Origin of the sequence: Kordiimonas sp. SCSIO 12603 (assembly GCF_024398035.1) — a bacterium.
Lineage (GTDB): Bacteria > Pseudomonadota > Alphaproteobacteria > Sphingomonadales > Kordiimonadaceae > Kordiimonas.
In genome coordinates, this window is the sequence record NZ_CP073748.1 from 1 (window position 1) to 115,343 (window position 115,343).

General features: G+C 45.3%; 87 protein-coding genes and 2 pseudogenes (1 of these 89 running past the window's edge). 36 read left to right on the forward strand and 53 right to left on the reverse strand.

The features are described from left to right. The 4 genes from dnaA to gyrB all read left to right on the forward strand — a co-directional run bounded on the left by dnaA (nucleotide 1) and on the right by gyrB (nucleotide 6,477). On the forward strand, nucleotides 1-1,392 hold the full coding sequence (dnaA, locus tag KFE96_RS00005) for a chromosomal replication initiator protein DnaA (RefSeq protein ID WP_255833958.1): 1,392 nt from the start codon (nucleotides 1-3) through the stop codon (nucleotides 1,390-1,392). Between the two features lie 263 nt (nucleotides 1,393-1,655). Continuing rightward, nucleotides 1,656-2,771: a DNA polymerase III subunit beta gene (gene dnaN, locus KFE96_RS00010; RefSeq protein ID WP_255833959.1), complete on the forward strand. Its 1,116-nt coding sequence runs from the start codon at nucleotides 1,656-1,658 to the stop codon at nucleotides 2,769-2,771. A gap of 68 nt (nucleotides 2,772-2,839) precedes the next feature. Continuing rightward, nucleotides 2,840-4,024, forward strand: a complete 1,185-nt coding sequence (recF, locus tag KFE96_RS00015) for a DNA replication/repair protein RecF (RefSeq protein ID WP_255833960.1) — start codon at nucleotides 2,840-2,842, stop codon at nucleotides 4,022-4,024. A 20-nt stretch (nucleotides 4,025-4,044) separates the two neighbouring features. Next, entirely contained in the window at nucleotides 4,045-6,477 is a 2,433-nt protein-coding gene (gene gyrB / locus KFE96_RS00020; RefSeq protein WP_255833961.1) for a DNA topoisomerase (ATP-hydrolyzing) subunit B, read from the forward strand. 106 nt (nucleotides 6,478-6,583) lie between these two features. Here gyrB and KFE96_RS00025 read toward each other — a convergent pair whose 3' ends face one another. The 23 genes and pseudogenes from KFE96_RS00025 to KFE96_RS00130 all read right to left on the reverse strand — a co-directional run bounded on the left by KFE96_RS00025 (nucleotide 6,584) and on the right by KFE96_RS00130 (nucleotide 39,660). Further along, a complete protein-coding gene (locus KFE96_RS00025; protein ID WP_255833962.1) occupies nucleotides 6,584-7,375 on the reverse strand; it encodes a DsbA family protein in 792 nt (263 codons plus the stop codon). A gap of 27 nt (nucleotides 7,376-7,402) precedes the next feature. Continuing rightward, nucleotides 7,403-8,263 (reverse strand): general secretion pathway protein GspK, encoded by an 861-nt coding sequence (locus KFE96_RS00030; protein ID WP_255833963.1) that lies wholly within the window; start codon nucleotides 8,261-8,263, stop codon nucleotides 7,403-7,405. Between the two features lie 34 nt (nucleotides 8,264-8,297). After that, on the reverse strand, nucleotides 8,298-10,391 hold the full coding sequence (gene gspD / locus KFE96_RS00035) for a type II secretion system secretin GspD (RefSeq protein WP_255833964.1): 2,094 nt from the start codon (nucleotides 10,389-10,391) through the stop codon (nucleotides 8,298-8,300). A 3-nt stretch (nucleotides 10,392-10,394) separates the two neighbouring features. Beyond that, the gene (locus tag KFE96_RS00040; RefSeq protein ID WP_255833965.1) at nucleotides 10,395-10,880 is read right to left on the reverse strand and encodes a hypothetical protein; all 486 of its coding nucleotides are present in this window, start codon (nucleotides 10,878-10,880) and stop codon (nucleotides 10,395-10,397) included. Continuing rightward, complete coding sequence (gene gspM, locus KFE96_RS00045; RefSeq protein ID WP_255833966.1) at nucleotides 10,877-11,434, reverse strand: type II secretion system protein GspM; 558 nt, start codon at nucleotides 11,432-11,434, stop codon at nucleotides 10,877-10,879. Before gspM ends, KFE96_RS00040 begins: the two co-directional genes overlap by 4 nt. Then, nucleotides 11,427-12,437: a pilus assembly protein PilM gene (pilM, locus tag KFE96_RS00050; protein WP_255833967.1), complete on the reverse strand. Its 1,011-nt coding sequence runs from the start codon at nucleotides 12,435-12,437 to the stop codon at nucleotides 11,427-11,429. The genes gspM and pilM overlap by 8 nt, the downstream gene beginning before the upstream one ends. Continuing rightward, nucleotides 12,434-13,105 (reverse strand): prepilin-type N-terminal cleavage/methylation domain-containing protein, encoded by a 672-nt coding sequence (locus tag KFE96_RS00055; RefSeq protein WP_255833968.1) that lies wholly within the window; start codon nucleotides 13,103-13,105, stop codon nucleotides 12,434-12,436. Before KFE96_RS00055 ends, pilM begins: the two co-directional genes overlap by 4 nt. Then, entirely contained in the window at nucleotides 13,105-13,491 is a 387-nt protein-coding gene (locus KFE96_RS00060) for a prepilin-type N-terminal cleavage/methylation domain-containing protein (protein WP_255833969.1), read from the reverse strand. Before KFE96_RS00060 ends, KFE96_RS00055 begins: the two co-directional genes overlap by 1 nt. Continuing rightward, nucleotides 13,488-13,937 carry a prepilin-type N-terminal cleavage/methylation domain-containing protein gene (locus KFE96_RS00065; RefSeq protein ID WP_255833970.1) on the reverse strand — a complete coding sequence of 150 codons (450 nt, stop codon included), beginning with the start codon at nucleotides 13,935-13,937 and terminating at the stop codon, nucleotides 13,488-13,490. The genes KFE96_RS00060 and KFE96_RS00065 overlap by 4 nt, the downstream gene beginning before the upstream one ends. Nucleotides 13,938-13,944: 7 nt before the next feature. Then, nucleotides 13,945-14,412: a type II secretion system major pseudopilin GspG gene (gene gspG, locus KFE96_RS00070; RefSeq protein WP_255833971.1), complete on the reverse strand. Its 468-nt coding sequence runs from the start codon at nucleotides 14,410-14,412 to the stop codon at nucleotides 13,945-13,947. Then, on the reverse strand, nucleotides 14,405-15,625 hold the full coding sequence (locus KFE96_RS00075; RefSeq protein WP_255833972.1) for a type II secretion system F family protein: 1,221 nt from the start codon (nucleotides 15,623-15,625) through the stop codon (nucleotides 14,405-14,407). Before KFE96_RS00075 ends, gspG begins: the two co-directional genes overlap by 8 nt. Next, nucleotides 15,625-17,289, reverse strand: a complete 1,665-nt coding sequence (locus KFE96_RS00080; protein WP_255833974.1) for a GspE/PulE family protein — start codon at nucleotides 17,287-17,289, stop codon at nucleotides 15,625-15,627. The genes KFE96_RS00075 and KFE96_RS00080 overlap by 1 nt, the downstream gene beginning before the upstream one ends. Before the next feature lie 260 nt (nucleotides 17,290-17,549). After that, nucleotides 17,550-17,990 carry a hypothetical protein gene (locus KFE96_RS00085; protein ID WP_255833975.1) on the reverse strand — a complete coding sequence of 147 codons (441 nt, stop codon included), beginning with the start codon at nucleotides 17,988-17,990 and terminating at the stop codon, nucleotides 17,550-17,552. Nucleotides 17,991-17,992: 2 nt separating this feature from the next. Then, a pseudogene (locus KFE96_RS18215) lies at nucleotides 17,993-18,175 on the reverse strand (polymorphic toxin type 24 domain-containing protein); the annotation flags it as partial. Nucleotides 18,176-18,454: 279 nt separating this feature from the next. Beyond that, nucleotides 18,455-18,643, reverse strand: a complete 189-nt coding sequence (locus KFE96_RS00090) for a hypothetical protein (protein WP_255833976.1) — start codon at nucleotides 18,641-18,643, stop codon at nucleotides 18,455-18,457. Between the two features lie 105 nt (nucleotides 18,644-18,748). Continuing rightward, nucleotides 18,749-19,123: a hypothetical protein gene (locus KFE96_RS00095; protein ID WP_255833977.1), complete on the reverse strand. Its 375-nt coding sequence runs from the start codon at nucleotides 19,121-19,123 to the stop codon at nucleotides 18,749-18,751. Beyond that, on the reverse strand, nucleotides 19,120-26,406 hold the full coding sequence (locus tag KFE96_RS00100) for an RHS repeat-associated core domain-containing protein (protein WP_255833978.1): 7,287 nt from the start codon (nucleotides 26,404-26,406) through the stop codon (nucleotides 19,120-19,122). The genes KFE96_RS00095 and KFE96_RS00100 overlap by 4 nt, the downstream gene beginning before the upstream one ends. A 58-nt stretch (nucleotides 26,407-26,464) precedes the next feature. Further along, complete coding sequence (locus tag KFE96_RS00105; protein ID WP_255833979.1) at nucleotides 26,465-30,643, reverse strand: Calx-beta domain-containing protein; 4,179 nt, start codon at nucleotides 30,641-30,643, stop codon at nucleotides 26,465-26,467. Nucleotides 30,644-31,266: 623 nt separating this feature from the next. Beyond that, nucleotides 31,267-32,187: a family 16 glycosylhydrolase gene (locus tag KFE96_RS00110; RefSeq protein ID WP_255833980.1), complete on the reverse strand. Its 921-nt coding sequence runs from the start codon at nucleotides 32,185-32,187 to the stop codon at nucleotides 31,267-31,269. Between the two features lie 2 nt (nucleotides 32,188-32,189). Then, on the reverse strand, nucleotides 32,190-33,569 hold the full coding sequence (locus tag KFE96_RS00115) for an MFS transporter (RefSeq protein WP_255833982.1): 1,380 nt from the start codon (nucleotides 33,567-33,569) through the stop codon (nucleotides 32,190-32,192). A gap of 36 nt (nucleotides 33,570-33,605) precedes the next feature. Next, the gene (locus KFE96_RS00120; RefSeq protein WP_255833984.1) at nucleotides 33,606-35,108 is read right to left on the reverse strand and encodes a tryptophan halogenase family protein; all 1,503 of its coding nucleotides are present in this window, start codon (nucleotides 35,106-35,108) and stop codon (nucleotides 33,606-33,608) included. A 126-nt stretch (nucleotides 35,109-35,234) separates the two neighbouring features. Beyond that, nucleotides 35,235-38,447 carry a TonB-dependent receptor gene (locus KFE96_RS00125; RefSeq protein WP_255833985.1) on the reverse strand — a complete coding sequence of 1,071 codons (3,213 nt, stop codon included), beginning with the start codon at nucleotides 38,445-38,447 and terminating at the stop codon, nucleotides 35,235-35,237. A gap of 199 nt (nucleotides 38,448-38,646) precedes the next feature. Beyond that, nucleotides 38,647-39,660 (reverse strand): LacI family DNA-binding transcriptional regulator, encoded by a 1,014-nt coding sequence (locus KFE96_RS00130; RefSeq protein WP_255833986.1) that lies wholly within the window; start codon nucleotides 39,658-39,660, stop codon nucleotides 38,647-38,649. A gap of 150 nt (nucleotides 39,661-39,810) precedes the next feature. On the opposite strand from KFE96_RS00130, the gene KFE96_RS00135 reads away from it, so the two are divergent. From KFE96_RS00135 to KFE96_RS00145, 3 genes are all read left to right on the forward strand, one after another. Continuing rightward, nucleotides 39,811-42,327, forward strand: a complete 2,517-nt coding sequence (locus KFE96_RS00135; RefSeq protein WP_255833987.1) for a glycoside hydrolase family 3 protein — start codon at nucleotides 39,811-39,813, stop codon at nucleotides 42,325-42,327. 314 nt (nucleotides 42,328-42,641) lie between these two features. Further along, nucleotides 42,642-43,517, forward strand: a complete 876-nt coding sequence (locus KFE96_RS00140; RefSeq protein WP_255833989.1) for a LysR family transcriptional regulator — start codon at nucleotides 42,642-42,644, stop codon at nucleotides 43,515-43,517. Between the two features lie 112 nt (nucleotides 43,518-43,629). Then, the gene (locus tag KFE96_RS00145) at nucleotides 43,630-43,932 is read left to right on the forward strand and encodes a hypothetical protein (RefSeq protein WP_255833990.1); all 303 of its coding nucleotides are present in this window, start codon (nucleotides 43,630-43,632) and stop codon (nucleotides 43,930-43,932) included. A 189-nt stretch (nucleotides 43,933-44,121) separates the two neighbouring features. Here KFE96_RS00145 and KFE96_RS00150 read toward each other — a convergent pair whose 3' ends face one another. The 5 genes from KFE96_RS00150 to KFE96_RS00170 form a co-directional block, all read right to left on the reverse strand. Then, nucleotides 44,122-44,265 carry a hypothetical protein gene (locus KFE96_RS00150; protein ID WP_255833991.1) on the reverse strand — a complete coding sequence of 48 codons (144 nt, stop codon included), beginning with the start codon at nucleotides 44,263-44,265 and terminating at the stop codon, nucleotides 44,122-44,124. A 111-nt stretch (nucleotides 44,266-44,376) separates the two neighbouring features. Beyond that, nucleotides 44,377-46,410, reverse strand: a complete 2,034-nt coding sequence (locus KFE96_RS00155) for a flavohemoglobin expression-modulating QEGLA motif protein (RefSeq protein WP_255833992.1) — start codon at nucleotides 46,408-46,410, stop codon at nucleotides 44,377-44,379. Beyond that, entirely contained in the window at nucleotides 46,391-47,425 is a 1,035-nt protein-coding gene (gene gshB / locus KFE96_RS00160) for a glutathione synthase (RefSeq protein ID WP_255833993.1), read from the reverse strand. Before gshB ends, KFE96_RS00155 begins: the two co-directional genes overlap by 20 nt. An 8-nt stretch (nucleotides 47,426-47,433) precedes the next feature. Beyond that, nucleotides 47,434-48,051, reverse strand: coding sequence for a 2OG-Fe(II) oxygenase (locus KFE96_RS00165; protein ID WP_255833994.1), 618 nt, complete (start codon nucleotides 48,049-48,051; stop codon nucleotides 47,434-47,436). A gap of 1 nt (nucleotide 48,052) precedes the next feature. Next, nucleotides 48,053-48,265 carry a hypothetical protein gene (locus KFE96_RS00170; RefSeq protein WP_255833995.1) on the reverse strand — a complete coding sequence of 71 codons (213 nt, stop codon included), beginning with the start codon at nucleotides 48,263-48,265 and terminating at the stop codon, nucleotides 48,053-48,055. A gap of 113 nt (nucleotides 48,266-48,378) precedes the next feature. Here KFE96_RS00170 and KFE96_RS00175 point away from each other — a divergent pair, with 113 nt between their 5' ends. From KFE96_RS00175 to KFE96_RS00195, 5 genes are all read left to right on the forward strand, one after another. Next, nucleotides 48,379-49,251 carry a LysR family transcriptional regulator gene (locus KFE96_RS00175; protein ID WP_255833996.1) on the forward strand — a complete coding sequence of 291 codons (873 nt, stop codon included), beginning with the start codon at nucleotides 48,379-48,381 and terminating at the stop codon, nucleotides 49,249-49,251. A 439-nt stretch (nucleotides 49,252-49,690) separates the two neighbouring features. Then, a complete protein-coding gene (locus tag KFE96_RS00180; protein WP_255833998.1) occupies nucleotides 49,691-50,035 on the forward strand; it encodes a hypothetical protein in 345 nt (114 codons plus the stop codon). Between the two features lie 79 nt (nucleotides 50,036-50,114). Next, the gene (locus KFE96_RS00185; RefSeq protein ID WP_255833999.1) at nucleotides 50,115-51,392 is read left to right on the forward strand and encodes a TolC family protein; all 1,278 of its coding nucleotides are present in this window, start codon (nucleotides 50,115-50,117) and stop codon (nucleotides 51,390-51,392) included. A 1-nt stretch (nucleotide 51,393) separates the two neighbouring features. Next, the gene (locus tag KFE96_RS00190; protein WP_255834000.1) at nucleotides 51,394-52,653 is read left to right on the forward strand and encodes an efflux RND transporter periplasmic adaptor subunit; all 1,260 of its coding nucleotides are present in this window, start codon (nucleotides 51,394-51,396) and stop codon (nucleotides 52,651-52,653) included. Nucleotides 52,654-52,673: 20 nt separating this feature from the next. Next, a complete protein-coding gene (locus KFE96_RS00195) occupies nucleotides 52,674-55,850 on the forward strand; it encodes an efflux RND transporter permease subunit (RefSeq protein ID WP_255834001.1) in 3,177 nt (1,058 codons plus the stop codon). A 592-nt stretch (nucleotides 55,851-56,442) separates the two neighbouring features. Here KFE96_RS00195 and KFE96_RS00200 read toward each other — a convergent pair. Further along, the gene (locus KFE96_RS00200) at nucleotides 56,443-57,258 is read right to left on the reverse strand and encodes a LytTR family DNA-binding domain-containing protein (protein ID WP_255834002.1); all 816 of its coding nucleotides are present in this window, start codon (nucleotides 57,256-57,258) and stop codon (nucleotides 56,443-56,445) included. Between the two features lie 466 nt (nucleotides 57,259-57,724). Between KFE96_RS00200 and KFE96_RS00205 the strand changes: the two genes are divergently transcribed. Then, complete coding sequence (locus KFE96_RS00205; RefSeq protein ID WP_255834003.1) at nucleotides 57,725-58,516, forward strand: hypothetical protein; 792 nt, start codon at nucleotides 57,725-57,727, stop codon at nucleotides 58,514-58,516. A 47-nt stretch (nucleotides 58,517-58,563) separates the two neighbouring features. Further along, on the forward strand, nucleotides 58,564-59,724 hold the full coding sequence (locus KFE96_RS00210; RefSeq protein WP_255834004.1) for an acyltransferase family protein: 1,161 nt from the start codon (nucleotides 58,564-58,566) through the stop codon (nucleotides 59,722-59,724). 714 nt (nucleotides 59,725-60,438) lie between these two features. On the opposite strand, the gene KFE96_RS00215 is transcribed toward KFE96_RS00210, so the two are convergent. The 3 genes from KFE96_RS00215 to KFE96_RS00225 all read right to left on the reverse strand — a co-directional run bounded on the left by KFE96_RS00215 (nucleotide 60,439) and on the right by KFE96_RS00225 (nucleotide 63,888). Further along, on the reverse strand, nucleotides 60,439-61,617 hold the full coding sequence (locus tag KFE96_RS00215; protein WP_255834005.1) for a M23 family metallopeptidase: 1,179 nt from the start codon (nucleotides 61,615-61,617) through the stop codon (nucleotides 60,439-60,441). Between the two features lie 107 nt (nucleotides 61,618-61,724). Continuing rightward, nucleotides 61,725-62,657: an alpha/beta fold hydrolase gene (locus KFE96_RS00220; protein WP_255834006.1), complete on the reverse strand. Its 933-nt coding sequence runs from the start codon at nucleotides 62,655-62,657 to the stop codon at nucleotides 61,725-61,727. 13 nt (nucleotides 62,658-62,670) lie between these two features. Further along, the gene (locus tag KFE96_RS00225; protein WP_255834007.1) at nucleotides 62,671-63,888 is read right to left on the reverse strand and encodes a serine hydrolase; all 1,218 of its coding nucleotides are present in this window, start codon (nucleotides 63,886-63,888) and stop codon (nucleotides 62,671-62,673) included. Nucleotides 63,889-64,078: 190 nt separating this feature from the next. Here KFE96_RS00225 and KFE96_RS00230 point away from each other — a divergent pair, with 190 nt between their 5' ends. Continuing rightward, nucleotides 64,079-64,657 (forward strand): DUF2975 domain-containing protein, encoded by a 579-nt coding sequence (locus tag KFE96_RS00230; protein WP_255834008.1) that lies wholly within the window; start codon nucleotides 64,079-64,081, stop codon nucleotides 64,655-64,657. A 2-nt stretch (nucleotides 64,658-64,659) separates the two neighbouring features. Continuing rightward, a complete protein-coding gene (locus tag KFE96_RS00235) occupies nucleotides 64,660-64,875 on the forward strand; it encodes a helix-turn-helix transcriptional regulator (RefSeq protein WP_247017812.1) in 216 nt (71 codons plus the stop codon). A gap of 362 nt (nucleotides 64,876-65,237) precedes the next feature. Here KFE96_RS00235 and KFE96_RS00240 read toward each other — a convergent pair whose 3' ends face one another. From KFE96_RS00240 to KFE96_RS00250, 3 genes are read right to left on the reverse strand one after another with little or no spacing between them, the layout of a single operon-like run. Beyond that, a complete protein-coding gene (locus KFE96_RS00240; protein WP_255834010.1) occupies nucleotides 65,238-65,810 on the reverse strand; it encodes a carboxymuconolactone decarboxylase family protein in 573 nt (190 codons plus the stop codon). Nucleotides 65,811-65,846: 36 nt separating this feature from the next. Continuing rightward, entirely contained in the window at nucleotides 65,847-66,677 is an 831-nt protein-coding gene (locus KFE96_RS00245; protein ID WP_255834011.1) for an SDR family oxidoreductase, read from the reverse strand. A gap of 27 nt (nucleotides 66,678-66,704) precedes the next feature. Beyond that, nucleotides 66,705-66,920, reverse strand: a complete 216-nt coding sequence (locus KFE96_RS00250) for a 4-oxalocrotonate tautomerase family protein (protein WP_247017818.1) — start codon at nucleotides 66,918-66,920, stop codon at nucleotides 66,705-66,707. A 144-nt stretch (nucleotides 66,921-67,064) separates the two neighbouring features. Between KFE96_RS00250 and KFE96_RS18220 the strand changes: the two are divergent. The 4 genes and pseudogenes from KFE96_RS18220 to KFE96_RS00265 all read left to right on the forward strand — a co-directional run. Further along, nucleotides 67,065-67,223, forward strand: a pseudogene (locus KFE96_RS18220) (LysR family transcriptional regulator); the annotation flags it as partial. A gap of 39 nt (nucleotides 67,224-67,262) precedes the next feature. Continuing rightward, nucleotides 67,263-67,937, forward strand: a complete 675-nt coding sequence (locus KFE96_RS00255; RefSeq protein ID WP_255834013.1) for a substrate binding domain-containing protein — start codon at nucleotides 67,263-67,265, stop codon at nucleotides 67,935-67,937. Between the two features lie 220 nt (nucleotides 67,938-68,157). Continuing rightward, complete coding sequence (locus KFE96_RS00260) at nucleotides 68,158-68,736, forward strand: hypothetical protein (RefSeq protein ID WP_255834014.1); 579 nt, start codon at nucleotides 68,158-68,160, stop codon at nucleotides 68,734-68,736. A gap of 82 nt (nucleotides 68,737-68,818) precedes the next feature. After that, the gene (locus tag KFE96_RS00265; protein WP_255834015.1) at nucleotides 68,819-69,310 is read left to right on the forward strand and encodes a DUF3592 domain-containing protein; all 492 of its coding nucleotides are present in this window, start codon (nucleotides 68,819-68,821) and stop codon (nucleotides 69,308-69,310) included. 28 nt (nucleotides 69,311-69,338) lie between these two features. Here the strand turns inward: KFE96_RS00265 and KFE96_RS00270 are convergent, their stop codons facing one another. The 5 genes from KFE96_RS00270 to KFE96_RS00290 form a co-directional block, all read right to left on the reverse strand. After that, entirely contained in the window at nucleotides 69,339-70,901 is a 1,563-nt protein-coding gene (locus tag KFE96_RS00270; protein WP_255834016.1) for an amidohydrolase family protein, read from the reverse strand. Then, nucleotides 70,891-72,117: a M14 family metallopeptidase gene (locus KFE96_RS00275; RefSeq protein ID WP_255834017.1), complete on the reverse strand. Its 1,227-nt coding sequence runs from the start codon at nucleotides 72,115-72,117 to the stop codon at nucleotides 70,891-70,893. The genes KFE96_RS00270 and KFE96_RS00275 overlap by 11 nt, the downstream gene beginning before the upstream one ends. Next, nucleotides 72,107-73,360: an FAD-dependent oxidoreductase gene (locus KFE96_RS00280; protein ID WP_255834018.1), complete on the reverse strand. Its 1,254-nt coding sequence runs from the start codon at nucleotides 73,358-73,360 to the stop codon at nucleotides 72,107-72,109. The genes KFE96_RS00275 and KFE96_RS00280 overlap by 11 nt, the downstream gene beginning before the upstream one ends. Nucleotides 73,361-73,428: 68 nt before the next feature. Further along, entirely contained in the window at nucleotides 73,429-76,455 is a 3,027-nt protein-coding gene (locus KFE96_RS00285) for a TonB-dependent receptor domain-containing protein (protein ID WP_255834019.1), read from the reverse strand. Between the two features lie 100 nt (nucleotides 76,456-76,555). Next, nucleotides 76,556-77,464, reverse strand: coding sequence for a LysR family transcriptional regulator (locus KFE96_RS00290; RefSeq protein WP_255834020.1), 909 nt, complete (start codon nucleotides 77,462-77,464; stop codon nucleotides 76,556-76,558). 114 nt (nucleotides 77,465-77,578) lie between these two features. Here KFE96_RS00290 and KFE96_RS00295 point away from each other — a divergent pair, with 114 nt between their 5' ends. Continuing rightward, nucleotides 77,579-79,555, forward strand: coding sequence for a CapA family protein (locus KFE96_RS00295; protein ID WP_255834021.1), 1,977 nt, complete (start codon nucleotides 77,579-77,581; stop codon nucleotides 79,553-79,555). Between the two features lie 41 nt (nucleotides 79,556-79,596). Here the strand turns inward: KFE96_RS00295 and KFE96_RS00300 are convergent, their stop codons facing one another. Together KFE96_RS00300 and KFE96_RS00305 are read right to left on the reverse strand one after the other, a co-directional pair. Continuing rightward, a complete protein-coding gene (locus tag KFE96_RS00300) occupies nucleotides 79,597-83,199 on the reverse strand; it encodes a hypothetical protein (protein ID WP_255834022.1) in 3,603 nt (1,200 codons plus the stop codon). Nucleotides 83,200-83,202: 3 nt separating this feature from the next. Next, nucleotides 83,203-84,069: an ABC transporter ATP-binding protein gene (locus tag KFE96_RS00305; RefSeq protein ID WP_255834023.1), complete on the reverse strand. Its 867-nt coding sequence runs from the start codon at nucleotides 84,067-84,069 to the stop codon at nucleotides 83,203-83,205. A 185-nt stretch (nucleotides 84,070-84,254) separates the two neighbouring features. On the opposite strand from KFE96_RS00305, the gene KFE96_RS00310 reads away from it, so the two are divergent. After that, a complete protein-coding gene (locus KFE96_RS00310; protein WP_255834024.1) occupies nucleotides 84,255-85,172 on the forward strand; it encodes a LysR family transcriptional regulator in 918 nt (305 codons plus the stop codon). A 94-nt stretch (nucleotides 85,173-85,266) separates the two neighbouring features. On the opposite strand, the gene KFE96_RS00315 is transcribed toward KFE96_RS00310, so the two are convergent. Then, on the reverse strand, nucleotides 85,267-88,176 hold the full coding sequence (locus KFE96_RS00315) for a TonB-dependent siderophore receptor (protein WP_255834025.1): 2,910 nt from the start codon (nucleotides 88,174-88,176) through the stop codon (nucleotides 85,267-85,269). Between the two features lie 1,313 nt (nucleotides 88,177-89,489). Here KFE96_RS00315 and KFE96_RS00320 point away from each other — a divergent pair. The 7 genes from KFE96_RS00320 to KFE96_RS00350 are packed head-to-tail and all read left to right on the forward strand — an operon-like array spanning nucleotide 89,490 to nucleotide 94,830. Further along, nucleotides 89,490-90,287, forward strand: a complete 798-nt coding sequence (locus tag KFE96_RS00320; protein ID WP_255834026.1) for a DUF4198 domain-containing protein — start codon at nucleotides 89,490-89,492, stop codon at nucleotides 90,285-90,287. A 22-nt stretch (nucleotides 90,288-90,309) separates the two neighbouring features. Further along, nucleotides 90,310-91,137, forward strand: coding sequence for a hypothetical protein (locus tag KFE96_RS00325; protein WP_255834027.1), 828 nt, complete (start codon nucleotides 90,310-90,312; stop codon nucleotides 91,135-91,137). 17 nt (nucleotides 91,138-91,154) lie between these two features. Continuing rightward, nucleotides 91,155-91,853: a MotA/TolQ/ExbB proton channel family protein gene (locus KFE96_RS00330; RefSeq protein ID WP_255834028.1), complete on the forward strand. Its 699-nt coding sequence runs from the start codon at nucleotides 91,155-91,157 to the stop codon at nucleotides 91,851-91,853. Between the two features lie 8 nt (nucleotides 91,854-91,861). Next, entirely contained in the window at nucleotides 91,862-92,251 is a 390-nt protein-coding gene (locus KFE96_RS00335) for a biopolymer transporter ExbD (protein WP_255834029.1), read from the forward strand. Between the two features lie 2 nt (nucleotides 92,252-92,253). Then, a complete protein-coding gene (locus KFE96_RS00340; RefSeq protein WP_255834030.1) occupies nucleotides 92,254-92,631 on the forward strand; it encodes a biopolymer transporter ExbD in 378 nt (125 codons plus the stop codon). Between the two features lie 15 nt (nucleotides 92,632-92,646). Next, entirely contained in the window at nucleotides 92,647-94,110 is a 1,464-nt protein-coding gene (locus KFE96_RS00345; protein ID WP_255834031.1) for a DUF2271 domain-containing protein, read from the forward strand. A 9-nt stretch (nucleotides 94,111-94,119) separates the two neighbouring features. Further along, entirely contained in the window at nucleotides 94,120-94,830 is a 711-nt protein-coding gene (locus tag KFE96_RS00350; RefSeq protein WP_255834032.1) for a PepSY-associated TM helix domain-containing protein, read from the forward strand. Nucleotides 94,831-94,889: 59 nt separating this feature from the next. Here KFE96_RS00350 and KFE96_RS00355 read toward each other — a convergent pair whose 3' ends face one another. The 5 genes from KFE96_RS00355 to KFE96_RS00375 form a co-directional block, all read right to left on the reverse strand. Next, a complete protein-coding gene (locus tag KFE96_RS00355) occupies nucleotides 94,890-95,816 on the reverse strand; it encodes an energy transducer TonB (protein ID WP_255834033.1) in 927 nt (308 codons plus the stop codon). Nucleotides 95,817-95,901: 85 nt separating this feature from the next. Continuing rightward, the gene (locus tag KFE96_RS00360) at nucleotides 95,902-98,028 is read right to left on the reverse strand and encodes a TonB-dependent receptor domain-containing protein (RefSeq protein WP_255834034.1); all 2,127 of its coding nucleotides are present in this window, start codon (nucleotides 98,026-98,028) and stop codon (nucleotides 95,902-95,904) included. A 138-nt stretch (nucleotides 98,029-98,166) separates the two neighbouring features. Continuing rightward, entirely contained in the window at nucleotides 98,167-99,570 is a 1,404-nt protein-coding gene (locus KFE96_RS00365) for a cell wall metabolism sensor histidine kinase WalK (RefSeq protein ID WP_255834035.1), read from the reverse strand. Nucleotides 99,571-99,587: 17 nt separating this feature from the next. Further along, nucleotides 99,588-100,307 (reverse strand): response regulator transcription factor, encoded by a 720-nt coding sequence (locus KFE96_RS00370; protein WP_255834036.1) that lies wholly within the window; start codon nucleotides 100,305-100,307, stop codon nucleotides 99,588-99,590. Continuing rightward, nucleotides 100,304-101,461, reverse strand: coding sequence for a serine hydrolase (locus KFE96_RS00375; RefSeq protein WP_255834037.1), 1,158 nt, complete (start codon nucleotides 101,459-101,461; stop codon nucleotides 100,304-100,306). Before KFE96_RS00375 ends, KFE96_RS00370 begins: the two co-directional genes overlap by 4 nt. A 180-nt stretch (nucleotides 101,462-101,641) precedes the next feature. Here KFE96_RS00375 and KFE96_RS00380 point away from each other — a divergent pair, with 180 nt between their 5' ends. Further along, nucleotides 101,642-103,075, forward strand: coding sequence for an ATP-binding protein (locus KFE96_RS00380; RefSeq protein WP_255834038.1), 1,434 nt, complete (start codon nucleotides 101,642-101,644; stop codon nucleotides 103,073-103,075). Continuing rightward, nucleotides 103,072-103,734 (forward strand): response regulator transcription factor, encoded by a 663-nt coding sequence (locus KFE96_RS00385; protein WP_247017859.1) that lies wholly within the window; start codon nucleotides 103,072-103,074, stop codon nucleotides 103,732-103,734. The genes KFE96_RS00380 and KFE96_RS00385 overlap by 4 nt, the downstream gene beginning before the upstream one ends. 54 nt (nucleotides 103,735-103,788) lie before the next feature. Here the strand turns inward: KFE96_RS00385 and KFE96_RS00390 are convergent, their stop codons facing one another. The 3 genes from KFE96_RS00390 to KFE96_RS00400 are packed head-to-tail and all read right to left on the reverse strand — an operon-like array spanning nucleotide 103,789 to nucleotide 107,090. Next, on the reverse strand, nucleotides 103,789-104,877 hold the full coding sequence (locus tag KFE96_RS00390; RefSeq protein WP_255834039.1) for an EF-hand domain-containing protein: 1,089 nt from the start codon (nucleotides 104,875-104,877) through the stop codon (nucleotides 103,789-103,791). Nucleotides 104,878-104,898: 21 nt separating this feature from the next. After that, complete coding sequence (locus KFE96_RS00395; RefSeq protein ID WP_255834040.1) at nucleotides 104,899-106,488, reverse strand: hypothetical protein; 1,590 nt, start codon at nucleotides 106,486-106,488, stop codon at nucleotides 104,899-104,901. A 59-nt stretch (nucleotides 106,489-106,547) separates the two neighbouring features. Then, nucleotides 106,548-107,090 (reverse strand): outer membrane protein, encoded by a 543-nt coding sequence (locus KFE96_RS00400; RefSeq protein WP_247017863.1) that lies wholly within the window; start codon nucleotides 107,088-107,090, stop codon nucleotides 106,548-106,550. 305 nt (nucleotides 107,091-107,395) lie between these two features. Between KFE96_RS00400 and KFE96_RS00405 the strand changes: the two genes are divergently transcribed. Next, entirely contained in the window at nucleotides 107,396-108,370 is a 975-nt protein-coding gene (locus tag KFE96_RS00405; RefSeq protein WP_255834041.1) for a cytochrome-c peroxidase, read from the forward strand. Between the two features lie 11 nt (nucleotides 108,371-108,381). On the opposite strand, the gene KFE96_RS00410 is transcribed toward KFE96_RS00405, so the two are convergent. Next, nucleotides 108,382-108,876 carry a MarR family winged helix-turn-helix transcriptional regulator gene (locus KFE96_RS00410; protein ID WP_255834042.1) on the reverse strand — a complete coding sequence of 165 codons (495 nt, stop codon included), beginning with the start codon at nucleotides 108,874-108,876 and terminating at the stop codon, nucleotides 108,382-108,384. 298 nt (nucleotides 108,877-109,174) lie between these two features. On the opposite strand from KFE96_RS00410, the gene KFE96_RS00415 reads away from it, so the two are divergent. From KFE96_RS00415 to KFE96_RS00425, 3 genes are all read left to right on the forward strand, one after another. After that, the gene (locus tag KFE96_RS00415) at nucleotides 109,175-111,382 is read left to right on the forward strand and encodes a TonB-dependent receptor (RefSeq protein ID WP_255834043.1); all 2,208 of its coding nucleotides are present in this window, start codon (nucleotides 109,175-109,177) and stop codon (nucleotides 111,380-111,382) included. Nucleotides 111,383-111,410: 28 nt separating this feature from the next. Continuing rightward, entirely contained in the window at nucleotides 111,411-112,277 is an 867-nt protein-coding gene (locus KFE96_RS00420; RefSeq protein ID WP_255834044.1) for an alpha/beta fold hydrolase, read from the forward strand. Between the two features lie 61 nt (nucleotides 112,278-112,338). Continuing rightward, nucleotides 112,339-113,451: a DUF2817 domain-containing protein gene (locus tag KFE96_RS00425; protein ID WP_255834046.1), complete on the forward strand. Its 1,113-nt coding sequence runs from the start codon at nucleotides 112,339-112,341 to the stop codon at nucleotides 113,449-113,451. Here the strand turns inward: KFE96_RS00425 and KFE96_RS00430 are convergent. Next, nucleotides 113,444-114,466 (reverse strand): LacI family DNA-binding transcriptional regulator, encoded by a 1,023-nt coding sequence (locus KFE96_RS00430; RefSeq protein WP_247017875.1) that lies wholly within the window; start codon nucleotides 114,464-114,466, stop codon nucleotides 113,444-113,446. The genes KFE96_RS00425 and KFE96_RS00430 overlap by 8 nt on opposite strands. Nucleotides 114,467-114,587: 121 nt before the next feature. Between KFE96_RS00430 and KFE96_RS00435 the strand changes: the two genes are divergently transcribed. Next, nucleotides 114,588-115,343 carry the 5' portion of an MFS transporter gene (locus KFE96_RS00435; protein ID WP_255834047.1) on the forward strand. 573 nt of this gene lie beyond the right edge of the window, so 756 of the gene's 1,329 nt are visible here — the first part of the coding sequence; its start codon is at nucleotides 114,588-114,590; its stop codon lies off the right edge, out of view.

A 115,343-nucleotide genomic window follows, 5' to 3' on the forward strand; every position in this document is an offset into this window, starting at 1 on the left:
ATGGGAGCACAGAGCGCTGCAGTACAGCAATTTGATGCTAGTACTGACGATATGTCATGGGGGCGTGTTTGCGAGAAGTTCAAGCATGAATTCGGGCAACAGGCATATACAACATGGCTCGATCAAATCGGTTATAATGGTGTTGATGCAGGTACCGTTGAACTGACAGCACCAACAAAATTTGTTCGTGACTGGATTCAACGTCACTATGCACCACGCATTAAAGATTATTTCTCTGCAGAAAACCCATCCATCAAGGGCTTAAACATCCGCCTTTCAGCGCGCTCCGAAGTAAAAAGGCCAACTGGCAATACTTCGTCAGAGACGGAAAGTGTACCTGCCGCTCCATCACAGGCTCCACAGATGGAAGGGGCTGCTCTCGATCCTAAATATACATTTGATTCTTTTGTTGTTGGTAAATCTAACGAACTCGCTTATGCAGCCGCGAAGCGCATTGCAGAATCGACTGAAGTTGCTTTTAACCCGCTCTTCCTGCACGGCGGCGTTGGTCTCGGTAAAACCCACCTTATGCACGCGATTGCTTGGGAGGTTCAAAAGAGCCAGCCTGAGAAGAAAGTAGCCTACATCTCGGCAGAGAAATTCATGTTTGAATTTATCGCTGCCCTTCGCTTTAAAGACACACACGCTTTTAAACAGAAATTCCGGAATGTTGATCTGCTGATGGTTGATGATGTTCAGTTCATCGCCAACAAAGACAGTACGCAGGAAGAATTTTTCCACACCTTCAATGCGCTTGTAGACAACCGCTGCCAGGTGATTATCACGGCTGACCGTTCACCAACTGATCTTGAAGGTATCGAAGACCGCATTATCTCCCGTCTCGGCTGGGGCTTAGTGGCTGACATCCATCCAACTGATTATGAACTCCGTCTCGGCATCCTTCAGTCAAAGGCAGAACAGCAAGCCGGCGTTGACGTACCAGCTGATGTACTGGAATTCCTTGCACGCAGGATCACGTCTAACGTCCGTGAGCTTGAAGGTGCCCTTAACCGGGTGATGGCATACGCAACACTGGTTGGTCGCCCAATCACCATGGATATGACACGGGATGTACTGCAGGACCTGATCCGAGCGAACGACCGTAAGCTAACCATTGATGAAATTCAGCGTGCTGTGGCAGATTACTTCAACCTACGGCTTTCAGAGATGCTGTCAGAGCGGCGCGCGCGTAATATTGCTCGCCCTCGCCAGATCGCTATGTATCTCTCCAAGCAGTTGACGAGTCGAAGCTTGCCTGAAATCGGTCGCCGCTTCGGTGGTCGTGACCACACAACGGTGATGCACGCTGTACGCAAAATCGAAGATCTGCGTAAAGATGATAGCCAGCTGGATGAAGATATTACCCGTCTTTCACGCCTTCTAGAGGCTTAAAATAAAGCGCTTTTCCAAGCCTTATTTTCATAAATTTCGACTCGGTAGGAATCACTCTGTTTCTACCGAGAAAAAAATGCAGTTTTTTATGCTTTTTCATTTGGTTTAAGGGCGAAAATCGCTATTGTCTTTATAAATAGATACCCACTTGTGGCGAAGAGAGGTTTTACCCCCTCTTTCATTCTTCCGGGGAGGATGATGATTAGCTTTCAAACAAGTGTGGTTAGGCCAAAGATAAGCAGTCAGATAAGAAGAAACATTCCATGAAAGTCACTATCGAACGCAATAGCCTTCTGAAAACTCTGGGGCACGTACAGTCTGTTGTAGAGCGTCGGAATACTATTCCTATCCTTTCAAACGTAATGATCGAAGCGAGCGGCGACACTGTTGCCATGACAGCAACCGATCTGGATATCGCCATCATTGAAAATACAAATGCGATGGTAATTACTGCAGGGTCGACAACTGTCCCTGCGCATACACTGTTTGATATCGTTCGCAAGCTTCCTGATGGCTCTGAAGTTGAGCTAACTCTTGAAGAGAATGACCGTTTGGTTGTTAAAGCCGGTCGCTCTCGCTTTACACTAGCATGTCTCGATAAAGAAGATTTCCCGGTAATGAACGAAGGCGATATGCCTCATCGTTTCGAAATTGCTTCCGAGGAACTTAAGCGCCTTATTGATAAAGCTCGCTTTGCTATCTCTACTGAAGAAACACGCTATTACCTGAACGGTATTTACCTTCATGTTGCAACTACGGAAGATGGTCCACGCCTTCGTGCTGTGGCAACAGATGGCCACCGCCTTGCGCAAGTAGAGCAAGATGTTCCTGAAGGTGCATCTGGTATGCCTGGCATCATTATCCCGCGCAAGACAGTTGCAGAAGTACGCAAACTGATTGACGAAACAGAAGGCGCAATCAGTGTTGCTCTTTCTGACACAAAAATCCGCTTCGCTTTTGAAGGCGTAACGATCACATCCAAGCTGATCGACGGTACTTTCCCTGATTACAGCCGTGTGATTCCTGAAGGTAACGACAAGCAGCTTGAAATGGATTGCCGCATCTTTGCTGAAGCAACAGACCGTGTATCCACAATCAGCTCGGATAAAACACGTTCTGTGAAACTATCTATCGCACCAGATAACCTGACACTTTCTGTTAACAGCCCAGATAGCGGCACAGCGACAGAAGAACTGGCTGCAGCCTACAGTGCAGACCCGCTGGAGATCGGTTTTAACAGCCGCTACCTTCTGGATATCCTTGCGCAGATCGAAGGCGAAACCGTACAGGTTTACCTGAATGATCCTTCAGCCCCTACAGTGCTGAAAGATATTATGGATGATGCGGTTCTGTACGTTCTTATGCCGATGCGAGTGTAAGACGAGCGACTGGCGGCGAAACTAGATGAAAAGGGTGAAAACTGCTCCGCAGCAAAGGAATATCCTCAGTGACGGATAAAAATGCATGGAGCAGTTTGGAACATAATCGCGTTTTTATCTCCAAGCTCACCCTTACTGATTTTCGTTGTTACCAGCATACCCAGCTTAAGCTCGGCTGCGACCATCCTCTTGTTGTGCTGACAGGCCCAAACGGCGTCGGCAAAACAAACATTTTGGAAGCACTGAGCTATATGGCCCCTGGCAGAGGGTTAAGGCGATCAAGCCTGACAGACGTTGCCAGACAATCAGGGCCCGGAAGCTGGGCGGCCGCCGCTGACCTGATGGTTGGCGATGAAATGATTAAAGTTGGAACGGGGATCGAACCTACTCCCGGCGGAGAAACCGCAAAACGGCTCGTAAGAGTTGACGGTGAAAATGCCCAAAACAGTAATGTTCTGGGTGAAAGATGGTCAGTCGGGTGGCTAACGCCCCAAATGGACAGGTTGTTCATTGAGGGACCATCCTCAAGGCGGCGCTTTTTAGACCGTCTGGTTTTAGGGTTGTTCCCTGACCACAGCAGGCAGGTTGGTGCCTATGAGCGTGTAATGCGCGAAAGGAACAAACTGCTGGCTGAACAGGGAAACAGAGCAGATGGTGCGTGGTTAAGCGCTCTTGAAGCTCGAATGGCGGAGCACGGTATAGCGGCCGCAATTGCCAGGCTTGAATTTGCCGGGCAGCTGGCAGGCCAACTGGATGAAGCTGAGGACGGTCCTTTTCCAAAGGCCTTGCTCGCGATTGACGGTTGGCTTGAAGGCATGCTGGCAGATGGAACCGCCCCCGTTGATGCGGAATTGGCGTTTCGCGAGCGACTAAAGGCGGGCCGTATGGCTGATGGGTCAAACAGCCGGGCAAATGTGGGCATTCACAAGACTGATCTTGTTGTAACCCATGCGCCAAAGAATATGCGTGCTGACCTGTGTTCAACAGGTGAGCAGAAGGCACTGCTGGTAGCGCTTGTTCTCGCGAACGCCAAGCTGCAGGCAGCGCTCAAGGGCCGGGCACCCTTAATGCTCATGGATGAAGTTGCGGCGCATCTTGATATAGACCGCAGAATAGCGCTTTTCGAAGCGCTTGCATCGCTTGGCAGCCAATGTTGGCTGACAGGAACAGACAAAAGTCTTTTCGAAGGCCTGTCTGGTAAAGCAGAATTTTTTGAAGTGTCTGACGGCAAGATCCAGCCATCAGGCAGGTAATAAGGAAGGGTCATTTGGGTATGAGTGAAGAACTAGCTGAAGGCGTTGCTGAAGAATATGGCGCGGATTCCATTAAAGTCCTCAAGGGTCTTGATGCGGTAAGAAAACGCCCAGGCATGTATATCGGCGATACCGAAGATGGTTCCGGCCTCCACCATATGGTGTTTGAGGTATCAGATAATGCCATTGATGAAGCCTTAGCCGGCCACTGTGATCTTGTAACCATGACCCTGAACCCGGATGGTAGCTGTACCATCACTGATAACGGCCGTGGTATCCCAACAGATATTCACGAAGAAGAAGGCGTATCAGCTGCGCAAGTGATCATGACCCAGCTTCACGCTGGCGGTAAGTTTGACCAGAACAGCTATAAGGTTTCCGGTGGCTTGCACGGCGTGGGCGTATCAGTTGTAAACGCGCTTTCTGATTGGCTTGAGCTTCGCATCTGGCGTGATGGCAAAGAACACTTTATGCGCTTTGAAAAAGGCGAGCCGGTTGAAGATCTTGTAGTTGTTGGTGATGCGGACGGGAAAAAAGGTACTGCGGTAACTTTCCATCCGTCCCTAGATACCTTCCAGTTTATTGAATTTGATTTTGGTCGTCTTGTGCACCGTTACCGGGAACTTGCGTTCCTGAACTCAGGCGTTCATATCCGCCTGCAAGACAACCGCCATGCCGACGTGCAGGATGTAGACCTTTACTATGAAGGCGGTATTACAGCGTTCGTAAACTATCTGGACCGCAACAAAACAAGCCAGATCGGTGAACCAATCACCATCACTGGCGAGAAGGACGGCATCACCACTGAACTATCTCTGCAGTGGAACGATAGCTACCATGAAAATGTGCTTTGTTTTACAAACAACATCCCACAGCGGGATGGTGGTACACACCTCGCGGCATTCCGTGCTTCGCTGACACGTACCATCAACAGCTACGTGAATGAAAGCGGGCTCGCGAAGAAATCTAAGGTAAGCCTCTCTGGTGATGATGCTCGTGAAGGTCTAACAGCCGTACTTTCCGTGAAAGTGCCAGACCCGAAATTCTCCAGCCAGACCAAAGACAAACTTGTATCTTCTGAAGTACGCCCTGCTGTTGAGAGCCTGGTGAACGAAAAACTTGGCGAATGGTTCGGCGAACATCCGAATGAAGCCAAAGCTGTTGTTCAGAAAATTATTGATGCCGCTTCTGCCCGTGAAGCTGCCCGGAAAGCACGTGAGCTGACCCGCCGCAAAGGTGTGCTGGATATCGCATCCCTGCCCGGTAAGCTGGCAGACTGTCAGGAGCGTGATGCTTCTAAAGCTGAACTATTCATCGTGGAGGGTGACTCTGCGGGTGGTTCTGCAAAACAGGGCCGTGACAGAAAGAACCAGGCGATCCTACCACTTAAGGGTAAAATCCTGAACGTGGAACGCGCGCGCTTTGACCGCATGCTTTCAAGCCAGGAAATTGGTACGCTGATCACAGCACTTGGTACAGGTATCGGCCGTGAAGATTTCAATATTGAGAAACTACGCTACCATAAAATCGTTATCATGACTGATGCGGACGTGGACGGCGCACACATTCGTACGCTACTTCTCACTTTCTTCTACCGCCAGATGCCTGAGCTCATCGAAAATGGATATCTCTATATTGCCCAGCCACCACTTTATAAGGTTGGTCGTGGTAAATCAGAGGTGTACCTGAAGGATGATAAAGAACTAATCGATTATCTTTTGAACGCTGGTACAGCTGATATTGTTATCACTGACGCAACAGGCGCGCAGCACGCTGGTGAAGAGATCAAACATCTGGCATCCGGCGCACGCGCTATCAAAAACACAATCGCTGCAATGCCACCTCGTTATAACAAAACGCTGATTGAAACCATCGCACTTATGGGCGGTATGGATGTAGCTCTTTGTGATGATGCATCTGGCCGCAAGGCTGTAGCCGACAAAGTGGCTGAGCGCCTCAATGCTGTTGCAGAAAACGATGATGAAGCAGGCTGGAGCGGTGATGTTACTGATGAAGGCGGTTATATCTTCCGTCATCTGGTACGCGGTGTAACAGATGTTCACACGATTGATGGTCACCTGCTTGAAACAACAGAAGCACGCAATCTTCATAAGCGCATGGCGGATATGATTGAGCTGTTTACCAAACCGCTGTCTATCATGCGCAAAGAAGAAACGCACAGCGCGGCAACACCGCTTGAAATGCTGGAGCTACTTCTCGGCTTCGGCCGTAAGGGCCTTTACACTCAGCGTTATAAGGGTCTTGGCGAGATGAATCCAGAGCAGCTTTGGGAAACAACGCTTGACCCAAGCGCACGCTCACTTCTTCAAGTGAAAGTTTCAGAAGCAGATACAGCTGACGAAATCTTCTCCAAGCTGATGGGTGATGTGGTTGAAGAACGCAGAAACTTCATTCAGGAAAACGCACTCAACGTGAGCAACCTGGATATCTAACCTGACTCAGCCTGTCGGATGACACATAAGTTTCGATAAAAGGCCCAGCGTTTCCAGGCGCCTGGGCCTCAACAAGCATAAAAAAACAAAGACTACTTAGGCTTAGCTATCTAGAAGACTTAACTCGGCTATCGTCAACCATACCTTGCAACCTTTCCAGCGCATTATCACCGGCCCCGATCATAACTTTACCGCCAATAATATAACCAGGCGTACCCGCCTGTAACATACCAATTTCTTCAGCTAACTTCAGGCCATCACTGATAAACTTTGCTATATCTGCGCTTTCAATATCAATCTGAAAACGTTCCATATTCAAACCCAGATCAATTGCCATCTGAGATATAACAGGTCTCGAAAGAGGTATTCTGCTCTCAAGTAAAGCTTTGTGAAACTCAGGAAACTTATTTTGTTTTCTTGCTGCTTCAGCCGCTTTAGCTGCATAAAGAGACATATCGTTTTCACTTCGATCGCCCAAGATGGGCAGATACTTTGGAAGCAGAACAGCATCAGGGTTTGCCGCGAGTAATTGCTCTAAAACGCCATAGTTCGCTTTACAGTGCGGGCATTGATAATCAAAAAATTCAATAACCTTAACAGGAGCTCCACTATCACCAACTAACGGAGCATCCTCTGTTTGTTCCAATATCGCTAAAAATGGATGGGCTTGCTCTTCAATTTGTCTCAGATAACCAAACTGTTGGTAATCATTCACTGACTGTAAGATAGCTTCAGGGTTTTTCTTAATATACTCGGCAATCATACCTGTTATTTCAGCTTCCGTAATATACTGCTTTGGCACAGGGGTTACATCAGGTTTTGATTTACCTAAGTGATAACCACCAATCCCCGCTACTAAAACTAAAGCAACAACAAAAGATACAGTTTTAATATTCATTACAAACCCTTAATTAAACGACTTTATCTATAATGAGCTTTGGCATTGTGTATCCGCAGGATTTTCCAACACATGCCTAAAGCCACTCAACCTTCTATACGAAAAATCTGCTGTGCTTTTGTACCGCAGTAAAACTTCATATGTTTTTCTTTTACCAAAACTCGTAAATGTAAACTGCACTCTAAGCCCTTGCCCTCCAAGGGTCTCTTGTAGATCCACAACACTTTGGCCCTCTGTTTCTGCAAGAACATCAGGCCAAGTCTCACCTTCCCAGTTACTGTTAGAAGCCCACTCAAAAACATCGCGAACAGCATCAGAAGCAAATATTAATTCCACGGCAGAGCTACGACCATAGACAGTGAATAGGGGCAATCCGCAAATAAAATACTCAGGTTCCATACCTATTACCTGCGTTAACTCCCCTACAGAAGCAAACGCACCATTTCTCGGCCCATATGTCAGATCAGCAGCATCATATTCGCCACTCTCTGCACCATATTCATGTACATCCGTGTTACTATCACGCCAATCAATAATAGCCGCTGCCAGTGATCTAGACTTTTGTTCGCCAACCCCCTGACTAGCAAAAGAAGCAGATAGAAGAGGAAATGAAGCACGGTTCAAATCAATTCGGCCATCTTCGTATGAAACGGTTACATCAACCTGTTTTTCAAAAAGAATAAAACTACCTTCTCGGTAAAGTTGGCTACCGGGCTGGTAAAAGATAGACGAAATAAATAAATCCAGTGCAGACTCTAAAAATAGTTCGTCCTTTATTTTTTCTTCTGCCGCTGTAACAGAACGGCTACTCACCTGCATTACCTGCATGATCCCGATTGCCAAAATTGACAACAAGAGTATTGCCCATGTGATAGCTATAAGAGCCATACCGCTCTCTGAGCGGAGCGCGTCATTTACCCCATTATTCTTCATCTGTAGGCGGTTCGTCAGGCGCTAGTAAAGACCGGAATTCCTTCTGTAGGTAATCCATTACCTCTTCCGTCTGCGCAGAATTTTGAATAATGCGCGGAGTAAGTAACACGACTAATTCAGAACGACGCTCTACAATATCTCGATCAGAAAATGCAGCGCCTAAAACAGGGATATCTTTTAGGATTGGTACACCAGATTTATTATTGGTCAAGGAGGTCCTTATAAGCCCACCCAGAGCAACTGTGGCACCATTTTGAATAGCTACCGAACTTGATAGACGACGCTGCTGAATAGTTGGCGCATCGATGCCCGAGGTCTCTGTTTCAACAACACTGCTCACCTCCTGTTCCACATCGACCATAACCAAGCCACCTTCGTTTATACGAGGCGTGACAGTTAAAATAACACCGGTACTCCTATACTGAATAGAGTTCACAACCGGCGCGTTTTGGTTGTTTGTACTAACGGCACTGGTAACAGGGACAGGAACTTCATCACCTACCTGCAAAGTCGCTGACTGATTATTTAAAACCAATAACTTAGGTGAAGAAATCACTTTCACATCTGTAAGCGATTCAATAGCGTTCAGAACTGCGCTTGCATTAGATCCACTTGTATAAGTCCAGGAAAAGTCATTTGACGTTGTGCTGGCAGCACCCTGAGCCTGACCAAGGTTAACGGTATTATCCCCAAACTCAAAATGCCACTGCAATCCATACCTTAATTCATCGGTTAGCGTTACATCTGCTAAAGTTACCTCAATCAAAACCTGCTTTGGCGGTAAATCAATCTGCCTCAACGCAGCTTCAACCACACCAAATTCGGTCGGTGTCGCCATAATAACGATGGAATTATTCTCATCGTTTGGAACGATCCGGATACCTTCCTGCCCTAGAGCATTATCACTGACATTGCCGCCGTTCAAAGTATTCCGAGGTGTATTTCGTCCTCGTTGTTGGACATTTCTGGAAAAGTTATTTGCCTGATCAAACTGTTGAGAACCACCACCATTTAAACCAAACCCTGTCCCCAAAATCTGATTTAAGGTCCTCGACATATCCACAGCGCGCCCGTTTTTCACCTGATATACATAAATGCGACGACCAGGCGCACTACCACCCAGGTCAAGTTTTTCAACCCAAAATTCAACGCCTTCCAGCATTCTTCTCTTGGGAGCAAGCGCCAGTACTTTATTAATCCTCGGAATTGGAATGAAACGTACACCACGGGCTTCATTTTGCGTATCAGAAGAAAATATCTCCGCAAGCTCCTTCACCAACTGCTCTGCTTCGACATATTGCAGCGGAAAAATAGCAAATGACATGCCTGCCATCCAGTCCACATCGAAAACCTCAATTGTTCTCAACATTGACCTGATCTCTTGTGAAGTCCCAGCTAGAATAAGAAGGTTTCGCTGGTTATCAGCTCTAAGAATATTACCGGGCGCTGAGAACGGCTCAAGCAACTGCCGCATCTCTAGTGCCGAAGTATATTTGAGCGGCACGATATGCACGGAAAAGCCCGGCAAATTGGCAGACGCCGGACGCCCTTGTTGCAATTGTTCAACTCTTTGTGGCGCTTCAGAAATTGGCAACACATGATATCCGTCGGATACCTGAACAAGCGCATAACCTCTGGTCTTTAAAAGCGCCTCTAGAGCATCTCTAAGAGCAAGTTTACTGATCCCTTCACTGGTCTCAAGTGTTGCGTTCCCTTGCACGCGAGGATCAATGGTATACTTCTGATTTAACTCAGTAAGAATAGCCTGAATAATAATCCGGATATCAGTGTTTTTAAAGGTAAGTGAAACTGAACCACTTTGATCTATTTCAAGCGTTCTGGATAAAGCATCACGATTAGTAAAAATACCCGAGCCATCGTAATAGGCTACTTCTTCTTTGGTAGATTTGCTCTGGTCATTGCCAGTTTCATTATTTTGTTTTGTATCAACAACTGTACCAGTTTGGATACGTAAACCATGGCGCATCTTTTCCTTTAAGAGAGCCTCTTTTTGACCAGCACTACAGCCTGCGATAACCATGACGCTTAAGATGACAACAAACGTTTTTCTTAGAATATACATATTTTATCTACCATCCGACAACCGAAGCACACGCCTGTCATCCCCCGAAACCAAGATCACAGAGCCATCCGTTATCTTGTCTATTAACCACGTATTCAATTGGTCACCTTCCTGCACAACTCGTGTCTGCTGTGTTTGGGTATTCACCAAATAAGCTTTCTTGGAACTTGCCGACCCCAGAATTCCCGCAAGACTAAAATTCAGTTCCCGACGTTGTGGCACCGTCTCCACCACTTGTGGAACTGCCGCTCTTATTTCTTGTGGAGGCAATCTATTTTCATGGAAGAGAGGCCGTTTTGAAATTAGATTTATATCCCTAGGGTGCAGCGACAAATCCACCACAGACTGACTTAAAACACCATCACCGCCCCTAATACCTCCAGCTTCCGGCATCGGCCAAAAAGCTGGCACAGCAAATAAAAGCAATACAAAAACATTGAAGCATAAAAGTAAGAGCAACAAAGGAGTATGACGAATAAACTGTATCATTCCGTTTCCCCTTCGCGTTTGCGATACCCAGAAACCTCCATCACAATTGAAAGCGATGCAGGCGTATAGACATCGGAAGGCTTCACAACTCTTACTGACATTTTGCGCACCTGCAAAAATGGCTTCCAGCTTTCCATTCTATGAAGGAATTTGAGCAAATCATCATAACCACTTACCCAACTCATCTGGACGGACGTCCGGGAAATCAGGCCTGCTTGCCGTGTATTATTGAGTGATCTAACGGTGCCAATCTGTACATCAACATCTTCAGCAATCTGCCTTACATCCCTCTGTATCTGAGATTGCACAATAGAATAACTGCCTTCATATAAATGCTCTTCAGCAGCTGCTTCACTAAATTCAATTAGTTTTTGCCTAATGGCTTCTTCTTGCTTTGGCAGACTGTTTAAACGCTCTAGAAGTGCCTTCTTGCGAGCAATTCCTGCTTCCATCTGAGTTACTCTATCCAGATCCGAAGATATAAGCGCATATACAGAAAGCCCTGCAATCATCATAAACGCTAGGCCGCTAATGATTGTACGAATATTAGCCATTTTGCGCCCCCTGATTCAGGTCTTGCCATATGACTTGAAAACTCAATTCAAACCTACGCCGCTGGCCCTCATCCAATTCCAAAACATTGGTAAGAGAAACGTTTTCAATGAAATCATTGGTTTCAAGGGCAATCGCCCATTCAGCTGGCTCTTGGGATTTGCCGTTGAGATATACGCGTGAGCCATCAATACGAAAATTAACTATTGTGACATCATCTGGTGCTAATTCAGTCAGAAGTTTTAGTAATGCTAATGTTTGAGATTTGGTTTTCTCAATTCTCACAGCAGATGACAGGTTATGCATGGTTTGCATCTGTCGCTGTAGTTCTGTGACCTTAACTGAGTTTTTACGAGCTGTTCGAATAGCCTTTGAGACCACAAGATCTTCAGCTTCAAGCCGATCAATATATATGGTTGGTATAAAAGAAACGAACATCGCACTCATGACCAATGCGGTAGAGACAAAAAAGACCTTGAGATAACTACGCCGTACAACCGCCGATAACCTTAATGGAAGAGCCCCCACTTCAGTATTAATATCAATCTCTGCAAGAGTAATTTGCCCACGGTCAATTGCGTCAATCACATCATCCAAAAATACATGCCTAATTGCAGCAACTATAACAGCAATTGACTCTTCTTCATTCCGGTCTTTCTCCAACTCTCTATAAGCAATTTTTAGCCCTGACAACTGTAGCGGCATAACCCGTGCGGCCTCCATACGAACGGCCTTATCCAGTTCCGATCCCGCCTTAGTTGGTAAGTAGATGGTTTTTGTTAGTACCGCCTTGCCAGCAAGGGTAAGGTGCAAGGGAATAGATTTATCCAGTTTGCTTAAAGATTTCTTCAGATCATGAAGGTTTTCAATTATTAGCGCCTCAGCGGGGCCTGATAACTTTAAAAACGGCCGTAATTTTTGAGGAGCCACATGCTCAAGCCACGCACCTAATATTTCAAAAAACTTTTGGATAAAGTTAAAAACTGGAGTCCAGAAACCAATCATTCTATGAAACTCCCATCCCTACAGCGCTGGTCTGTCTCTCCTGTATCTGGCTGACAAAAAGCACGCTCTGTTACCTTAAAGGGAACAACTAATTCACTCCATTTCACATCCGGATCGGTAAATGAAACGACCAGCCGAATAGCAGAGGGTAATTGCCTGTTTTCAAGCCAGCTATTCTGCCACTGCTCGTTCCTGCGGCTATTCACATCAGTCGCCAAATATGCAAAATTTAAACTTTCAACACCATCAAACAGGACAACTTTTTCACTTGATACGTCAGAAGAATAGACTGCATGATCTCCTGATACTTCCAAGACCAACTGCCCTTCTTGATTACTTAATGTCACGCGTGAAAGCTGGTCTCTGCGGCTATCGGGATGAATAGGGGCGGTAAATGATACACTCTCCAGAGTGCCTTCCAGCGGGTAAATTATATCTCCGGGTGCTCTAAGTACATCAAAGGGATAGGCTCGCTCAAACCAACGGGCGATCATGGCTCTCATCAAATACTGCCGCTCAGTATCTTCCAGCTCCTGATGAGTGAAAGACCAAACACGAATACCGTAAGAAACACCGCTATATAGCGGGAGAGAAATCAAAGCCAGAAGTGCAATCGCAACCACCAACTCCAATAATGAAAAGCCCTGTTCGTCCTGAAAAACCAACATCAATCACTTACCCATATCAGGCGCTGTAAACTGGTTAATTCAGTGTTTGTATCTTCCATGGGTACAACACGAACGTTCAGAACAACAAATCTACCACGGTCATTTGTAGCGATATCATCATTAGCAAACTCTTCTACAACAGCTTCCCAATGCAATTGGTTTTCATTTCCTTCACGGCGCACGATATCCCAATTGCCGTAACTGATTATTTCTTCCAGCTTTGACTTCGCGAGATGAAGGCTTTCCGCACGCCGTTCCAACAGAAAAACACGGCCAGGAACACGAGCCATTGCCGGATAGAGAGCTGCAAATGACAGCGACAAAATCAAAATTGCCACCACCATCTCAAGCAGAGAAAAACCCTTATCGTCCGTAAGCTGTATCATAGCTCAACATCTACCGCGCCAGACACCCAGTTCACTTTTAAATCAATACTGAGACGTCCATTCCTCAATGTAATCTCTCCACCAGATGAGCCACCACCGGGATAAAACACCACCTGATTGTTTGCCTCTTCCGGCCAGAGCGAATTGGGGTTGAAATCAAGCTCTGTGCCTGTTGGCGCGTCAAGAAATTCATCAGTACCAACTATTCTGATTTGCCGTCCTTCAACAATTTCCAGTCGTGTAATCCTCTGTTCCTCAGCCGCCTGAATGCGCAAACTGCGAGCATTATTTGCAACGGTATAAGCAAACTGTTTCATCTGATATTGGGGAATAAAGCGTGTGTAGGCATAAGGAGTTATTGCAACCACAAAAGATATGATCGCAATCACAACAAGGGCTTCAAGCAATGTGAAGCCGTCCTCAGCTTTCCCCCATCCATACTGCATTGGTTATCTAGCTATCACCAGCATCCACAGTTGCACCATCACGGCTTGAGATATCCAGATTTTCTCCAGCACCGCCATCAGCACCGTCAGCACCAAGTGTTCTGACAACAGGTAATTGGCCATCATCTGAAAGTGTATAGAGGTAATCATTCCCCCACGGATCAACGAGCTGAACCGCTTTATCGATATATGGGCCTTGCCAGTTAGCTGCACCGTCCGGTGCTGTGAGAAGAGCGTTCAAACCTTCAGCTTGTGTTGGAAAACGCCCTACATCTACGCGGAAAAACTCCAGATCCGTTACAATTCGGTTCACTTCGATGCGGGCTGTATCAGTTTTAGCTTTCCCAAGCTGTCTGAGTACCACTGGCCCCGCAAGACCAATAAGCAGTGTCAAAATCACCAGAACAACAAGTAGTTCCAACAGTGTAAACCCGTCATCTTCCGAAGCCCGACGGAAAAGGCTTTTTTTATCCAAGTGCAACATCGTTAATACTCATAATCCCTAATAAAACTGACCCAACTAACAAAGCTACAATGCCCCCCATTAAAAGGGTTAACAGCGGCGTCATAACATCAACAGCTTTTTCAAGCCGTGTTTCATATTCGCCTGCCATCAAGCCTGAAGATTCTTCAAGCATATCGCCAAGTTTGCCGGATTGTTCCCCAACCTTCGCGAAATGTAATACCAGAATAGGTAGCCATGTGATATTTTTTAATGCTTCAGAAAACAGTACCCCACGCCTTACATCTATATGTATAAGCGCAAGTTCTTCACGAACATGATCCATCTTCACCGCATCGATGCCCATTGAGATGGCTTTATCGAGCGCAAGCCCGCTATTCGTACACACCCCAACGGTTCTGATAAACCGAATAGTATCCGGTTCCAAAAGCCAGGAACGGAACCACTTAATGGAACACAACCGTTCATACCACAAAGCACGTTTGCCCGGTCGTTTCATAACACTGAGCAACCAAAAGATTGCTGCCAGAAAACCAAGGCCAACCAATATCCAGTAATCTGCAAAAAAATCACCCATATCCATCAGCATTCGTGTGGCAAACGGAAGCTTATCCTCATTACCTTTAAACAGCGGTTCAAACTGAGGCAACACGAACGTAATCACCAACACAAAGGTGGCGCATACCATCGCCACAAGAATGGAAGGATATATAAGTGCACTTTTAATACGCTCCCGAAACGAGAGAGCTTTATCCATTGAATGCGCAATGGCCTCAAGCGTCGCAGGCAGAGAGCCAGAAACCTCACCCGCTTGAACGGCTGCCACGGTTTGAACAGGGAATTCATCAGGGTATTTGGAAAGTGCTGTCGCCAAACTTTCCCCGCTTCTCACTTGCTCAAGCACATCTTCAAGCTGCTTGATAAACAGTTCGCGCGTTTGCATGTTAATAACAAGCTTAAGCCCATCATCAACGGAAAGTCCTGCTTTAAGAAGTCTACCTAGATCACGGAGAAACGCGTGAATGTCCCGTGGTTTTGCTTTTGCAAAAAACGTAATGGGCTCATTCAGGCGCATAGCAAACGTTGGCCCACCGTCTGAGATATCAAGCGGCGTTAAACCGCGCCTGTATAGCTCTTCTGAAGCTGCAGCCAGATCAAGAGCATCCAGTTTACCAGTTTCAACTTCACCGCTTGCATCAAGGCAGCGGTATGCAAATTCAGGCATTATCCCCGCTCCCTCGTTACCCGCAGCACTTCAGTAAGCGAGGTTTCACCAGCCCGCACTTTTTCAAGCCCATGGGCGAACAAATCCCGCATACCACCAGCTTTGGCAATTTCTTCAAGTTCAGTACCGCTTTTGCGTTCAAGAATGGCGCGTTCTATGTCTTTCCCGAGCTCAAAAACTTCTGCGATCATAGTCCGGCCCGCATAGCCAGATTGGTGGCATACCTCACAGCCCTTTGCCGTATGAAACGGGCCATCTGCTTGGGTAAGGCCAATATCCTCAAGCACAGCATCTGGCACATTATCTTCTTCCACACACTCGCGGCATAAAGTTCGGATAAGCCGCTGCGCCATCACAAGCCTTACGGTGGAAGCAATCAGATAATCTTCCACCCCCATATCAAGTAGGCGTGTTATAGCTGCTGCCGCGCTGTTGGTATGGAGTGTCGAGAGCACCAAATGACCTGTAAGCGAGGCCTGAATAGCAATAGAGGCGGTTTCTTCATCCCGGATTTCCCCCACCATAATCACGTCAGGGTCCTGCCGCAGAAACGCTCTGAGCGTGTTCGCAAAGGTGCGGCCAATGCGGGCATCGACCTGCACTTGCCCGAGCCCATTAAGCACATATTCCACCGGGTCTTCTACGGTAAGGATTTTACGTTCTGGCTCGTTCAGTTCTGAAAGCCCCGTATAAAGCGTGGTGGTTTTACCGGAACCCGTTGGGCCAGTAACCAGCACAATGCCGTCTGGTTTCTTAACTGCACTGCGGAACGGCTCTCGCACCTTTTCATCAAAACCGAGTGCATCAAAATCCAGTACCACAGCACCACGATCAAGCAGGCGGAGCACCACAGCTTCCCCTTGCGCGGTTGGAGCTGTTGAAACACGGAAATCAATTTCCTTACCGTGGGCCCTAACACGCATACGGCCATCTTGCGGCAAGCGGCGCTCCGCAATATCCAGCCCGCTCATAATCTTGAGGCGTGAAACGACAGCGGCAGAGATATCCCTGCTGGGGCTCTGTACCTCTTTAAGCATGCCGTCCACCCGCAAGCGGATTTGAAGGATACCATCAATGGGTTCCACATGAATATCCGACGCCCGCCGGTGGAGTGCATCATCAATCAAACGGTCCACAAACCGGATAACAGGTGCATCTGTCGCCAGTTCCTTCAGCCTGTCCACATCCTCTGAAATGGCCAGCAAATCAGTTTCATCATCAAAGGAACTGTCACCGCCCATATAAAGCCGGTTAATCGCTGCCTCAAGCTTTCTAAGTGTAGTGATTTTAATATTGATCGGCTTGCCGGCCGCGAACTCAAGTCCCTTTCGGGCGAAATCATCGGTTGGGTCCGCCATCAGCACAGCCAGCGTATCACCGTGATCATAAACCGGCAGGATTTTGGAACTGTTGAGAAAGGTAGTATTCAGCCCCGGGATATCCACAGGCTCATGGGGGAAATCAATATCTTCCGCGAGCGGCAAGCCAAAATGAACGCTAAACTTTTCAGCGAGTGCCTCCTCGGAAAACAAACCAAGGCCCGCGAGTGTTTCAGCAAAACTTTGTCGCGCTTCTGAGAGAACATCAAGCACACGTGCCCAAGACGCCGCAGACAATTGCTGCTGCGCGACAAGCGCTTCACCGAAATCCTGATATGCCCCCAAGTCGCCCCCGACAGGAAAATTAAACAAAAGTATAAGAGAATTATACAATCACGGAGAAAACAGACAACTTAAAACTGTTATATAATAGGAATTGTGATCAAGACGCCCTTGTACGCGCTATTGGAGTTTTACCGTCAAAGGCCAGATAGAGTGCAATCACAATTACTGCTTCCCTTTAGCAACTAAATCACACCAGCAAACGCATGAACATACCTCTCATGCGAAGGCGGAGCTTATTGCGGTTCCATAGCAAAAAATCTTTATAAAAAGTCTGCTTCCCTATTTAGATCCATTCGATCACTCCAAATTGGCGCATCCTGCAATACTTGTTTAAAGCCTGTCGAAGTCCAACTTAGTAGCCCAGACCTCAATTCCAGCCGATAGTCCATATATATTAATTCCCCATTAGGTGTTGGCCGAGAATTAAACCTCTCTAGACTTACAACATCCACAACATCTGATAGACCGCAGTCCAATTGAATCTTCAAATTTTTTACATTATCAAAAAACAGCCGTGCCGGCGCCACTAAGAATTTTTCATTCTTCTTACTCAACGGAGATTCTAAAACATAATCTAGCCATAAAGTGAATATCCCATCAACACCAGGTAAAGACCACCCATATATGCGACTTAATGACCACCCCATCTGCTCAAAGTCCGCTGTATTCCATATATGTCTACTAGTCGTCGCTCCTGTCATTACTATGAGCCTTCCTTCTTTTTTAAATACTTTTTCACTGTTCGTATATCTTGTTTTGTCATTGTCCTTACATTCTTACGATCTTTATTTAAATGCGTCTCACCTGTACGTGGGTTAACGTTTTTATGCGATTGTTGCACATGAGGAGTATCCACCCCCCTATGAGATGCACCTTTCAGATCAAAATGCTGCTTATACTTAGCAGTTAAATCACACCATAGAACGCATGAGCATACCTCTCATGCGAAGGCGAAGCCGTTTTTCAGCTCTAAAAAATGAATGATCAAAAATCTTACTACATTAAATACCTTACAGATCAAATACTTACAGTAATTTTACATCAAGTTTCTTACTACCGTAGTAAGATTTAGTAAGACGATATCATTCCATAATATCAAACGTTTACCTAAAAGCACATCCGTGCGTCAGAGGTGTAAACAATTCGCGCCTAATCGCTAAGGAATCTATAAGGCTGAGATGAATGAGAACATTGTTTCAATCGCTTGTACTTCTGTAACACCTTCTGGCAACTGCAATGTTTCGCTGAACGTATTCGTTCCTTCCGCTGCATTACTGACATCTGCTGGTCGGTTTACACCGCTGGTTAGAGTTCCCCAAATTGTGCCGTCACGTCTCGGATAATGAAACATCATATTAGCTGCAAAAAAAAGGCTCCCAGCAGACGCAGGGAGTCTCGAGATGATTGAACAAATAAGGATGTGCCATATTGCAAACGCATAACGAGACCACCATTAGAATCACAAAGGATGAATAATCAATTCCAGATCACTACACTGTACCTCTAATTCACCCCAATCTCCTGATAAAAAGAAAGCACCTTGGTGACTTTGGAAGCTATCAATATTTCCAAAGTCAATTTCGTTATCTGCATCTATTGACGCCTTCATATAGATCTTGTTCCAGACTACACGAGCCAAGCGTTCAAATCTTAAATCTGCCAGGCGATAGCAATATTCTTCACTCGGCTTCGGAGCAGAATACTGGGCATGACATTCCAACAGAACAAGGTCCAATTGGAACACAATAGCGTTTCGATCGTATACGATCGAACGGACAAAGGAATCCTCTAGATACACGTCCTGCAAAACTTCTATTTGGTGATACGGGTTCATTTTTTCCTGTCATCAATAATTGGCGTATGATTTTCGGGACTCTTTCTCGTTACAGGCTGACCTGCAGAATTCACCCTCTGACCACTTGAATCCTTTAATTCTACGTGAGGGCCTGCACTACCCGGAGCCCTAGCGCTTCCACCTTTAATCGTCACACGTGCAACGCCATTCTCATCGACCATTTTCAACGGACCGTTTGCTGTTTGTGAAGGTGTGAAACCTACGTCTTGGGACTTCTGAATGATATCCGATGCTTTGGTTGACCCGTTGGAATCTATCATAGAACCAACTTGAGCGCCGCGACCTCCGGTTTCACAATTATGCACAAGCACACTGAGATTACCAACGAAATAGGTATGGAAGTCAGCGACAGTCAGATTGTAAGTGCCGTCCTTGCGATTTGTATTGTGAACAGAGGTAATAACCAGAACATTCTGCTCTTCGTCCTCAACCCGCATACCGAAAGTCAGCTCATCAGTACGTTTCCATCCTTGGCCATCAACCCACCAAGGGTGTTCATCGGTGGTTTCAAAAGTCTCGGTTTCCCCGGCTGCATTCTGAACAGTCAGTTCCCAAATCACCCGTTCATGACGTGGGATAAAGTCAGTAACTTCTTTAAGTTCCTGCTCACCTGTCTCGGGATTGCGTGACCAAACAAGGTCACCGACCTTAATGTCTTCGATGTTCTTAAGACCATCTTTGGTCAGGACCTGCGTACCTGCAACGAAACAGCAACCGCCTTTTCTAAACGCCTGAACTGCATTAGCGCCTGCTTTTACATCCCGCGCACTCACTGGCGAGAATATCTCTGAAGCCAAGGACGCAGCCGCTAAAAGCCGAGTTCCTGTGGAAGCACTACTATCTGTTACTGTGTTAAAATCTTCGACAGCCCCGGCAACAGTCGACGCAATATCACCACCCTTAATAGCAACTTTGATAATCTTAGCTACCAAGCCGAAAGCAAAATTACCCGTTGGATCGGTATTATTTACCGGATCGTTTGCGGTGTAGCCATAAAGGTTCATGTTGTCTTCATAACCAATTGGGTCGGTTTGAAGGAAGCGGCCTAGCTCGCTGCTATAATAGCGGGCGCGGTAGTAATAAAGGCCGGTTTCTGCATCGTACCTACGGCCTGTGTAGCGGAACGGTTGGCCATCTTCCGGTTGGCCCGGCACACCAAAGGCATCATAGGTATAGCGCTGTTCAAGACGAAGGCTTTCCGCACCGGACATGCCAATGATACTACCCTGATGATCCGCATGGTAATATTGCTGCTCACCCACCTGATTACCGTCAGAATCGTAAGCGATATAGATAAGCCGTTCATCAATATTTGCACCGTGTACATATTGACGGGTTACATAACTACGACCGGGAAACGATGCATAATCCGCGATTGGCTCATCGCCTTCATATAAATACTGAGTACGTACACCATTAACCGTTTTAGCAAACCGGCGGCCTTTGGCATCATAATCATACCTGACTGACATACCCGCTTTGGATGCACTTACCAATCGGTTTTCGCCGTCATATGCATAGACCCAATCACCATTGCGAATAAGGTTACCATTTGCATCATATTCCATTGCCGGACTAGAGGATGTTTGCGTTACATTTTCTTCATCCAGCTCAGCATTATCTACCTGCACATATTGGTTCAGGCCATTTACTTCATAGTCCACCTGCTTGTTTTGACGCGGCAGATATTGATAGATGGAATTTGAAAGGTCACGGCTAATCACCTGATTAGCTTTATTGTAACCAAAGCTGTAGACAACATCCTGTGATGGCAGGGCTTTTTGAGCCGCTACATCAAAGGATTCCTTAAAATCATGACTGATGGTTTTAAGCGCACTATCTACTTCGTAGGTATAGGTAACAGGAACAGAAGCAAGCCCCGGCGATTTAAAGCTTTTACCTGTCATGCGGGACAGCGCATCATAGCTATAGCGCACCCGTTCCTCACCGTCGAGGTGAACCGCTTGCATGCGGTTCAAAGCGTCATAGGTAAAGGTAAAGTTTTTCAAAACATCCGGATACGTGAGGCCAATACGGTTACCTGCTTGATCTAACGTTCTTGTAATACGACGTCGATTTTGAGTTTCTGCAACTAAACGGCCTGCTGTATCATACTCATAGGACGTATCAGTTGTATATGCCCCGTCATGATAGCCACCAGCACTATCACGAGCGCCCCAATGCCGAGTTTGGGAAACTTCGCGGCTCGCCAAATCATATTTATATCTGCTAGACGATTCTACCACCGCCCTTGTTGCTGAGCCAAATCGTACAGTACGGGCAACTAGACGGTTCAATGCATCATAGCCAGTACGAATATAGAGTCGATTACGGGTTTGTTTAACTGTCAGATTACCGTTAGCATCATACCCATATGCTTCATAATCGGTTGTAGATGCAACACCTGCCCCTTTGGTTTTTGAAGGGAAGTATGTTCGGCTCAACCTGTCATAATTATCATAGGTATATTCAGTACGGTTACCGTTCGCATCAGTTACAGATGCTACCTGTGCTGTTTCTGTATAGCTGTAAGTTTGATAATCCTGCTGGATATCAGTGCCGAACGCACGGATAAGGCGACGCATTTGACCATCAATAAAATACACACTTTTAGTGGTGCGGTTCTCTGGATCTGTCACCAGCGACACACGATCCTGGCTATCATAGCTGCTTCTGGTGATAGCGCAGGATGATAATCCACGATTAAGGGTATTGCCTGAATAACATTCAGGGCTGAATATTTCATATTCCTGACCAGTAGCGGTATAATTCATACCGGAAACCTGAAGGAGTGCACCACCGATATCCCTTAGTTCCGACCGCACTACACGGCCGTTCAAATCATAAATTGTGGTCGTTTTCGTACCGATTGCATTTGTTACAGAAACCGGACGGCGCACACCATCAAAGGTACTTGTAGTAATATCCTGCACGTCTGTACGCGGGCCATCTGCGCGAATAAGATCACCCACCGTATTATAGGTGAAGGTGTTGGTCAGGTTTTCACCGGACGGATCAAGAGTTGTGGAAACAAGAAAGCCTGTTGTGCCATCATATCCATTCTCCGTTACAACTCCTTCCGGATCTGTCACTGTAAGAGGGAGGCCAAAGGCATCATAAGTATATGTATATATTGGATTGCGCTGCTGGCCCGACGCAATTGCAACAAGAGGTAAGGTAGCTGTGCGAACCTGCCCAGCACCATTTGTACCTTTACCATAATAGACAAGTGTTGAGGTATTACCTCGCGCATCAGTTACACTGGTAGGTGCTTGCGGCCAATTAGGATCAGCATATGTAGCCGTTACTTCCAGTACCTTCCGCCTAAAATCAGCGACAGGGCAAACACCATCAACGTATCCACACTTCTCAACAGTTTTGAAGCTGGTGGTATTATGGTTTTGGTCATATTCGAACCAGCTTTCGATACCAGCAGGGAAAATACGGCGGGTAATGCGATCAAGCCCATCATATCGAGCAGTAATTACTCGGCCTGCTTCATCAATATAGCGGATGCCGCGATTTTCATCGTCATAGAAAACCGTGTAGCTGGACCGTTGTGCGCTTTCTGTGATGGAGCCATCTTCATTTTGAACAGCGACAGTGGCCACCGGTGAGAGGCGTTCACCGCGATACTGTTCTGCCACAAAGAAATCCCATGTGCCGCGATTGCCGCGAATTGCTTCACCATCCGCAAGGCTTTCAACCTTCCAGGTATTATCGTAAGTGAAACGCTGGGTCGGAAGGCCATCAGCACCGGATTTGGTATATTCCGGGGTGTACACTTCATAAAGGCGTGGTTGCCAATCATTCCGAGCATTTGTCACATCATAAGCAGCGGTGTTAATCCCGTTACCCACATAGGAATAATCAGTTTTTTCACCTTCTGGGTTCGTTGCAGATACAAGAAGTGGTTTATTCGCACGAGGAGCTAATGCTGCATGAACATTTGTTAAATCAATGTTGCCATCATCATTCCCTGCGTTCGAATATTCAAACAGAACTTTATCGAACCCACGGCCTTCAACACTTACAATTCGCTCATCCTCAGCACCACCCCAGTTAAGTTTCACGAATGGACCACTAAAACTTGAGCGACTACCGCCCAGGTTCGAAACCACCCGTTCAAGACGCAAGGTTTCCTGTGAATTATTATCTGGTGATGAATACTCAAACTTCAGTTCCAGACCAGAAGCAAACTTCCAACTAGATGCCTGAAACTGTGGAATATTTTGGTTGGGTGTACGATCAGGGCGGACTACGTCGATTACGATGGAAGACCCATCAGGGTATTCTACCTCAAAATCAATATCGGCATATGAATATTGCACAGAACATCTTTGTTCTGCGGTCAAAGGACCAAACTGTGATTCATCAACATTATGACAGCCAGTACTGGCAAAAACAGTTTTCAAAGAACCTGTTTGCTGAAGCTCTACCAACGAGCCTTTTGGTGAATCATATGTACCGTTCACAAGTTTTACAAACTGGGTTCCTGATGCCCCCTGCTGCACAGTTACCACATTATGGTGCAAATGATCCGTCCACCAATCTGCGATAAACATAGGAACGATAGCACTTTTCATATCCTGTTCTGAATTGGAAATACCAGAACCATCGAAGAGCTCATGAGCTGTATATAAGGCAACAACAGAAGGGACTGCTCTTACTGCTTTTTCTTCCCCCATTGCTTCCATGCCAGAGCCAGAAATTGAAGCAGTAATCGCAAGATTATGTGTCCAACCAGCACCTAACCCTCGGGAACGTGTTCCAGCCGCAGAAAAACTCCGCTGAAATGAAAGAGCGTATGGGAATTCACCAACACCTGTTGTAACATCAGCCGGGGCTGAATAGGATAATTGTCCGGAATTTAGATCAACCCCATGCAATCTTGAACGATCTTCAAACTGATCGCGCAAAGCATCAGCGAGTGAAGCGGGATCAAAAGTATCACCATCATCAGGGCTTTCAGCAGCTCCTGCTCCTTTTGTTGCTGCATTACGGTCACCATTCAGAGCAATATGCGCTATATCCCCTGTAACTGGATGATATGCAACAAATGCCTGGCCGCGCTCATAACTTCTATCAGTGCCATTCGGATCCAACGCATTCGGCATGAAAGGCACACCTGGACCATACACTTCAGCGGCAGCCGGGACATAAACCCCATAACCCGCATCGATATATGGCTCCAATGCCAGAATACTTGGCAGCCCGTAAGCATTATTTGCAAAATAATCTTTTACTGTTTGGTAGTTGAAGCGATCTACATAAACAAAGGGACGGTTCTGATCGTCATTATCATTAAACCATGAAAATCTGTTAACAGTTGAACCCGTATGTACCTTATCAGAGAATTGCTCAAATACGGAGCCCTCCAGCGCACTACCCATTAAAGCAATAGTTTTAGCTGATGCAACCGCGGCTGTTGTAGAGGACTGTTTAGTATTTACAGAAATGCCAGACAACATATCAATCTGCATAGCACCCGTGGCAACCGTGTGAACTTGCCTACCTGGTATAGTAATCAGTTCGCTACCTTCACTAACCCCCGGACCACAGATATTCACAAATTCATTCGTGGTATAAACCATTCCAAAAGAGTGGTGATGTTGGGTTGCGCTATTATTCACCTGACCTTCAAGAGCAATAATCCTATTAAATTGCTCCAGCCAACCATACCCTATTTGAGTTTTAACAGCCTCAGTGAGGTTTTGTGCATGGAAGGAACTACCTTGAGAAATTAAACTTCCAGGCTCTCCACCCGTAGTGTTCTGACAAAAGTTGGTATAGCTATATTTTATATCACTTATATGTTGTGAGGTAAGGCGAGAAGATAAGCGGTTTGTATTACTGGCACCAAAACCAAAAACAAAGGTAGTAGGTTGTGTAAAACCTCCTGAGCGTGGCGCATAATGCCGATCCATATAGGAGCCTTCATTTGCGGCATATGCATGATCAATCTTATAGTTTACGCTATAGTGATCGCCATCTATTACAACTCGAGGGAAAGCAAAAGGCAGCCCTGATGTTGGCTCGATAGATGTTGCTGCAGACCCTAATACGCCAGTAAGAACAGCCTCGCCATCCAGCTTCAATGTACCCGAAATTGTTGGCTCGTGCGTTTGGTAAGCAACTTGATCATTGGTCCAATCAAATTTCAAATTACGCCCGTATAGCTCATCTGCGAATAAGCTAATGCTTTTTTCTACACAACCATTACCAGCACCATTACACTTAAATTCTAAGCCAACAATAGTCCGGAATTCATTGGGTATTTCAGTAAATGTTCCGAAATCTCCATCCCAATCCCCATCCAAGGCTTCACCAAAAGCTTGACCCTCAACTTTTGTTGCTTCCAGAATGGTTCTCTCACCCAATATTTCACCAAGAGAAGAGTTGTAATTTTGTTCAGTTTCCAAGGCAGCAAGCAATTGGTCTGAAACATGCTTTAGCATACCATTCAAACCTGAAATACGAAAACCTGACATCCCAAAAAAGCCCGGACCGGTTAACCCAACGCCATAAGCACTGCTTAAAAGATTTCCTTTGCTACTGAATGTCCCGAGCGCTGCCCCCAGAGCCGGAATTTTTGGGCTGGTTTCCTGATATTTTTTAAAAGAAGGATCCAGGCTAATCGTTTCGCCGTCTACAACCGCTTGAACCCAAACATGCATAATTCGTGCAGACCCGGGGCATGCGTTTCGAGGAATTCCCCCGTCAGATAGCATTTCACATAACTGAGTTAAATTTGAGAACTGACCAAACCAATCTGTGGCCTCTTCCTCAGTTATCCTTAACTTACCGATAACGTAACTTACGTTCGAAATAGATGCATCTGAATGTAGAGCTGCTTCCTTCAATAGCTCTACAAGCAAATGAGCCTGATCGAAAGATGTACCAGCCCCATCCAGGTATGTTCCTAAAGCCCCTTTTTGAAGACCAAACTGTGGAACAATATCGATCCTGTCGTGAACATAGTTATAGATTAACTCGGGGTCATATTTTAAAGCACGAGCAAGTTCTTTGATTTCTACTGGGCGAGCTGCGTTCCTATGAAGGTCTTGAGGAAGTACTTTAGTAGCTCCATAAAAATCAAAAGCGGTCCCAAAACCAACCCGATCAGCTTTCCCTACCTTTATTGCAGCAACTTCGGGCTCAATAGTTTGAGCAGAAACCCCAGCCGTGCCCATTAAAAGCCCAGCTACAAGGATCTTTTTCAAACCTGTCTTTGTTACGGAATGTTTTCCCCAAGTAAACATAATATGCCTCAAATTACTTACTTAAAATATATGACCAAAGCGTGAGTTCAAACGGTACCTAAAAAGGAAACCCGCCGCCGAAACTACACGAGGAATTTTGCCTTGATTGATGAGATTCTGGCTTGGCGCCTGAACAGATACCATTAGAGACAGTTGCTCCGGATTCAGACCGACAAACTACTTGGCGCTGCCTAGTCTCTAAATCACCCAAGCCGCTACAAGTCCATGGGCTCCAACTGCCAGCAGACCAAGAATATGTACATGTATCTGTACGAACAAGATCAGGCGTGCCACAGAAGCTATTACTTACAGTTGCACCGTCGCTTCGCTTACAAGTTGCTGTACGTACATTTTGTCGTGTGGCTTGCCCTGTACATGCTGGCCACCCAGCAAAAGCGCTGTACTGGAAACTATATGTATATGTCACAGGCGGTGTACAAGTATCAGATCTAGTGGGCTGAGGCTTTCCTCCTCCACAAAAACTATCACTAACCGTACTACCATCACTTCTACGACAATAAACGGCACGTGTTTGTGTACGGACACCACTACTACTACAAGCGCTATAACTGCTCCACCCTCCGGTCTGCCAACTATATGTATATGAAGGTACATAGTTACACCCACGGGTGACTGTTATAGTTGAAGAGCCACAACTATTCCCCGATTCAACCCAGCTACATGTACGAACATACGTCCCTCTCTGCTCACCTGATGGCGGGCAGGTTGATGGCCAGCTTACTGGACCATCTGAATATCTCGGTGTACAGGTATCAGAGTTGGTGGATTGAGGCTTTCCTCCTCCGCAAAAACTATCACTAACCGTACTACCATCACTTCTACGACAATAAACGGTACGTGTTTGTGTACGGACACCACCACTACTACAAGCGCTATAACTGCTCCACCCTCCCTGTCGCCAACTATAGGAATAATCATCATTTCTGATGTTACCTACACCATTGGTACCTTTGGTTGGGTTGTTCTGATTGATGTTAGATGTAACTGTGGCCGCATTCACAACTCCCGACACAATCACATTGAAATGCTCGTCATTCTCAAAAACCGTGTCACCGATAATTGTTACCGGGAACTGGTGTTCATACTCACCCGGCTGAATAGTTATTGTAGTAGGAGGAACGGCAATATAGTCCTGTCCCTCCAGGGCACTTCCATTGGTTGTTTGATAGGTCAAAGTAACAGGTTCTGTTGTACCACCCTGAAGGAAGATAGTCATAGTCAGAACGCTATTGGAATTACCTTCCTGCCTGCCATTATTGAACACATTCACAACTGGAATACCATTAGTATTCAAAACAGTTCCGACACCTTGGCCATCCGCAATAATTGCTCCACCGGTTGGATTGGTTAGGTTTATGTAGAACAACTGATCTCGCTCAAAGATATCATCTGTCAACGGCGTTACGGTAACCGACTGCGATGTTATACCCGGCGCAAACGTCAATGTTCCCGTCACTTCAGTCGCATTGTAGTCCTCGCCACGTATCGCCGTACCATCAACAATCGAGAAGTTAACATTATTAGTTCCACTTCCCGGGTTAGCGCGTGTGATAGTAAAACTCGCTGAACTGCCACCTTCAGTGATATTAACATCACTCACGCTGAAAGCCGGTGGATCAACATCATCATTCAAAATAGTACCGGAAGCAGATGCTGTACCAATCGAGGCATTAGACCTATTGGCATCAAGCCTCACTGTAACGCGCTCATCCGCTTCAGATTGTCCATCGTTCACGGTTGGAATAATAATATTTTTTGTTAAAGCATCGCTCGGATTAAAGATCAGTACTCCAGATGTTTCAATAACATCAGCCGCACCCTCAGTTACATTCCAAGTAATCTGCACTGGTGCACTATATGCATGGGTAAGAGACACAGGGAATTCAAGATTCAATCCTTCATTCCTGCTGTTGGCTGCTGCAATACTAGCCGTTGGGATTTCCTCATCAAGCGGAGCTTCAGCAATTGGACAACCATCAGGTTGGGTTGTTCGAATTTCTACAAAACTGGTTGAAACAGCACCATGAGCATCCTCTACCTTATAGCTGAAACGATAACGGCCACATTCTGTGCCAAGGAACAGCGCCTCACCGTTAACCAAAGAAATACTACCATTACCTTTAAAGCCATCAATGAGATCGAATTCTGGCAACAATGTCATTGCATCATCATCAGGGTCTTCATCGTTTGATAGCAAATCAAGTGTCGCAGAACCTTGGAAAAGCGTTCCAGCTTCAAGTCCACCCTCAAACCCTTCAGAGCCACCTAATCCAGGGCCTGCAATCGGGTTAATCTCTATCCCAGTATAATAGTCCGGGAAAAGAATAGGAGATCTATTCCCCCTTACATCATCATCTTCAATAGTTGTAGAAATAGAGATTGCTTCACCCAAGTCAGCATTCTCAGCCTGAGTGAGTGTGAGAACTAATGTTTCCTCATCTTCAACCACATCCGCATCTGATAACAAGTCTACCTTAATTCTTTGCTTCGTCTTGTTGCCAAAGCTAATTCGCTTTGAAGGGGCATCAACATAATCCGAACCAGCACTCGCCGTTCCTGAAACTTCCCAGTAAACAACTACATTTTCAAAGGTATTGCTTAGAACAATATCATATTCCAGTTTATTGTCCTTGCCCTCCTTCACCGTCTCAGCAGATACTCTTTCAAGAGTTACGGTAGGGCGTTCTTTTGGTTCAGTAGGAGGAGTCACAGGTACAGATGGCGGCGGACAATTTTCACCTCCCTCACCTGTTACCGTAATGAATAATTGGGCAGATGACGTTAAACCATCAGGATCAGCTACTGTATAATCAAAACCATAAACAGCACAGCCATTAAAACCAACTCGAATACCAGTTCTACCATTAGTAAGCGGCTCGATACCCAAGGCAACATCTGGCACATCCAGTTGATGTGGAACAGGATACCCGCTTGCCACAGAAACAGCGGTAACAGTTAACAGATCTCCATCTGGATCCGTATCATTACCAAGAACATTGAAAACAGCACTACCGTCAAACAGAGGCGTTTCACCAGGGCGCAACTCTGGTGCGGGGTCATTTGGATTAACGAATACCCTCTCTCCATTGCCACCAATAACAGATACTATTTGAAGCTCATATGTGACCGCATCATCATTTGCTGTTGGAGCTCGATTGCCTGGGCCAGAATTGCCACCATCGGTGTTGTCACCGCCTGTGTTGTCACCACCCGTGTTGTCACCACCCGTGTTGTCACCGCCCGTGCTGTCACCGCCTGTGTTGTCACCTGATGGGTCTTCAATTGTCACAATCCCCACATATGTGGAAATAAAACCTTCCACTACCCACTTCAGCTCAATTAAGAAAACTTCTTGCCCTTCAACCAAATCATCTGAGGTAGCAAATATACTATTCTCAACAATAAATGTGGCTGCAGGAAAAGACATGGAAGCATTCACCAATGACCCAAAATCACCAGCTGCCTGTTGTGCGGTACCATCTATAGTTCTGAGATTAACTGTTAGAGCGCTGTTACTAACGCCACCAGCTGGAATATGCTTACGAACTTCAAATTCAAAGGCTTCACCTTCACTTACAATTCCGTCGGCAAAGTCAAAGTAAATCAAATCATTATCGTAAATAAGGCCAGTAGCCTCTTGATCTACATCATCGAGGTTCGCACCTTCAACCTCTGTGAGTTCAATGGAAAAGGTTTCATCACCTTCTTTAATAGTGTCATCAATTACATTGAAAGAAATCACACCTTCAGTAAAACCACGAGGTATAACTAACTCACCAGAATGTGGTGTAGAGATATCTGAAGCATTCGCGCTACCAACAGAATTATCACTAAACACACTTCGCCAGTTTACAACAATATCTTCTTCGGCCGCATAGGAAAGCGAGACCTTAAAATCTATTGTATCCTCTCCCTCTCGGGCTTTTGCATTGAGAATTCTAACAATGGGAAGTGCAAACCCCGAAACCGTGTGTACGGTCCTATTCCCCGCAGGGTCATATCGATATGTATGTACAACACCTGTTCTCAGGTTTTCCGTTCGAATTAATCGCCCGAGATCGTCATACTGATATCTAACTTGAGCGGGTTCAATTGTAGCTACCGGGTTCGCTCCATCATTACCCGATGCCTGGGTCCATCCCCTAGCAGAAGTCAGCATAACTAACAAAATAGTGAAAAAAGCGCACACAATAGTGCTACTAAATGCTTTACTCACAATTGCCCCCAAACCTTATAAAACAAGTTTATTTAAAAACACCACTAACGTTTATCTTGCACGCTAAACATACTCAACAAAAGGTTGTCAACAGATATATTTCATTGAGCAATTTTATACTTTTGTACGGACATATCACTTAAACGTGAAATAAGTTATTGATATAAAACACTTTATTAAGGCTTTTTCTTTAAAACTAAAGTTTAGTTATTTTCTACAGTATAAAATCAAAAGTAGAGAATACGATTTTACAAAATATTCCGTAGACAGTTTTTCATATTAAAAATTATCGCATTTGGTGAAAAAATACTAAAAACACACTCAAAAATTCTATGTAAAAAAATAATATCAAATATCCTGCAATATAAGAGTATCACCTCCAGATTATCGTATTTTATGTGTCAAAACTGATGGATTATCGAAAGATATGCGTCGCGCTGTCGAAACTTATGTGTCAAAGGCCGATAAGACATGAGAAATTCTGTGGAATCCTGTCGCATCTATTGCGTCACCCAACAATTTTGTCGGATGACACATAAGTTTCGACAAATGGCGCATAAAGTTCGACAATGCGACACATAAGTTTCGATAAAAGGCCCAGCGTTTCCGAGCGCTTGGGCCTTTTAATGTTTAGTCCTTTGATAAATGCGCACCCAATCAACAAGCATAGATTTTGGAAAATCTTCTACATCCACACCCTTTTCATTCCGTTCTTCAGCCAGCTTACCGCCAACCGCTAGGTTCAGGATTAAATAAAAAGGCTGATCAAACGGCGCATATACACTGCCCTTGGCTTTACCCCCTGCTGAAAACCAATCTTCACTTGTAAGGGAGGAATATTTCTGGCCGTCGACAAACCAGGAGATTTCACCTTGCTTCCATTCTACAGCAAAAATATGAAAGCCATCCGGGCTGATTGGTAAAGTAATATCGCTGCCCTTATGTGTGTTTTCAGGCCATTCCGCGCCATAATGCAATGTGCCAAGAATACGGTTTTCCTTACCGCCGGAACACTCATCACAGCGTGCACCTAAATTAACCGCCTCCATAATATCTATTTCGCCTGATGCGGCCCAGGAGCCATACCGGTTTTTGCGCGGCAACATCCATATAGCGGGCCATGTACCTTGGCCTTCAGGCAATTTTGCTCGTATTTCAAACCTGCCATATCGCCAGGCGGCTTTGCCTCTGGTAACCAAACGTGCTGATGAAAAAGGCAATTCTCGCATCTCATCCTCGCCTTTTCTCAGGTGCAGCGGCAATGCATATCCTGTTGAGGTCTTATGGTGCGCCGTGATTTTAAGAAAACCTCCAGATACCGAGGCATTTTCAGGCAAAGCCGTATAACATTGTTTCTCGTTATTTCCCCCACCCCAGCAGTCAATATCAAACTGCCATTTTTCTCTATCAATCTGATACCCTGTAAATTCATCGCTCCAAACCAATTGCCACTCAGGAGCATCCGCCTTTGCATCTGCATGCACCAGTTCGCCAAACAGGGGAGCCAATAAAACACTCATGAATACAGAGAAGAATATGTTCATGCCTAAGCCTTGTTTTTTATCTGTTCTACACATAGAGAATGCACATCTTGCGTGATGGCGTATTTGAAGAATATGAGAAAGCCAATCAGGGCGAATATTGCCGGTGTAAGCGCTGAAAACCAGTGCAACCTCTCAAGCACCTCTGCGGTATGATTTGCCCCACCTGAATAGCCTATTACATCTAAGGCAAACCCAATTCCAAGGCCTGCCAAAGCTATCGCTATTTTCTGAATGGCAGACGCCAAACCAACGAGAGAAGCCTCGGCCCGTACACCAGTTTTAGCATGCCCATAATCAATTGTATCCGGCAGAATAGACCAAAATCCAACAGCAAACGCGCTGAAGCTAGCTGCAATCAACCCAAGAACCAGCATACTAAGATAGGCATTATGCTCACCAACAAAACCAAGTATTATGCTGGTCACGCTCACGCTGATACACCCAAGAAGGAAAGCAAGCCTCTTATCCAGCTTCAAATTCAGTTTCACCCAGAGCGGAATTGAAATAAGCGGTACCGACGTCATAACAATTAAAGCCAGCGTTCCTAAACTCGGGTCCGCGAGAATGTGTTCGAAACGGTAGAGAACAGTTTTAACAACCACCATATTCGCAACTGTAATAGCAAAAATAGCATGAGATAGAAGAAGGAACGGCGTATTAGCAAACATGGAACGAAGTACATCCATTGCCTCCGTAGTCTCTACAGGCTTATCTCCGCTCATACTTCCGTGAGAAGCGATGGATTGTTCTCTGGTTAAAGCCACCGTTATGATCAATAAGCCGGAAGCTATCATGCCACTTATCAACGCCCCTACGACAAGAGCAGTACTGTCAGCCATGAACTCACGCAAGAAAGAGAGCATAGATACAACGGCAATTCCCCCTAGCGCTCCAAAGACCATACGAGTACCTGCCAACCGGGTTCTGTCACCCGCATCAAAAGTCAGGCGAGCACCAAGGGCGCTATAGGGTATGGAAACAACCGTATATAGGAGACGGAACAAAATATGGCCAACAACAGCTGCTGCAATAATAAAACCTATATCTTCAAAAAGCAGTGGTAAGCCAAAGAGCAAGATAAAACTGAGCGCCAGAGGGAGTGCTCCCCACAGTAGATAAGGCCGGTATCGCCCTTTCGAACTTTTGGTACGTTCGGCAATCAAACCAATAACAGGGTCTGAAACACCGTCCACCACACCACCAATCGCATAGATTATGCCTGCCAGACTGCTAGGTAACTGAAGGATATCCGTATAAAAATAGAGAAGGAAAAAAGCTGCGCCCTGCCAGTAAAAATTCAGCCCGAAATCACCTGCGGCATATCCATAACGAACAGATGTCTTTAGGCCTTCAGCATGCTGCATATCGGGTTTGTCTAACACGCCTACTCCATCCCTTGTGAAGCCTCACCACATTTCTCAAGTGGTTGAAACCGGGCAATACTTCCGTAAGTAATCACCATGAGACGGCATATGGTACACAAGGTATTTAATAGATTTCTCAATCTCGGATACCTCTTTCTTCAGGCTCTCCTGATCAAGAACATCGGCAAGCGGATTATACCCATCTGGAGCAATACCCTGACCAAGCATTACTGCTGACCAACTGGTGGATGTGAATAATTCATCCTCCTCCCGGAAAATCTGCCCGTTCCATTTGGACAGGTCAATTTTTTCCTGAAGCGTGTCAGGAATACTCATTGTACGGCAATGGTTCCAAAACTCACTGTCGTCGCGCGTGGTCGCGTGATAGTGCAGCACCAGAAAATCGCGGATACGGCAATATTCTTTATGGGTTAACCTGTTGTAGGTATTACGCTGTACATCAGAAACACCCCGCAAAGAGAAAGTTGCCAGAAGTTTAGCAACACCTGTGCTGATCAAATGAATAGAGGTTGATTCAAGGGGTTCCATGAAACCAGACGCCAACCCAATAGCTACCACATTTTTATTCCAGAATTTCTTACGGTGCCCCGTTACAAAGCGTAGCTGCTTAGGGTCAGCTAGCGGTTTACCGTCCAGATTATTCATCAGAATATCTTGTGCTTCCTGCTCATCCATAAAGCTTGAGCAGAAAACATGACCATTCCCAAGCCTGTGTTGAAGAGGAACACGCCACTGCCAGCCAGCGCTGTGTGCGGTCGCACGTGTGTAAGGAAGTGGGTCCTCTTCCTGTTCACATGGTACCGCCCATGCACGATCACAGGGCAACCAGTGGGTCCAGTCTTCGTATCCGGTTTTCAGGGCCTGCTCTATCAGCAGTCCTCTGAAGCCTGTACAATCAATGAAAAAGTCACCTTCTATGGTTTGACCATCTTTTAAAAGAAGGCTGTCCACATCACCAGTTTCATTATTGAGAGATACAGTATCAACCATACCTTCAATACGTTCGACACCACGTTTTTCAGAAAAATACCGAAGGAATTCAGCATATTTCACCGCATCTAAATGGTAGGCATAGTTGATAGGCGGCAAATCATCCCGGCCACTGTCTTCCGTCCGTCCAAACTTTCGATATTGGGCTGCAATTGTTTCTGCATTGAAAAGAAACAAAGGTCGTGGGTCACCGCTTTTCCGGTATTTCATCCAGATATGGTGAAAACCAACACCATCTATCTGGTACCCATAGTCACCAAAGGGGTGAAAGTAGCTGTCTTCCTGCTTACCCCAGTTTACAAATTGAATACCAAGTTTGAAGGTACCGCCCACAAAAGAAAGCATTTCGGCTTCATTGATACCAAGCATCTGATTGAATTGCACAAAAGGCGGGATCGTTGCCTCACCCACCCCAACGGTGCCAATAGCTTCTGATTCAACAAGAATAACCCGAGCTTCTTTTGTCTGCGCAAACTTTGAGAAGGCGGCAGCGGACATCCAACCAGCAGTGCCGCCCCCAACGATAACAATTGTCTTAATTGCCATATGTTCCCTCCATACTTGTTTACGCTACAGGTTTAACCTCGGATCATCAAGTTGATGCACCCTTAACGAGTACGACACAAAAAAATGGAGAACTCTGATCAACAGATCAAAGTTCTCCAGTCGCCCCTAAAAATTGAACCGTACCAGGAATGTAAATCGTCGATCATTCCTGAAAGCAGTTCTAGGTAGTCTCGTGCCATTAAAGTCTATCAATTGGCTGGTGCGTGTAACTTCATCCAGAAGGTTTACAGCCTGAATTCCGACTTTAATGTTTTCCGTAACATTATAGAAAATTGACCCATCCAGCTGTCCGGTTGACTCGCCAAAAATTGGAGAGAATGGGAAGATATCGTCCCGCGGGGTCAGCAAGAAATCTGATCGCCAATTATAAGCCAATCTTACAGATAATTTAGCGTCTTCATAAAAGCCTGTGAGGTTATAGGTATGCTTGGAAATACCCGGGAAACCAAGGCTATCAGCAAACGCGGACCGCCTCACATCATTTTCTGGAGCACCAAGATTACCCGCATCAACATATGTATAAGTTCCCTGGAAACCCAGATACTTGAGAGGCCCTGGCAAGAAATCAAATGTCTGCTGGTACCCCAGTTCAATACCCTTAACCGTTGCACTTTCTAAATTTGTCGGACCATCAATCCGTACTTGTGCAGTTGCCCCTGTATCACTGACAAATTCTCTGATCGTAGAATTATCCGTGATAAGCCCACTTATATCTTTCAGGAAGAAAGACGCAGTTAAGGAACCAACCCGATTGAAATACCATTCGACAGAAAGATCATAATTCCAAGCCGTCACGGGTCTTAACAATCTATTTCCGGTTCGCAGTGCAAACAGAGGCCCTGTCTCCAGGGTTCCGTCCTGCTGCAGCGTACCTAGATTACTACCAATCACACCGCCAGTTCGGAAATCAGCCAGATCAGGGCGGGAGATACCCTTTGATACGGCTGCCCGAACCAGCAGATCTTCAGTGATTCCGAACTTAACATTCAGGCTTGGCAGCCAATGTTCAAATTCAATATCGCTGCTGTCATCAAGTAATTCGCCTGTGAAACCTTCGATAAACTCTGCCTGCCGACCCGGCGACAAGAAACAGAATGGTGGCAACACGGCATTCGGGTCGCCGGGGGGAAGCGAACAACTTGTATCAGCATCTGGTGCAAATTCTGCCAGTGGGAACTGGATTTCACCAGCCGATTCAATAGTAGTTTTCACATACCGCAGGCCAATATTACCTTCGATAGCGATACCGTCACCTGGAACATTATTTGTACCAAAATCAACGCGTGCGTAGAAAGCCTGTGTTTTCTCAGTTACGTCAGAGATTTCACCTGGAAGATACACGGAATCGCCGACAAGACCTGCACGGTCCCCAACAGGCCCCCATGTTTCAGCAATACGAGCACCGAAGGCATCAATAATACCATTTGCCTGATTTTGCAGTGTACCAGAGAAATAATCTTCAATCAGATTATCACCGCCCCAGAAAATACCTGCTCCTCCCGGAACCGGAACCTGGGATGATCCACGCTGGAATTCAGCAAACGGTGTTCTAATGTTGGTAACGCCTTGAGACGCAGGGTTGCTCGCATAAACAGGGTTTTTAGGTGTATCTGTCCATGTCCATGCATTCGACAGATTACCCCAATTACCAAAATTATTATCGCGAGTGACACGGTTACGATCAGACCAGCGCGCTCCAAATTTAACCCGTTTAAAGAACGATTCTTCATTCAGGTCATAATCTATATCGCCTCGGAAAGTTGTAAGGTCACCTTCATTATCGATAAAACTGTCAATCAAGAACCAGCTGTAGAAACGGTCAGGGTTACTGAAATGCCCTTCGCTATTTGCGCCAAGCGGTGCACGGAATTCGATATTTGGTGTTGCACCACTTCCGAGATCAAGGAAGATATCTGAACGCCCAACAGTAGCTGAAATAACACCATCTTCCGTACGAGTTGAATCTACATGTTGTGCTTCAAGATTAATATGCAGGCGATCAGTTGGTGACCACTGAATATCCAGAGAAATATCTTCAGTTACAGCGTGATCATCCCGCTGGAACCTAAGGAACTCTGTCGGAATACCATCCTGAATATCACACGGCTGCCCAGGACCGCTGAATACAGGAAACTCACCTGTTGGCACATCAAATGTTCCAGGAACACAGTTATTAAAACCATGCCACGCCGTTTGCGATAGAACGCCAGATTGGAAAACACCATTCTGATCAAAATTCCACGGACTGCCTTCTGGCTGAACCGGGAAAAGTGCATCATCATTCACAAGTGCTAAAATAGCATGCTCATCCACGAATAAATCAGCTTCGGCGCGCAGATATTCCGCTGTTACAAGTAAGTTCTTTTCACTATTTTCCCACTGAGCTACAGCAGAGAAAGCATTTCTATCACGGTCATAACCCGTTGTTCTAACGCCCGCCCCTTTTGGAACAACAACCGAGTCAGCGGGTGGGAAATTAGCAGCATTAAATTCGGTATCGTCTCCAACACCTGCTGAACTAACCGAACGAGCACGAATACATGGACCGTCCAAGGTTGCTGCGCGGTAACATGGATCCGTAACCTGCGATGCATCTGATCGTGTAATCAATTCAGACTGAGAATAACCAAGCTGGAGGCCAAACCTACCAGATGAAGTTTCCCATGTATTTGCTGCTACCACAGAGAAACCAGGCGACCATTCTTCTGCCAGGTCACCATAGTTGCCCTCAATCGCACCAGCTATTCTAAAGCCTTCACCATCAAGTGGTTTGCGTGTTCCAAGGTCTACCACCCCGGAGATTGCGCCTTCAATCATATCTGCTGATGTTGCCTTGAACACCTTTACGGCACCGAGTAGTTCAGGGGAGATATCATTAAAACTTAAAACCCGGCCACCTGTGGCTGAAAACACATCACGTCCATTAAACTCTGACCGCACAAACGGCAAACCGCGGATAACCACATCCGCGCCCTCTACGGAAAAACGGTCTGGATCAGACGTTTTCTGGAACCTACCGATATTAATACCAGGGACACGCTGCAACGCTTCTGCGACAGAACGGTCCGCAAGAGCACCGATATCTTCAGCGGTAATCGCATCAATGAAAGTATCCGCGTTTTCTTTAAGCGATTGCGCGCTTCTTAGAGAGGCCTTGAAGCCCGTAACAACGATTTCTTCCAATTCCTCATCTTCGGCTTTGGCTTTATCATCATCGTTGGTTGTTTGTGCTAATGCAGCTGGGTTAGCTGTCGCCAATGCGAACGCTGATGCGCCCAGCAATAGATACTGACGAATTTTTGCTTCCCGTTTATCCATTGTTTTCCCTTCCCTGGAACAATAACAGACACCAATGACCCTGTCCTCCACAGACCAAAATACAAATTGTCTTATTTTTGTCAACAAAAAGTCCATAAAGGACAATATTTTTGTCCAAGGAAACTTATAAAGATAAAAAAAAGGCTGCTTTTCCTACGAAAAAGCAAGCCAACTGGTTCAAAGAAAACTTGTAACGGAATCAGTCTACTGGTGCATGAGCAACAGAATCACGATCAATGATCTGATGTTCCAGAATAAGCGTTTGAGACTTTGTTTCCACATTCCCTATGGGAGAGCGCAGCAAATCAAGTGCCGCTTTCGCCATTGCCTCAAAAGGTTGAGCAACTGTTGTCAACGCTGGCCAAGTAGTTTGAGCGAAAAGCGAATCGTCAAAGCCCACAACCGATAAATCTTCAGGAACCCTCAACCCTTTTTGGTTCGCCACCATAATAGTCGCGGCAGCCATTTCATCATTAGCTGCAAATATGGCTGTAGGCCTTTCTGGTAGAGACAATAATTTATTCGCGGCAATCGCTGCGTTGGCAAACCTGAAACGCCCTTCCTCAATATATGTCTGAGGCACAACTAACCCCGCTCTCAACATTGCCTCTTCAAAGCCCTGACGGCGAAGAAGTGTAGCCACGTGATCAGGCCGCCCACTTATATGAGCAATCCTTTGATGTCCAAATCCTATAAGATTTTCAGTAAGTTGCCGTGATGCAAGCCGATCATCAATTGTGATAGCACTTGCCCCTGCAATCGAACTGGAAGGGGATAACAGGACAAAATTAACCTGCCTGCTGCGGAATAAATCATGAAGTTCAGACGAATCGCACATCGGCGGTACAAGTATGAGATCATCCACCTTAGTCCGATCAAGAAAGGCTTCTGCCTGCCCAATCCAATCTGGATTCTTTTCATCAAAATATTCCACGGAAAGAAACCGTTCGGCACCCACACATTGCTTTAAAAGCGCATGGTTTAAACGTGCCTGATACCCACTACTTGGGTCGCCATACAAAATGCCGATACCAGCAGACGAAGACATATTCAAAGCACGCGCCATAGACTTGGGCGCATACCCAAGTTCCCGCATCGCTGCTTCAACCTTTTGTCTGGTCTTTACACTGATGTGTTCATAATTATTCATGACACGAGACACAGTTTTTACTGAAACTCCAGCCTGTCCCGCCACATCCGTTATTGTCACCATACTCGCCTCCGATAGTGTGCAGGAGGTTTCCCTCAAGCGCGACCATAGACCATATTTCTTAAACGATAAAGATTGACTTTGTCTTGAAAAAGGACAATATGTAGACAAATTTTGTCCTTATTAGCATTAAGACTGACCAGGGAGACAATCATGCGGAATATCAAAGCCTATAATAAAATACTGAGCTTCGCCCTGCTAACAGCCTTACTTTTGATAATCTATCCAACAGCCTTTCAAAAGAGCACAGCAAGCATTCCTCTGAACACTCAGAATATCTCAGACAGAGCGGAAAACATCCTCAAAAAGATGACGCTGGAAGAAAAAATAGGGCAGATCATTCAAGCCGATATTTCCGCCGTCACCCCGGAAGAGGCCAAAGAATATAATCTTGGTTCAGTATTAAACGGTGGTAACTCCGCGCCCGGCGGAAAGGTGACCGCACCAGCAAGAAACTGGATAGCCCTTGCCGATGAATTCTGGCACGCTTCTACAGATAAAAGCGATGGAGGCGTTGGCATTCCTTTACTTTGGGGTACCGATGCTGTCCACGGCCATAACAATCTGCAAAATGCGACTATTTTCCCCCATAACTCAGGACTTGGAGCCACAAAAAATCCAGCTCTTATTCGTGAGATTGGTGAAATAACAGCAAAAGAAATTCGCGCTACCGGCATTGACTGGACATTTGCACCAACCCTCGCAGTCGCTAGAGATGATCGTTGGGGCCGCGCATATGAAAGTTACTCTGAAAACCCTGCGTTGGTATCAATATACGCGGAGGCAATGGTGGAGGGTCTACAAGGCCAGTATCAAGAGCAAAACTTCCTCAAAGATGAGCATGTAATTGCGACCGCGAAACATTTTTTCGCCGATGGCGGCACTCACCAAGGCATTGATCGCGGAGACGCACAAGGAGACCTCAAGGAGATTTTTAATATTCATGCAGCTGGTTATGGCCCCGCTATTAGCTCACAAGCGCAGACGGTGATGGCTTCTTTTTCCAGTATAAATGGCGAGAAAATGCATGGCTCAAAAGGCTTTTTAACGGACCTTCTCCGATCTGAAATGGGGTTTGAAGGTTTTGTAGTTGGTGACTGGAATGGTCATGGTGAGGTGCCTGGCTGTAGCCCAACAGATTGTCTGCAAGCCCTTCATGCAGGGCTCGATATGTTTATGGCACCAGATAGTTGGAAGGGACTTTATAAATCGCTACTCGCTCACGCAAAGTCTGGCGCAATGGATATGAAACGGCTTGATGAAGCAGTGAACCGCATTCTTGAGGTTAAAATCAGAGCTGGTCTGCTTGATAGCGTACCACCTAGCGAGCGCACTGCAACCAATCCAGCCCTACTTGGCCACAAAGAGCACAGAGCCACAGCGCGGCAAGCAGTTCGAGAGTCCCTTGTGCTGCTGAAAAACAATAACGCCATGCTACCAATCGCCGGGAATGCAAACATTCTGGTGACTGGCAGCGGTGCTCATTCAATGCAGCAGCAAACAGGTGGCTGGACGCTTTCCTGGCAGGGCGATTCAAATAACAACGATGCCTTCGAAACAGGAGAAACCATTTTTGAAGGTATTCAATCGGCTGCCAAGAAATTCGGCGGCAACGCTTTTTTATCCAACGATGGCAGCTATACAGAAAAACCAGATGCAGCCATCGTCATATTCGGAGAACAACCTTATGCAGAATACCGTGGTGACCGAAGCGATTTAGTGTTCGAATTTAAAGATGGTGAAAACCTGAAGCTCCTGAAAACACTAAAAGCTAATGGCATACCAACAGTTTCAGTGTTTCTAACCGGCCGCCCGCTATGGGTAAACAGCCATATTAACGCCTCAGATGCATTTGTTGTTGCCTGGCTGCCCGGTACCGAAGCTGGCGGTATAGCCGATGTACTGATTGGCAACGAAAAAGCGGTGCCTCGATATAATTTTACAGGCACCCTTTCTTTCACATGGCCAAATGTAGGGAGTGGCGAACCTTTAAATGATGCAGACCATCCCGATACACTTTTCCCATACGGATTTGGACTCACTTACGAATCCTCCACGCGAACAGCACACCTTCAGGAAGACTCCGGTGTAGTGGAATTAGGCGATAATTTTGACGGCAAACTCATTACAAGAGGAGACGCCGTTGCGCCTTTCGCCTTGTTTTTAGGAGACAATTCAAATCCCAACACTCCTGTCACGTCGCAGCTCGCTAGCTCTATCAGTGGTTCAGTAAACGTGAAGGGTACAGACTATGCGGCTCAGGAAGATGCCAGAACAATCACATGGAATGGTAAAGGTGAAGGAAGCTTCAGCGTGCGTGTGGATAGAGCTGTAAATTTAAACATGCTGGGTAATCCTGAGACACTCGCGATCAATCTTTTAGCTCGTATCAACCAACAACCAATAGGCTCTGTATATCTCTCCGTCGGATGCGGCGAAGGTTGCAGCTCAGAGATTGATATTAGCCCGATGATTAAAAATATTGAAAGCAACACATGGCAAACATGGCACTTCCCCATTTCATGTTTTGATTTGGGCAAGCTGAAAACGGATAATATCGAAACCGCATTTTCTATTCGCTCTACAGGGCCTTTGAGCATCTCAGTTCATGCAGGTGAATTTATCAGCAGTAACGATACGCTTACGTGCCCGTCGACTTCAGCTTCATAGGATTATCGCGTTTTATGTGTCAAAACTGATGGATTATCGAAAGATATGAGTCGCACTGTCGAAACTTATGTGTCAAAGGCTGATAAAACATCAGGAATTCTGCGGAATCCTATCGCGACTATTGTGTCACCCAACAGATTTGTCGGTTGACACATAAGTTTCGACAAATGGCCCAGCGCTTCAGAGCGTCTGGGCCTTTTTTTAAAATTTAGCTCACATAAAATTGCCAATTAAGGCGCTTCTATAATAATGTATTTTTTTGTAAAATAAATATATCAGTGCAGATGTATCGAAATTTTCAATAGGTGCGTGACATGGATATTACCCAAATACGTACTTTTCTGGCAATCGCTCAGACTGGTAGCTTTATCGGCGCGGCCAACGTGGTAAATGTAACACAATCTACCGTCAGCGTACGCATGCGTACTTTAGAAGATGAACTCCGCGTAGAACTATTTGAACGCGGAAAACGTGGAGCAATACTTACGCCTGCCGGACAAAAATTTATGCGTACCGCGACGGCTATGGCTCGACTATGGGACCAGGCTAAACTAGACATTGGAGTTGCAGAAGAACAAATAGCTAGTTTACGAATAGGAGGTCAAGTTAGCCTATGGCAGGGTTATCTCATTCCTTGGCTAGCGTGGATGAGTGAAAACAATCCAAATCTAGCCCTACGCGCGCATATGGCAGACCCGTTGCAACTTGTGCAACAGTTAGTAGATGGTGCGTTGGATATCGCAGTAATGTATCGCCCTCAATTCCGACCAGGTTTTATCGCCAAACCAATCTTCACAGAAGAAATTATTTTAGTCAGCTCCATAAAGAACCATGATGAACCTTTTGATGACAATTACATGCTGACGTACTGGGGGCCAGCTTTCAAAGAAGATCATGCACTGAATTTCCCTGAACAGAAAGCTCCTCGTTTGACTGCTGATCTCGGAACCATGGCAATAGATTACTTGCTAGAAAGACCTTCTACCGGCTTTTTTCCTCGCCGTATTGCAGAGCCATATATCGAATCTGGTAACTTAATAATTGTGAAAGAAGTGCCATCATTCGAATACCCGGCATATTTGGTATATCCTGATATCCTTGATCATGATCTTATGAACCGCTTACTGACAGGTTTAAAGTCAGTTGCAAAATCCCTAAATCTTTCATTTTCAAATGAAAAGCTCGTATAAATTTTATACTTAGATATCTATTTAATATATCAATAATAACCATGCATTAAATTCGTTTGAAAAATATATAATTCAAATGCATTTAGTTCTCACTTGCTTAAGGAGAACCAGCATGAATGCAATCAAATACATTTTTCTAATTAGCCTAGGGCTGATTGCTACTGCCGCATTTGCTCAAAACGGAACCACTGTAATCAATCGTGATGAAATGGATCACGTGCTGGTTATCGAAGATGAAAACGGTAAGACCACGGAAAAAACAATCCATGCTCGTGACTCATTAAAAAATCTGTGCGCTAAAGAATGTTACTTATCTTTGAAGGGCACGGATGAATTTGAATATGTCGAAGAAGGTGAACAAATAGTCTTCTTGATTGTTGATGGTCACTTGGTTGTAGACGTTGGTGATGATTAAATCCTCGTAAAACCCTCAACACCAACTTATGCGGCACCTTCGAGTGCCGCTTTTTTTTCATCAAGACAAAACCTCTTAATCATGTTTGGATAGACAATGAAAATCGCAATGCTTGCTCGCAATTGCACCCTCTATTCCCATGTACGTCTAAAGGGGACGGCTCGCCCTTATAAGACTGTTATTTTATCCTTATTTCTTCCTGTGACGCCTTGCCTGTTTTTTAGACTTTATCCTTACCGGAAATTCATCCCAGTCATAGCGTTCAAGCTTATTCTTGATGTGCTCTTTATTTAAGCGCTTATCAATATCTTTGTTTGCTTGCATTGTTGCCATCTATTTTGACACCTTTACGACACCTATAAGGGACTTTCGGTCAAACCGACCAGTAAATAAAGCGGATAAATTGAACATCAAATATCGGGCTTTCCGATATAATGGATTTGCTCAGGCAGCAGCACTACGTCCATTGTTAAACACCAGGCCACTCACCAAGTAATCCAGTACAGGATTCACTTCTTGTGGGCTGACAAAACAATTAGCAATACTTGTAGGCTTTCTAACTATACCACGTTCAATTAGTAGTGATACCTCGCTCTCTTTAGAAAAGGGGATTTTCCCTGCAAAAAAAGGAAGCCAATCGCCGCCGGAAAGATGATAATTTCGTGCCTGCGCCAAACCGCGTAAATAAAGGAAATCCTTGGTAAACCCACCACCTCTGTAAACACGTGCAGTTGTAATAAACGCACTGGAAGGTACCGCATGATACTCTTCAACAAGCATGCTATAGGTTTGAGAAAAGCTGTGATTGTCGAGCAAACTTTTAACCGCCATAACACGATGTCCAAGTGTTTTTAGCCGGTCCAGCGTAAGCGCACCTCCCAAATGTTCTGCATAAACAGCCATTCCTTCCTGTGTCATGGTAGTACCAGGGAACCCAAGGCGTAACACTTTGAGAGGCTGCTCCCGTGCGTTGGACGTAGATAAGAGATGTACCCCCACTTCATGATGAACCAAAGCTTTCACCTTTGTGCTTGATAAACGACCGCCTTTTTTCACCAGCACCCGGAAGTTACTATTATCCACCATTGCGCCCGCGATAATAGAACCTGATACTTTGACAGGAGCATCAATATTATAATGATCTACGGCAGCTTGGATTTGACGAACTATTTCCGATGTATCCAATAAATCGGTTTCAAAGCCCCCCCCCGCATCTACAACTGGCGGTGCGTGCAATAAAAACTGTGCATTTTTTAAGTCATTCAGATGGGGCTCACCGTAATATCTCAAGGAATTATATAAAAACTCTCTCGTCCCGATAACAGTAAGCAAATCAATCTTGGTCGCCAATCCGTCTATAGCGTCTTTATACAGCTGTTGAAGCATTGGATCTGCTATATTTTCAACTGGCAATCGATACAGAGCCTCCCTGAATAGATATGGGTCGATTGCCAGTTGCCGATAATGAAAATCAGGTTCGTAGCTTCCTTTACGAGCGATAAACCGCTTCTGTTCCTGTGCCAGATTGATGGGGTTCACATATAATAAAGTCTCTACTTTACGTGCCAGCTTATAAAGTGCCGTATCAATCTTCCTCACCAGCGCATCATGCCCTCCACCCAACATATGGTGTCCGCGAGCCTGTGAACGTTTCAGGCGTGTACGTGCAAAAAAAGCTGCGTGGCGTGAAATAACCTGAGCCAATTGAACCTTTAAGCTATCTATAACAACAGGGAATGGAATGCCCTGTTCCTCTTTACAAAAAACCTTTTTGATCTCTAACGGGATACACAACACATTTTTAAAGTGTTTGCGCAAGTATGCCGCTACATATCCTCGCCCCTCGAAAACTTCATCACGGCCGATACGAACGTTCTCGCTTGGGATATCGATTTCACATAAACTACGTTCCAGAAAGTCTATATTTCTGCGATACCGCCTCATATCTATGGAATGAGTTCCTATATTGAAGGTCGGTGCCTGAGGGCCACCTTTCCGGCTACCATTATAGGAATGTATATCATAAACTACACACCCTCCGTACTTTTGCACGAGATGGTCAACGAGTATATGTAGCACCTGATAGAATTCTTCATGCTTTGCTAGGCTTTTAGCCTTTATCTGATCAGACAACGGCTTATGCCAAACCTTTTCGCCCCATGCCTCTTCATAGATAGCATGTTCCGGCGTTCTGTTCAGATCATACTCATAACGACTGTCATGCACAGTGAGCCGATTTTGCAAGCCTGCAATTAGATCGCCTGTATATGGATCTTCCTCGAAAAGTCGCTCATCCGGGCTTAGAGCACAATGAGATGAAACCTCTTCTCGCATATTGTTGCCATGATGCACTGCCAAACAAAGAAAGGGCTGGTCATCATAAAACTGCAGATTAAACGCTCCACTCTCGTAATAACCCTCAATTACGCTATTTTTGCGGAGAGCCGCCGCCAATTCGTCAACCCTCGGCAACTGCATCTTCAATCGCCTGTCTATATGCAGTTTTACGAGCGGCCTGCATTTCCTTAGCCCGCACAACCGTTTCCGCAAAATCAATGATTTGCCTTTGCAGTTTCACTCTGTTTAAACGGTTGATACGCGTGATGCCGCCTGGGCTCAGAACATTTACCTCAATCAGCTTTCCGCCGATAACATCAAGGCCAACAAAATAGAGACCATCTCTTACCAACTTAGGTCCAATATGTTTGCATAGAGCTTTTTCAGCCTTGCTTAGAGCATGTTTTACTTCTCGGCCCCCACGGCTAATATTTGCTCTTAATTCTCCATCTGCAGGTACCCGTTTCATGGCACCAATAGGTTCACCATTAAGCATCAAAATTCGAATATCGCCTTCTTCAGCCCCTTCCACAAAATCCTGCATAATCACATAGCGATCTTCTTTTTCCCCAAGATAGAAATCCAGCAATGATCGAATATTTGCGCTTGCTGAACGTTCAATAACAATCACGCCACTACCACCATAACCGTCGAGAGGCTTGAGGATCATTCTGTCGCTGGGAGCATCAGCTAATACGCGTTCCAGATACTCTCTATTTTTTGACACATGGGTCGTAGGAACAAAGCGTTTATCTGGGTCATTCAGTGCGGCGGTATAAACCTTATTATTAGCAATACGCACACCATCTACATCATTCATTATGAAGACACTGTCTTTAACCGAATCCAAAAAATTCAGTGCAACGGGATCAACGGGAGGATTTGCTCGCAAGAAAATGACATCAAACCCAGCCAAAGGCAGCATTTTGGTTTGGAACGACGCATTTTTATGAAGCGAATGAGGTGTTTTTGCTACTATCTTCCTAGAAAGAACCTGACAAAAAGCATAGGCAACCGTGTCCCGAATGGTTAGCTTGGTTGGTGTTGTTATCGCCACCGTATGTCCACGCAGATGTGCCTCATGGATAAGCCGGAGAGTAGAATCTGACACCGGATCCACCTTATCCCATGGATACATCAGAAAGCATATTTTCATTGTTACCTCTACCGAAAAACTGGACCATGCATCCACACAGCCAAAGACTGTCGAATACCTGATTTCACCGGACATACCCGGTGTAGTGAAAAACTGGGAAAAGCGATTAAAGTACCTTGATCAAGCGGAGCTGAATGAGGGTTGCCATTAATATTTATCTCGAGGGTACCACCCGAATAATCATCGGGAGAGCTCAGTTGAATAACCATACTCAGTTTGCGGGTAATAGAGTGTCCGCTGGATCCAATATCAATATGCCAATCATAAAAATCACCTATCTGATCGGCGGACCTCGCATGGTATCGAAGAAATTGAAATCCCTCATCAAAGCCTGTTAAATCAAATGAAAAATAGTCTCGATTAATATCCGCGGCAGCTCTTGCCAATTTAACCGACAACCAAGACAAACTGCATTCGTCTATCCAACAAACTTCGGCCGACCGGATTGTTGGTACTGTTACGCTGCCAGATAACTGCCCCTGCTGCATATTGTTTTCACTTGCGGCTCGAACAACTAACTGACATTCCTCAACTGATAAAAACCCTTTCTTGAGATAGGGTAACATCGACATCTTTTGTTGAGGATGTAATCTCAAAGGGGTGATTTCATCGACATGATCCAGCATACTACCCAATATCCAGATCATATATTTCGCAAAGGTCGATAACCTCAGATACGGATACACCGTAGGTGTCCGCAATCGTTTCCAACGAGCGACCACTATTAAGCGCTGTACTTAAAACAACCTCACTCACTGGCCACCGAACCTCAAAAAATCGGCTTGGGCTATCATCGAAATCTAGACCGATCTCATCATCATAGTCAGAAGAATGAGGCACTGTTCTTTTCCTTTTAAAGGGTACTCAAACAATAGTTCTGCGCCTCCTTTTACTATTTGAAAAGCGAAGTTTTGTGATAGATTATATCGGGTTTTCCGATAATGGAGAGAGTAATGGATATCGTTCAAGCACGTACGTTTCTGGCAGTTCTTGAGACAGGCTCTTTTCTGCGTGCAGCAGAAAAAATAAATGCTGCTCAATCCACGATAAGCGGTCGCATCAAAACTCTTGAAGTTATGCTGGGACAAGAATTATTCGAACGAAACAAAACAGGAGCAACCCCAACACAGGCCGGAAAAGAATTTGCCCGCCATGCCATTTCAATTGTGCGCATGTGGGATCAAGCTAAAATCTCTCTTGCGCTACGAGATGAGCAAAAGAGTATGCTTACAATAGGGGGACAACCAAGCTTATGGGACGGTTTCCTGCTAAAATGGCTGCCATGGATGAGGCAACACGCGCCAGAAATAGCCATTCGTGCCCAAATGGTTGCATCATCACCTGCATTAATGCAGCAGCTTGTTGATGGTGTATTAGATCTTGTAGTTTTGTATCGTCCGGAAGCTAGGCCTGGGTATGTTATTCGACAGATTTTTGAAGAACATTTGGTACTTGTTACCAGTGAACTTTCAACTGCTACTATAGAGGAAAACCGCTACATCTATTTTGATTGGGGGCCGGAGTTTCAAGCAGACCATGCAATGAATTTTCCCGAGCTATCTACACCTGTCATGAACCTAAATGTTGGTACGCTTGGGATTTCCTTTCTACTCGAAAACAAAGCGACTGGATACTTTCCTTTGCGCATAGCAGAACCGTTTTTACAATCTGGTGAATTAAAGCTTCTAGAGGACACTCCAATTTTTACATACCCAACTTACGCAGCCTACAGTGAAGATCACGACAGCAAATTGATTGAGGTAGCTATAGACGGGTTGAAACGGGTTGCATCAAAAGAACTACCAGAACCAGAAGATGTTTTTTAAAAATAACTCGTTTCGAGGATTATCGCGTTTTATGTGTCAAAATTGATAGATTATCGAACTTTATGCGTCGCGCTGTCGAAACTTATGTGTCAAAGGCTGATAAAACATCAGGAATTCTGCGAAATCTTATCGATCCTATTGCGTCACCCCACAATTTTGTCGGATGACACATAAGTTTCGACAAATGACGCATAAAGTTCGACAATGCGACACATAAGTTTCGATAAAAGGCCCAGCGTTTCCGAGCGTTTGGGCCTTTTTGTTATTTAACTACACGAAATAAACGCCAACCACTCGGTCTTTCTCTGTTACGTGAGACACCCAATCGCTATAAATTCAAGCCTTACAACAATCATAGTTTTTCAAACCTTGTTGTTGGCAGCGGTTTACAATATGGTATGCCGTATCAACAAGTGAGAAAGTTACTTTGCAACAGCATATGAAAATTATGGTCACCGTTATGGCGCTTGGAGCATTGTTCTTCATGCGGCTAATGGATGTTGCAGCCTTTGATCCTGATCACAAAGACCTTTCTCTTGAGCATACTGTTGCGCATTCAACATCGTCTGTTCATCATCATGATTATGAGAATGATCATGATGAAGATGCACATTCGAACGATCAGGCCCATGCAATTTTTCATGCTGCAATGAGTGTGTATTTGGAAGCGTCTGAAATTACACTGCCTTTCAGGCAAATTCCCGCTCGTCGCTTTGAACTACACCTCAGCGAAAGTATCGCACCCTTCTCAAGCGGCCCACCCGTTCCGCCTCCATTGAGCTAACTCTTAATAATCAACTGAAAACGTGGCGAGCGCCTTCGCGCTGGTCATCTCTCGTATATTATTAAGAGAAGATTTTTCTATGAAACTGAAATTCATGGTGGCTTCAACCACCATTGTCGCCCTCATGTGTGCGCAAAGCACATATGCGAGTGATACCATAAACCGTGAGGAAGCCATTAAACGCACATTGGCTGTTTCCCCGGTGCTGGCTGCCAGTCAGGCGCGTATAGAAGCATTTGGTGCCTCAATTGAGCAAGCAAACGTACGGCCAAATCCAACACTTAGCTTAGCGACAGAAGATTTCACAGGTACAGGCCCTTTTACAGGATTGAATCAAAGTGAAATTACCTTCAGCTATGCCCAGAAATTTGAACGAGGGGGCAAGAGGCAGCTAAGAACATCGCTCGCCAGAATGGAGCAAAACGCTGTTAAACTTGAGTTTGATATCAACAAGCTGGATATCATTAAAGCTACTGAAACAGCCTATCTGGATGTTTTATTAGCTCTGGCACAGCTAAAGGCCATTCAAGAGCAAATCAACCTCTTTCAAGAACTTAAATCAGCAATATCAGACCGCGTTGAACAAGGCCGAGATTCTCAGCTTGCTCTTCAAAATGCAGAGCTGCGCCTCCTTCAAATCCAGACCCAAAAGAACGCTGCTGAACAAAAATTGTCCAATCTTAAATTTGCACTCGCACGTTTATGGCAAAGTAGCGATACCGACTTTGAGATAGATGCCAAACAGCTCCATCAACTGCCAGATGCTTTATTACCGGCAAAGCTGGAAATACTTCAAACAAGCCCGGACATCCAGATTTGGGTATACCGGGAGCAAGCCAAGAAGGGTGCTCTGGACCTGGAAAAAGCGCAAGCAAAGCAGGATCCTACTGTAAGTTTCGGCGTTCGCTATCTACAAACCACTGGTGATGTTGCGGCAGTAGCCAATGTTTCTATTCCGTTTGCGCTCTATGACACCAACAAAGGTAATATTAAGCGTGCAAAAGCTGAAATCAGCCAAAACAGATACCAGCTTATTGAGGTTGAACGCAAAATTGAGAACGCTCTCTTTAATGAGCAGCGCTCTCTTGAAACTTCATTCGTTCAAATCCAAAGGCTGAAAAAGGGTTTGAAACAGGCACAGGAGGCTAAATCCACAGCCCTTGAACAATTATCACTGGGGCTTGTTTCCTACCTTGATATCTTTGCGTCTCAAGCACTGGTATTTGATTTTGAAACACAGATTATCCAGCAGCTTTCTGCCTTCCATACAGCACAAATCGAAATTGACCGTCTAACTGCACGGTACAGCACTTTTGAAGTGCCTGCTTCCGCTCTTGCTAAAGACGAGGGAAAATAAAATGACTATAAATAACCTACTTAACAAATCCACACTCATTCCCTTCCTCTTCCTTGTCGCGGCATGCGGGAACGAGGCTGAAAACACCCAGCATTCTACTGATGGTATGGAAGCAGGTGTTGAAGCCCAGCAAGATGTTAAAGGCCCAAATGGCGGGAAGCTTCTTACAGACGGGAACTTCGCTCTTGAGCTAACAATTTTCGAAGCTGGCACACCGCCCCAGTTTCGCCTGTTTGCCTACGAAAATGATATCGCTATCTCCGCTCAGGATATCGAGGTGACAATTGAATTAGGCAGGCTTGACGGTGAAAAGAACGTCTTTTCATTCACAGCGGAGAACGGATACTTAACGAGCCCTGACATTGTTACAGAGCCTCATTCATTCGATGTTACCGTTAAAGCCCGATATAAAGGGAAAACTTACGGCTGGTCTTACCCTTCATATGAAGGGCGCACTGATATAAGTGATAAAGTGGCAAATGAAGTTAGTATTGAAATCGACCATGCCGGCCCACAAACTATCGCACAGACGATTGAAGTATTTGGTGCTGTAGAGTTCGCGCCGTCTGCTCAATCAACGCTCAAACCACGCTATCCGGGCACAGTTCTGGATGTTTATAAAAGCGAGGGTGAAACCGTTAAAAAAGGTGACTTGCTGGCTCGTATTGAAAATAGCCAAAGCCTTCGCCCTTATGACATCCGCTCTCCAATGGATGGGATCATTGTTCGTAGTCATACAAGAACAGGAGATGTGGTAACGGATAGCCCACTTTTCATTATTGGTGATCTTACCAATCTCTGGGCCGATTTTCATATTTACCCTGGCGATTTACCGATAGTGCGACCTGGCCAACCAGTGCGGATGGAAATGATTGGCGGGCCTCTTCTCAAAGACATCACACTGGATGAATATCTGCCCGCCGTTGATGTTGATTCTCAAACCCTAACTATCCACGCCCCGTTTTCTAATCCTGATCGCACCTGGCTTCCCGGAATGAAAATTAAGGGTACCGTTACTGTCGCGAATGAAATAGTTCCGCTTGCAGTGAAAACAGAAGCACTCCAACGTTTCAGGGACTTTACCGTCGTGTTTGCCAAAGTGGGTGAAACCTATGAAGTACGCATGCTGGAAATCGGCCGTCAAAATGCTGAATGGACAGAGGTACTAGGCGGAATAAAGCCAGGTCAGGCTTACGCAATCGGCAATAGTTTTATCATCAAAGCGGATATCGAAAAATCCGGCGCATCACATGATCACTAAGGCAGTCTCAGGGATTTATTATGTTAGATAAGATAATTCATATCGCGATTGCGCGCCGCTGGATGGTTCTTGCAGTCGTATTCGCAGTAGGCGCCTTGGGTGCTTATAATTTCAATCGGTTACTTATTGATGCAGTGCCGGATATCACAAACGTACAGGTGCAGATCAACACGTCAGCACCCGGTTATTCTCCTATCGAAACCGAGCAGCGTATAACCTTTCCAATTGAGACAGCTTTAGCCGGGCTGCCCAAACTGAGTTATACGCGTTCGATTTCCCGCTACGGCTTATCTCAGGTAACCGCCGTTTTCGAAGATGATACAGACGTATATTTTGCGCGGCAGCTTATAACTGAGCGTCTTCAGTCCGTACAAAGCACTTTGCCGGAAGGTATTGAGCCAGAACCAGGGCCAATTGCAACAGGCCTCGGTGAGATTTACATGTATACTCTGGATGCAATACCGGGCGCCTTAAATGAAGAAGGTGTCCCTTGGACAGCAACAGATCTACGGACAATTCATGACTGGGTGGTGAAACCCCAGTTGATTAACGTTCCCGGGGTGACAGAAGTTAACACTATCGGCGGCTTTAAAAAGCAATTTCATGTCACGCCGTGGCCCGAAAAACTGGCTGCTTATAATCTCGGCATTGAAGATGTTATTGAAACCCTCGAGCGCAATAACACCAATGTTGGTGCTGGCTACATTGAACGTTCGGGAGAGCAATATCTTGTTCGTGTTCCCGGCCAGACAGACGTTATCGCTGAACTTCAGGATGCAGTTGTCACACAGCGAAGCGGTGTACCTATCAGGCTAAGGGATGTTGCAGATGTGCTGCAGGGTGAAGAACTTCGAAATGGTGCAGCAACACAAAGCGGCCGTGAAGTTGTTCTCGGAACTGTCTTTATGCTGATCGGAGAAAACAGCCGAATTGTATCGGAAGCTGTTGATCAGAAACTCGCTGAAATTAACAAAACGCTGCCAGATGGTGTTATCCTAAACACGGCTTACAGCCGCACCTCGCTCGTTGATAAAACCATTGAAACAGTCTCTAAAAACCTCATTGAAGGGGCTGTGCTGGTGATTGTTGTTTTGCTGGTAATGCTCGGAAATGTTCGGGCTGCAATCATCACAGCGATGGTTATCCCTCTATCTATGTTGATGACCATCACAGGTATGGTTGAAAACAAAGTAACAGGGAACCTGATGAGTTTAGGCGCACTTGATTTCGGCCTTATTGTGGATGGAGCCGTAATTATTGTGGAAAACTGCTTGAGACGATTTGCTCTTACACAACATGAATATGGTCGCTTGTTGACCAAGGAAGAACGCTTTCGCGTTGCCCGTCATGCCACGAGTGAAGTGATAAAGCCCAGCCTGTTTGGCGTGTTAATCATCGCTGTTGTATATATCCCCATCTTTGCCCTTACAGGTGTGGAAGGGAAAATGTTCCACCCGATGGCTTTCACCGTGGTTATTGCAATCCTAAGTGCCCTTATACTTTCCATTAGCTTCGTACCCGCCGCCGTTGCCACCTTCGTAACGGGAAAGGTGCAGGAAAAGGAAAGTATTGCGGTTCGAGGCATCAAGGCGCTGTACAAGCCTGTCTTAGCTATACTGCTAAAAGCAAAGCTGCTCGTAGTTGCAGCCGCTTTAGCCTTATTGGTCGGAACTGGATATCTGGCTTCCAAGATGGGATCAGAATTTATTCCAAATCTTGATGAAGGCGATGTTGCCATGCATGCACTGCGTATTCCCGGCACCAGTCTCAGCCAGGCAATTAATATGCAGTTAGGGCTGGAAAAGCGGCTTGGTGGTTTCCCTGAGGTCGAAAAAATCGTCAGTAAAATCGGCACAGCTGATATAGCTACGGATCCAATGCCGCCCAACGTTGCCGATACGTTTATTTTTCTCAAGGAACGCCAACAGTGGCCAGACCCTTCCAAACCCAAGGCGAATTTAGTGGAGGAATTTAAAGCAGCAGTTATCGATTTCCCGGGTAATAAATATGAATTTACCCAACCAATTGAAATGAGATTTAACGAACTCCTATCTGGTGTGCGCGCAGATTTAGCAGTGAAGATATTTGGTGATAACCCAGAAGTTCTTCTCGAAGCTGCTAACAGGGTTGAAAAAATCATGGACGCAATACCTGGCGCAGCAGATATCCAGATCGAACAAATTACTGGCTTACCAACACTCTCTATAATACCCAACCGGGCGGCTCTGATGCGGTACGGCATATCTGTTGCTGATGTGCAGGAGGTGGTTTCCACAGCTATCGGTGGCAGCATTGCCGGGCAAATATTCGAAGGAGACCGCAGGTTTGATATTGTAGTTCGCTTACCTGAAAGCTTACGACAAAATATTGAGATGATTGGCCGGCTGCCTATCCCTCTCCCCGAAGAAACCCGTAACAGTGAGGAGAATTTTCTATCAACGGTTCCTCTCTCGGAAGTGGCATCAATTGAAACTGCTATCGGCCCTAACCAGATCAGTCGCGAAAATGGTAAACGCAGGATCGTTATTTCTTCGAATGTGAGAGGTCGTGATCTTGGATCATTTGTAAACGAAGTCAGGGAAAAAGTTGCCCAAAATGCTGAAATTCCAACAGGATACTGGGTGACCTATGGCGGCACGTTTGAACAGCTAATCTCAGCCGCAGAACGGTTGCAGCTCGTTGTTCCTGCAGCACTGCTTCTTATTTTGGGACTGCTCTTCACCTTGTTTGGTTCCGGAAGGGATGTTCTGGTTATCTCCACAGGTATCCCTCTAGCCCTTACGGGCGGTGTGGCTGCGCTTTGGCTTAGAGGCCTACCTTTCTCAATCTCAGCTGCCGTAGGCTTTATTGCACTGTCCGGAGTAGCTGTTCTGAACGGTGTTGTCATGATCAGCTTCATTCGTTCTCTCGTAGAAGAGGGCAAAGAATTAGGTGAAGCTATTGTCGAAGGAGCTCTGGCCAGATTACGGCCTGTTTTAATGACTGCGCTGGTCGCAAGTCTGGGATTTGTTCCCATGGCACTTAACGTTGGCATTGGCAGTGAAGTTCAGCGTCCTCTCGCAACCGTTGTAATCGGAGGTATATTATCCTCTACCATTCTAACGCTACTTGTGCTGCCGGTTCTCTATAGCTTACTCGGCAAAGCCAAGAGTTCGAAACCATCTGAGACAGCATCAACGCTGAAAACTCAAATGTAAAAACGATCCATACGGCACGACTAACCGGTCGTGCCGTTCACACACAGACTATAGGAGCGTCTGCATCCACATTATCTAAATTCGGATTATCGTATTTTATGTGTCAAAGCTAAGTAAAACATCAGGAAAACTAGGAAATCCTATCGCGCCTATTGTGTCACCCAACACAGACGTCGGATGACACATAAGTTTCGATAAAAGGCCCAGCGTTTCCGAACGTTTGGGCCTTTTATTTAGCTAATCTCTCTTTTTATATTAGATACTCAAGAAGACCTCTCCAACGTATCCGAAGAGGATTGGGAACTCGCTTAAAGCGGAAAGATGCCATTGAAGCTCTTCTTGCAGACTGAAGCTGGTGACATAGCTTGAGTAGAATTTTCACCATTTCTTCAGCCGGATGTTCTCCGCCTCCAGCGACTTCAGCTTCTTGGCATCGACACATCCATTCCCCCATACTTTGACTTCCAACACTCAATAGCTCATACGTGTTTAACGAGCCTTCTCATTTCATGAAATGTTGGTGCGACATAGTACTTAAACGCAAACAAATAGAAGTATGAGCATCTAAATATTGAAAGTGAATCAAGGTGAATCACGCCTTAAGGATAGAACGATATTTCCTACTGCATGGAATACCCTGATTGTCAGTCATTGTTAGGTTTAAACCACCTTCACCATCTGATTGTATATCTTGAATCTCATCTAAATTTACAATGTAAGACCTATGAACACGAGCAAAATTCCCACCAGTTTCATCTAAACAGGTCTCCATATCTTTGAGAGTGCCTCTTACTAGATATTGGTTGGAGCTTGTTTTTATGTCTAGATAGTTCATGCCAGATTTCATCCATAGAATATCCCTACCATACACAAAGACTGTGCGGCCGTTGGTTTTCAATGTTATGCGCTGGGTTTCTTTGGCTTCTTGAGTAGCAGCAATTAGCTCTTGCTGTGCATTATAAAGTTGTAAACCCAACGTATAAAAAACAACGGAACCAACATAGAATAAGAGGATTTTTCTATATTCATAGACCACCTCCTGAAACCAGTTAGAGCCAAAACTATAAGCATCACCAAAATAGAGGCTTCTGAATGCTATCATCAGAATTATAACAAATGCAGCTACAACTATGCTCGACGTTGTATGAATCCATAAAGCAGTTTTAATCCTGACTATATCTAAGGGAAACCGTTGATTGATATAAGAGATGATTGGTAGAGATAGTGCTAACGCTATAATCGCTGTCCCCTCCATGACAAAGATATGTAGAAAATCCGGGGTAAGGTTTTGTCGAGTTTTTTCCGTCGCAATAGACAAGACATCAACAATCATAAAAGCAAATAAAAAACCTAGAATATAAACTGTTACTTTCCTTTGAATTATGAAGTTTTCTCCTTCGGTAACCATCGAGCTTCCATCTTTGAACAATAAGCAATTATCCTATTTGCAATACGCAATGAATATATAAAACGCTCCTGAAGTGCGAGAACATCTTTCCGCCAATCAGCCTTCATAAGCCGTTATTCAACACAAACTGGGTACTTATACCTCAGCCACACTGGCAATCGACACTACGACATTGCAGTCCACAATAGCAGTTGTATCTAACCCTAAACAGCTAGCCTCATCACCAAGCACAACAGTAATGGGAACTAGCAATACTTTAATAAGCGCCAACATGAGAACATATATGCTAATTGGAAAAAGGTTTCTCTCACTACTAATAATAACAGTATATTGTATAGGGGATCATTTCGCGGCCCAGGCTGACCAAATACCTGCTGAATTCGTGGACAATAGGGTGACTGTTACTCCCATGCTCCCCAACGGGCGAGTTCTGCGTTTCTATACTGATACTGGTGGGGGATGGAATATGGTCGATGTTGTCCTTGCCCACAAATATGATTGGCCATTAGAGAAAGAGTTCAGAGGAACAAGGACTTTCAAAATAACTCCAATGCCGGAATGGCATAAAAATCGGCGTATTCCCAATGCAGGGCTGAATAATAATCTTCGCAACCATCTAATCTTAGTTCCTAAAGCTCGGTTGACATTTTTAGGAGATAATCACGATGGGTTTCTCGGCGGTAAATGGCATGCTGAAAAAATCATTGAATGGAACTATATAAAACACACGATGGCGTTTCATTCCTCAATCGATAGAACTAACATCGCAGACCTTAAATCTATACCTGCACCCATCTTAAAAAACGCCTTTGGCAATTATGTAACAGCATTCCCACGGATAGAGATTACTGTGGATGGAACTGTGCATTCTATGCTGTTCGATACTGGTGCTACGATAAAAGTAAGCTCGTCCACACAAGTAATGTTAGGGGCGAAAGGGTCACTTGTGGGTGCGTCATACATGATAGCGTCTATTTTCGACGAATGGCATAACAAGCATCCTGATTGGCGATATATCGAAGAAGGTGACCTCATACTGGGCAAGCCACTTCCTCTAATTGAAGTTCCAAAAATTGAGATAGCAGGCTTCGAGGTTGGGCCAGTCTGGTTTGCCCGCCGCCCTGATAAGAATTTTATTGAAGGGATGGGCCCCTTTATGGATCAACCAATCGATGGAGCAGTTGGCGGGTCACTTTTACAATATTTTAGGGTCATTATGGATTACCCCGATGAAAGAGCATATTTTTCGAGAAAATAAATCTATCGCTTTCGTTTACAGTACGTCGCATAAAAAGAAGTCAACTAATGCAATTTGAGCCTCAATCCAAAATTAACGACCGTAGATATGATTTAGATTGGCTTCGTGTGATCGCCTTTGGTCTCCTTATATTTTATCACATCGGTATGCTTTATGTGAGCTGGGATTGGCATGTAAAAAGTCAGTATGCTAATTCAGACCTCGAACCGTTGATGCAGATTGTTAATCCGTGGCGATTAGCCTTGTTATTCTTTATTTCAGGTATTGCCGTTCGGTTCGCATCAGACAAGGCGGTTTCCAATTTGAGATTTGCTAAGGTACGTTTGAAGCATTTGGGGTTGCCTATTCTGTTGGGAATGACCGTGGTTGTTGCACCTCAAGCCTATTTGGAACTTCGCCAAGCAAATGAAGTTTCATCCGGTTTTACGACATTTTGGCCAGAATATTTGAATCTCTCGCAAGCATTTTCAATCACCACACCAACATGGAACCATCTATGGTATATCGTGTATCTATTGGTTTATATCCTGATGGTGACACCATTATTGCCCATATTGCGATCCGTTTCGAACGGGAGCGCTGGTAAAATAATATCTTGGGTATCCAACAACACTATCTCACTTATTTTTTTAATGCCTCTTCCGTTTGTTTTCTTCGAATTGACATTGAGTTCTCGTTTTCCAGTCACTCACGCCCTTATCGATGATTGGGCAAACCATGCACATCGCTTCACTATCTTTTTAATGGGCTATTTTGTTGCCAAGCATGCCGGTTTCTGGGCAGGGATTGTAAAATCATGGCCTTATGCACTTGCTACAGCTATCTGTATTTGTGCTGTTAGACTTTACTTGATGCTAAGTCACCCAGAAATCTATCCATCTCTCTTTGAAATGCCATTACGCCCTTTGACTATGTTTCTTCTCACTGTCTATGCATGGTCATCCATAGTTGCACTTTTGGGTATTAGTCGGCGTTGGTTAAATCAATCCAGCAGGACATTGTCGTACCTCACGAATGCAGTCTTCTTTTATTATATTATGCATCAGACGATCATAATAATCGCTGGCTACATGCTTACTCCTTATGGGCTTAACCCATTCATTGAATTTAGCCTTGTGCTTTTATTAACGCTGGCAGGGTGCGGCTTAGGGTATGAAATATTGCGCCGGCTGCCAGTGGGAGCCTTATTTTTCGGAATTAGGCAGTGATTTATCCTAATCCCGAACACGAAAGCCAACCTATAACGAGGCTTTTTAGTGTTTTTAGGAGTAGAATTTATCTTTGCTTTCGCTTCGATGATCTTGGCGTTATTTCGCACCGAAACGCATTGCTGCGCCTGCGGTTGAATGTCCTGAAAGGCTGACCTTCCTTGTAGCAAAGCGGCGACCAACTGAGCTGATACAGGTCAAGTCACTACATACTTGACCCAACCCCATTGAAGTGGTCCGTATATGGCAAACATGGCATTTCCTTATTTCATATTTTGATCTGAGCAAACTGAAAGCAGATAATATCGAAACCACATTTTCCATTCACTCTACGGTAGCTTCTGCTTCATAGAATTGTCGCGTTTTATATGTCAAAACTGACGGATTATCGAAAGATACGTGTCATGCCCTATAGAACCAAAGTGATGGATTGCCCAAGAGAGGATTGGGATTTCATTTGAAGTGACGTAAGGGACGAAGAGTGCTTAGATTCAGGCGAATGCAAAGCCTGTAAAAATTCGCCTCAACGTACCATTACTTTAACGGAGAACGTCGCCTAAACAAACGCCAAACCTTCAAAGTCTATAGATCAAAAGCCTTTGTGGAATGGCGTCAGTTTGCGGAAATAACTGTTTAAAATCTTGGTAATTTAGGCAAAGCGAGGCGAATTCGAGTTAGACTGACGCCACCTACAGCAGAGACCAACAATCACAATTATTTGGCATGAACAACCGTACCCGTCAGAAGCACAGCATCATTGAGGTCCGTCCATGGGTTCGAAATCCGTCTGAACGTAACTGGTAAGCCACGCGCATAAAGAACATCAGGGCCATCTGTTACCTGAAAATGTAAGTGGGGTTCACTTGAATTACCGCTATTTCCGACCTCACCAATAATATCACCTTGAACAACTCGTTCACCGATCTTCACACGAAGTGAGCCAGGGCGAAGGTGCGCATATTGCGAATAGCTCCCACCTTTGTGTTTTATTATCACATAATTCCCGGCGATGCCGTCAGCGCCCTGAAGCAATAATTCTGTCTGCGCAGTTGAACTGCGCTCTTCATGCGCTTCAACGCTTTCACCCGTTTGTCGTAGTAAAGACTCATCTTCCCGCACATCTGATTTCATTCCAACGATTACCCCATCTGCTACCGCGCGAACAGGGGCGCCATATGCAAAGTAGTTTGTATTCTTGCCTGTGGACCCGCTGAAGGAAGCACCGTTTTCGCCTAGTTTTACAATATCCAAAGCGAATTCACTCGCTACATTCCAACGATGGTGTCCGCGTACATCAGGCCCCACTGCGATATACCAATCACCTTTTAGAGGGAAAATGAAATCTGAGTTGTGAGGTTTGATTGCAACATCGAGATGATGACTCGCCGCAACTTTCGAACCATCCTCAGTGAGTGCATGAACCGTAATTTTGACGGTATCAGGCTTACCTTGAACAGTTAGATATTGATGAATCATCAGAATAGTTTCACTCGGCACCAGTTTTTCAGAGGTCGCGAGTGACATGCCAGCTGTTTTCTGTTCTCTGGTACGAAATTGAAAGTCGTAAAGATCAAGTGCTCCAGCTTTCTCCAGTCGAACAATTTGCTTCGCAGAGGCCCGGATCGCTGACGTTTCAATGTATCTTTCAATCAGAACACGCTCTTTTCTCAGAACACTGATTGTTACTTTATCAATCTTAAGTGTCTTATCACTGTCATTAGAAATCCAGAGATTCTGCAACAGGATATCGTAAATTGCTCTATCCTGTGTGATCTTGTTGGCGAAGACTTTTTCACCCGGATCAACCTGAATGCGCAGGCCTGAATGATCTTGAAATGCGTATGCATTAGCACCGCATAAAACGAATATAGCAACTAGAAAGAAGCGTTTCATAATTTCTTTATCCCCAGAGTGTGAAGTGTTGTGTTTTTACTGCTCAAGAACCCACACCGGAAATCCGTGCGGTTCCAGACTATGTTTCTGATAATCTTATGAGATATCTATTTTTCCGCCCGACTTTCCGGATCCCAAAACTCTTCTTGGATTTGAGATTGGAGGGGCCAATGGCGCCTATCGATCCTGATATTGCGCGTTGCAATATCATAACGTTGGTCAACCAGTTTGCGAATGCCCTTGCTAAAGGTAACCAAACGCTCCCATGGGACCTCATGGCCAAGGCCTTTAATGGCGACAGTTTCTCTATGGGAAGCGTTGGTAATATGTTTTTCCATGTAAGCCACATTCCCGTATGGAACCAACACATCAGCTGTACCATGCATAATAATGGTCGGCACTGTGATGTTGCTGAGCTGGGGCCCCATGGCTTCCAGCTGTTTTGGCAAAGCCAGCAGTTCTCTATTAATAATCTTAAGCTCTTTCGGCACGAACCATGAAATGACTGGTGCATTTCCTAATTTCTGAACAAACAGAGGGGTAGGTTCCAGTTCCGGATCAAATGAAGACGATGCCAAAAGCAGCCCGCCTATCTTATTTCCGTGCCGAATAGCCACCATCGCTGCGATCGGGCCACCTGACGAATGGCCAACAATGATAGGCTTTTGACCGTTTTTCTCGACTAACAAAGGTATAATCGCATCAGCTTGCGTTTCAAGAGACGCAACAAGTTTATGGGGTTTTGTTTCACCATATCCTGGGCGATCAACGACAATATATTCGATATCGTGTGGGCTACTACGAATAAATCGGTAATAGTCATCTGCGGCACCCGGGGTTCCGTGCAAGATAATTACCCGGCGGCCAGTGCTACCGGATGTCAAATACGATATGTTAAATGCACCCTCACTGGTCTTCGAAGTGACAACACCGCGTTTAACATATTCATTGCCCGCAAAATAAGTTTCATTACTAGAACCACATGCGGCAACAGCCAGAAAAACTAGTAGTGTAGAAAATGTTTTCAACAATATTTGCATTGCTCAATTCTCCTTACTGCTGGTTATCGGCACTAGTAAGAACCGGTTCATAATCAGGTTCTAAAAGTACACGAACAAGCGTGTTAATCTTGTCGGTGAATTCACGGTTAACTCCTCTATTGCTGCCATAAATGAGGACTATATTTTCATCCGGGAAATAGTGGTATTGGGCTTCAAAAGCGGGGATATTATTATTGCTCCTGCTGCCTGCACCCGGGTTCGATATCCACGGCGTGCCTATCCAGGTTTCCAATATCTCAATACCGTATCCATAATCGATATCGGACTCATCAGTTGATGTGACACCAATATGACGAGTATGTAAAAGATCGAGCAAGTCCTTGCGCAGAACCTTCCCGGCATAAAGCGCCTTATGCCAAGCATAAAGGTCATCCACCGAAGACAAGAGCCCAACACTACCTTGTAAATAAAGTGGCAATTTATCCTGAATCATAAGGCGGTCAGACAAATTACCCCAATTTTCACCATCCTCGCCAACATAGCTGTTAGCCAATTGTTCAGGCTTCCAATCAGGTATCTGATAACCGGTATTTTTTATGCCTGCCGGCTTGAAAAGCTGATCGTTTAGAAAGGCTTCAAAAGGCTGACCAGAGCGCCGCTCAATAATAAGCGCCAACAGATTATAGCCCTCGTCAAATCCGATCTGCCTATCCCCGGGCTGAAAGGTAAAAGTTGGTAAAAAAAAGGCCGGATTAAAACTGTTTTCTCTGGCAAAAACATCCTCCAAAAATTCGTTTTCACCCACCGCTTCCAGAACATCCAAGCCCTCTTCACCAAGTAAACCCGATGTATGTGTCAGCAAGTTATGAACAGTGATATCCTGTTTGGCTTTGGGAACATTATCAAAGAAATTAGAAAGCGTATCATCCAGCGAAAGCTTGTTTTGCTCTACCAGTTTCAAAACAGCGGTTGCTGTAAAATATTGTGTAAGCGAGTTTGTTGCAAAAACTGTGTCCATCTTATTGGGGACACTTTGTTCTCGGTTCGCAAGGCCGTACCCTTGTGCATGAAGTACTTTGCCGTTTTGGGCAATCAGAAGCGTTCCAGAAAAATCGTTGGTGACATGGTCTGCTATAAAACGCTCCAGTTTTATAGCAGGAACTTCGTATGCCTGATTTTCATTGGTAGGTGGAAGCGCATAAACAGGTACTGAACTTAATATAAGCCCTCCGGTCACCATTCGGTGAATAGCAGTTTTTAAGTTAATCATCTCTATTCCTCATCACTGTCTTATTTGGCCTTTCATTGATGGCCTTGTTATTTTCTTAGCGATTTCTCACTAGTTCCTTATCGTGCATTTTTCCTTAGGCTTCTAATATTCCTTCTGATAACATAGCTCGTATATTAATCATTAATTATCGTAATTCAATCATTAATGATCGAATTACGATGTTTTGATAATGAAATCACTGATTGTATGGACAAGTAAGGGCAAGCGTGTGGTAACGGAAAATAGAGTTCGCATTCAAAAACTGAGTCGTCGTCTCAATATTGTTGCAGCGGCATTATTGTATGGCCTTCCGGTTTTAACATTATTGTATTGGATTTCTTTCAACTACCTGCCTGAAAACCTGAATGTGTGGGCCAGTGTGCCAAATCAACCGATTTCCATACAAATAGGTTTACAAGCATTTGCAGCTGCACTAGTTCCATTGTCACCGGTGCTCTATGGACTAATCAATTTACGACGCTGGTTAGGGTATTTAAAGGATGGGACTATCTTCATTGAACAAACCGCACAATGTTTACGTAGTCTCGGCTTTGCCTTGATGTTCCTGATCATCACCAACATTATATTCGATGTATTAATCAGTCTTATTTTAACGCAAGATAACGGCTCTCACCTAGGTCATTATATAGAATTGGATATCTATCTATCCGATTTTTTCCCGCTTTTTCTTGGCGGTGTTATCGTACTCATTTCCCGGGTAATTCATGAGGCTGTTGATTTACAACAAGAACAGTCATTAACGATTTAGCTATGACCATAATTATTAATTTAGATATCATGCTAGCAAAACGGAAGATGCAGTCAAAAGAACTGGCAAGCCGGATAGGTGTCACTGTGCAAAATCTTTCCATTCTAAAACGGGGGAAAGCCAGAGCTGTACGCCTTGAAACACTGAATGCTATTTGCAAGGTTTTAGAGTGCCAACCAGGGGATATCCTGGAATTTCAAGATGAAGCACAAGATTAAGAATAATAGAAGCATGCGTTAAATATCAAAGAAGCAAAGCGCTTTTGCGTTCCATAGAGTTTGACGGGGAAAAGTGAAGGGAGCTACAGCGTGTGTGTGGATAGGGCTGTGGATTGAAACACACTAGGTAATCCTGAAACACTTACGACCAATCTTTTAGCTCATATCAATCAGCAATCAGCAATCAGCATACCCGGTGACTTCTGTTTCATAGGATTACCGAACTTTATGTGTCAAAAGCCGACAAAACATGAGAAATTCTGCGGAATCCAATCGCACCTATTGCTTCATCCAACAATACCCATAAGGGCATAATCGCACCGGATTAGGCCCCTATGGAGGCTGATATCGTTAAACCAGCATTAAGCTTCACGAATAACTGGTTTTACCCAGCGCTTATGAGCAGCTTCTTGATCCAGCGGTGTACCGGCAATTGAATTGGTGTAGTTACTAATAAGTTTAACTGCTAATGCTAAAATCACTTCAAGAGCCTGTTGCGAATTATAGCCCGCGTCGAAAAATTCCTGTAGCTGCATTTGCGAGACCTTCCCCCGGTTTGCAATCAACAACCGTGTAAATTGGCTCAGGGCATTTTGTTTGGAATCGGAAAGGCTTCCTCCACCTTTTAAAGCTTCAATATCTTTCTCCGATAGCCCACTTTGTTCTGCTAAAATACTATGCCACGGGACACAGTAGTTACATTCGTTCTCATAATTCGCAGTCAGATATACGACCTGCCGCTCCTGTGCATCTAAACTGGCAGTATTGAAGCCATCCCACATGAATGTGTATCCAGCCAACAACTGCGGGCTGAGCGCCATAACTTTTTCAACATTTGGAATCATTCCAAAATTTTCTTCTGCTTTTTCAAGCCATTCTACTGAAGCCTCTGGCGCTGTATCTTTTTCAAGTAACGGGAATTTATCTGTATTCATGATCTGATCCTCAGGTATTTGTCTTGCTTTTGGTGTTTAATTTGGCTGGCGTCGCTCATAAGATTTCATCGCGTTTCCGATCAGAAAACCAAAGAGATGAACAGGCCACGAACGCGGGATAAGGCGATTTTCCCACGCATAAAATTTGTTAAGCAATCCAGACACAACGCTCATTTTACGTCCAAGATTACGTAAGCCAGTACGTGCAACAGTTTCCGGGCGTTGTGGGATCATAGGCAAGAGCGCGGCATTCAACTTTAAACCAGCTGCAAATGGTGTGGAGGTAAGCCCAGGTGACAGTGTCAGAACATCAATACCGCTGCTTTTCATTTCAGCGGTAAGAGCCTCTCCCAAGGTCAGGATATAAGCTTTTGTCGCTGCATATGCGGCAAAATTAGGGATGCCCTGATAGGCAAACAAACTAGACACCAAAATGATACCAGACCGCTTGTTTCCGTGGGTATTATTCGCCGCCATATTTTTACCGAATAAGTGAGCTAGCTCACTTGGAACATCGACATTCAGCCTCAACATCCTGCTAAGGTCTGCATAATCTTTTTCTAAAAACGGACCCATCTCGTCGATGCCAGCGCTGGCGATTAACAGGCTCACATTGAGATCATTAACACTGTTATAAAGCGCCTGAGCAGCACCAACCTGAACAAGATCCATCGCCACAACCCGGGTGTTGATCTGATATTCCGATACAAGGTCTTTTGATAACCGCTCAAGAGCAGCCTGATTTCTTGCCACGAGAATAAGATCAAACTTTTGTTTGGCGAGTTCACGGGCGAACTCTTCACCTATTCCTGATGATGCACCGGTAACTAACGCCCAGCCTTCATATGTTTTTTTCAAGTTTTTCATTGGTTGTTTCCTTTGCTCAGCACGCAATCAATCAGCAATCATGGCTTTCACATCATCAAGACCAAGCGCATTACCTCCAACACCCCACTGGCCATCCTTTACTTCTTCAATCACCACCCAAGTGGCATCGCGCAGCTTTTCGCTGGTCACCTCCAAAACAGAGTCCGTTACTTTTTCGATTAATTCTTTTGACTGAGATTGACTGAGTTCATCTTTGAAAACTTTGACAGTTATAAGCGGCATTTTATTTTTCCTTAGCTGCTGTTCATCCGTGAAATACGTTGGCCTTCGGCTTGGGATAAACATAATATTCGCCGCTCAGAGTATAAATGACTTGAAAAGCAAAGGATTGATGCGTTTAATGCACAAATGAATCAGGTATCTAACATGCAATTGTTTGTAAAAGTGGTTGAGGAAGGCAGTTTCTCTGCGACAGCAAGGCTTTTAGGTGTCAGGCCATCATCGGTATCAAGACAAATATCGCATTTAGAGGATGAGCTGGGAACGCGGCTTTTTCACCGCACTACACGCAGGCAAAGCCTCACTGAGGCAGGCCAGATTTACTATCAACACGCAATGCGGATAGTGAAAGATATTGAAGAAGCAAAACAGTCGGTCAGCCAGTTAGCCGCAACCCCTAAAGGGCATTTACATGTCACTGTAGAAACAGATTTTGCCGCCGCTTTTATTGCCCCCATTTTACCGGATTTTTTCGAAAAGTATCCCGATGTCCAAATTCGGTTTTCCATGAACACTGATAATATAGACATTGTTGATAACGCCATTGACCTTGCGATACGCTTTGGGCACCTTGACGATTCCGGATTGATTGCCCGGAAAATTGCCACAAGCTCTTCCGTGATCTGTGCTAGCCCTGAATATCTTGCTAGACATGGGATCCCAACCCATCCAAGCCAGCTTACCGAACACAACTGTTTGTCTTTTAGAACAGCGCCCGGGAAGAATTACTGGAAATTTAAAGAAAACCAGCAAATATTGGAAATCCCAATTTCCGGTAACCTGAACGCTAATAACCTGACATTCCTGAAAGAGCTTGCTCTCACGGGACAGGGGATCATCATGATCCCTTCCTGGATGGTGCAAGCTTCGATTAAAGATAAACAGCTAATCCCACTGCTTGAACCCTTTGCTCTGATGCCGTCTTCAACCCCTATCAGTGCAGTCTTTGCAAATAATCGACATCTGGCTCCGAAAGTCCGAGCATTTGTCGACTTTTTATCTGATAAACTGAAAAAATAGACTCACCAACCACTCTATAACTCTATGGTTTCTACCTAACCCAACAAGGTATGTGCCCCTTAAGGGCACTACACGCCACACACCAAAGCATGTTTCAAAGCCATCAGATTATCGCATTTTATGTATCAAAAATTATGGATTATCTAGAGATATGCGGCATACTGTTGCAACTTATGTATCAACGGTTGATAAAAGATAGGGGCCTCCGTGAAACGCCATCATGCGTCTTACATCACCCACAAATTATGCGATGAATAAAGACCAGCCAGTATTTGATGTACGAGTGCCTCTCAAACGTAGAAATATGAAACGTTTGATTATCACCCCGCTGTTTGCCAGTCTCTGGATTGTATTGGGCACATACCTGCTGCCAGAGGATGCTTTAAATTTATCCAGAATTGATAGCCTCCCGGCATTTACAGTATGGGATTTTTTAGGCGTAATATTCATTGGCACAGGGGTGGTGACGCTCTTTAAAGCTGCTGCGTTTGCCCGCCGTTCCTTGAATACTGTAGGCGAATGGCATTTCAGGCTAGATAATGAATATTTGATCTGGGATGTCCCAAATCACGCGCACGGACAAGAGACAGGGTTTCGTTCTGCTCTCTCAGATATCACCGGGATTGAAGAACGATACATTCATAAGCACGAAGCCGTGGATGAGACCGAATATTGGGCTCACTTCCATGATAAACCATCTATTCAATTGCAGCGCTATTCTGGAATATCATTACCATGGTTAATATCTGAGATTTCCAAACAAGGCGTGACGTACAACAAAACAAACATACATCAATGAAACTTTCTAACTCAGGAATTCAGAGCCTTTTCCGCCCACTTACAGAGAAGCATTCACGGCAAGCTACATGAGGTAATTTTATATGGTGGAAGTGTTACATTCTTTCTTCGAGAACCTCCTTGATGGAGATAAGCAAGCGCTTTTCATAGCTTCGAGTGCCTATATTATTTTAATGGGGGTTATGAGCCTCATTTATCAGTGGCGGGTTAAATCATGGCCAATGGCAATCGGCACCTTAGAGACAGCTGAAGTATCAGGGTGGGGAGTACCTCGCGCCGATGACGACCAAAAGTTTGCTGCAAAAGTTGAATATACCTACACGGTGGATGGAAAAAATTATTCAGGTAAACGCCTATCACCGTGGGCTGTTCTAGTTACATATAACCTGAAGTTTATTATTAAATGGCAGATGAACAGAATAACCAAAATTTCACCTGATAAAGTTGCGGTTTTTTATAATCCGAAATCACCAGAGAAGAGCTTCCTGATCAAACCAAACACAGCTTCAATAATTATAACTATACTTATGAGTGGTTTACTTCCAATCATCATATTTAAAGGCCTAGGGCTGTAAGCACACCTTAATGCGCGCACTCTCGCCCCTATCGAAGGGGCAAAGGTTTACCCGCTCTCTTTTCTGTAAACTGCCCTTCAGTAATAGCTTCTTGCCCGTTTATGAAAAGGTACTCCACCCCTTCCGATAAAACATGAGGGTTTGAGTAGCTTGCTTGCCCTCTGTACCGGTCAGGGTGGAGAATAACAATATCAGCATAAAACCCGGATTTAAGATAACCGCGATTTTTAATACCGAAAGTATCAGCTGTAAGGCCTGTACTACGGTGAATAAATTCGCTCATAGTCAGCGTATTTTTGGCCTTTACATAGGTTTGGTATTTCTCTGGAAAACTCGCAGATTTCCTTGGGTGCCCATCTCCCGCGTCAGACCCTGTTAACACCCACGATTGGCTCATCAATCGTTCAACATCTTCGTCATGCATATTAAAGGACGCGATTCCAGCGTCACCTTTGAGGACAATATCAATAACAGCATCTACGAAAGTAAGTTTGTTTGCTTCCGCATAATCACGAAGCGTTTTTCCAATATAATCAGCTTGCTTACCTGTAATTAAAACTGCATCTGGTCCACCACGCTTTCTCAAATTTTCATGAATATCATCTTTGATTTGCTCAAGATTATTTTCAGCATTCTTCAGACGCGCAAAAAGCTTTTCCTTGCCGCCAGCCATTGCCCACCGCGGTACAAGTGCGTTACTGATACGGGTGCCTGACGCTTTCCACGGATATTGGTCTGCTGTAACACGCTGGCCATTCTTTTGCGCTTCTTCCACAAGGGCCACAATATCTTTACTTTGGCCCCATACATCCACACCAAGTGCTTTAATATGCGCAAAATGTACTGGAATGTTTGCTTTGCGCCCAATCTCCAGCGTTTCTTTCACAGCACCGAGCAAGCCTATATTATAGGAGCTTTCATCCCTGATATGACTTTCGTAAACACCGCCATACCGAGCAGCTACCTTCGCTAATTCAATAACTTCATCGGTATCAGAAAACGATCCAGGTGCATAATAAAGCCCTGTGGATATACCAAGTGCACCGCCCTTCATTGCCTCTTCAACAAGCGCTTTCATAGCTTCCAGTTCGTCGGCAGTTGGAGCTCGATCAGCATCCCCCATTACCGCACGCCGAACCGTGCCGTGCCCCACAAAAAGTGCTATATTAGTTGTAACCCCACGTTCAACCAGATCACTAAATGCTGATTCTATATTAAAAGGGCCTCGACCATCATTTCCGCTAAAGATGGTCGTTACACCTTGTGTCAGAAAGTTCTCATGCAGCACAGGTCCTGTATCGGGCAATTCTTCAAGTGCATGGGTATGAATATCAATAAAACCCGGGCTAACAATCATTCCAGATGCATTGATCACCTCTCCGGCCGTCACATGTTGGTTTCCGTTTAAACCAACAAAAACGATTTTATCCCCCTTAATGGCGACATCCTGTAGCTTGGCTCGTGACATATCACCCACATACACCAAACCATCTTTAATCAGGTAATCTGCGCTGATTTTTTCATTCGGCTTCTCTCCACATGCAGTGAAAAATAACAAACCAACCAATAAAAGGAGCTGTTTATTCATCATAAGGGGCCTTTGCACCATCGCGGTGCTGCTTCAGAAGTTCTTTCATCATTTCTTCCGCAAAAACGATGGCCGATCTATTGATTTCAGACCGATCTGTCTCGTCTCCAACCTCATAGGTAATCGCCGAAATACCATACTTTGTGTAAACATAATTTTTGGATGTCGGCAGCGATGAATTATGTCTAGGGTCGCGCGTGAACGGGTATATATCCCCTAATTGTTCTTTCACATTTCCAATCCATGCCGCCGTAAAGCCTGGCATAAAATTTTCTGCATCATCATACTGGGTATAAAGCGTGTTTTTACGAGTAGAGTGAAAATCCAGGAAGAACCAAAGCGATTTTCCTTTATCAGCTTCCGTGTCAGAAAATTGAGCTAACTCATCTCGCATTAACTGAGTTTCAGCATGGTCAAATGGGCCCCAGTCACGGTTTAAGTCTTTACCCCGATTGTTATGACGCCAGTTGCCACTGGATACACCGTCAGGGTTCATATTAGGTACCGCAATTACATTAAAAATACTGCGAAACTCTCTCGCTAACGCACTGTCGCCAAAAACAGTATCCATAAAAGAAACCATCGCCAGCGCTCCCGTAAGTTCAGGTGGATGCTGTCTGCCTACCATCACAAAATAAGGGGTATCAGCATCCTTATTTTGTGCAGCTCCCAAACTTTCAAGTTTGAAAATCGAACGCCTATCAGATGACACACCAAGGAGTTTCTTCTCAATTCCGGGCTCGGAAGCTAAACGGTCCAGCCAAAGTTCATAATCCGCATTACTGATAAACTCCTGTGCAGAAACAAACATAGGTTTGCTATCCGCTGGTAAGGTAATTTCAATTAGATTATCCGACAGTTTTTTAACGAATTTAGGCTTCAGCACAGCCCACTGTTTTCTGTTATAGCTTACTTTTGGATGATACCGGTGGTTCGCGTGCTCATACGCTATCTGCACTCGGATGGTCTTATCATGTGGAGAGACCCTGAACGCATACCATGGGCTTGGATTGATAGGTGGTTCATCTTCAGGTGTGATCGTGATTTTGAAACTGGTTTTATTCAGAACTTCACAATCATTCATACGCGCAATTGGGAAATCTGCGGAAAGCATAGCTGTGCTTGAGCTACAATTCAGATTATTCTCTTGTGCGTTAGCCGCCAGTGCCGAAAAGGCAAACAACCCTAAAGCCAAAATCTTCGCTGATTTAAACTGCATGGTGCATTCCTCCATAAACCGGCACTGTGTTTTTTCTGTCTTGTTCGATATATCTCATAAGGCGCTCAGCACACCCCATTGCTAAAGTCCAACCAAGCATACCGTGCCCAATATTCATATAAAGCCCATCCAGCTTTGTTCGACCAAGCCGCGGTAAACCATTTGGCATTGTTGGCCTGAGGCCAGACCATTTATGGAAAACTTTTTCATAGTTTGCCGCAGTTGGCAAAGCTTCCCGAGCAATATTCCTGAGATAACTGGTGCGGGTTTTATCAATATCTCGGTCAAAGCCTACAAAATCATTCAGCCCTGCAACCCGAATAGCGTCACGAAGCGGAGCCATCACAAACTTTCGCTCTAGATCGGTAATACTGATATTTGGCGAAGTCTCTGTTTTAGGCATGGTCAAACTATACCCCTTAATCGGATATAGCCCACTATTGAGGCGATAACGCTTTAAAAAAGTATGAGCATATGGCCCCAAACACACGACAGACTTATCTGCAAAATATTCGCCTTTATTAGTTTCCACGCCCAAGACATTATTTTCTTCCAGAATAAGTCTGCGTACTTCTGTATTCATATGAAAACGCACACCTAATTCTTCATAACAGATACGCGCTAGTTCTTTTGTAAAACTACAAGTATCAAGAGTTTCATCTGATTGAGAAAAAAATCCGCCAGCAATAGGGAATTGCCAGTCCTTTAGAGATGGTTCAAGACGCAAACATTCATCAAGGTTCATACATTGATAATCAACACCAAGCCTTAATTTTTTCTCAGCTCTCGCTTCACCGGCGATGTAGCTTTTTTCTGTCTCAGCCAGCATCAACTTACCAAAACGCCTGTTGTGGATACGTGGGTTTCGTTCATCAAAAAAAGCGGTCATCGCGGAAGAAGATTCATGCGCAAGGGCAATCAGATTTTGCATATTTTCATGCATTTTCCGCTGTGTGCAATTTCGCATAAACCCTAAGCCCCAACGGATCATATGTTCAGAAAATATATCCTTCACCTGAAAAGCTTTATCCTGCCCCAACAGGATTGAGGGTAACTTCCTAAGCATATTGGGTGTGGCCATCGGATCAGTATAGCTATAGGAAAGCTGGGCACCGTTAGCATAACTGGTTTCCGTGGCTACAGAGCAATTCTTTTCAATGACAGTGACTTGATAGCCTTTTCGGGCCAGCGCATATGCTGAGGTCACCCCCACAATGCCAGCGCCAAGCACTAGGATACGCATGTGATTTCCCAATCGGTTTGTAAAAAGCAGGAGGGCAATCAATCGCCCTCCTGAAGAACATCTGGCCTTTAGAACTTCTTCGTCAGATCGATATAGAAGAAACGTCCTACAGAGGAATGGATTGATCCGAAGAAACCAAAGTTTTCATCAGCCAGAGGGGGATCCTGATCAAACAGGTTGTTTACACCAACTCTGAGGCGTGTGCCTTTAAGCGCACCGTCTTCAAAGCGGTAATCGACGTTAGCGTTCATTGTAAACCAATCGTCAACACGGAAGAATACGCGCTCGCCATCAACAGTGATATCCGCACTAGTATCATTGAACGCACCAACATAGCGCCCAAAGAGCCCCGCACCCCATTGGCCTGATCTCCAGCGAAGGCTTGAGGAGAAACGCCATTCAGGACGACCGTTTTGCTCAATCAAATCGCCAAGTCCAGTTACTTCCACTGACGAAGGCAAAGCACCAGCTTCGATAGCATCGAGAAGTTGTTGCCCAAGAGCACCGGCTTCCTGATCGAAAGTTCCCAATTTCGCTGCATTAAATTTGAACGTGAATTGTCCCAAATCATCTGTATCAAGGCGGTATTCAACACCGAAATCAAAACCTTCAACTTTACGGTCGCTCAGGTTGGTATATGGATCACGAACCTCAATGATTTCACCTGCTGCATCCAGACTGCTTGAAGCAAAGGTATCAATCAAATCCTGATCAGGTGCTGCACGCACCACGTTCGGATTTGAACTGCCTTGTGAACGAAGGAGCAAATCAAGCGCAATCTGGTTCTGGTCTCCAAAAATACCAACAATACCACTTTGATCCACACGCCAATAATCTACTGTGAAGGTTAATCCGGGTACAAATGTCGGTGTTAGAACAACACCAACATTATACTGGGTCGTATTTTCATTTTGCAGCTCACCGCTACCAGAACGAACACTTTCAACACCGCTGCCTGCACAGTCATCCAGCGATGCAAGTTCACCAGCATCAACTTGGGCCTGACAAATCACGAGATCATCGCGTGTGTTAACGCGGCGAATACCGGTATCAAAAATTTGCACCAGATTAGGAGCCCGGAATCCTTCCGACCATGCTCCCCGGAACATGAGATTATCATCCACAACCCATGAAGCTGCTACTTTCGGCTTCACAGTAGAACCAGAGATTTCGAAATCTTCATATCGGCCAGCAATCTGTAAATCAAAACTCTGTACGAGCGGAATATTCATATCAGGGCTAACAACCGGCACAGCCAGTTCTGCAAAACCAGATAATACCCAGCGGCTACCAGATGTATCTGGTGTTGGACTAGAACCCAGTACATCACTTGTGGTTACAAACTCACCAGAAACCAGATCTGTGAAGGTTGTTGTACCGTCAAGGCGATCATCTCGGTCATCTTCAAAGCTCTCTCTGCGGGCTTCAACGCCGGCAGCAAAGCCTACATTCCCCGCAGGAAGCGAGAAGATATTGCCGTTTGATACTTTAAAGTCTGTCAGGAATAGCGTGGATTTATTATCCCTCGTTACATTGATACGGAAGGAATCAATAGTTTCCTGACTATTAGGCGTATTGGTTCCCACACCCCCAAGGTCCGTTAAACTGCCACCGGCGAATGGGTTATATGCTGACGCATCAGTACGAGCAATTGCCTGTTGGAATAATGTAAGAGAAATACGATTTTCCGTGAAATCTTCAGTCGTCGCTTCGGAATATAGAATGGCTGTATCCCAATCCCAGTCACCCCATGTTCCTCTAAGGCCGCCAAGAATACGGAAGCTATTATCAGTTACCGTTGTCACACGCAGGCCTGCATCCACGGGGCGCAAGTTACGCACCTGAATATCCACACCTTCATCAGGTACATTTGTAAGCCCCGCAATACGGTTCGGGTTTGGCGAACCATCAGGCAGTGTTGTAGCGCCGAAAGGATTATAAAATGCTGTTGCTGGAATAAGAAAACGCTGCGGCGAAAGTACAAGCCCCTGAGATCCATCAGCCTTGGCAACACCGCGGTAGTATCCCACCTCTCCGTAGAATTCGGTGCCAGATTCAAACTCATGTGTGATTGTACCAAAGAAATTATACCTGTCTCGCTCACTGTTCAGCGTACGGCGCACATCAAAATCATAACGAAGCGGGTCTTCCAAGCTCGTACCATTATCAAAACAAACACCATCACCACGGTCCAGAAGACAGCTTGAGGCGAAATCACCAGATGCTGGCTGCACATGGAAATCATCATCGCCTAATTCATCAATTCTTATATCGGCGCGGAAACGACCAAACGGTGAGTTAATAGAGGTATTTCTAAACTGGCTATCGCCTTCAAATGCTGTTCCCTCAACAAGAGGTCGACGATCAGATGAAGCAGAAAAATCACGCTCTGTCGCAGCTACTGCATCCCGGTGATAATAGGAGCCAAATAGCGCGATATTAGTGGCCCCTTCATTCAGATCAAAACCAGCATTCGCGCTGATTGTCAGTTCTTCTCGGCCAGTATTATCGGCGAAACCGTACCTGCCATGCACTTCGAGACCTTCAAAATCATTTCTAAGAACTGTATTAACCACACCGGCTACAGCATCAGCACCATAAATCGCTGCGGCACCATCACGGAGCACTTCAACGCGGCTAACCCCAAAAGTAGGGATAGTATTTGTATTTGCTGAAACAACAGGCACCAGATTTTCAGTTTGGAAACCTGGATGTAGCACCATACGGCGACCATTTAGGAGGGTAAGCGTATTACCGGTACCAAGCGCACGCAGGTTGATAGAGTTAACATCACCGCGTGCACTGTTAATACCGGGGCCAACGGCTGTTTCATTAAAAGCAATAAAACCTACTTGTGGAATGGAGCGAAACAACTCATCGCCAGATGCTGCGCCTGTAAGTGCAATATCACTCGCCGACAGAACAGAAACAGGAAGTGCATCAGCAATAGATGCGCCCTTAATCTGTGTTCCGACAATTTGGATTTCTTCAACTTCCAGTTCTTTATCAGCATCATCTGATTGTGCATTCGCAGCATGTGCCATCATACAGGCACTCGAAAGCAAAGCTATCTTGTGTAAAGCTTTCATTTTCATGACGGGTTCCCTCCCTTTACGTCATTCAAATTTTTTACAAACTTACACGGCCTTCAAACTTTCAACCAATTCTCATACGTCACAAACCCATAACCTGAAGCTATACATTTAAGCCGTTCTCGCTCAAATACCTTTCCAGGCTATCACTAAAGTGCCCAAGGAATTGCTGACAAACCATGGGAGCCAGCTCATTCTGAAGCGTAAGTGCCGCAATGTTAAATTTAAGCGCCGGCGCCATTTTCCGCACCTGCACGGTCTCACCTTCATTGGAGCGGGCGGTAATCTCATCAACAATAGCACACCCTACACCTAAATTCGCGAGGGTCTTGGCAATATGATATGTCTCTACATTTGCAACATTGTTAAGCTGAATATTGCTGCCTTCAAGCTGGGACATCAGAAGGCGCCCCAAAGGCCCTTTACCATTCAGGCTGATAAAGTTTTTCCCCGCAAGGTCTTGCAGCGAGATTCTTGACTTGTCGGGGAGCCTCTCTCCTTCTGGCGCGAGGCATACGAACTCACATTTATGAAGAAATTGCTCCGCAATATCTGGGTGAGAAGAAGGGTCAAAGGCAATACCAATATCGATTTTTTTCTCCAGAAGAGAACTGATAATTTCGCCGTGGTGTAGGGTTTCTATATCAAAGCGAATATTGGGATGAACTTCAATAAAAGAAGCCACTGCCCGCGGTACTATATCAAGCGCCAAGGCAGGTGTAACCGCCAGCCGGATTAACCCGTTATCCATTCGCCCCAGATTTTCAGATAAACGCCGAATAGAATCGAGATTCAGATATAGCTTAGAAACTTCCTGATAGAGCTGCCGTCCTTCACTAGTAGGAATAAGCTTACCCTTCACCCGTTCAAAGAGCTGATATCCAAGCTGATCTTCCGCATGTCTCAGAACTTTACTTACAGAAGGCTGAGATACATTCAAAAGCCTAGCGGCGTTACTGATTGAATTACATGAATAGACCGCATGAAATACTTCTATATGCCGTAACCGCATAATCTTCTCCACAACCCCAATCTCATGAATTCAAGTTATAGGATTACTAAGTTTAAGCAATTGAAGCAAGAACCCTTGCCAAGGCATACTGAGAAGAATTCAGGGAGGCCTTTTATGAAGCTATTTGCAAGCGTACTTGCGATCATAACCATTTCAACCTTAGTTCAGGCAGAAACCATTAAAGGAACGATCGTTGATGAAAACGGCCGGCCGCTCATAGCCCAAATCGCAACTGGCGGTTCGACCACACAAACCAAAGCTGATGGCAGCTTCAGCATCGACACATCAGACAGCTCTATTCAACAGCTTGAGATTTCGGCGGATGGTCACTACAGCATGCTCCAAACCTTCAGTTATTATGAGCTGGAACTAGCCAATTTCAAAATCCCTACCATCTCTATGGTGGCAAAAGCCTCTGGGCGTACATTAATGGTGTTTGCAGGTGACACAATGATGGGGCGTCGTTTCTACAAACCCCACGCAGGCGAACCGCAACTAATCCACCGGGGCCGTGAAGTTGCGGACATGAAGGCAATTCTGGCGCATATGAAGCCCTATCTGGAGCTGGCCGATTTTGCTTCCACGAACCTGGAAACACAGATATTCGAAGAAGAACCAAATGAGAAAGCACCAAAATCTGTCACCTTTTTTACCCGCCCAGCCGCTCTGGAAGCCCTGAACTGGGCAGGGATAGATTATGTAACGCTTGGCAACAACCATACCTATGACTATCTGGATTATGGCCTTGAAGAAACCTTCAAAGCTCTCGAAAAACATAAAGTTCCCCACTCGGGTGCGGGCTTTAATGAACAGGAAGCACTAACATCATACAGTACAGCACTCGCTGGCACTCAATATGCTTTTGAAGGTTATGTCGGCTGGGCTGGAACAGGTAAAATTTCACAGGCTGCTGGTCAAAACAAAGGTGGGCCCGCTCTCGGCACCTCAGAAAACATCCTGACTGCAGTAAAACGAGACAAAGCAAAAAACACCATTCCCATCGTGCAATATCACGGTAGCTTGGAATATGGGGAGGAACCCTCACTTGATACAGAAACACGGCTCAAACAAGCCGTTGACGCCGGAGCAGCACTTGCCATTGCTCATCATCCCCATGTGTATCAAGGGCTTGAACTCTATGAAGGTAGTTTGATCGCATGGTCTCTTGGTAACTTTGTATTTGATCAGTATTTTTATGCCGCACAAGAAACCGCGCTTCTGTACGTATGGATGGATAACGGCAAGTTCCACCGAGCAGAAGTCGTACCAATTTACGTGAAAGGTTACAAACCAACGCCAGCAACAGGTGCTATGCGCCACAGCATAATGAAACGTATCAGCACATTATCGGCAAAAAGGCATACCTACCTCAAGCAAACTGGTGGGCACGGCTATATCACCGCTGAAAATATACAACCAGATGCACTCAGTGCGCGGGTAATAGATACAGACAGCACTGTTCAGTCCCTTCAAACTCTCGAATGGTCATCCCTTCCTGACATTTCAGGTAAAGAAGGCCGCAAACTAAGATTAGGTGAAGATATCCTCGCGCGCGGCGATTTCGAAGCTTATGCGACATTTAATGCCCCAGATCGAAGCTGGCTTGATTTGCATCCACAAATCTCCATTTCGTCTGAAGAAAGCCTTTCTGGGAAAAATGCTTTGAAAATTTCTCAAAATGGCAGTGAGAAAATAACCACTGGCATGCGTAAATTTACCAGAGTTTTTGCTCCAGGAAATCCAATGACATTATCTTTCGCAGGCAAGGCTACAAAGTCAGTTGAAGTACGAATATATATGCAGCGCCGTAAAACTCGAGATAAACTTTTCACAGCTCTCAATGATAATCCACGTATCCTGCTTGGTAAGACAAGGATGAGTAATCATTGGCAACAACATACCATTAATTTTGACAGTCCACGTGTTGGTACCCGCAGTATTCGAATTTTAATAGAGGTGGAAAACCTATCCGCCAGCGCTGCTGATACCTTTCTGGATGATATTAACCTGATTGAATGGAAAACACCCTTTTTGAAACATACAGCTCAAGTTTCAGCCAGCGAGGATATATCTCACGTGGGATGGCAATAAACACCATACTTTCCATCATTGGAAAGGCTGAGACCATTCATCTACTCCATGCTTATGCGGTTATTATCTCTATTCAGATCAATAATGGTTAAGTATGGATCGAGAATAACTTCAACTGGCTTCTCGTCGAGCTTCACTGTCAACTGAGATCCTAACTGCAAGATGTTATGCTCTGCTTCATATATCATTTCACCGTTAGCATTATAGACAACAATATTGATGTCTTGTGCAAATTGCCCAGCATCTGAGTTGCCAACTTCATCAACAATGGTTTTTATAGCCGCAACGGTTAAATCAAGCTCATATTTACCATTTTCTAACTCTGTCGCTTGTGCTGCTTTGATACTAATTTCATTGATCGCGACAGATTTAAACCATTCATCGATCAAACTATGCGTTTGGATGGGGGCATATTTTTTGAGCACAGCGATCAAATCAACGGAAACAGGCGACCTTCTTGGATAGCTATGTTTATCCAAAATTTCTCGTAGAGCACCGTTTACCGCACCTTCTCCGAGGGCTTCCTTCAGTGCATGCAACGCCATAACACCCTTATAATGGGAAAGGTAATTTTGATGGTCCTGAACTCGGTATAGAGGCACTTCTGGAGAAGAAAGTCCTGACCGTCCTGAAAGATACCGATCATGTTCAACTCCTAGCCAGCCAAGCATAATATCCCTACCCTGATGCTTCTCAAGCGAGAGTAACTCGGCATAACGAGCCACAGTTTCAAGGAATAAACCACCCCCTTCATATTTATCTGTATTCGCGGGTGCTAAACTATGTCCCCACCACTGCCGGGCAATTTCACGAGCAACCACGCGAGACACATGATCAATGAAAATCTTATCGTCCTGCAGGTTACGTATATCCAAACTGAAAATCGATTGTTCCCCGAAAAGCAGCATCCCGGGTGCAGCAAAGCCTCTTATTGTGATGCCCGCAAAAGCCGGTGCTTCAACAATCTTCAACTCTTCATAAGGATACGGTCCGAATATCTCGGAAAAATATGCAATCGCGTTCGCTGCAGCTTCATGTATACGGTCCACATTCCTTAAAGAATTAGGAGATGAATATACCGTTGTTTTAACGCCGCTATGTATTTGCTCTGTACCAATATACCGACCCGCAGCAACAGGCAGAATATTGCGAATAGGCTGCCGCGCGGTGAAACGATGTATTGTTCCCTTTGAAGACTTTTCCAAACCTACAAGTTTGCCAGGTGCTACAACCGTGAAATCATCTGGTGCTGCTACTGTAAGATCAAGTGTGACCCAGTTACCCTGCCTTTCAAGATCACTACCATCAACAGCCACAGCAGCTTCTGGTTTCACCATAGCAGGCATAGCCGGAAGATTATGTTCTTTTCGTAAACGGGACCTGACTATAGTCCGCTTTTTTTGATACCCAATGGTTGGCAAAACATACCGATCCAAGAAAATAAAAGCATGCGATTGGGTAATTGTATTCACAGGCCGGCTGTTACTAAAACCTGACTGCTGATGGTTCACCAAGAAATTCAGTGTAGTCCTTTCATTTGGTTTTAAAGGAGTGTTTAGTTCGAAAATAGCCGTGTTATGTTGAATATTGTCATCTACAATTTCTGCATCAATGATTTCAAATTCACTTTCCGCAAATGAAGCGCCACCAACTAAAATCCGGGATATATCAGCACTTGTTTGATTGACGAGTTCCATCTGTCCGGCGAGACGGTAAGCACGCCCTTTTGGCATCAACTCCAATTCAGCAGTAACTGCTGTAACTGCGGGCTGAGGCACATCTTGAAAGGCCGCAAACGTACGCTCATAGGCAATCTTATTAGCAACGATACGACTTGGCGGTTGATAGGTTGCTGCGATGTTCGTTTGGTAAAAAATCCAACTGCCGGAAATTAAAGCAATACAGGTTGCAACAACGGGGATAGGAGAGATGTTTTTAAAATCTGTCAACTTTACCAAAGTTAAGTTCTTATAGGGCGTACGGTTGCCTCTTGCCCATATCTTACTTGCCCCTACCAACAGCAGCGTTACACATGCCAGCCAATATAGTTGGTAGGCACTAAAAGCCTCAAAGCTTGTCTCATACCCACTGAATTTTGTGTAAGGAGCAGGTAGAAATTGCTCGAAGTGAAACAGGGGATGTTCCATACCTAACGGGATGGCAAGGTCAGCGGAAAAAACGGCAAAAAACAAACATGAAAATGACAAGCCAACATATCTATTATTGCCAATAATCTGAAAAAATCCGCAAATCGCACCATTGATAGCAAGTGGAATTAGCCCGAAATAATACAGTGATGCATATACTCCAAGGTCAAATTCATAAAACCCATTGAGCAGTTGCAGCACCATACTTGCCATTATAGCAAGTGTGATCATCGCAACAGGGATAACGCTAAGAGCAACAACTTTCGCAAACAGAAACCCTAAAGACTTAATCGGCAAAGCATGCAAAATGTAGTTGATGCCTATATTCTTTTCTCTGGAGAAAACTTCCCCGCTGAAGAAAATCAGCATCAACAACCCAAATGTTGGCAAATGATCAGGCTGGAAGCGTTTGATAAGCGCTGCTGTAGTGGGGAGTGCCGGGCTGCTGAAAGGAAACTTGGCGATAACAGTGAGCATTTCAGCACTCACGAAAGCAACCCAAATGGTCATCGCTATCCAGAATACTTTACTTTTAATCAGAAGATTTGATTCAATCTTTATTAAAGAAAGCACACTTTTGAGATCATTAACCTTGCAAGCAACCGAAGGGATTATGCCCTTCAATTGAATACTATCTACCACTACCTCTTTATCAGCTGATTTTTCATGAACATATGCCTTCTGCATATTAAACTTTTTGAAGGCGAGCCAGAGCAATGCGCCCCCGCTAACTGTCCATAACAATCTGTTAATAAGAAAATTACCGCTTAACCCCACCAGCAAAGCGTTTTGCTCCTGAATGCTCCAATATTCTGTTTGTTGTAAAAAGGCTGAAACGGCATATGGATCAACAAGGGCGGCTAATTGCTGAATTCCCGAACTTGCTACTACTGATCCTGTTCCTGAAAGCAATGGGGAACCAATGAATGTGGATGAAAACATATACATCCCGAAAAGCATGACAGCCGCCAAATATGTCGCAATATGGCTTTTCGTCACCACACTAATAAAAAACAAAAAGCTACTGATGAAAAACACAGTCGGCATTATCATGACCAGGAAGGGCCAGATGTAATCAAAAAGCTTAAAACTAGCCGCTGATGCTGCGGCATTTGATGTTAGAATAAAATCAAGCATCATACCAAGCGGTACAGCTAGCATCACCAATATTGAAGACAGTAAAACCCCAGCAAAGCGTGAAATGATTAACTGCTTCTTGGTAATGGAAGTCGACAACACCAACTCAGACATATTGCTATCTAAATCACGCAACACGGCGCGATTACAAAAAGCTGCAATAACGAAGGTTACAAGCCAGGAAATCAGCCCAAATTTAAAGGTGATAAGATATGGTGAATTTGTATGAACACCCCCATCACCACTACTGAAATTAAAAGTAAGAATAAGTCCAAGAAATAGAAATACGGCGAAGGTAATAACAAACGCTAATTGTTTGGTATGATATTGCCATTCAAAATTACAATATGTGCCAATCATAGCCTAACCCTGCTGCAATGTATTAAAATAAACATCTTCAAGTGTTGGTGTTACACACTTGAAGCCATCTTCAGGGCAAACTTCTGACAATATCCGGGCCTGTATCTTGCCCAGGTGAAGCTGCCGCGACAGCACTTGATAATCCCGTTCAAAAGGCTCTATTTCCGCCTTTCCAATAGCCTTCATCCATACACGGCCTGTTAATCGGTTAATCAACTCCGTCGGGTGGCCGCATTCGCGAATTTTTCCGCCTGACAAGATCGCCATACGCGTACATAAATCTTCAACATCAGAAACAATGTGCGTGGAAAGCAGCACAATAATATTTTCACTAATCTCGCTAAGAAGGTTGTGAAAACGGTTACGTTCTTCCGGGTCCAACCCTGCAGTGGGCTCATCAACAATGATAAGTTTAGGGTCCCCAAGTAGCGCTTGGGCAATACCAAATCGCTGTTTCATACCACCTGAAAAATTTGCTACTGCGCGCCTGCGGGCATCGAACAGATTTGTCTGATGCAGAAGAGCATTAATCTGCTCATGTCTCTGCTTTTTATCAGAAATACCTTTTAACGTTGCCATATGGTCCAACAGGTCAAATGCCGAAAATTTTGGATAGACCCCGAACTCCTGAGGCAGATATCCTAACTGTAAGCGTAATTCCCGAGGGGATTTGCTGATATCAATATTGTTAAAAGTAATGTTGCCAGCATCTGCATCTTGAAGTGTTGCGATGGTTCTCATCAGAGAAGATTTACCAGCTCCGTTCGGTCCCAGTAAGCCAAACATACCTTTCCCTATCTCAAGGCTCACATTATCGAGTGCCTGTACACCATTCGAATATTTTTTTGATAGGTTATGAATTTCCAGCATAGCAAACCTCATCTGATAATTTCAGTACTAAGGTAGTGAAAATCAGGTAGCCCTGCCATTAAGCAGCTCTTATTGTTCAATTAACAGCGGCAGGGATTACACAGGTTTTCTATATGCGGTAGTTATAGAAAACCACGGTTTAACATTGGTCCGACAATGAAGCGTAACTATAGAGAGAGGTTGTGATGATATCTGTTGCAGATATGGAATTTATTGTCGCTTTGGCAAAAAACACATCTCTCGCCGCTGCGGCAAGGGATTTGAACATATCCCCACCAGCGGTCAGCCAACGCCTTTCCTCTTTAGAAACAAAAATGGGTTTACGCTTAATTGAGCGGTCAGGCCGCGGAGGCGTACTGCTCACATCTGACGGCGAGCTTTTAGCTGAAAGAGCGATCAATATTCTTGCTGATATAGATAGCATGACCTCAGAGCTGGCTGATCGTCAAAAAAAGATTGTTGGCAGGCTAAGAGTTATGGCTCCCCTCGGGTTTGGAAGACATTATATTGCACCAGTTATTGCTGATTTCAGGCAAAAACATAGCGATGTATCTATTGACCTAACTCTTTCCGATAATCTTGCGCAACTCCCTGATCAAAGCTGGGACATTATAATTCAGGTAGCACCTCTCGCTGATAGTGGCCTAATTGCTATCAAGTTAGCTGAGAACGAGCGTTTTGTTTGCGCCTCCCCCGAATATCTTGAAACCCACCCTTCGGTGGAAACACCACAAGACTTGATAAATCACGTATGTCTAACTTTGCGAGAGAATGAGGAAGATGACACATATTGGTCATTTAAATCTGCGGATGACGATATCCAGCAACAGGTCAATGTAAGAGTTAAATCTCAAATGTCTGCAAATGATGGTGAGACGCTTCAAAAATGGGCGCATCAGGGGTTGGGGATCATCCAGCGTTCTGAATGGGCCGTTCAGCAGGATATACGTGACGGAAAGCTTGTAAGACTACTTGGTGATTTTCATCTACCCGCTGCACCAGTTGTCGCTCTCGTAACAAGCAGAACCAACCGGGCTACACGAGTACAAACCTTCATTGATTTCCTTAAAGACGCATTTGCACAGCCCAAGTGGCACAGCTAGTCGCCAAACTCCAATCACTCAAAATTTCCCTTACTGGTTTGAACAAAAAAGGGGGCCGTAGCCCCCTGATCTTTAACTGACCAACAAAGATCAATTAGAATGTTGCGCGAACACCGAAGTAGTAGAAACGGCCGATGTTATCAAAGATAGCAGAACCTGTACCTGCACCAGAAAGACCAACTGGTGGCACTTTCTGAGTTAGGTTGTTCACACCACCAAACAGATCAACATTGTCTGTAAGCTTATAACCTACGCGAACATCGTGGTACCAAGCAGAACCTGTGCTGAATGGGAACTGTAGATCCGGATCAGCTTCAAGGTCGTCTTGTTCAACCAGTAGCTGGCTGTCAATGAAACGAATTTCATAGTTCAGGTTAAAGCGACCGATATTCCAGTTTACGCTTGTGTTAACAGACCATTCTGGATCACCTAGCTCACCAGCTTCCTCGTCGATTTCATCAGGTGCAGTCTGGAATGGGAAATCGTCGCGGTTGATCAGGTATGTACCAAGGGTGCGGATTTGGATATCACCATAATCACCAAGGCCTAGTGATTCTACTGGGAACTGATAGTTAACTTCGAAGTCAATACCAGATGCTTTCAGTCCAGCAATGTTGTTGTTAATACGAACAGCTTCAACAACCTGACCAGATGCATCACGTGTAATTGCCGCACAGAATGCGTTGTTGATGTTTGGAGCATCCACACAGTTATCCAGAATATTCTGGAATGATGCTGTATCAATCGCATCGGTGATATCAATATTCCAATAGTCAACAGTTAGTGTCAGACCTGGTACGAAGCTTGGTGTGAACACGCCACCGATTGTGTATGTATCTGCACTTTCCTCACCAAGATTAGGGTTACCACCTTGTAGACCAGGCTGTGTACCACGTGTCTCGTCTTCTTGGAATGTTGTTGGGTCAATACCAAGTGCACGACAGTTTGCAGCGCGGTTTTCGTTACCTTGGTCAACAAAATCAACATCACATGGATCATCAAAGCCGAAGAAAGTTTGGCTTTGTGGGCCGAATAGCTCAGAGATGTTTGGCGCACGTACTGAACGGCTGTAAGTACCGCGGAAACGCAGATCATCAATTGGCTGCCAGTTCAGACCAACGTTATAAGTCGTTGTGTTCCCAACTGTTGAATAATCAGACAAACGAAGCGCTGCATCAATGGAAAGGTCTTGAGCAAATGTAACACCTGACAGAAGCGGAACAGAAACCTCTGCATATGCTTCTTTCACGTCAAATCCGCCGCGAGTAACCGGAATAACGTTCAAGAAAGTTACGCCAAGACGGTCAATACCTGTTGGTGTTGAATCGGCATCTTCTTCACGGTACTCACCACCGATCGCCCATGAAATTGGGCCAGCTGGTAGTTCAAAACCAAATACTGTTGAATCGCCAGCAACGTTAAGAGCCACCACTTTCTGCTCTAGATTTTCTACAAGAGTATCTGTGAACAAGAAGTAGTCAGCAGCTTCTTGGCTGATGTTGCCTTCGCCTAGAATGTTGATCGGAACACAGCCATTTACTGCAAAGTCTGGTAGTGCAGCAGCTGCTTCTGGATCAATATCTGAACGACACACAACATTACCAGTTGCTGGATCAATTACTGAATCCACACCAGCTGTGAAACGGTCGTTAATACGGTTGTTACCTTGAGCAACGGTTACGTTCGAACGACCGTATACAAACGATGTATCATAGCTAATGCCATTTTCGAACTGACCTTCAAAACCGATCACGCCGCGGAATAGTGTACGCTCAGTATCACTTGTACGTGGGAACAGGTTATCAATACGGCTTACACCTAGAGAATCAATACCTTGATCTACGAAGAACTGGCGCTGTTCATCATTTAGGAAACCATTGTCTGCACTGATATTCAGACCACGGCCAAATGTGTCAAAACTACCTGTACCTTCAGAGAAAGCTTGAGAGTTTACATACTTACTTTCGATGAAGAGATTTAGTTCTTCACGGAAAGAATAATTGATAGATGCAGTTACAATCGCACGCTGGCTGTCACCCTGAAGAGAACCACCGATTACATCAAGAGGAACACCCTCGCCAGTACCGTTGATAGAACGGCCACCGCCGATGCTTTCACCAATATCAAACGGGCGGAAACCTGTTGGTGTAATTGTAAAATCTTCGCCCGTTGTACGGTTACGGAAAATACCAGGGCCGTTGATGAAGTTCAGGCTCACACCTTCGAAAAGGATTTCATCCGGAATACCATCATTTGTGTTTGTTGGCGTATCACCATTTGCTGGATTCGGACGGAACGACAGATTACGACGAGATTCTGAACGATCTGTCGCCAGGAAACCATCGGTCTCAGACCATTCAACAGATAGTACCGCATTACCGCGGCCATCACCGAAGTTATCACCAGCTACGATACGTGTTGTATAGCTGAATGCGTCGCCTTCATCAGCCTGGCCAGCCTGGCCATAAATGGAAACACCCTCAAAATCTTTCTTAGTGATGAAGTTAACAACACCTGTTACCGCATCTGCACCGTAAACCGCAGAAGCACCACCAGTTAGTACCTCAACACGCTCAACAAGTTCCTGCGGAATTGAGTTAATATCAACCGCAGCGGAACCAGCCTGTGTACCAACATGGCGACGGCCGTTTTGCAGAACAAGTGTACGCGCAGTACCAAGACGGCGCAGGTCAAGGAAGCTCGTTCCTGTTGTACCAATAAAGCCTGTTGAAGCTGCTGCACTACGTGTTGAACCAAGTGCTGGAAGCTGGTTCAAGAAGTTTGCAATGTTTACCTCACCCTGTAGTGCAATGCTTTCAGCACCAATTACAGTTACCGGGCTCGGTGCAGTTGCGCCAGAACGCTTGATACGCGTACCTGTTACAACAACTTCCTCTAGAGTGTCGTCGTCAATTTCCTGAGCGGCAGCGCCAGTGCTTAGGCTTGCAATAACAGCAACCGAGCACAAAAACGCGTTCTTAGTCTTTTTATTTAATCCAAACATACTTTTCCCTTTAGCTACCTTCAATCCCTATGATGAAGAAGAAGAAGTGGCGACTTAAAACCAGAACGGCATGAAAAGTCTTCGAAAAAACAGCATCGCTTTTCTAGTATAAATTGAATTAACTTAAGATTGTGCTTTTTATGCCACAGGTAGAATACATTGAGGGGGAATCTAAAACTCCCCCCCCGGATAGTCATTTTAAACAGGGAGAAAAATAACTATTCCGCAAGCACGGTAGGGACCCGCACTGTGCGCTTCCGTCATGAGGGAACATGACAGTTGGGTATGTAGGTATTACCCCTCAGAAAGTCTAGTCACTAAATCGTTAACATTACCAAAGTTATAGTTATAAACTATTGTTTTCTAACAATTTTATATAAATTCTGGTGCCGATATAATATCTAGAATGCCGATCACAGATGACTAAATGTCGCATATAGAAAAAAGCATTATTTTTCTGATTTTAGTATTTGAATGGCGGTTCAAATACTAAAAAATCAGAAAAAAGACTCATAATTTTATCGAAATCTTCCATTATTCATATCTGAAACTGAATCTAAAAATTGCATATTATTACCGTTTTACGTTTATTATATTTGTATAACAAAACTTACTTTAGTGTAGATCTTGATACAAAATACCAACCTTAGGTTTAATTTTTGACTCAACGAAAAATATAGTTAACACCCCAAGCAATCGCTCAGAGCCGAACATAAAATCGTGACCCCAGAAACAAATTAAAATGCTCTGGTAAATCATCAGAATTTAAAATCATGTCTCTTGGGTATTAAGGGGTAGGTAAGACTGAAGCGCAGAACGCTATATGGAAAACCGAATTAGGCCACATAAAAGAAATTACGATAAAGGAGAAACATACAGCCCAGCATAACCCAAACATGGAGGTTTTTGATTGCTAGACGCCTCAGGCCGCCCCTAATAATAAAAGAGCTGCATCATATATAAAAAGACATACCACCAACCGAAAGATTAACTAACCGATAGACCGATTGCTGTAGACCGCTAGTTATATTCCAATTGCACCCTTAGTTTTTGAGGCTTAAAGACCAGCCTTCTTGCAACGATTCGCCCCAGCAGACTTTAAATGCCTAATAAGCCGCAAAATAAAATCTCTGGCTTTTCAAATGAGCATAACCTCGGCACAGAGAAGCGCTCTTGACACTATTAGGCAACACCAAAATCACTCTGAACAAATATCTCCCTTCCATATTTAACAAAATCAACATTTTATATTTGATAATCATTCTCAATTTCATTATTAACTGATTCATTCAGTTTTAATTGAGGCTAGGCACATGAAACTTCGCAAACTTCTCTTTACTTCCATTGGGGCAGCAGCACTGCTCGCGAGCACAGCATCGGCACACACGCCCTATATTGTTCCAATCAGCTTTGATCCGGCCTTTGGCAAAATGGTTACATTGGATGCCTCATTTGCTGAGAAGTTCTTCTTGCCTGAAGCTGCTTTCACTGGAAGCGAGTTTTACATCGTCACTCCAAACGGCGAGCAGGTTTCCCCAGATACACGAAGTGATCTGAAAACCCGTGTGGTGATCGAGCATTCTCTTGAAGACAAAGGCACATATAAATTCTCCACCGGTATGCGCTATGGCCGCATCTTCCGTATGTATGAGCTAAACGGCAAGCCAGGCCGTATGGAAGACCCAAGCGAACCTCTGCCCGAAGGCGCAAAAGAAACTGCACATTTTCAGGCCGTAACACGCGCAGAAACATATGTATCCAAAGGTGCGCCAACAGAAGCGGCTCTCAAACCATCAGGCAAAGGACTTGAAATTACGCCTATCACTCATCCCAACGATGTTTATGCAGGTGAACCAGTTGAATTAACTGTGCTGTTTGAAGGCAAGCCAGCGGTTGGCCTTGAAATCCCTGTATATGACGCAAGCGGTGCCTTCAGCGCAAAAGAGCCAGTAGCCAAGTTGAAAACTGATGCCGAAGGTAAAATCGAATTCACACCTGAAAAACCAGGGAATTATCTAGCCCGCGCTCGTCACAGAGTAAAAGCTCCCGAAGGCGCTAAAGCCCCTGTTTACAGCTATACATACACACTCACTTTCGAAGCGGCGCGTTAATCCGGCCCGAAGGAAAAGACCCATGAAAAAGATTGTTTCAACACTGGCAATTGCTGCAAGCGTTCTTGCTGTTACATTCCCGGCTCTACCAGCATCGCACTTCAAAGCAGGCATGATCCGCGACTATGACCTGAATGGCGATAACAAAGTATCCAAAGAGGAATTTGCGCAGGTGCGCCGTGCCCGCTTCGCAAACACCGATACAAATGGTGATGGCACTATCAGCCCAGCTGAATATCTTACTGAATTTGAAGTACGCTATGAAAGCATGCTGAAAGAACGCCAACTTAAAAGCACGCAGCACGCTTTCGATAACTTCCGCAAAACGGATACGAACAAAGACTATGTACTGACGGCAGCAGAATATAAAGTAGCGTCAGACGAACATTTTTATAAGCATGATCCGAACCATGATGGCCGTGTTGACCAAAAGGAATCAAACGGCAAGCATAAAGGGCTTTATAAAAAGTACGACACCAACGGTGATAACATCGTTCTCATCGGTGAGCATCACGCAGTACGCGACACCATGTTCAAGAACATGGATAAAAGTGGCAACGGTGTATTAAGCCGCATTGAATATGTTGGCGCTGCTGAAGCAGCAGCGGTTGCTGCAATCCCTGCTTCGGTAAAAGCTTCAGAAAAGCAAACAAAAATCCGCTTTAAAGCCATTGATAAAGATGAAAACGGCGCTATGAGCTGGGAAGAATTTGAAGCTTCCGGCATTCGCATGTTTGATCGTCTTGATACCAATAAAGATGGTTTCATTGCCGATGATGACCCTGCGCCAAAGCGGGAGCAGCAGGAAACTCAGAAGCCGAAGAAAGCAAAAGCTTCAGCAGCTCACTAACCTGATTGGAAGAACCAATGGATTTGCTTTCTCTCATTCTCTCTGGCGGTGCTATCACCATACTCCTGAGCGCTATGTCTATTATTGTGCTGACGATCACTGTTTTTAAGTTGATTGAACAGTGGCGTGCAGGCCGGTGGCACAAAGAACAATCTGCGCAGGTCATTAATTTTGTTGCCGAAAAAAACATCAAAGCAGCAAAAGCAATTACCTCAGCAAGCAACCATGCTGTTGCAAAAGTTCTGAATGCAGCGCTTGAAGAAATGCATACGAGCGAGCAAACCAACACACTTCCAAGACAACAGGGGGAGCGCATGGCAAATGCCGCGCTCTTCCAAATGAATGCATACCTGCGCGGACTTGATGTAATTGCTTCCCTCGCACCGCTCATTGGCTTGCTTGGAACCGTAATCGGGATGATTGAAGCGTTTCAGGGACTTCAAGGTGCCGGTATGCGTGCTGACCCAGCGGCGCTCGCTGGCGGTATCTGGGGCGCTCTTCTTACCACCGCTGCAGGGCTTGTAGTTGCTATTCCAGCATCTGCCCTTCTCAGTTTCTTTGATGGCCGGGTGCAAAAAACACAAGCCGATATCATTGATGCTTTTGAAGGTATGCTTGCCGCATGGCAGGGTTCCAGAGCATCGATCGCTACAGAAGAGAACAGACTGGAAGCTATCACCCCAACACCGATTCCACAGGCTGAAGCAGTGGCATGATAAAGGTGATGGAAACAAAACGGAAACGCCCTTCGCTCACACCGCTGATTGACGTGGTATTTCTGCTTTTGATCTTTTTCATGATTGTCTCCCGCCTGAGCCTTGAGCAAATGCAGGAACTTTCGCTGCCTACTACAGGCACAGCAAACATTCCTGTTTCAGATAAAAAAATTGAGCGCGTGAAAATCACGCTTCAGGCGGATGGTCTGATAAGCCACCAGGATCAAACACTCCACCTTACTGAATTCCAAGCTTTGATGCAAAACGACTTGGCGCAACCAATTGATGTCAGCCTTGGTGAAGAAGTAACGCTCCAACAAACGCTTGAGCTGATCGAAGCGCTGGGCATAGCTGGCTTCACGGAAGTAAAGCTACAAATGCGGGAGCAGGGCAAATGATTATGAAACCGCAAGTCCGCCCTGAAAGAGAAAATGTTATTCCCCTCATCAATGTGGTGTTTCTGCTTTTGATCTTTTTCATGATCGCAGGCCAGATATCTCGCCCAGAGATGCTGGATGTTATGGCGCCGTCCGTTCAGGCAGAAGCTGATATCGCAGGCATGGAAGATCGCTTGCTTGTTAACGCGGACGGCAAGGTCGCCCTCAGCGATAAAGAAATTCCTCTTGAAAACATCACCACCGCGCTCATAGCCAAAGACGGCAAAACTCTGTTGGTGAAAATTGATAAAAACTGCACCCGCAACTGTTTCCTCCCCGTGTTGCGAGCGCTCCAAAAAGCCGGACACAAAAGTGTGCGGCTTATAACAGTCCAGACCTGATTTCCGAGATCTATGATGAACCGTTTTAAAACCACTACTTTTCTTACAAGCCTCAGCCTGCTAGCAGGTGCATTTGCTCCAGCGACTGCAAGCACAGAAGAACACCGCGAAAATATTCTCGGCACCTCCTTTGATATGGCTGTGCACGGTGTAAGCGACAAAAAAGCTAAAGAAGCAATCGACGCTGCCCTTCAGGAAATTAGCCGTCTTGAAAATATCTTCAGCCCAACCAAAGCAGATAGTGAACTCGCAGCCCTAAACGGCGGCGCGAACACAGTTTCCAAAGATATGGCAGCTGTCTTAAAAGCTTGCGAGGAATGGCGCGTTAAAACCGCAGGCAGCCTTAGCTGCAGACTTGGCGAGATCAAAGCCATCTGGAAGGACGCTACACGCAACAACAGCACACCAAACACAGAACGGATGAAACGGCTCGCGGGCGCTTCTGGGGAAGCGACATTCACGCTAACTGGCAATTCAATTGAAACAAATTCCTTGAAGCTGGATCCCACGTCACTCGCGAAAGGCTACATCCTCGACAAGGCCCTAAAGGCGGCAAAAGCACAGGTACCAGACGCAACCGGCATTAAACTGGATATAGGCGGTGATGCCTTATATTGGAGGAACGCCAGCAGTGGTGCTAACTGGAATGTAGGCGTTGCCAATCCATTTGGCACGGCAGATAACGCAAATTACCTGACAACGCTCTCGCTATCATCCAAAGCCGTTGCATCCAGCGGGCACAATACTCGCACCTATACCGTTGATGGCACAGATTATAGCCAGATCATTGATCCGAAAACCGGCTGGCCAGTTAACGAAGCGCCTGCCGCTACCGTTGTTGCCAACGATGCCATGACAGCCGACGCGTTAGCCACCGCACTTTCTGTTATGCCTATCAAAGAAGGCCTTAAGCTCATCAACACCATGACAGATGTCGAAGCATTGATTATTGCGCCAGACGGTCGCCAGTTCCCAACAAACGGCTGGCACAAACTACAGGCCAAAGGTGCCGGAACAGAAGAGACTCTCTGGAATAATGATTTCACCTTCAATATTGATTTCGCCATTCCTGAAGTAGATGAAGGTAATTATCGCCGCCCTTACGTTGGTATCTGGGTTACAACACCTCGTAAGAAACTTGTACGCAGCCTTATGTTGCTGGGCGAAAGCCGCCGATGGATGGAGGAAAATTATGTTTGGTGGCGCCGTTATGGTCGCAAGTTTGATTCTGTTGTAGACGGTGTAAGCCGTCCAACCCGTATGCCGGGGCGTTATAATGCCACATGGGACGGCCGTGATGATTTTGGTAACTCTATCGAAAATGGTGACTATATCCTGCATGTAGAAATGGCCCGCGAACACGGCGGCCACACCTACAAGCAGATCGCCATCAAAATTGACGAAAATGGCTTTAAGCTACAACAGCCTGCAGAAGGCGAAATTGGTGACTTAACTGTCGTTTTTGGCAAGAAAAGCTAAGGATGGACCATGCCTTCTGCTGTTAAACAAAGTGATATGAATCTACAGCGTTCCGGCGCTGCGGCAGGTGATATTGAGAACGGGTTTACTGCCAAATTCCGTTCGCCTGAGTTCAAAAAGAAGATCAAGAAGAAAAAGAATGAAATGTACCGGCAAAGCCGGATGCTGCATACATACGTATCGGCACTCGCTTTCATTCTGCTTTTGTTTTTTGCCCTCAGTGGCTTGATGCTCAACCACCCTGAATGGTTCCAGAGCGACCGCGTTAAAACCGACGACATTCTAACACTCAGAGAAGTCGATCTAAAAGCAGCATCCGCTGCAGATAACCCTGTTCAAGCCCTATCTGATCTGGTTTCCAACCAGATCTATATTCCAGGTGAACTGAAGAACCACGAAGATTTAGGCGACGGCTATCAGCTTGAGTATCGAGGTCTTGGCGGTAGTGCCAGTGTGTTTGTTGATTTGCTTACAGGCGAAGCTGAAGTAACCGTCCGCCGCGCGACAATTGCCGATAAAATGCATAATCTTCACAAAGGCAAATATACCGGCACGGTGTGGCCGTGGATCATTGATATCACCGCTTATCTCACCCTCGCGCTGTCCCTCTTCGGGTTTATCATTTTATTCACAGTAAAAATGCGGCTGAAGAACAGCCTGCGCGTCATCGGGGGTTCTACGGTATTCCTCGGTGCCCTGATTTATTTCCTTGTACCTTAATCTGCTTAATAAGGTACATCTCCAGAACTTGCCCTTCGGCTCCCCCCGAAGGGCTTTTTTTATTGAACTCCAAACTCTATTGGAAGCACAAAAACACGTTCCTTCATACCTGCCATTTCATCAGGAAATACAGGAAAAGGACTAGCGCGTTTTATGGTTTTCAAAGCAGATTTATTGAGGATACGGTAATCACTTTCTTCAAGGATTTCAGCATTCAAGAGACCACCTACAGGATCAAGTGTGAACCGTACGGTCACGATACCCATCAAACGGCGCTTACGGGCCATACGCGGATATATTAAATTCTTTTGCACCCATACCCGTACAAGATCTTCATAGGTACGGATAACACCGCCCATCCCGCCTGACTGTGCCGCATTACCATCCCCTTCATTCCCTTTTGCTTCTGAGTTCCTACCGCCAGCCCCACCTACACTGTTAGTAACAGCGGGTGCAGCACTTCCTTCTTCTTCACCAACCGTATTGTTTATAGCGTCTGCCGGCTGCGGTGAAGGTGTTATTGTTTTTTGTGCTGATGTAGTTTTGGGTTCAACGATATCCGGATCTTCTACTTTTTCCTCTTCCTCCGAAGGCATTTCTTCTGCCTCTACCGGTACTTCCGCTTGTTCTGGTTCTTTAGGCACCTCTTCCGCACGCTCAGGTTCTTGAGGGGTTTCTATTGGCGGTTCTGGCAGCGGCTCCAAAGGTTCTGGCTGTCTTTCTTCCCGGGGTTTCTGAGCAGTTGTCTTTTTCGGTGCAGCCTGGTCCAGCATCTGCTGGTGCTCTGAAATTTCCTGTGTGTTACCCGCCTGAGAAATACCGCCTGCCGCAGCCCCTTCAAAAGCCAGTTCAACAAGCACGCCTTTTTGACCGACAGGTGGCGAGGAGGGGGCATCCAAAGATGTGTTTGCATAATAAACAATCGCGCCCGCATGAACTGCAAGCGCGATTGTCGCTGATAATGACCATAGCAACCGATTGTTCATTATAGCCTCTTTTAAATGGTTTGTGCCGCAGCGTCCCCCAAACGCTGCGACACTGCCCAAGTACATACTTGGGGGGTATCTGTTTTTAGAACTGGTAAGAAACCGATACGCGAACGTCGCGGCCAAAGCTTCTTGTGCCTGCTCTGTGACGACGGTAATCCTTATCAAACAGGTTGTTTACCGCGAGACGGATTTCCGCACCTTCAACCGCTTCCGGGCGATATGTGAAGTATAGATTATGAATGTTGTAACCAGGGTTACCATCCACTTCATTTTCTGTGTGATGACGCCACACAAACTGTGATTGGAAACCACCCTCAAGACCAGTGTCCCCGAAGCGGGTACCGCCAGAGATAGAAAGCTGATCGGCGGGTGTTGCTGTAAGATCAATATTCCGGGAAAGGTTTTCACCGCGAATGCTTGAAAAGCTCGTACGGATATAGGTTACACCGTTATCGTAAAGGCCTTCAAATTCCCAGCCCTTGAGACGATCTTCACCATCATTGATATAACTTACCGGATTGATAAGCGCAGATGTGCTGCGGATGCTAACGATCTTATCTTCAATATTATTGCGGAAATACACAAGCTTGGTACGCAGGATATCCCCCTTGGAGATTACGTCTTCAAACGCCAGCTTTATACCACCTTCCCATGTTTGGGCTGTTTCTTCCCGGAGCTGGAGACTTGTTGTTTTATCAGCTGTTCCCGCAGGGAATGGAGCGCCGAAGAAGAGCGAGTGAGCATAAATTTCGTCGATTGCTGGAGCACGGAAACCTTCATAGTATCCTCCAATAACACTTGCCCAATCAGTTAGCTTTATTTCGGCTGTTACACTTGGTGTCCAGGCTGAATAGCGGTCTGCCTGACGGAATTGATCCGCTGTAAGGAAATCATCAGGATCAGCAATACGGTCTTCAAGGCCAACCGTTGAACCTTCTGTTGTGTATGTCGCATAGCGGATAGCCGGTGTAAGGATCACACGGTCAGCGAAATTAATTTCATCCTGAATAAACGCACCAAACACATCCTGTTCACCGCTTGGCTGGCTGCGGATAGGGCCACCACTTTGCTCGCCGAAACGGTCTTGGGTGTAGAAATCAGCGCCAAATGTCATCACATGTTTCACACTACCTGTGCTGAAACGAGATGTATTGATCGCAGAAAGTTGCCAGCTTTTATAATCGAAAATACGCGTCTCACCCGGATCAAGCGATGTAGACACCGGGCCAGCAACAATGCTTGAATCAAGCCCGGTTTCCATATTGTGGGTTTTGGAATACCCAAAGCTCAGGGTGAAATCGACCCACGGGTTATCATCATTCTGGTAAGCATATTCAAGCGCTACCGATGTATCTTCAAGCTCACGGTCAATCAGACCTTCAGAAAAACCATTGTCCGTTGTGCCTCGGTCATTCTGGCGGAATTCAACGATTCCGCTGTCTTCACCGTATTGGTAGGAAGCGCTTAATTTATGGTAATCAGCCAATACTATTGAGGCCTTCAATAGAAGGTTTTTTACATTAACTGCCGACCCCTCAAATGTATCACCAGATGCAAACTCAAAATCATCAGAATCACGGAATGTAACGGCACCAAGAAGATCAATATTTTCTTCCGGACGTGCATAAAGGAAAGCGGAACCGTTCCATTCATCGTTGTTTGAATTAAAACCGGCCTTAACTTTGGCACCAAAAGTCTGACCAGCTTTTAGGAAATCAGATGCATCTTTCGTGGTCATGTTCACCACGCCGCCAATCGCGCCACTCCCGTACAATGTCGAAACCGGACCACGGACAACGTCCACCTGTTTCAAAAGTTCCGGATCGCCGAAAAAAGAACCAAGGCGGTATCCCTCAAAATATTTGGTTACACCGTCTACCCGCACAATATTCTGTTCAGGGCGAGTAACACCACGAATACTGAACTCAGCACCTTGGCGGTTAGGGCCACCATTAATGTCCACACCTGGGAGGTCTGCAACAAGTTCCATCACATTGTTTGCCTGGCGGCGGCTGATATCTTCAGAACCAACGATAGAAACCGATTTAACTGTCTCAAGCTCTTTCTTCTCCGTGAAAGTTGCCGAAACCGTTACCTTTTCAAGGCGGCTTTCTTCGTCTTTTTTCTTTTTATCTTCAGTATCTTGTGCGTGGGCAGCGGCAGTGCAGACAAGCACCATCGCTGAAGAAAGTAGCAGTTGTTTTTTCATCGTTTCCTCACATCTCTCTCGGGTTGAATGGGGAGGAGAGAGTTATTTGCAATTAATAATGCGAATGATTCGCATTTGCGATGAAAGAGGTATGAAATAATCACAAAAGTGTCAACTGAAAAAGAAACACCCTAGCGGTTAGGCATCACACCGCGGAAGTTCCATGCGAAAGCCAAGGCCGCCACCTTCAGGTAAAAAAGCGTCAATTTCCCCACCGTGAGCACGGATAATTTTATCAACAATACTTAACCCTAAACCGGAACCACCAGTGGCTTGCGTGCGGCTGGCATCAACCCGGTAAAGCCTATCAAACAGCATAGGCAAGGCTGCTTCCGGCACACCTGGACCATTATCTGTGAAGACGATAAGGACTCTTTTTTCAGATACAGAACACTCGATATCTAACCGCAATCCCTCTGCCCTTGCAGTTACCGAATTTTGTACCAAATTATCAAACACCTGGGTCATCCGTATGGGGTCAATTTCACAAATAACCTCAGGGCAGGATAATGACCATTCGTAAGGGCTACTCACCCTGCCCGCCTGCAGTTTTTCCTGTAGGAATCCTTGCAGATCAATGGCCTGTTTTTCCAGATGCAAATCAGCACTGTCTAGAGCACTGAGTAAATCCAGATCATTGACTAAATTAACCAACTGCTGTGTTTGATCGAGAGCATACTTTACCGTTTTATCATCGCCTTCAATAATACCTTCCGAGGCTAATTCCAGCCGCCCTCGCATGTTATGAAGCGGTGTCCGCAGTTCGTGAGATATCTCGGCAAGCAGTTCATTTCTTCTGTCTTTTTCCTGTTCCAATCGGTCGCGTGCCTTATTGAAAGCCGAAACCAAACTATTCACTTCATCCTTAAATCCAGAAGCTGGCATGGGGGCTGGTAACTTTTCAGAAGAAAGCTTCTGAGAGAAGTTTTCAAGCATGCGCAGCGGTGCTAGTCGAAATCTGACGAGCAGAATAATAAACATCCCAACAAGCGCATAATAAATACCAAGCTCTCGCACATGTTTGCCCAGATTTTTTGTGATGATGGTAAAAGTGCTTGGCTCAGATTTAAACGTAGGGTCCGGCACTATGAAAATAAGATATTCAGTGCCCCAATGGAATGCCGGAACCCGGTTATAGATTTGAATAATCTCTTGCTTGTTATAGAGACTGCTGAGCACCACAGAATAGCCTTGGCCATCTGGTTCTGCTCTCACCAGCTCCGTAAACACGAACTCACTATTACTAAATCCCTGAATTTCAAACCGCTGATTTGTAACAATAATAACATTATCACCACCACCGCTCAGCTGTTCAAAATCAGTAATCAAACCTGCGATTTGTTGTTTGGTATTTTGAGGTTCCGAAAGCGACCCTAAATATTGTTTATAATCGGGCTTGTTGACGCCAGAGTTTGCCTCAAGCGGTGTCAGGAATATGCCAACGGTGGTTTGATTCAAAAGCCCCGTAAAGGTGATAGTAAGCCCAAGAGCTATAATAATTGCAAAAGCAAGTTGCCATTCAAGTCTGTGATAAAATTTCATGATACCGGGCCTTTGAGCTACTTGCGGGGCTGATCAGGTATGAGTTTCATTTTATACCCCACCCCGTAGACAGACGAAATTCCGTGCTGCTCTCGGTCAATCTGATTAAGCTTTTTCCGGGCGTTATGCAGATGCACATCCACCGTACGGTCACTGCTCTCAGAATCGTAACCAAAAACAGCCACGAACAACTGTTCCCGTGTGAAAATCCTTTCCGGTGACTTCAGCAAAATCATAAGCAATTGATATTCGGTTTTAGTAAGAGCAAGCTCCTGATCACAGTAGAAGATTTGCTTGTTGAGCTCATGCCACCGCCAAGGGCCTAAAGCACCTGTTTCATCAGATACGGGTTTAAAATGCTGCCGCCTGAGGTGCGCTTTTATTCTGGCGATCAACTCCTTATGCTCAAACGGTTTTTTAACATATTCATCAGCACCGGCCTCTAGGCCAACAACCAGATCGTCAGGGGTAATACGCGCCGTTACCATAATGATAGGAATCTGGCTTTTTCGCCTTATATGAGCGCATACTTCAACACCGTCCCGTTCTGGCATCATCCAGTCGAGAATAACCAAACCTGGTTTCTGCTGCTCAAACAGTCGAATGGCGTCAGTGCCATTCCGCGCCGTAATACACCGCATATTATGGTGCTCTAGATACAGCCGCAGGTTTTCGGCTGTATCCCAGTTATCTTCCGCCACTAAAACAAGCGGCTTATCGTCAAGTTGATCATTCAATATTCAACAACCTTGGTCACCAACTGCGCGCTCAAATACTCTGCCAAATGACGTTCTGTTCGCCAAGCGAGTTCCATCATATCTCTCGAAAAACTATTACTCAGCATAACAATCCATGCGTCTTCATCCTTGAGCCAGAGGACATCAGCGAAAAAGAAGCGATTGCTCCCATTATGAGCCACTAAATCTCTGCCTTTGTCTGTTTTAAAAATCGCCCAACCATAACCATAATGGCTATTGCCAGATGGATCTTCCGCAATATGTCGGGTTGTTAAAAGTTCTATAGAGTTCTCTGTTAGAATTTCTGCATTGCTAAGAGATTTAAGCCAGACATGCATATCCCCAAGTGTTGAATGAATGCCGCCATTGCCTTTTAGCAGCCAGGAAATTTCACCCATATCCTGATAACGGGCAATACCAGAGCCAAACTTTTTACCGCGTGCATATCCTTCTGCTACCAGAGTTTCTGTCCAGTCAGGCGCTAAATATCCAGTGTTAAACATCCCAAGTGGTTTGAAGAAAGTCTGCTGGAGATAAGCCTCATATGCCATATTGGTTACAAGCTCGATAATCCGAGTTAGTGCGCTATAACCAACATTCCTATATTCATGCTCAGATCCCGGTGTAAAACGGAGAGACTGTTTGAAAACAGTATCAAAAAACACATCGGTTTCAACCAGGTCATAATCTCCTTTATCAGGAAAACCACGAAGGCCGGAACTGTGGGTCAACAGTTGATGGATAGTTATACTGGCTTTATCTGCTGGTATATTGGGGAAATACTTTTGCAGACCATCACTTAAGGCTAATCGTTTTTCCTCGACCAGTTTCATTATCGCCGCACCAGTAAATTGCTTTGTAAGCGAACCCACATCATAAATAGTATGCACGTTGGTTTTTTGCTGGCTATCCCGCGCCATTACACCAAATTCATCGGTTAAAACAACCTGCCCTTTGTGGGCAACAAGCAAGGAACCTGAAAAGTTTTTACGTTCATATTTATCCAAAAGCTGCCTGACATCAGCTTTCAACTTTTCTGTATGATCAAGGGATGAAGCAGCTTGCACCGGAAAACCGAACCCGGCTGTGACTGCAAACAAAACTACGCCGATAATACCCCCTAGAAATAAGGGTTTTGCGAAAAAATTAGACACGAAAATATCCTCATTGGTAATTCACATTACCGGGGCATATAAAAAACAAAAATCATGAAATAATTAAGATTTCCCGCGCGCCACGAATGCACGGTATGGAGCCAGCGTTAGTATCAATATTTTCCTGGCCTAAGACCATAGTCTGGTTCGCGCATCTATACGGTATGCTACTACTTAATCATGATGATGAATTTTAAACGATATATTTCTCAGTTTCGTCGCCGTTTCTGGTGGCGTATCAGTATTTATGCAGGCCTGAGCTGTTTTGTGGTTATCAGCGGAGCAATCAGTCTAATTCTTGTTTTAAATGACTATTCAGATTTTCTCGATACTACAGAAAAAGACAGTTTGGAGATGATCGCTGAAGAAATTGTCGAAGAGCACTCTACAGCCATTCAGCAATCCATCGAAAGCCCGGTATTTGAAAATTTAATTGAGAATACCACGGCAATGCTTGAAAGCCTGAAAATGTATCAGGAGCCATTTCTTGTTCCTGACACTGAAGATATCGATTATTTCTTCACACTCAACAATGTGGCAGACGTAGCTTACCGTATCACGATTTATAACGCAGAAGAGAAAGAGCTTATCACCATGAGCTCTGATAAAATTCCGCTTAACCTGAAGGAAAACACCCGTTTTCATGTGGCAAATGTGAACGTGCCCATGGAAGCTCCTCACACAGGCAGGGTGAAAGTTGAAATATACGCCACATTCAACCTATGGAAAACGCTTTCAAATAACTTTGGTTTTGCTGATGGCCCTTGGATCGTGTTCATTCTGCTTGCCACCTTTGTTGGCATTCTTAGCGGTTTTGTAAGCGGCTGGCATATGACCAAACGGCTAGACCGGATATCAGCAGTTACCAGAGAATGGTCCGCAGGACATCTGGGGGAACGCATTGATGATAGTCACAGTGATGAGCTTGGCGACCACGTAAGGCAATTGAACCGGGTAGCAGACGATTTGAACGAGCTTGTACTTTTAAGGCAGGAACTGTCCGCCCATAACGAACGCGAACACCTCTCCAAAGAACTACATGATACTGTCAAGCAGCAGGTTTTTGCGCTGGCTCTACAGATAAAAGCCTTATCAAAACACCCAGAAATGCCGGATGTACTGAAAGCACGAGTAGAAGAAACAGAAAAAACCGTTTCAGCTATCAACAGTGAAATCGTAAAACTCCTCTCTGAAGCCCGGCCATCTTCCCAGACCAGTACGAACTTTATTCAGGGGTTGGTAGATCTCATCCCCAGCTACACAAAGCACATATCTGTGGTTCTTTATTATGATGAAGAGGTACTGATGATGAGCCAAATGCAAGAACATCATCTTTTACGGATCACACAGGAAGCACTGAACAACTGTGTAAAGCACTCAAAAGCTTCCGATGTTGTCGTGCGCCTGAAAAGGGAAGATAATATATGGTCACTGGCAATAAGGGATAACGGCGTGGGTTTTGATACCGGCAACCCTAAAAGCGGCTTTGGCCTGAATAACATGCAGGAACGTGCCACAAGTTTTTATGGGGATATCATTATTGAAAGTACCCCTAAAAAGGGCACATCTGTGTGCATTACCTGGAAAGCAACAGTACAAACGAGCAAAGCATGACAGAAGAAACGGAAATCTCACTTATCATCGTTGATGACCATGCACTTGTAAGGCGTGGTCTATCACTGCTGCTGGAAAACAGCCCAGGCATCAACATTATTGGTGAAGCTGAAAACGGCGAAGACGCTGTGAAACTAGCCGCCGAAACCGCGCCCGATGTTATACTTCTTGATCTGTTTCTGCCCGACATCTCTGGGGTAGAGGCCGCCCGCCGCATTAAAGAACTAACACCCAGAAGCCAGATATTGATGCTTACAAGCCATGAAGGGGATGAATATCTCACCGATGCCATGCAAGCAGGCGTGCTTTCATATCTTATCAAGGAAAGCGATCCTGACGATTTAATAGCTGCGATCCATAAAGCGAACAAAGGTGAAGCAACCCTTAGCCCAAGGCTGGCACGCGCATTGATGAAACATCTGAGCCGCGCAGGCAACCATGACAATCCGCTCCATGAAAGCCTGACACAGCGTGAGCATGAAGTATTGCGCGCTATCGCCAACGGTGATTCAAATCAAACGATTGCAAGCAATTTTGGTATCAGCGAAAAAACCGTAAAATCTCATGTAACAAATATTCTCAGCAAACTTTATCTGAATGACCGCACTCAAGCGGCCGTCTATGCATGGCGGAATGATCTGGTTTCCAATAATTCATAAAAAAAAGCGAGGCCAGACAGCCTCGCTTTCTCACTCGTTACAATACTCGGAACATTATTTTTGCGAGGTAGCAAACTTATATTTTTTGAATTCGGCAGAGGTCATCCAGTGCACGCCTTCAACGGGCGCTGCCTCTAATGTGAACCAGTAAAATTTCGCAGGAATGCCCATCTCACGGTAATATTCCAGATAGGGCTGATGCTGTTCATCATCTCTCGGCACATCCTTGCCTTCATAGCCAGGCCCACCCCAGGAATGCACGCCAGCCATCGCACCCGGGCTTACCGAACGCTCAACACCCGCGAGAAAGAAATCTGTACCGCCAGAGGCAACCACACTATTTGAAGCCAGTTTAGTATTAAGGCCAAACTGGCGTACATAAGATGCAGCCCGAAGATTTGCTTCATCATCTACGGAACCCGGAACACGACCAAGAAGGATTGTTGTTACCTCAGGGTGCTCAATAACCAGTTCCAAAACACGTGCTGGCGTAGATGCACTGATAGTACCTGTCATCACTGCGGTACTACCCTGCACATCAAACTCAGCCAGTTTATTATCTTGTTTCGCTGCCGTAATTAGCTCTTTTCTGGTAATGGAACCATCGCGGTTCAAATCTTTATCCTTAAGATCATCCCAGATTTCTGCCTCAGGCATCTCTTGCTTGGTAAGCGCACCATTGCCGTTTTCATCCAACGCTTCCATAATATAGGCAACTTCATCGCGGATTTCGCTATCAGATACCACAATGGCATTAGCGAGATCAAAGGCCTGAAGCTCCTGAAGGCTCACAGTCTTATCTCCATTACGGTCCACACCACGCGCCAAGTCTCCTACAGCTTTTTTAAGCTCTTTCACCGTAAGTTTGCCATTACCATTTGCATCAAGAGACGCCATCATCTCTTTCAACTCTACCTCTTCATCTGCTTTCAAGTTAGCTAGATGTTTTTTAAAATCGGCTATGCTCAGCTGTTTCTTACCGGTTTCCTTCTGCAACCTTAGGAGCTGGTCCATTGCTTCATAAGCGCTGATAGTACCATCACGGTCTCCATCCAGAAACTTCAACACATCATCCGCGGCTACAGTTTGCGCAGCAAAACCAAAAGCCAGGCTTGCCAATAATAAGTCTCTTACCAATTTCATGAGTATGCTCCCTGTTACCTTTTAGAATTGCACCGTAAGGCTAGCCAGATCTGCCAGCGCTATATCTTCAACAAACAAGCTATTGCCGCCACCCAGATCGAAGCTCACACCGCCCGATTGCTCGGTCGCAGCATTTTGAAGTGATGCAACATCTGTGAAATCAGTCTCCGTGAAACGGAGATCAAGGCTATCTTCCGCGGTGTTGAAATCAGTAATTCGGTCCGCACCGCTGTTTTCACGGAAAACAAACACATCGCTGCCATCACCGCCAGTGAGAGTATCGTTACCTGTGCCACCGTTCAGTCGGTCAGTGCCTTCACCACCACTAAGTACATCATCACCAGCGCCGCCAAAAAGGGTATCATCACCCACTGCACCTGTTAGCTCATCAGCACCAGTGCTACCATATAGAATATCATCGCTTGCGCCGCCGTTCAGCGTGTCGTTGCCAGCCCCACCACCCAGTGTATCGGAACCTTCACCACCGGAAAACGTATCAGCTCCCGTGTCAGAAGCACCGGCATATACAGCGTCATTCCCTGCGCCGCCAGCGACCGTATCGGCACCGTTGCCAGCACGGATAAAATTATCTGCGTCATTCCCGGTGATTTCGTCATCACCTCCGGAAGCAAGCACACGTTCAATCACTGTTTCAGGGGTCAGGTAAACTGTTTCATTATCTGTACCGACAACGTTACCTGTTGCATCATCCGTATAAGTGATGGTGGTACCAACATTCACCCAAGTGCCTGGGGTCAGATCTAATTTCAGATCACTATTGCCGCCAGTAAATGAAAGCGTATCTGTACCACCCAAATCATAGATGGTTTGGTAATGACGTTCAGACAGATCGAACGTGTAAGTATCATTGCCAACTGCTGCTGTTTCGTTTTTGCCGTAAAGTGCCTGCAAAGCTAGAATATCCAGATACATAAATGTGGTTGGCCACAAATCTGCATCATCGGCATTAGCCACTTTGGCAGAAATACTGCCATCCCCTACTTGTGAAGCAACTGAATATTCATGCCCTAGGAATTCAGCAGGAAGTGGTGTTGCACCGCGATCAGGCGCTTCTTCAGGATGTTCAATACCAAGCGCATGTAGCAGCTCATGCAGTACATTTACTTCGTACCCCGGGTCTGATGCCGGAATACCTCCATTGATGATAAATACATTGCCTGAAAGTGGCCCGGAACCGGGGAAAAGAGCGATGCCTGCAGCATCATTTCCGTTTATGTCTGCGCTACCAAGGCGGATGGTACCAGCCTCATCACCGCCGTCAGGAACTTCCACAAACCGAAGGTTAGAAAATTGTTCAATCTGCTTCAACGCATCCCGAGCAACTTCAGCCAAACGTTCAGGCAATGGGCCATAGTTCCTAAGGCCAATATCTGACAGCTCTGCAAGCTCCCCTGTTGCCGTACTTAAATCCAGCGTACTGGTCTCTGTCACCAGACTAAAGGTCAGTGTCGTAAGGCCGGAACCATCTTCATCTGCCGCATAGCGAATATTGGAAAGCAAACCATCAATGCGGTTGTCGCCAGTGGGGCTGAAAGATGATGTAGCACGTACATCTGTTACTGTTCTGTTGTTATCAACGGATGGTCCCATTTTATTATCCTTTCACTGCCTAAAAGAAAAAGGGCAGCCGAAGCTGCCCCCATGCGAGATTAGAATTTAAAGAGAACGCCGCCTAAGCCTTGGAATTCTTTATCTTCTGAATACATACCGGAAAAACGGATACTTACTTTTTCGCTCACGGCATATTCGTAACCACCACCGAAACGGAAAGAATCTACTTTTGTGCTGCCAATGTTTACATCAGCTACGTCTGCGCCAACGCGGATATTATCATAACCCACAAGCGCATAAAGAAGCCCTCTATCACTTACAGTGTAACCAAGATGCAGATCACCACCGATATGGCGGCCAACTTCTGCTTCAACGTTTGTACCGTTGACATTCAAACCACGGTCTACGGAAGACCCACCAAAACGGCCTTCAATACCAAATACAAAACCACTGTCTGTTTGCTTACGAAGGCCAAGAACGCCGCCATAATAAAGACCAGAGTTACCGTTAACGCCGCCGAAATTATTGAAACCTGCTTCAACACCGATATAGCCGCCGTCGAAAAGTTTATCGTCTGCTTGTGCTGCACCAGATACTGCAACCACCGCTGCTACTGCTGCCGTTTTAATGATTTTTTTCATTGTTTTCATCCCTGTAAAATCATGTGTCTTTTTCAGTGATCTGTCCTCAAAGCGTGCTCTGAGTGGGAAGAATCACTTATGGGTTCATTTTGTACAGAGATTGCCAAAGCGGCACATCGGATCAGGGTTTCAGTGCATATAAGCCAATGGTCGCCCTTCGCTCTAAGACCATGGTCTTAGAAGGGAAGCTAATGGCTTGTTTTCTATCACTTTGAATTATTGATATCGGTTTTATCTGTTTTTAATACACTGATAAATCGCCATACTGAGTAAATGAATAGCGCTTACAGCAAGGAGAAAAACATATGTGGATCAAAAAAAGCATCGTTTTTATTTTGCTGTTTACAGGTCTTTCAAGCCAATTAAACGCGGCGGAAGATCTTCGTTCCCTTGCCCGCCGCTTATTTGGCCCCTTGCCAGCAACCATGCCGGGCAGCCAAAATGATACCCCAGAAAGAATAGCACTTGGCCGAGCGCTCTATTTCGAAACAGCACTATCAGCCAACCGTACTCAATCCTGTGAAAGTTGCCACGCCCTTAAACACGGCGGTCCTGGCACTGATAATCTACCAACTTCCTTTGGCGCTCTCGGGGAATTTGGCAGAAGAAACAGTCCAACCGTATGGAACGCTGGGTTTCAATCTTCTCAATTCTGGGACGGGAGGGCCCGTAACCTGAAAGACCAAGCTAAAAGCCCACTTCTCAACCCGCTTGAAATGGCTCTTTCATCGGAAGAAGAGGCGGTGGAGCGTTTATCGGAACTTGGGTATGGCCCTCAATTTGCGGAAGCCTACCCCAACAGCGATACGGCTCTGACCTTTGAGAATATTCTTGAATCTCTTGCAGCTTTTCAGCGCACCCTTATCACAACCGACAGGTTTGATGCCTTTATGAAAGGTGACGATACCGCCATGACAGATACGGAAAAACAGGGTTTACGCACCTTTATCAAAATTGGCTGTAGTCGGTGCCACACAGGGCCCCTTATGGGCGGAAAATTATTTGCGAAGATGGGATTAAGAAACCCATACCCCAATAAGGAAGATAGAGGCCGTGCCGAGATCACTGGTAAAAAGTTCCATGAATTTGTGTTCAAAGTGCCTACGCTCAGAAACGTAAGCCAAACCGCCCCTTATTTTCATGATGGTGCCGTTGCTTCCCTTGATAGGGCAGTGAAAGATACAGCATGGCACCAGGTTGGGTTAAAAATCAGTGATCAACAAACCGCAGAGGTTGTTGCTTTCCTGAAAACACTCGATAACCAGACAGAGTTTAAGTGAAAACCGAAGCGTTAGCTATCATGGTTTTGGCTAACAACAACCAACTTATTCAGGATTTCAATAAGCGTTTGCTTTTCCTCAGCGGAAATAACTTCTTCAAGCTTTTCACTAAAGCTCTCGAACACAGTAATAAGCTCATTACAAAGCGCTGAACCTTTTTCCGTGATATAAAGTGCTTTACTGCGCTGATCCTTATCCATGGCTTTCGTATAAATAAGGCCCTTTTTAACCAGCGTGCTGATAGCACGTGTAACCAAAGCCCGATCAAAGCCCATCGTATCTGCGATTTGAGAGGGGATAATTCCCTGCCGGGTCGCAACCAGCATAATCACCCGCACTTCCGTTTTGGAGACAGAGGCAATGGCCTTCACATTTGGCAGGCTTTCATAGTTGATAGCCCGGTGCATCCAGAGCTGAGTCCTTACGACACAATAGGGAATATACGCTTCAAAATCGAATGAAGAGTCAAAATCCACATATTTTTGTTCTTTTTTTTCTTCCGCCAAAACCTTCTCCAGACTGTCTTTAAATTATCTCGTTCCACCCAGAAACAATGAAGCCCAATCCCTTTAATTTCATAGCGTTGCAGATTTTCACGCAACGCAAATCAACTTCTGGAAACTTTTACAAACGATACATCCATCCATCACAGCCAACAAGGAAAATGATTGATCTTGTCAATTAGTAATTGACTTTATCAATTTTATAATTGACTTTATCAATTACATCATCACTCGTATGCTACGATCGACCCAAACGAAATGCAGGAGAGATGATTAAACCGGGAAGTCCAGGGAGGAAGCAGTGTTTAAAATTAAAGGTAGGAATTTCTCTGCATCAAAGAAACAGCTCTTGAGCGGCATATGTTTATCAACATTAGCGATGTCCCCTCAGCCGCTGTATGCTCAAGATCAAGATGATACCGCCACATCTGATTCAGGTCTTGTTATCGAAAATATTGTGATTTCTGCGCGGAAACGTCAGGAAAGCCTGCAAGAAGTACCACTCTCGGTGCAGGCAATCACCGGCGACAAGCTTGAGAATGAACGTATTGATAACGTCGAAAACCTGATCGGCAGAGTGCCCAACTTATCATTAAGCTCAAACCTGCTTTCTCCCGGCAACGATTTCCTGAATATCGTTATCCGGGGTGTTGGCTCCCAAAGTGCCGGTGCGCCTGCTGTAGGCACCTTTGTTGACGGCGCTTTTGTACCAGCCCTTTCTTTTGATATTGGCTTCCTTGACGTGGAGCGAATTGAGGTACTCCGAGGACCGCAAAGCACATTGTTCGGCCGGAACACACAAGGTGGTGCGCTTAATATCGTGCTCAAACGCCCAGATGAAGAAACAACAGGTAAGGTAGCTTTTACGGTAGATGAATTTGAAACCGTACGTGCTCAGGGTGCTATCTCTGGTCAGATCAGCGAAAACTGGTTTGGTAGCGCGGCTATTGATGTGTCCCGCACAGACGGTTACCTGGAAAACCCGGTGCTCGCAAACCAGAATGGCGCCAACGGCAACGGCAGATCAGTTTCTGCAAACGATGGCAGCAAATTCTCGGGCCGGGGGGCGCTACGCTACAAGCCAAATTCAAGGCTTGATGTAAATCTTGCTGTAGATGGTTCATACAGAAAAGGCCTTGATGGTCACCCTGGCGTGCCGCGCGGTACCGAAGAATTTATTGTGCGCAGTGATTTTCAGATCGATGCTGAATATGAAAATTATGGCGGCGCATTAAATATTGATTATGGGTTCGAAAATGTGGATCTCACGCTTATTTCCGCATACCGCCATGTATCCAGTGAACTGCCTTTCGATTTTGACGGGTCCCCGGAACGCGGCCCCAATTTTCAAGATCTTCAAAGTTCACAAGAAATCATCTCACAGGAAATTCGCCTATCTGGCACCTTTGATGATCAGGTGAACTGGATTATCGGTGGATATGCATTTTCTGAAAATTCAGAGACACGCCGCCGTATTCAGTTTCAGGACCTTATCTTTGGCTCCCTGCTTGTTGACGCGCAAGATCAAAAGCTGGACCGCAAGGGCTTTGCCTTGTTCGCCGATGCGGTATGGGAAATCACCGACAGGCTGGAACTGCAAGCGGGTGTTCGCTATGCCGATGAAAGCGTAGATTCTGAAATCACTCTCGATTTTACGGCCCCCCTTATTGGCCTGGCTGTGGATGAAGTAGGCACTGGTACAGTAAGCGATAGCAATTTCTCCCCTGCTGCGTCGCTTCGCTATAATATCAGTGACGATTTATCAGCATACGTTCGGTATGCTCGTGGCTTCCGTGCCGGTGGTTTTCCCGCAGCACCGGCCACCGCAGTTACTAATTTTTCTTTCCAGTCAGAAACATCAGACAACTATGAATTTGGCTTAAAAGGTAAACTTGCAGATGGGCTTGTAAACTTTGATCTGTCTCTGTTCCAGATTGATATTACAGACCAACAGGTAACAACGTTGGTATTCATCAATAATGATCCAAACCTTCCGGTAGCTTCTGTGGATAACGCAGGCCGCAGCCGCTCTCGCGGGTTTGAAGCCAATATCACAGCACGCCCAACATCCAATTTTGAATTCGGGGTAAGCGCCGGGTATGTAAACGCGGAATTCCGTGAATATATTGATACTGTTGGTGCGGATCGTTCTGGCGAAAAACTACCTTTCGTCCCTGAATGGACCCTGCAAGCTTACGGTACCTATACCATCCCACTCGGGACTTGGGGTGAACTCGATCTATCCGCAAAATACCGCTATGTGGATGATATTCTTTCAGGCAGTGGAGTAGATATCGACCTACAGTTCCCTGTGGAATCTTATGACGTGATCGACCTAAGCGCTGCAATCGTGGCTGATGATTGGCGGTTTGAACTGTTTGTTGATAACGTTACCAACGACTTTATTGAAACCCGCGTCTTCAACGCATTCTTCTTCGAGGAACCAAGACCATTTTCAGTTGTCTTACCACCTCGCAAAGCCGGTTTCAGAGTAAGTTATCAGTTTTAGTCATTGGTAACGTTAAGGGAGTAGAGTGATGTATATTCAGGTCAACGGTGTGAAACTGTTTGTAGAAACTGTTGGGGCAAAACTTGGTTTCCGTGGTGATGAAACTATAGAACGTCCAACAATTCTGCTGCTGCATGGTGGCCCCGGATTGGATCACTCTGTCTTCCGCCCTGCTTTCGAACCCCTTTCTGAGCATGCTCAACTAGTGATGTATGATCACAGAGGTTCCGGCAGAAGCGAAGATGGCCCAAAATCACACTGGCATATGGACCAGTGGGCCGATGATGTGGCTGGCGTTATTGAAACGCTTGATCTTCAGAAACCCATTGTACTCGGTACGTCCTTTGGCGGTTTTGTAGCACAGCGCTTTGCCGCAAAATATCCAGACTTATTGAGTGGGTTGGTTTTGATGGCTACCACCTACAAACCACAAATTGAAGCTACACTTGAGCAAATCCTGCTTGCAGGCGGCATGCACGCTTCAGCAGCAGCCAGCGATTTTTTCACGGACGCCGAACGTCCCGGCGTGGTTGAAAAATACTTTGAAACCTGCCTGCAATATTATGCCTATAAAGGCATAGACGCTGAAGCGATGGCTCGTATCCCCCCCAGACCTGAAGTGATGATGCATTTCTTCCGAAAGAGTGGTGAGATGTACCAATGTGATTTCTCGGAAGACTTAAAGAAAATCAATGTACCCACCCTGCTCCTTCACGGCGAAAAGGATGTGATTTTCCCACCAGCACTTGCGGAAGAAACACTTAATCTATTGGCAGCAGAGCGAAAACACCTGGCGCTATTTAAAGAAGGTGGCCATCTGCTTGAGCAAGATGTCCCCGATGATCTTGTTCAGACAATCACAAGATTTTTCGAGCTTAAGCTGCCTTCAGGTTAAAGCTCCAACTTCTTTCTATTTCGTTTTCTTGGTTTCAGGATGTTTCTGAAAGGCTTTTGTTATGGCTTATCCACATGAACAGTATTTTTCGCAGGACTATTTTTCAGCCCGTAAAAAGTTCTTAAAGGCCGCTTCACAGCAAAATCTTCAAATCAAAAGCTTCCTCCATCCAGAAAGTGTAAAATCAGATCGTGATTTTGCAATAGATGTCGCTATCGCTGGCGATTTAAATGCTTCCAGATTGATGGTTATAAACTCTGGTACACACGGCCTTGAAGGGCTTGCAGGTTCGGGCATTCAAACGGGCATTATAGATCAGCTTGAGAACTATAATATCAGCGATATTGCCCTTTGCTTTATTCATGCCCTTAACCCTTGGGGAATGGTTCATGCCCGACGCCAAAATGAAGATAATATCGACCTAAACCGCAACTTTATAGACTTTGCAGCAACATCCCCCGGCAATCTTTATTACGACCTGCTGCATGATAAGGTATGCATCCCCAACCTGTTTATAGACGGTACCGAAAACCCTACTGTACCGAAGCGCATCACCCGCTTCATTGATGCCCATGGCCTGCAGGCCTATCACGTTGCGCTCTTTCAAGGCCAATACACCCATGCAAACGGTATTGGCTTTGGCGGCTGGAAACCAAGTTGGTCACGCCGGATGTTTTATAAGATTTTGGAGGATTTTCAGAGAACTGCGGAACTGGTAACAGCTATAGATATCCACACTGGCCTTGGTGAATACGGTGAAGATATTATTATTAACAACAGCCCGCAAAATTCCACCGCTCTTCACCTTGCCCAACAGATATATAGAGAGAAGCTGGTTTCAATTTCTGAAGAAGGCGCACTTCCTTACAAAACAAAGGGAGACACCTTTTACGCGTTCGAACAAGCATTCCCGAACGCACTCAATATCCCTGTAGCACTGGAGTTTGGCACATCCTCGGTAGAGGACCTTATGCGTCTGCAAATTGAAGATAACTGGCTTATTCATCACGGGGACCTTCGTTCAGCCACAGGCCGGAGGATCAAAGATGAACTAAAAGACTTCTTCTATCCAAATGATCCTAAGTGGCGACAAAATATCTTCAGCAAAGCCAAGCAGCATATTGATGCTACCATATCTTTTATAAAAGATTTTGGGTCGCGTTCCTCTATTTAGACCCTATTACCGGCGCATTTGTTGTTGAACGCCGCATAACAAATTCAGATTCTAGAATTTGCGGCTCGTAAAACTCTTCATCATCTGAATTTCTGAGATCGAGAATACGCTCCACCGCAAGTTCAGCCATTTTCTCTACGGGCTGATGAATAGTAGTGAGGCTTGGAGATATAAGTGTCGCAATTGCAAGATCATCAAACCCTACGATTGATAGATCTTCCGGCACTCTGATCCCGAACTTATTGGCTATGGTAATAACGCTCGCGGCCATTTCATCATTTGATGCAAAGATAGCAGTAGGCCTATCAGGGTTGCTTAAAATACCGATGGCACAGTTAAGGCCGCTTTCAAATGTATAATTCCCAACCCGCGTCCATTCCGGGTTAATGGTTAAGCTATGTTTTTTCATACTATCTGTGAAAGCCTGATGCCGCTCAATAGCATCAGCGTGGTCAGGATCACCTTTGATAAACCCAATCTTGCTGTGCCCCAGAGAAATCAGATAATTCACAAGAATAGAGGCTGCCTTATAGTTATCGATACCAATTGAGGCTGTACCTTCATAATCTTCACTAGGTGAAATACGAACCACAGGGATATTACGTTTAGCCAGCGCATCCAGCACTTGCGGATTGTCACACACAGGTGGCGCCAGGATAACGCCCTGCAGGCTCAAAGTATCGAGGAAACGGTCTATCCCCTCTTTATTATCCTGATTAAACAGTTCCACCACCAAGTGGTATCCGGCACGCTGGCAAGCCTTCATTGCACCGCGCTGCATATCAGACAGATACCCACCACTTGGATCATCAAACAAAAGGCCTATCAAAAAAGATTTTTCACCACCCAGCGACCGCGCATAAAGATTAGGTTTATAATTGAGCGCAGCCACTGCCTGAAGCACAGCATCCTTCTTTTCCGCTTTGACGTATTTTTCATCGTTCAAAACACGGGAAACCGTTGAAACTGATACACCAGCTTTACGCGCTACATCTGTGATGGTGATTTTTGACAATATACTTTCCAGCCAAACTATGGATCAAAACTCTATGAAAACGCTTTCATTTATGCTTAGCTTAGAGGTGTAGTTTAGAGGAAAGTCAATAAAAATCAGTATTTTCTACATGGGAAAAATTTTGCAGAACTCAAATAAACTCCCCTGGAAAACGCGGCTTGGATATGGCCTCGGTGACTATTCCCTCAATATCTTTTGGCAAGGCACAGCCTTGTTTTTATTTTACTTTTTAACGGAAATCAGCGGTTTCAGCCCTTATGATGCAGGGCTTCTTATCAGCCTTAGTATTCTATGGGATTTAATCACTGACCCTCTAACCGGATATTTTGCTGAACGCCTTAAAACTGATAACCCCTATCTGAAAATCATCAAATACACGGCTCTGCCGCTTTGCCTGAGTTTTACATTACTCTTCAGTGCTCCACAGCTACTAGATCCAGAATATAGTAGCTTTATAACATGTCTCCTTGTGCTGCTCTTATTCAGGACACTATATACGCTCATATCAATTCCTTATTCTTCACTCACTATCCAGCTAACAAGCGATACACGCGAAAGAAATAAACTTGCGGGAATCCGAATGTATTTTGGCTTTCTGGGAGGTATGAGCGTTATTGTTATTCTAACTGCTGCACAAGATTTAGGGGTAAACGCTAAAAGCTTTTCCAGCGCGGTCGGCATATGCTCAGCCATTGCATTTCTGGGATTTCTCCTGTTTTACCACACTACAAAGCAAGCGATTAAGGTTACTGCCCCTATAAGCGCTCGACAGACGATTCCACTGAAACACACATTTACTGCATTTCGAAAAAACCGAGCTGCACTCATCCTGATTTCTATGATTGCAGGCGTTACCTTTGGCCTGAGCTTTATAATG

Coding starts and splice junctions, on each gene's coding strand:
- dnaA (WP_255833958.1), top strand. CDS start 1: ATGGGAGCACAGAGCGCTGCAGTACAGCAATTTGATGCTAGTACTGAC.
- dnaN (WP_255833959.1), top strand. CDS start 1,656: ATGAAAGTCACTATCGAACGCAATAGCCTTCTGAAAACTCTGGGGCAC.
- gyrB (WP_255833961.1), top strand. CDS start 4,045: ATGAGTGAAGAACTAGCTGAAGGCGTTGCTGAAGAATATGGCGCGGAT.
- KFE96_RS00025 (WP_255833962.1), bottom strand. CDS start 7,375: ATGAATATTAAAACTGTATCTTTTGTTGTTGCTTTAGTTTTAGTAGCG.
- KFE96_RS00030 (WP_255833963.1), bottom strand. CDS start 8,263: ATGGCTCTTATAGCTATCACATGGGCAATACTCTTGTTGTCAATTTTG.
- gspD (WP_255833964.1), bottom strand. CDS start 10,391: ATGTATATTCTAAGAAAAACGTTTGTTGTCATCTTAAGCGTCATGGTT.
- KFE96_RS00040 (WP_255833965.1), bottom strand. CDS start 10,880: ATGATACAGTTTATTCGTCATACTCCTTTGTTGCTCTTACTTTTATGC.
- gspM (WP_255833966.1), bottom strand. CDS start 11,434: ATGGCTAATATTCGTACAATCATTAGCGGCCTAGCGTTTATGATGATT.
- pilM (WP_255833967.1), bottom strand. CDS start 12,437: ATGATTGGTTTCTGGACTCCAGTTTTTAACTTTATCCAAAAGTTTTTT.
- KFE96_RS00055 (WP_255833968.1), bottom strand. CDS start 13,105: ATGTTGGTTTTTCAGGACGAACAGGGCTTTTCATTATTGGAGTTGGTG.
- KFE96_RS00060 (WP_255833969.1), bottom strand. CDS start 13,491: ATGATACAGCTTACGGACGATAAGGGTTTTTCTCTGCTTGAGATGGTG.
- KFE96_RS00065 (WP_255833970.1), bottom strand. CDS start 13,937: ATGCAGTATGGATGGGGGAAAGCTGAGGACGGCTTCACATTGCTTGAA.
- KFE96_RS00075 (WP_255833972.1), bottom strand. CDS start 15,625: ATGCCTGAATTTGCATACCGCTGCCTTGATGCAAGCGGTGAAGTTGAA.
- KFE96_RS00085 (WP_255833975.1), bottom strand. CDS start 17,990: ATGACAGGAGCGACGACTAGTAGACATATATGGAATACAGCGGACTTT.
- KFE96_RS00090 (WP_255833976.1), bottom strand. CDS start 18,643: ATGATGTTTCATTATCCGAGACGTGACGGCACAATTTGGGGAACTCTA.
- KFE96_RS00095 (WP_255833977.1), bottom strand. CDS start 19,123: ATGAACCCGTATCACCAAATAGAAGTTTTGCAGGACGTGTATCTAGAG.
- KFE96_RS00100 (WP_255833978.1), bottom strand. CDS start 26,406: ATGTTTACTTGGGGAAAACATTCCGTAACAAAGACAGGTTTGAAAAAG.
- KFE96_RS00110 (WP_255833980.1), bottom strand. CDS start 32,187: ATGAACATATTCTTCTCTGTATTCATGAGTGTTTTATTGGCTCCCCTG.
- KFE96_RS00120 (WP_255833984.1), bottom strand. CDS start 35,108: ATGGCAATTAAGACAATTGTTATCGTTGGGGGCGGCACTGCTGGTTGG.
- KFE96_RS00125 (WP_255833985.1), bottom strand. CDS start 38,447: ATGGATAAACGGGAAGCAAAAATTCGTCAGTATCTATTGCTGGGCGCA.
- KFE96_RS00130 (WP_255833986.1), bottom strand. CDS start 39,660: ATGGTGACAATAACGGATGTGGCGGGACAGGCTGGAGTTTCAGTAAAA.
- KFE96_RS00135 (WP_255833987.1), top strand. CDS start 39,811: ATGCGGAATATCAAAGCCTATAATAAAATACTGAGCTTCGCCCTGCTA.
- KFE96_RS00140 (WP_255833989.1), top strand. CDS start 42,642: ATGGATATTACCCAAATACGTACTTTTCTGGCAATCGCTCAGACTGGT.
- KFE96_RS00145 (WP_255833990.1), top strand. CDS start 43,630: ATGAATGCAATCAAATACATTTTTCTAATTAGCCTAGGGCTGATTGCT.
- KFE96_RS00150 (WP_255833991.1), bottom strand. CDS start 44,265: ATGGCAACAATGCAAGCAAACAAAGATATTGATAAGCGCTTAAATAAA.
- KFE96_RS00155 (WP_255833992.1), bottom strand. CDS start 46,410: ATGCAGTTGCCGAGGGTTGACGAATTGGCGGCGGCTCTCCGCAAAAAT.
- gshB (WP_255833993.1), bottom strand. CDS start 47,425: ATGAAAATATGCTTTCTGATGTATCCATGGGATAAGGTGGATCCGGTG.
- KFE96_RS00165 (WP_255833994.1), bottom strand. CDS start 48,051: ATGCTGGATCATGTCGATGAAATCACCCCTTTGAGATTACATCCTCAA.
- KFE96_RS00175 (WP_255833996.1), top strand. CDS start 48,379: ATGGATATCGTTCAAGCACGTACGTTTCTGGCAGTTCTTGAGACAGGC.
- KFE96_RS00180 (WP_255833998.1), top strand. CDS start 49,691: ATGAAAATTATGGTCACCGTTATGGCGCTTGGAGCATTGTTCTTCATG.
- KFE96_RS00185 (WP_255833999.1), top strand. CDS start 50,115: ATGAAACTGAAATTCATGGTGGCTTCAACCACCATTGTCGCCCTCATG.
- KFE96_RS00190 (WP_255834000.1), top strand. CDS start 51,394: ATGACTATAAATAACCTACTTAACAAATCCACACTCATTCCCTTCCTC.
- KFE96_RS00195 (WP_255834001.1), top strand. CDS start 52,674: ATGTTAGATAAGATAATTCATATCGCGATTGCGCGCCGCTGGATGGTT.
- KFE96_RS00200 (WP_255834002.1), bottom strand. CDS start 57,258: ATGGTTACCGAAGGAGAAAACTTCATAATTCAAAGGAAAGTAACAGTT.
- KFE96_RS00205 (WP_255834003.1), top strand. CDS start 57,725: ATGGTCGATGTTGTCCTTGCCCACAAATATGATTGGCCATTAGAGAAA.
- KFE96_RS00210 (WP_255834004.1), top strand. CDS start 58,564: ATGCAATTTGAGCCTCAATCCAAAATTAACGACCGTAGATATGATTTA.
- KFE96_RS00215 (WP_255834005.1), bottom strand. CDS start 61,617: ATGAAACGCTTCTTTCTAGTTGCTATATTCGTTTTATGCGGTGCTAAT.
- KFE96_RS00220 (WP_255834006.1), bottom strand. CDS start 62,657: ATGCAAATATTGTTGAAAACATTTTCTACACTACTAGTTTTTCTGGCT.
- KFE96_RS00225 (WP_255834007.1), bottom strand. CDS start 63,888: ATGATTAACTTAAAAACTGCTATTCACCGAATGGTGACCGGAGGGCTT.
- KFE96_RS00230 (WP_255834008.1), top strand. CDS start 64,079: ATGAAATCACTGATTGTATGGACAAGTAAGGGCAAGCGTGTGGTAACG.
- KFE96_RS00235 (WP_247017812.1), top strand. CDS start 64,660: ATGACCATAATTATTAATTTAGATATCATGCTAGCAAAACGGAAGATG.
- KFE96_RS00240 (WP_255834010.1), bottom strand. CDS start 65,810: ATGAATACAGATAAATTCCCGTTACTTGAAAAAGATACAGCGCCAGAG.
- KFE96_RS00245 (WP_255834011.1), bottom strand. CDS start 66,677: ATGAAAAACTTGAAAAAAACATATGAAGGCTGGGCGTTAGTTACCGGT.
- KFE96_RS00250 (WP_247017818.1), bottom strand. CDS start 66,920: ATGCCGCTTATAACTGTCAAAGTTTTCAAAGATGAACTCAGTCAATCT.
- KFE96_RS00260 (WP_255834014.1), top strand. CDS start 68,158: ATGCGTCTTACATCACCCACAAATTATGCGATGAATAAAGACCAGCCA.
- KFE96_RS00265 (WP_255834015.1), top strand. CDS start 68,819: ATGGTGGAAGTGTTACATTCTTTCTTCGAGAACCTCCTTGATGGAGAT.
- KFE96_RS00270 (WP_255834016.1), bottom strand. CDS start 70,901: ATGATGAATAAACAGCTCCTTTTATTGGTTGGTTTGTTATTTTTCACT.
- KFE96_RS00275 (WP_255834017.1), bottom strand. CDS start 72,117: ATGCAGTTTAAATCAGCGAAGATTTTGGCTTTAGGGTTGTTTGCCTTT.
- KFE96_RS00280 (WP_255834018.1), bottom strand. CDS start 73,360: ATGCGTATCCTAGTGCTTGGCGCTGGCATTGTGGGGGTGACCTCAGCA.
- KFE96_RS00285 (WP_255834019.1), bottom strand. CDS start 76,455: ATGAAAATGAAAGCTTTACACAAGATAGCTTTGCTTTCGAGTGCCTGT.
- KFE96_RS00290 (WP_255834020.1), bottom strand. CDS start 77,464: ATGCGGTTACGGCATATAGAAGTATTTCATGCGGTCTATTCATGTAAT.
- KFE96_RS00295 (WP_255834021.1), top strand. CDS start 77,579: ATGAAGCTATTTGCAAGCGTACTTGCGATCATAACCATTTCAACCTTA.
- KFE96_RS00300 (WP_255834022.1), bottom strand. CDS start 83,199: ATGATTGGCACATATTGTAATTTTGAATGGCAATATCATACCAAACAA.
- KFE96_RS00305 (WP_255834023.1), bottom strand. CDS start 84,069: ATGCTGGAAATTCATAACCTATCAAAAAAATATTCGAATGGTGTACAG.
- KFE96_RS00310 (WP_255834024.1), top strand. CDS start 84,255: ATGATATCTGTTGCAGATATGGAATTTATTGTCGCTTTGGCAAAAAAC.
- KFE96_RS00315 (WP_255834025.1), bottom strand. CDS start 88,176: ATGTTTGGATTAAATAAAAAGACTAAGAACGCGTTTTTGTGCTCGGTT.
- KFE96_RS00320 (WP_255834026.1), top strand. CDS start 89,490: ATGAAACTTCGCAAACTTCTCTTTACTTCCATTGGGGCAGCAGCACTG.
- KFE96_RS00325 (WP_255834027.1), top strand. CDS start 90,310: ATGAAAAAGATTGTTTCAACACTGGCAATTGCTGCAAGCGTTCTTGCT.
- KFE96_RS00330 (WP_255834028.1), top strand. CDS start 91,155: ATGGATTTGCTTTCTCTCATTCTCTCTGGCGGTGCTATCACCATACTC.
- KFE96_RS00335 (WP_255834029.1), top strand. CDS start 91,862: ATGGAAACAAAACGGAAACGCCCTTCGCTCACACCGCTGATTGACGTG.
- KFE96_RS00340 (WP_255834030.1), top strand. CDS start 92,254: ATGAAACCGCAAGTCCGCCCTGAAAGAGAAAATGTTATTCCCCTCATC.
- KFE96_RS00345 (WP_255834031.1), top strand. CDS start 92,647: ATGAACCGTTTTAAAACCACTACTTTTCTTACAAGCCTCAGCCTGCTA.
- KFE96_RS00350 (WP_255834032.1), top strand. CDS start 94,120: ATGCCTTCTGCTGTTAAACAAAGTGATATGAATCTACAGCGTTCCGGC.
- KFE96_RS00355 (WP_255834033.1), bottom strand. CDS start 95,816: ATGAACAATCGGTTGCTATGGTCATTATCAGCGACAATCGCGCTTGCA.
- KFE96_RS00360 (WP_255834034.1), bottom strand. CDS start 98,028: ATGAAAAAACAACTGCTACTTTCTTCAGCGATGGTGCTTGTCTGCACT.
- KFE96_RS00365 (WP_255834035.1), bottom strand. CDS start 99,570: ATGAAATTTTATCACAGACTTGAATGGCAACTTGCTTTTGCAATTATT.
- KFE96_RS00380 (WP_255834038.1), top strand. CDS start 101,642: ATGATGATGAATTTTAAACGATATATTTCTCAGTTTCGTCGCCGTTTC.
- KFE96_RS00385 (WP_247017859.1), top strand. CDS start 103,072: ATGACAGAAGAAACGGAAATCTCACTTATCATCGTTGATGACCATGCA.
- KFE96_RS00390 (WP_255834039.1), bottom strand. CDS start 104,877: ATGAAATTGGTAAGAGACTTATTATTGGCAAGCCTGGCTTTTGGTTTT.
- KFE96_RS00395 (WP_255834040.1), bottom strand. CDS start 106,488: ATGGGACCATCCGTTGATAACAACAGAACAGTAACAGATGTACGTGCT.
- KFE96_RS00400 (WP_247017863.1), bottom strand. CDS start 107,090: ATGAAAAAAATCATTAAAACGGCAGCAGTAGCAGCGGTGGTTGCAGTA.
- KFE96_RS00405 (WP_255834041.1), top strand. CDS start 107,396: ATGTGGATCAAAAAAAGCATCGTTTTTATTTTGCTGTTTACAGGTCTT.
- KFE96_RS00420 (WP_255834044.1), top strand. CDS start 111,411: ATGTATATTCAGGTCAACGGTGTGAAACTGTTTGTAGAAACTGTTGGG.
- KFE96_RS00425 (WP_255834046.1), top strand. CDS start 112,339: ATGGCTTATCCACATGAACAGTATTTTTCGCAGGACTATTTTTCAGCC.